Genomic DNA, 110,491 nt, shown 5'->3' with positions numbered 1-110,491 from the left:
TGGTCGTGGTACAGTAGTAACAGGCCGTGTAGAATCTGGTATCGTTAAAGTAGGCGAAGAAGTAGAAATCGTTGGTATCAAAGATACAGTTAAAACAACGGTAACTGGCGTTGAAATGTTCCGTAAGCTTCTAGACGAAGGTCGTGCTGGCGAGAACTGTGGTGTATTGTTACGTGGTACTAAGCGTGAAGACGTACAACGTGGTCAAGTATTGACTAAACCAGGTGCGATCAAGCCACACACTAAATTCGATGCAGAAGTATACGTACTTTCTAAAGAAGAAGGTGGTCGTCATACTCCATTCCTAAATGGTTACCGTCCACAGTTCTATTTCCGTACGACTGACGTAACTGGTGCAATCCAGTTGAAAGAAGGCGTTGAAATGGTAATGCCAGGTGACAACGTAGAAATGTCAGTAGAATTGATTCACCCGATTGCAATGGACCCAGGTCTACGTTTTGCGATCCGTGAAGGTGGTCGTACTGTAGGTGCTGGTGTTGTTGCGAAAGTAACTGCATAATCACTTTATAGTAAAAAAACGCTCCGTTAGGGGCGTTTTTTTATGTCTGAATTTATATATTCTCTTATTTCTATGCAACGACCTTTGGGTATTTAACTTTTTTACTTTGAATAAAAATATTCGCAACATTTTTTGTCGTCATGACCCCAACTGATAATTCTGTGTCCTTATCTGCACTTAAGCCTTTTCATTAATTGAGTATGATAAGAATCAAGAAAACAAACAATAAATGTTGATGGCTCTATCGCCATTTAGGAGTAATTAGCATGAATGCTAAGGTAAATATTTCAAATCGTGCTGGTGCAAGTTTTCCAGTCCGTCGTATGAACTTTGATTTTGATAATGTGCCTGAATATTGGATGAATGGTTCAGCAGGATTAACCCATTTTATGACGGCATTATCTGCCTTATTTCCAGATGGTGAAAAACTATTTATCGATTCAGTTCGTGCGGTTCGTTATCATCCTGCGATTAAAGACAATGAAGCTTTACAGAAAGAAATTAGTGCATTTATTGGGCAGGAAGCTATGCACACCCAAGAGCACGTAGGTTTTAATGCTTCTGCACAGAAATATGGTCATGATGTCAACAGGTTGGAAAGGCAGACTGGTTTTGTCATTCAGACTGGCCGTAAAATCTTTGCTAAAGTGGTAAAACCTTTTGGCATGACACAAGAAATGGTGGATCTGACAGCGACGACAGCGTTAGAACATTTTACTGCTACGATTGCTTCTGAGTTATTACGTAATCCGCATATTCAGGAGCTTATGACAGATGAAACCATGAAATATATGTGGTTGTGGCATGCGATTGAAGAAAATGAACACAAAGCAGTAGCTTATGATGTTTATGAGGGGATTTTTGGTCGTGGTTTAAAGGCTTATGCTTTACGTAATACTGCATTAGTTGTCGCAATGGGACTGATTTTTTTAACACAATCTTCTTTTGTGCTACGCCTTCTACGTGAAGATAATAAATTCAATCTGAAAGAATTGTCTATGATTTACCAATATGCCTATAGCCCATCTAAAGGAATTATTTCAGGGATGGCCAAAGAAATGTTGGTTTACTTTAAGCCAGGTTTTCATCCAAATGATTTAGATACTGTTGAGTTACTAAAAAACTGGAAAGCTAAATTGGGCTTATAAAGTTTGCTAGTTATGCAAAGGGCAATTAAATTGCTCTTTTTTTATGACTCAGGATTCTATAAGATCAGACCTCTTTTTAGTCGTCTATACTTCAGACATGCCAAATAAAATGATCCGCTCCATGCAACAAAAAGATGTCCAAGCTGTTGCACAAATTGAAAAGCAAGTACAAACGCATCCGTGGACAGCACAGCAATTTTTGGAATCTATCGAGGCTTATCAAAGTACCGTGATAGAGCAGCAAGATCAAATTTTAGGGTTTTGTATTTTGCAACCCGTGTTAGACGAGGCTAATCTGTTATTAATGGCAATTCATCCAGATTATCAGGGTCAAGGCTTGGGTTATCAGCTTTTGGAAGAATCCTTGCGGTTACTTGAAAATAATCCTGTACAGATATTTCTAGAAGTTCGTGAAAGTAATCTGGGCGCAATTAAATTGTATGAAAAAATTGGTTTTCATCAGATTGATTTAAGACCAAATTATTATCCTAATCTTGATGGTTCACATGAACACGCTATTATTATGGTGAAAAGTTGTAGTGACGATTTCATGGCTTTATTTAAATAATAAGAACTTTGAATAAAGCTAATCCGTTATGGAGACAAGTTGCAAAATTGATATTTACTTGACGATTAAATGATTCCATTCAGAAGGAAGGGTGGTCATTAACGAATTACCCAATCGCTGAATCTCTTCTGCGCTTAATGCGCGATTCAGTCTACGCCATTGTCCATCAAGTAACAGCTCAAGTGGAATATATTGCGATTTATAATTCATTTTTTGTGAATGAGGAACCCAATAACCTAAATACAGATAATCAAGATTCAACGTTTTAACGTACTCAAGTTGTTTTAAAATTGCAAATACACCTAGGGAGCGGCGACTCTCATCTGGGTCAAAAAATGTATATACCGCAGATAAACCATCATCCATTTTGTCGCAAGTTGATACACAAATCAGTTGATCATCTTTCCACAGTTCCATAAAGAAACTTTCTGTACAGCTATGCACCAGAAATTTTTCAAATTGATCCAGACTGGGTGGATACATGTCACCATCTGCATGCCGCTCATTAATATAGCGTTCATACAAATCATAATGTAATTTTACTGCTTGATTCGTTGGCGTGATTCGCATTTGTAAATCCTGATTGCGTTTCCATGCCTTTTTTTGAATACTATTCATTTGAAAGTCATATGCAGGAACACGACAGGATAAACATTGACGACATAAATGGCATTCAGGGCGATATACAAAATCACCACTGCGCCGAAACCCAACGCGAGAAAGTTCAGATAGAGTCACCACATCAATACGATGAATCGGATCTAAAAAGACCATTCTTGCAGATTTATTTTCCAGATAACTACAGTCATGTGGCGGCGTAATATAATACTGCAAATCATTGAGCAGGGACTTGGGATGATAAGATTTCATATTATTGGTCCCTCAATTATTATCATTCAATTAACTTTGCATTTTCGGCAACCGTTTTACTTGAAAATACACGCTCTTGATAACTTTTCCAATCGATAGGGGGGCGAATAATTACATCTTGTAACGATTTTAAATAGCCTTGCCGAGAAAGTGTACAGGCACCCAGATTAATTAAGTGGTCATTGACCAATTGACAGTCCACCCAAGGCAACCGGTTTTCTTTTCCAAGTAACATTAATGTATAGAAAGCCATTTTTGAAACATCAGTACGAAGACTGAACATTGACTCACCAAAACAACCGTGACCAATACTCACGCCATATAAACCACCGATAAGTTCCTGATCATCCCAAACTTCAATACTATAGCCATAACCTTCACGATAGAGTTCCACATAGCCTTGTATAATGTCTTCTGAAATCCAGGTTTCACTGGTGTAATTACGCGGGAGAGCACATGAACGCATCACTCGTTCAAAGGCATGATTAACAGTAATACGATAATCAAACTTTTTCATGTTACGTAACAATGTTTTGCTGGGTTTGAACTGGTCGGGATAGATCACACAGCGTGGTTCTGGGCACCACCAACAAATGGGATCACCTTCGTTAAACCATGGGAATAAACCATGCGTATAAGCTTCATACAACGTGGAAGGCTCCAGATCTGCACCAATACAAATGAGACCCTGACCTTCGGGATCAGACTCAATGGGATCTGGGAAAAGATACATGGATGGAAGCAACATGATGGGAGAAACATAAAAAAGATCGGCCTTATTTTAGCCGATCTATATCGATAAAACAGGTCATTTACGCAAATAGCCTGAGTTGTCGAGCGATATTTAATTTATCCGCGGCAAGGAAATCTGAAGCTTTCTTTTGAATAATTTGTAAACTTTGCTCTTGATCTTTAATTGTATTTTTATCTGCGTCCAATACATACCAGTTTAATTGATTGAGAACCTGTTGAACATAATGTGCAAATTCTTCCGCATTATTTAATCCATCAACAAAATGAGCGCGATAGAACAACTGATGGAAATGTTCAGTGGGAATCCCGATTCCAGTCAAGGGACTAATTAATGCCTGATAATTTTGATGAAAACTGGCTTGCTCTATTAAGTAATGATTAAGTTGCTGACATTGGGAAGCCACTTTTTCACTTGGTAATGAACTTTGACACGGTTGAGCAAAACCTAAATGACATAAAATGACAAGGGCATTTAAAATCTGACCGTAATTGAGTTGAGGCAAAGCCTGTTCAAGTTCACGAATCGTTTGTGGATGATATTCATTTTTAAAAAAATGTTGGCTAATCGGTTGATAGATATCTTCAATTAAATTAAATGTACCCAGATAACCTGTAATATCTTTAGGTAAAAATGAAGGTGCGCTGAGCAAAATAAAAGCCGTGTTTCTTAACCGTTCCTGTGTTTGTAAAGTAGTGAGTGAATTTTTACCCCGTATAAACAGATCACGCCGAAACTGGGTACTGGCAAAGTAGTCACGACACTGTTCTTTAAAAATTGGATGTTCAATGGCATTTAAAAAGTCCTGATGCTGCTCTGAAAAATTAATATTATCCAGATGAGTATTTAAATCACTTGAACCCGCATAGGTCAGTTTAATTTCCTCGAGTAACCGCACCACTTGCTGAAATGAGAAGCACTGCCAATCTTGATTTAAATATTCATGAATAAGATAGTTGGGATTCTGGTTTTTTAATTCACTGACTTTTGACAGGGCATGCGGATGACGTTTTACAAATAATGGATCCTGAGAGAGTAAAGATTCACTAAAATCTAATGCATCTTTAACTTTCTGAATCGGATTGGTACTTTTACTGTTAAATTTAAAATGACTATGGAATAACTCACGAATGGGCATATTCGCTGCCCAGCCTGTAACGCAGTTATAACTGATATAAACAATCCCACTCGGTTTTAAATATTTACGTATAAATTTTAAAATAATGAGCTGATTTTCATAGCTAATCCAGCTCCAGATTCCATGTAAGCTAATCGAATCGAACATGGGTAAATTGGGTCTGTTAAGAAGCTCTTCAAAACTATCATCATAAAAATAATGTTCACTTTGGCTATGTTCAGCGACTTGATTAGCATGCGCGGCATGGGCTGGATTAAAATCTGTTCCCCAAAAAGTTCCCTCATTAGAGGCTGCATGAATATTAATACTGACACCTTGGCCAAACCCAAGTTCACAATGTTGGTGTGTTTCACTCGAACTTGGACAATCAACGCCATTTAGTAAGAGGCAAAAACGTTGGTAATTTGGACTTAGATCACGGTAATAACCATAGGTATAATTAACTTCTGTTTGATAGCCATTGGTCCAGGTTATAGTCATAAAGCTTCCTGTTAAATTAAGAATATTCTTATAAAAAATAGCGGAGTATGATAGTTATAACGTGTCCTTACATAAAAAAACCACCTTTTTGGTGGTTTTTTGTAGCTTACACAAAAAATGGCGTTTAGAGACTATCTAAGTAGAAATCTGCATCTAGCGCTGCCATACAACCTGAACCCGCAGACGTGATCGCTTGACGATAGATATTATCAGCTACATCACCCGCAGCAAAAACGCCTGCTACAGATGTTGCAGTGGCATTTCCCTTGGTTCCACTTTGTACTTGAATATAACCGTCACGTAACTCAAGTTGGCCTTCAAACATATCCGTATTTGGTTTATGACCAATAGCCACAAATAAGCCTTGTACATCGATAGTTTGAGTCGATTCATCTCGGGTTGATTTTAAGCGAACAGAAGTGACGCCTGTGTTATCACCCAGTACTTCATCAACTTGATGGTTCCATACAATACTGATTTTGCCTTCTTTTTCTTTGGCAAATAAGTGATCCTGCAAAATTTTCTCAGAACGCAAACTATCGCGACGATGCACGAGTGTTACATGCGATGCAATGTTGGATAAATATAAAGCTTCTTCAACTGCAGTATTACCGCCACCAACAACCATGACTTTTTGATTTTTATAGAAAAAACCATCACAGGTTGCACATGCGCTTACCCCTTGACCCATAAATGCAGCTTCTGATTCCAAACCTAAATATTGGGCAGTGGCACCTGTTGCAATGATTAGCGCATCACAAGTGTATTCACCCATATCACCTTTTAATACGAAAGGACGAGTTTTAAGATCAACTTCATTGATATGGTCATACAGAATTTCTGTCCCAAAACGTTCTGCATGAGCTTGCATACGTTCCATTAAAGCAGGGCCTGTCAGGCCTTCTGGATCACCTGGCCAGTTATCCACCTCGGTCGTGGTTGTCAACTGGCCGCCTAATTGTAAACCTGCAATTAAAACAGGTTTTAAATTGGCGCGAGCGGCATAGACCGCGGCACTGTAGCCCGCAGGACCAGAACCCAAAATAATTAACCGAGAGTGACGAGCGCTCATCTAAGCTTCCTTATTTATACTAAAATTGAGAAAATTATACGTGAAAGTCGATCAGAAAGGGGCTGATTTGATGTCGATAATATTGATCATCTAAATCGAATTGAGCTATATAGATAAAAGAGTCAATTGTAGACAATTTAAAAAAATCCTTTAATGTTGTGTAATCAGGTCAATTGCCCCTGACACAAGATTAACAACAAGCGTAAACAATCATGCATCTTTTTTGTAAGAACAGGTGCATAATATAACTTTTATTCGCAGCGGCTTTTTTGAAGCTGCGACATAACAAGATCAATCTATAACTGGGTTACAGGACAGTATATGACTGCGGTGTCAAGTGTTTATGCACAGCGCTTATTAATCACATTATTTTTGGTTTCTTTTGGGATCTATATGTTTCTGGCAACAGTGACATATACGCCGTTTGATCCTGGCTGGATGCATATTTCAAGTGATACCCAACAAGTGTCTAATGCAAGTGGAGTGGCAGGGGCGTGGATTGCGGATTTGCTCTTTGGCTTTTTAGGCTGGGCCAGTTTACTGATTCCACTTTTTCTGTTCATTGAAGCTATACAGGTTTGGTGGCCACGCAGTTTTCTAAATCGTCCTTTTCGTTATGCCGCTCAGTTCTTTATTATTCTAGCGACCTCGACACTATTGTATTTGCATTGGAATCTGCCCGCTGACACTCTAGACAATGCCTCGGGCGGTATTATTGGTTATGAGATTGGGGAAAGCCTGCGTCATTTATTGACGATTTATGGGGCAACTTTATTTTTATTAGTGTTTTGGGTGATCTTAATCACACTTGCTTTTGGTATTCAATGGAATAAAACGTGGGCTACATTAAAAGCCACACCTGCCTATTTACAGGATCTATTTTATAAAAATGTATCTCCAAATGAGTCTGATTTTGATCTGACTGATCAACCTAAAAAAGTTGTGGCTACACAAGCAAGCAAAGCAACAGTAAGCTCAAATCTCTCGTCTCGTGGTGAATTTGCAGTAGAACCTCAGGTACAACCTAATACTTCCCCGACCTTAAAAGCAAATGGATATGTGAGTGATGCAGCCGCAGAACGGTTATTTGATGATGTCTTGGCCAAAGAACAGGCAGCGAGTCAACAGTTCCTGGATGATGAAGATCCTGAGGAATTTGAGAAAACCATTCAAAAAGCACATCAACTACAAAAAGATAGTCAGCGCTTAGTTGCAACTGGGGAGGTCTGGCGTGCCTTACAATCCGATGATTTGAATCATAAGCAGGAAATTGATGCCTTGTTACGGGCAGCGGATGATGAGCAAGAATTACAGCATTCACCTTATGATCATTTACAGCAGGTTGCACAGACTGACCCTGAAATAACGGATTATTCTAATCAGGCTCAAAAAAAATCGTCTCTGGATTGGAATGACGATGAAATTTTTGATGAATTATTGGCGGCTGTACCGAATAATAAAGTTGCGCATATTCACACTCCATTTCTAGATCATCCAGTGCCTGTCACACAAGTACAACATGATGCTGATGGCTTGATTGAGCAGGTAGAACAGACTATTCAGCAGGCTTCTGTAAGCTCATCTCAACCTAAAAATATGCAGTATGCAGAGGAACTGGACGATCTTACAGATTTACTGGTTGAGGATGAACAATCAAAGTCCCAGCTAACAAGTAGTAGTTATGCGCAGTCAACGCCATTTGTTAAAGCTACAATTCAAACGGATTTAAATCATAAACTATCTAAAGAAGAATTTATTGAAGCTTGGCAGGAAACTGCTGGCAAGCCTGATGAAGATGAAAATGATGAATTTGATTTCGATGCGCCTTTAATGGATGCTTCTGGTCGACCAATGTCACGTTCGATGCAGGTTGCACAAAAACGCAGAGACTTGTCGACCTTACCAGGATTTGAGTTGTTGGACAAAGTTGACCCGAACAAGAAAGTGAACTTTACTGCCGAGCAACTGACACGATTGTCTGAATTACTCGAAATCAAACTTCAGGAATTCAATGTCAAAGCTAAAGTTATCGAAGCTCAACCGGGGCCTGTTGTGACTCGTTTTGAACTGGATTTAGCACCGGGTGTTAAAGCGTCTAAAGTCACTAATATTTCCCGCGATCTGGCGCGTTCCATGTCGATGGCATCAGTGCGTGTGGTTGAAGTGATTCCGGGTAAACCTTATATTGGGATTGAAGTACCTAATAGCTCCCGTGAAATGGTACGTTTGATTGAGTTGTTAGAAACGCCTATTTTCAAGGATCCAGCTGGTTTACTTTCCATGGCAATGGGTAAAGACATTTCAGGAAATCCTGTGATTACTGATCTGGGTAAAGCACCACATATGTTAGTTGCAGGCACAACTGGTTCTGGTAAATCTGTGGCAGTCAACTCAATGATTCTGTCGATGTTACTAAAATACACGCCTGATCAATTACGTCTGATTTTGATCGATCCAAAACAGCTTGAACTGGCAAACTATAACGATATTCCACATTTGCTTACGCCAGTTGTGACCGACATGAAAGATGCGGTCAGTGCTTTAAATTGGTGTGTTAATGAAATGGAACGTCGCTATAAGCTTATGTCGTTCTTAAAGATTCGTAAACTTGCGGATTATAATCGCAAAGTCGAAGAGGCGTTGGCCAATGGTGAGGATCTAATCGATCCGACATGGAAACCAAGTGACTCTGCAACGCAAGAGCGCGCGCCACGTTTGCAACCTTTACCTTCTATTGTCATTGTTGCCGATGAGTTTGCTGATATGATTATGCAAGTGGGTAAAAAAGCTGAAGAAATGATTACTCGTCTGGCACAAAAGTCACGTGCTGCGGGTATTCACTTACTCCTTGCGACTCAACGTCCTTCTGTTGACGTGATTACAGGTTTGATTAAAGCAAATATTCCGACCCGCGTTGCGTTGCGTGTCAACTCTAAAATTGACTCACGTACGATTTTAGATGCAGGTGGAGCAGAAGACTTACTTGGTCATGGCGATATGCTATTTCTTGGGCCTGGTAAAATTGAACCAGAACGTGTGCATGGGGCATTTATCAGTGATGATGAAGTTAACCGAATTTGTGATGCTTGGCGTGAGCGCGGTGATCCAGATTATGTCGATGAAATCCTAACGCCATACGATGAAGAACCTACATCACGTGGTTTTGAAGACGGCGGAGAAGGTGGCGCTGATCGTGACATGCTTTATGATCAATGTGTTGCCTTTGTTTTAGAGACGCGTAAAGCCTCAACTTCTTCACTACAACGCAAATTTAGCTTGGGCTATAACCGTGCAGCACGAATTATCGACCAAATGGAAGAAAATGGAATCGTGAGTGCAATGGGTGCCAATGGTAAACGTGAAATTTTAGTTTAAGGACTTAATAAATCAACACCGTAGATTAAGGGAGTTTACGGTGTTTTTTTATTGAAAATAAATCAAAATATTTTATATTCTAATCAGATCCCATATCCATCACTTGTTTAAACTGGGGATTTGGAATGAGAACAATTTTATCATCGACACGGTTGGTCACCTTAACATCTTTATTGGGATAATCTAGTCGCGATAAGAAATATCGAATACAGTTTAAACGTGCGCGTTTTTTATCGTCTGACTTAATAATGGTCCAGGGTGCATCGCCTGTATGGGTATGAAAGAACATTTGATTTTTGGCTTCTGTATAATCATCCCAGCGATCCAGAGACTGAATATCAATAGGTGAGAGTTTCCAATGCTTTAATGGATCATCACGACGCGAAATAAAACGACGTAATTGTTCTTCACGACTGACTGAGAACCAGAACTTAAATAAATGAATCCCGCTATTGACTAACATACGCTCAAGTTCCGGTGTTTGGCGCATAAACTGTAAATATTCCTGTGGCTCACAAAAGCCCATTACACGCTCTACACCTGCGCGGTTGTACCATGAGCGGTCAAAAAATACCATTTCACCTTTGGTTGGAAGATGTTCAATATAACGCTGAAAATACCATTGACCACTTTCCTGAATGCTGGGCTTTTCAAGTGCAACTACTCTTGCACCACGTGGATTTAAATGTTCAGTAAAGCGTTTAATCGTACCGCCTTTACCTGCTGCATCCCGTCCTTCAAATAAACAAACAATACGCTGTCCCGTATCCTTCACCCAGGATTGAACTTTCAGCAATTCAATCTGGAGTAATTTTTTTTCAGCCTCATAGGTTTTGCGTGACATACGTGTCCGATAAGGATAACTTTCGGGCAAAGCAGCAGAACTAGATTCTTCAGATGTCACCAAACCTTTATATTCAAGAACAGATTTTTTAAAAATAGGTAAGTCTTTGATTTGTTCCTGATCTATCTTTTCAATATCTTCATTCGGGTTGGGTTGGTGATCTTTATTCATTTTTGTTCTCGCTATAACAATGGACTGATATTAAAAAACAATCATTCTAAAATTGAATGAGGGCTTTTTAAATCAAAGAGAGTTGATCTATCTGCTTTAACAATATCACCAGTTTGATTAGAAAATAATAAACTTTTGTTGGCCGAATAGGCATAAAAATGGCTGGGGAAATATGCAAAAAAATGTTAAATTTAAACTCTAAATGCGTTTAATTAGGGGGAGCAATGTTCGTTGCCTTAGTCACATTAATATTTATTCAGTTTTGTGCATTAATTACTCCTGGCCCTGATTTTTTTCTAGTTTCACAAACTGCAATTAGTCGCTCACGCCGTGAAGCCGTCTTTGTGGTTTTAGGTATTACTGTTGGCGTCATGTTCTGGGCGATGTTGGCATTGATGGGGCTAAATATCATTTTTGAAAAAATGGCGTGGTTGAAGCAAATCTTATTGGTCGGTGGTGGGCTTTATTTGTGTTGGCTGGGTTTTCAGATGTTACGTTCTGCTTTTTCCAAACAAAAAGTCCAAAGTAATAATATCTCAATTGATTTACCTAAAACTGATACAAAATTTTTTCTAAAAGGGTTGTTGACCAACTTATCTAATCCTAAAGCTGTGATTTATTTTGGTAGTGTATTTTCCTTATTTTTAGCCAATCCTGCATTAGATCATGTACATTCATTGCTGTTTATTATTATTGCAGTAGAAACTTTAATCTGGTTTTTATTTGTAGTGTTTGTATTTTCTTTACCGAGTTTTAAATCTGCCTATCAAAATGTTGCAAAATGGATTGATGGCATTTCTGGCGGTATCTTCACAGCATTTGGTGTTTATCTGATTAGTCATCGTTAAACTATCGGAAAATAAAAAACCTGCTTCATGCAGGTTTTTTATTGGATTGAAGTTTAAGCAAATTTTGCTAAAACCTCTAAGAATGGTTCACGCTGACGTGGAAATTCAGCAATCACATCATGAATACGTTGACCTTGAGGACTAGTAGCATTGATATCACGACCATCTGCAACAAACTGGGTTAATAAACGTTCGTAGTCATTTGGACGCATGTGTTTGAAGGCATGGTATAGCACGTGAAAGTCTGCATTTACACCTTCTGGTGGAAGTTGATTAAGATAGGCAAAAACACGCTCGTCTGACCATTCTTCATTGAAAGTTGCTGGCTGTGATAATGCCATTAAAATCTCCTCAGTCTTAAATGACTTAAACAATTAGGGCAAAATGTTTGCGATACATTTTGCCCTTATTTGAATAAAATCGCTAATAAGAATTTTATAGATAAAATATCAATAAAATCGCTTATCGCTCTTCAGGTAAGTTAATATTCATTTCCAGCATTTCAATGTTGGCTTCCGAACGCACCTGCATTTGAATATGACCTTCATCGACACCGCGCACGTAGCGATTGACCACTTGCATGATTTCTTTTTTCATTTGGTCAATTTTATCTTGACTTAAACGACGGCCCAACCCTTGCTCAGAAGCTACAATGACTTTTAAGCGATCTTTGGCTGTTTGGGCGCTTGATGGTTTGTCTTCACCACTAAAGAGTTTACTCCAGAATCCTGCCATATCTACGCTCCAAATAAACGTGCCAACCAACCCTTAGGTTGAGATGTAATGTGTCGATAAGGACGTTCTTCTCCGAGGAAACGTGCTACAAGGTCGTCATACGCCTGACCTGCTTTGGTCTCGCTATAGAGAATCACAGGTTTACCTTCGTTCGATGCCTGTAAAACGCTTGGACATTCAGGGATAACGCCCAAAGTCGGTACGCGTAAAATATCTTTGGCAATGTCATCAATGGTTAACATTTCCTGACGATCGGCACGTTCTGGATTAAAACGGGTAATACATAAATGCTTACGTATACGTCCTTCGTTTTGTTCTACTTTTTTGGTTTTGCTATCGAGCATGCCAATAATACGATCTGAGTCACGAACAGATGAAATTTCAGGGTTGGTGACAATAATTGCTTCATCCGCATGATACATGGCTAAAATCGCACCACGTTCAATACCCGCTGGTGAATCACAAATAATATAATCAAATTCCTGTGATAGTTCATCAATAACGCGTGCGACACCTTCATCACTTAAAGCATCTTTATCACGTGTTTGTGACGCTGGAAGAATATATAAATTTTCAATATCTTTATCGCGGATAAGGGCTTGTTGTAAACGGGCTTCGTTGTTAATGACATTGACAAAGTCATACACGACACGACGCTCACACCCCATGATCAAATCGAGGTTACGTAAACCTACGTCAAAATCAATCACAACAGTTTTATGACCACGTAGGGCTAAACCTGTTGCAAAAGATGCACTCGTTGTAGTTTTACCTACACCACCTTTGCCTGATGTTACGACAACAATTTTGGCCACCGAATCCACTCCTGTTATGGTCATACACCCTTAAAACGGGCTTTTATTGGTGTTTAATTTATACCTTAAAATTCCAGAGCCTGAAATACAAGTTCTTGCTTGTCATTTAAACAAATATGTACCGCTTTTTTGAGCACATCTTTGGGAATATCATCCGCTACACAATAAGTTCCTGCAATAGATACCAGTTCAGCTTCTAAGCAGTGACAAAAAATACGTGCAGTTTGATTTCCTCCTGCGCCTGCGATGACTCTACCACGAACATTGCCATAAATATGAATATTTCCCGATGCAATGACTTCGGAACCACTATTCATACTTGCATTTAAAATAATGTCACCATGATCTTGTACCAGACTTTGTCCTGTACGCAAAATTTCATCATGGTAAGAGGTCTTGTGCGCAATCGCTGTTTTTGTTGGTGCTGTTTTTGTTTCAGAGTTTGACGGAGCAGGTTTTGTTTCCTCAACAAGAGTTACTTCTTCGCGAGACGGCTTGATGCGCTGTAAAGGCTGATCGGCAGGAAGCACTGGAAACTGGATGGCACGAGCTTCATCGCCTAAAACCCCATCAATAACTGCCATCGGTTGTAAACCGAGACTAATCAAGAGCTGAATTAGAGCAATGAGTTCCTGCTCAACTGTACTATCAATAATCACTAGTGTGCCCTGATAAGCACCTTCACTGAGTGTATTTGATAATTGCTGGCGGATGGCATCATGATCATTTGTATCCAGAGTCAACCGAGTAAAGTTGACCATTCTGCCTGTAATCCGTATATCAGCCATAATTATTCCTTAAGCACCTCTGACGAGCTGGTACGCCGAAGTAATGTGTTAAATAGTCCAAATCCTAGACCAAATTCAGTGATTTCTCTAGTTATTGAGTAAAAAAATTGTTGAAATGCTTAATCTTTAGCTTGATCGCGTTCTTTTAAAATCTGTTGCCATTGTTTAACTTTGACTTGTTGACGAATGGCTTCCAGACTTTCAAATACTACAGATTCGACCAATTCTTCCAAGTGTTTGTTATCAATATTAATTTCACTCATGCGTTGTGCAATGAGTTTATAATTTGGATTGAGGGCATTCTCGGAACCTGTAGCAAAGGGCTGAATTAAGCCAGTAGTGATATTTTCGCCCAGACGTTGTCCAATACTTTGAATCTGTTGCTCAATTCGTCCCCCCACGATAGGGATCAAGCGCAATAACTGAGTTAATTCTGGGGTATCTTCAATTGCTTGATTGACGATTTGCCCAACATCTTTAGAAATCTGAAGTTGTTGTGACTTAAGCTCTGTAGCGAGACTTTCCTGTAATAGCTCTGCCACGGTAACAGCAAATAGCTGGCGGTGATGATCTACCAGTTCATGAATAATTCGTTTGTGGGTTGAACTGGTTTCAAGTTCCCTCTGGATTCCATGAATAACTGTCAAGACTACCCGATCTGAAAGTTCTTCCATCACTACATGATAATAAAAGATGCCTTGACTAGACCAGTTTTCTGGGATGATTTTATAGCCCATTTCATGGAGTCGATAGGCAATAATTCCTGCTCGGAATAAACGTAGAAAACGTAAATGTGGAATAATTGCTAAAATTTCATACCAGTGAATAAATGGAAAAAAGAACCAGCGTGAATGATGTTTATTGATTATTGCAATTGTCCAGCGTACCAGCAATTCTACAATTAAAAAGCCAATAAACCATGCTTCAGTGGTAATCACCCACGGATGCAGATGACCACGGTAAAATTCAAGAATTTGAGGCAGATGAATGTGTTGAAAAAACCATGCACCGATACTGCTCATTAAAAAGAAATTGGCACATAGGCAGAACAGATTAAAAATAATAATAAACACCATAAAGATATCGTAAACCAGAAAGATTTTGAACGATAAACTGGTTGGATCTACATGATGATATTTAGATTTTTCTTTGGAACTGTTCTGCATAATGCCTGTCAATTTAAATGATTAGGAGTGTTGAGAAGAAAGTTGTGTCTTCATTTGGCTAATAAGTTGGTCTTTCTCCGTCCAGAGTTGATCAACCCAATCCTGAAAACGTTTGCGATAATTTTCATCCTCTTCATAGTCACCGCCTAAAACCCAGCTCGGGATCTCGATTTTACGCAAATTCACTGCGATACAAGAAACATCCCCTAACCAGAAATCACTATATTCAGGTGGCCCATCAGGATAAACAATCGTCATATCCACCAAAGCATCAATTTGATCACCCAAAATATTTAAAGCAAGCGCCAAACCGCCTGCTTTGGGTTTTAGCAGATTTTTGTAAGGCGAATTTTGTTGATCGTGCTTCGCTTGAGTAAAACGCGTTCCTTCCAGATAATTCAACAAAGTAAATGGTTGAGATAACAGTTGTTCGCAGGCTTTACGGGCTTCGAGCATATCACGTGTTTTAAGTTCTGGATTTTTGGCAATTTGCTCTTTAGTGTGTCGTTTCATCATTGGGAAACCTAAAATTTTAAAGGCTTGTCCAACGAAAGGGATAAAAATGAGTTCCCATTTTGTGAAGAAACGGGTGAGAGGCATACGGCTTAAGCCAAAGTATTGATTGACCGTGGTATCGACCCAGCTTTGATGATTACACATCATCAAATAACGACCCTGCATACTCAATTCAAGCTGTGGATCAATCGTGATATCCCATTTTAAGTGTGGCAATACATGATCAATCAGCCAATTATTTACACCCAACCAGCTATTGGTAATCTGAATATTGGTTTCATCCACTTTTCGTGATTGTTTGAATAATTTGGTCAAACCGAGTGCCAATACAGGCGGGCCATGCAAAAAGGTACTTCCTGTAATAACACTACCCACGGTCACGCCTCGGGTAATTTTTTTGAGCATCGACTGTTTTTGGGGTTGTTTAGACATAAAATGAATCCTGATGATGAATCACATCCAATTTGTTAAAAATCTGCACACAATATAGACGTTGTCAGCTGATTTAAAAAGTTAAACAGTGAAACAATGGATAAAATGTAGTGAAGAATTAAACGAAAGATACCCAAAGTATTACAAAATGTAAAAAAAACACGTATTCTTAACAAAAAATCAATGGTCTACGTGGTTTTTTTCTATCATTATTTTTATAGACAACAAAGACACAAATGAGGAGGCATGCAATGCGTGCACTAGTAATTACAACAGTGGTTGGGGCAGCAGTGGCACTTTCTGGTTGCCAATCGACAGGACAAAATCTTGGTGGCGTAGAATACGATAAAGCTGCTTTAGGTACGTTGATTGGTGCAGCAGCAGGCTATGGTATCTCTAAATCAAATGCCAACTCTAGCCGTCAAAATAACCGTGCTGCTGCGATTGGTGCAGTACTAGGTGGCGCAAGTGGTTTATATCTCGATCAAAAAGAGAAAAAATTGCGTCAACAAATGGCGGGTACTGGTGTAGAAGTAAACCGTAATCCAGATGGTTCAGTTGGATTGGTGATGCCGGGTAACATTACTTTTGATACCAATAAATCAAACATCAAGCCAAACTTCTATTCAACTTTGAACAAAGTAGCGCAAACGCTTGCTGAAGATAACAAGAGTGCAATCCTAGTCACAGGTTATACCGACAGTACTGGTAATGATTCAATCAATATCCCATTGTCTCAGGCGCGTGCTCAAGCTGTGGCAAGTTACTTGAGTGGTCAGGGCGTTTCTTCTGCGCGTATTAATGCTCAGGGGTATGGTTCAGCTAACCCGATTGCATCAAATGCAACTGCAGATGGTCGCGAACAAAACCGCCGTGTTGAAATTAGCATCTATGAGCGTCAATCTTAGTCGTTCAATTCTCAAAAACCACCTTCGGGTGGTTTTTTTATGAGTAAAATTCATCTTAATCGATTAGGCATCTGAGGATTAGATGACTATAATCATGCTCGGATTCTTAAGAGGAAAACCTATGTCAGCAGCAAGTCATCTCAATGACAAGCAACTTGAAGCCATGAAATACACTCAAGGACCCTTGTTAGTACTTGCAGGGGCTGGTTCAGGTAAAACCTCGGTCATTACCCAGAAAATTGCATATCTGGTGAAAAATTGTCGTATCCCCGCACATCGTATTACTGCAATGACCTTTACAAATAAAGCTGCACGGGAAATGAAAGAGCGTGTAGGGAAGTTACTTTCCCGTGAAGAGGGGAAAGGCTTATCGGTTTCAACATTTCATACTTTCGGTTTGAACTTGTTGCGCTTGGAACTTAAACATACACCACTTAAAAATAATTTTTCGATTCTTGATGCTGATGACTGCAAACGCATCCTGATGGATTTAATGCAGCGAGATAATCTTTCTGGTGCTGAAAGCAAAGAACTTATTGCTAAAGCGATTAAAAAAATCTCAGACTGGAAAAATGATTTGATTGTACCTGAACAGGCACATTCGACTTGCGAGACCGTAGAAGATGTCCAGTTTGCTCATCTTTATCAGCTTTATGAACGTAATTTACGCGCGTATAACGCGGTTGATTTTGATGATCTGATTGTGTTGCCGACCCGACTTTTACAGGAAAATGCAGAAGTTCGTGATAAATGGCAAAATCGCACTCGTTATCTTTTGGTAGATGAATATCAGGACACCAACACGGCTCAGTATATTTTGGTAAAATTATTGGTTGGAGTCATGGGACAGTTTACGGCTGTAGGTGACGATGACCAGTCCATTTATGCGTGGCGTGGCGCAAAACCTGAAAATATGGCGCTATTAAAAGAAGATTTTCCAAATTTAAAAGTCATTAAGCTTGAACAAAACTATCGTTCTACCAGCCGAATCTTAAAAGCAGCAAATGCCGTAATTGAAAATAATCCCCATATTTTTGATAAAAAATTGTGGAGTGATAAAGGGCATGGTGAGGTCATCCGGATTATTACTTGCCGTAATGATGATGACGAAGCTGAACGCGTGGTCAAAGATTTGATGACCCATAAGCTCATGAATGGTAAAAACTGGAAAGATTATGCAGTGTTATACCGCGGTAATTTTCAAGCCAGGGTATTAGAGACCCAACTGCGTCAAATGCAAATTCCATATAAGTTATCGGGTGGTCAATCATTCTTTGCCCGCGCTGAAATCAAGGATGTGATGAGCTATTTGCGGCTGATTATTAATCCCGAAGATGACAGTGCATTTTTACGAATAATAAATACACCAAAACGGGCGATTGGGCCTGTCACTCTGGAAAAACTGGGTTTATTTTCTCAGGAAAACCATTTGTCTTTATTGGGAGCAGCCTCAGATCAGCGCCTCAGTATGGTGATTCCAAAAAAAGCTGCAACCCAATTACATGAATTTGCCGATTTTATTAGTAATTTTACCCGTGAACTTATGGATGATGATGAACCCGTACCCAAGGTTCGTCAGATGATGAATGAAGCGGGTTACATCGATTATATTCGCGAAAGTGCTGCTACACCGGCGCAGGAAAAAACTAAGTTAGATAATATCGAAAGTTTATTTAGCAGCATTCAAAGCTTGCTCAATCGTACCGAAGATGTAGATGAAAAGAACATTGAAAGTGTAATTCGCAAATTGGTCTTACTAGATATGCTGGAACAGCAACAAGAAGAAGAAGACACTGACAAGGTTAATCTTCTGACTTTGCATGCCGCCAAAGGGCTTGAGTTTCCATTTGTCTACATTATGGGACTAGAAGAAGAATTACTACCGCATAAAAACTCGATTGCTGCTGAAACGATTGAAGAAGAACGCCGTTTGATGTACGTGGGGATTACTCGTGCGCGTCAGGGACTAACTTTGACGCTGGCGGAACAACGTAAAAATGGCGGGCAAATGAAACAGATGACCCCAAGTCGCTTTCTGGATGAATTACCGCAGGATGAATTGGAGTGGTTGGGGCGCAAAAAGAAATTGGCAGGTAATATTGATCCTAAAGAACAGGCGCAACAATATCTTGCCAATTTAAAAGCTTTATTAAAGAAATAATTGATTGAATGATTAGGAAATACAATGAAAGTCCAAGTTAAAATTTTAGATCAGCGTCTGGGCAATGAATGGCCACTACCGTCCTATGCCACAACTGGATCCGCAGGTTTAGACTTACGTGCGTGTGTAGATGAAGCTATTCAAATTGAACCCGGACAAACTGTTTTAGTTAAAACAGGAATGGCGATCTATATTCACGATACGCAATTCGCGGGCTTGATTTTACCGCGTTCTGGGCTGGGTCATAAATACGGGATCGTATTAGGTAATCTGGTGGGATTGATTGACTCTGATTATCAAGGTGAGTTGATGGTCTCAGTCTGGAACCGTGGACAACAAAGTTTTACATTAGAGCCCGGTGAGCGTTTGGCACAATACGTTCTTGTCCCTGTAATTCAGGCAGAATTTGAACAAGTCGAAGAATTTGTAGCCACTGATCGTGGTGCCGGTGGCTTTGGTCATACGGGCAAGCAATAATTTAAGCGCCTGTTTAAGCAGGCGTTTCTTTTTTTATATTGAATGTTTCAAAAAATTAGATTAAAACATCACACTTAATCTGTCTGAATGACTGACAAGAATGCTGCCTACTTTTTATACCATAAGCAATGCTATTTTTACTTTTTAACAGTAGGCTTTGAATTAAAAGAAGATGCCTATGGATGCGATGGTTAATTTTCCCTTACATATTTTTCGTGCCTACGATATTCGTGGCAAGCTCACAGTGTTCACGCCCCAAGTGGTTACTGCGATTGCTTACGCCTTGGCACAACAATACCAAACCGTGGGTCAGACAAAAGTCGTGATTGGATATGATGCACGGCTTAGTAGTCCACAGTATGCTGCAATATTAGCAACAATCTTTGAAAAACAGGGTTTAGACGTTATAGATTTGGGCTGTTGCTCTAGCCCGATGATGTATTTTATGGCGCGTCAAACTCATGGGACTGGAGTGATGGTGACGGCGAGTCATAACCCAAAATCCGACAATGGGATTAAATGGATTTTAAAAGGTGAACCACCCACGCCCGCACAGATTGAAGAGATTGGAAACGCAGCTGCGCATCATTACATTAAAGTTATGGATACTCCTCGTATTCGAGGACTTAGCCATCAAATAAAAACAGACTGTTGTTTAAGCTATCAACAAGGCCTACTTCAAGATATCCAACTTGCTAGACCTTTTAAAATTGTTTTAGATGGTCTGCATGGTTCAGCGGGACGTTGTGCTGAAATCGTTCTAACTAAGTTAGGTTGTAACGTGATCGCATTACGCTGTGAAGCCAATGGAGAATTTCCAGATCATGCACCTGATCCATCTCAGGCCATTCATTTAGAACAGTTACGACAAAATATTATTAAGCATAAGGCGGATATTGGCATTGCACTGGATGGGGATGGGGATCGTTTAGTGATTGTAGATGATCAGGCTCATATTATTACCGCTGATCGTTTGATTTCGCTATTTGCAAAAATCTGTCTCGCTGAACATCCACAGGCCGAAATTGTATTTGATGTTAAATGTTCTAGTATGGTTGCTCAAACGGTAAAAGCGTTGGGTGGAGTTCCGACCATGATTCGGACAGGCAGTAGTTTTTTAAGAAGTTATTTATCTCAGTCTCAAGGAAAAGCTGTTTTTGGTGGAGAATACGCGGGTCATTACGTTTTTAACGATGGGCGGGGGTTTGGTTATGATGATGGCTTATATGCTGCATTACGTGTATTGGAATATTTAAGTCAATTTCCTGAACAAACATTGTCTCAGTTATTGTCGACTGTTCCAGAGCGTTATTGTACCGAGGATACTTACATTAGCACTTATCGTTCAGAACCAAAGATTGTTTTACAGGATATTGAACGCCTCAGTTATCAATCTAAAGCCCAACTCAGTAAAATTGATGGTATACGACTTGATTTTGCTGATGGTTTTGGCATTATTCGAGCATCCAATACAGGCGAATATTTTACAGTCAGATTTGATGCAGCCAATCCTTTACAACTGGCTCATATTCGGCATCAGTTTGTTCGCATGTTACAGGATAAATATCCTAAAATAGCGCAAGATATTTCAAACATCCATTAAGGAGAGGCGAATGCCACATCAGCATACTGGCATCGACAAAGCGAAAATATTGACTGAAGCTTTGCCGTACATTCAACGTTTTTCGGGTAAAACGCTAGTTGTGAAATATGGTGGCAATGCAATGACCGATCCAGAACTGGAAAGCTCATTTGCACGTGATATTGTGCTATTAAAAACTGTAGGTTTAAATCCTATTGTAGTGCACGGTGGTGGTCCACAAGTTGATTCGCTGTTAAAACGCTTAGGTCAGGAATCTGATCGTATTGATGGTATGCGCGTAACAGATGAAGCGACCATGGAAGTCGTAGAAATGGTGCTGGGTGGAAGTGTTAACAAATCCATTGTTAATCTGATTAATAAACACGGTGGTCGTGCGATTGGTTTGACGGGTAAAGATGGTAACTTGCTACGGGCACGTAAACTGCTTATGGAAAAGCAGGATGAGCAGGGCCAAGTCCAGCATATTGATTTGGGCATGGTCGGTGAAGTAGTTGGGGTTAAAACGGATGTACTGGAAATGTTTACCCAGAGTGATTTCATTCCTGTGATTGCACCATTAGGGGTTGATGAGGACGGTAATACTTATAATATCAATGCAGATTTAGTTGCGGGTAAAGTCGCAGAAGCTTTGGGCGCAGAAAAACTGATTCTACTCACCAATATTACGGGTGTTCTGGATGAAAATAAAAATCTGCTAACTGGTTTAAGTACGCAGGAAGTCGACCGTTTGATAGAAACAGGTGTGATTTATGGTGGCATGATTCCTAAAGTGGGATGTGCATTAGATGCTGTTAAAGGTGGTGTCATCAGCGCGCATATCGTAGATGGCCGTGTACCGCATGCAACCTTACTGGAAATCTTTACAGATCATGGGGTGGGTACACTTATTACTAACCGGCTTGCACCTAAATCTGCACATTAATTTTTGACTTTAAACGTCATCTTCGGATGACGTTTTTACTGTCTAGAAAAACGTCATTTTCCTGTCATGATCTTATCCTAGTGTAAGCATAATGATAAAAACAGGGTGACATTATGCTAGAAAAACTAAATCACTATCGTCAAAATTTTAGTCTACCTTTAACCCGTCAAAAAACCAATCAAACCCAATTTCGCTTTGATTGGGTCGATAACCTCAAAGAATTACAAGAAGTGCAGCGTTTTCGTGCGGTTCAATTCAGTCAGCAATTTGGTGTAGCATTTGAAGATGGTCTAGATCAGGATATTTATGATTTTGGTTGTGAGCATGCCGTACTAAGAGAAAAATGGACAGGTGAGATCGTGGCCTATACCCGACTTAAACTGTTTCAGGGCCATGAATTGGCACAAAGTTATAGTGCGAGTGAGTTTGACATTATTCCTCATCTTTCGCATTTGCCAAATGTCGTTGAAATAGGACGTACCTGCGTACATCCTCGTTTTCGCTCTGGTAAAGCTTTGTCAATGTTGTGGCTTCATCTGGTTCCCAAAGTACTCTGGTCAATGCGTGCTAAATATTTGATGGGATGCGTTAGCATTCACCTGCAAGATAATTTGGCACGCGCTTACCATACCCATCAACAAATTCAGCATTTGGATGCAAAACAAACTATTGCCATCGCGTCCAAAAATCATTTTGAACTCCCACGCCCTGAGTTTAGTTTTCCGCAGGACGAACGGATGCCCAAATTATTCAAAATGTATCTGGATATGCAGTCAAAATTATCATGTCAGCCTTTTTATGATGAAAACTTTAACTGTTTGGATTATTTTGTTTTTTTAGAAGTAAATCATGTCGCGAAGTCTTTTGTAATGAGTAAACGTGTCCAAAAATAAAATTTATGGTTAATTTTGCATAACTGTCTATATATTCAGATTTGCAAGCCTTTTGCCACTCATGCACAATACAGTTAAGCCCTCTGCTTTTATTTGTAATGCTATGTGCCAACTACTTGGAATGAATTGTGCGACTCCAACCGATATTACCTTTTCTTTTAAAGGATTTTCACAGCGGGCGGGAATTACTTCTGATCATTCAGATGGGTTTGGTATTGCATTTTTTGAAGATAAAGCCTGCCGTTTATTTGTAGATAATCAGTCAGCGGTTGAATCTCCGATAGCAGAGCTGGTACGCAATTATCCGATTAAATCGCGTAATGTAATTGCACACATCCGTAAAGCGACACAGGGTAAAATCACACTGGAAAATTCCCATCCATTTATTCGGGAACTATGGGGTAGACAGTGGATTTTTGCACATAATGGCGATTTGCATCATTTTGATCCGCCATTAACGGGGCGTTTTACACCGATTGGTAATACCGATAGCGAACGAGCATTTTGTTATCTGTTAGATCAACTGGTTGAATATTTTGGTTATACTGAACCCAGTGTAATGCAAGTCTTTGAGGTTCTTGAACAGATCTCACCTAAAGTCGCTGAATTTGGAACCTTTAATTATTGTTTGTCCAATGGACAGGCCTTATTTAGTTACGCTACCACCAAATTACATTGGCTCGTCCGTGAATATCCTTTTAAGGCTGCACGGCTTATTGATCTGGATGTAGAAGTTGATTTTAGTCAGGTTACGACATCCAATGATCGTGTCGCAGTGATTACCACTGAACCACTCACCCAAAATGAACAATGGACTTCCTATCAAGCGGGTGAAATGATTTTATTTCAAAATGGGATGCCAATTAAACATGCACAAACTCATGTGAATCGTTTAATACGGGAACAAGAAAATCCTGAACTGAAAAGAATGACTCGAGCTGATGAGTATTAATTTGAAACGTATTTAGTTTTTTGGTGATTTTAAATGTTTGTAACGGGTTATTTAAAATATGTGGATGTTTCATTCAAAATGACATTTATGCATGTTAATTTTATCCATTTTAAGGTTTTTTTAATATAATCCCTGCTTATTAAACTATAAATTGGTTAAAAAATATCTTACTTTTTTACTCTGTTTTTTTATTAATTATTGATTTAAATCAAATGATTGGGTGAATTTTCTTTTGTTTTTATTAATCTTGACTGATTTGGTTTATTTTTATTTAAAAAAATTACCGATATGATGTTGATATCTAATAAATGTTTAGAAATAGGGGTGGGGTATGAAATGGCTTCCTGAATATAATACTGGCATTGAAGTCATTGATGATCAGCATAAACGCATTCTTGACTATATTAATGAATTAGAAGAAGTTAGAAAAACACATGATCGATTACACGTTAAAGATGTTCTATTAAATTTGATCGATTATACTCAGTCACATTTTGCATTTGAAGAAAGTTTACAGGAAGAAGCAAATTATAAATATCGTGTCCCACATAAACGTGTACATGATCTATTTATTAAAAAAATTGAACATTATCGAGAACGTTTTGAAATGGGACATAATGTTGAAGAAGAATTATATGAAGTACTTTCAAAATGGTTAATTAATCATATTCAACATGATGATGCCGATTATGTCGGGGCAGTAAAAGAAAATATGATGGGAATTATTAAAGAAAAAGAACAGAAAAAAGGAAAAGGATGGTTTGCTCGTTTCTTTTCATAAAAAATCACGAATCGGCAAACTTCAATAAAAATAATAACAACAAGACTCAGCGCTGCAAATCATCAATAAAAAGATGGTTTGCATTTTTTATATACAAACTTTGATTTTCATACTCGACAAAGGCAAAATATCTCCAGACTTCATATTAGGAATGAATGATGCAGGATTCAGCTTTCGCGCGATGGTTATCACCATTTATGGCGTTTTGCTTCACTTTTATTATTATTGCGGCTTTAGCATCGGCTGTGGGGATTCAGATTGACCGCCAACTCGACTTCTGGTTGCTTTGGTTAGCAACAATGGTAATTCTGGCATTACCTGTATGCTATCTGGAAATTGCGCTTGCTAAGCGCTCAAAAACAACAGCGCTAAATGCTTTATCCAGCTTAACCCGAGATGCAGATGCCTCACAAAAATGGCGTATTGTCGGCTGGCTGGCTGTGGCTTTTATTCCTTTTTTGGCTGGCGCTATTTTATCGCATTTAGGTGCAGCGGCTTCTGTGTCGTTGGGACTTGATTTGAGCGTGCAAGCGATGTTTGCTGGTTTGACGATAGTTGCTTTGGCTTTGTCATTTGTTCCACGTCAGATTTTACTTATTCTCATGATGATTGGCGTAGTGATCTCTTTTATTAGCTCACTCATATTGGTTCAACCTACTGCGAGCTGGCACTGGACTTCAATCGAGTTTAAAGAGTGGGGCAATGCCACGGTGCTGGCTTTGGTCGCGACAGGTCTAGGCATGGGACTTTACTGGCAAAATAGCTTGCAACAAGTTCAAGATGGACAGCAAGCCAGTAAAACTGCTTTGCCCATCTGGATTGCTCAGTTTATTGCCGTGATTGCCTTTGGTTTTTATTCTGCACAGCACAACATTCCAGTTTTAACGTTGGCCATTGCTGGGGTGATGGCAGCTGCATTGCTATTGCAATTGGCAAAAGAACAATTACAACAACGTCAGCTTTCGGTTGTAATTCAATGGGCAGTCTTGTTCGTTGCAACGTTCATTTGGCTCATTCCTCATGTGCAATTCGAGTTTAATATTCTACTTATGTTGTGGGGACTACTTATTTGTTTGATTTACTCAATCTTTGCGGGCTGGATTATGAAAATCAGTCATTTGCGTAAGTCGATGAATTTTAGTAATGAACTTTTTTATAATCTTTGGCGAATTGCGGTTCGGATTGTTCTGCCCTTGTCGATTGTTCTTGCAATGATCGCGATCATTGGACAGTTGTTTTCATGAGACAGGCTCAAGTTTGGGTAGCTTATGTAGCAGTAGATCAGCAATTTTTGATTGCTGTTCCTTTTGTTGATGGTATGACTGCAGCCCAAGCAATTGAACGTAGTCAGATCAGACAGAAAATAGAGATAGATGATCCACTTCAACTGGGTATTTTTGGGATCAAAATTACATTGGATACCCCATTAAAATCAGGAGATCGTGTTGAGATTTATCGACCTCTCACGATTCATCCTCACGATATTCGGCGTAAGCGGGCTCAGAAAAATCCAGTAGGCCGTTTCCAGCGCGGTAATCGTTTTAAACAATCTGACTCATAGAAAGAACCCCTCAAGCGAGGGGTATCTTTTTATTTAAAAATCATTATAGTGGTGGGGCTGTCAAGATCGCTTCCTTAGAGGCTGGTAAGCCAGGTTGCGTTTCTGGAATAGTATCTAAACCTTCTATACTTTTGACGATCCCTGATTCGTCAAAGTAAATTTTTAAATGCTGACCATGTGCAGCTGGGATTTTTGCTTTTTTAGCATAAGTACCTGGAATATAGTTGTAGATATAGTCCCAACGTAGTGGATTTAAAGGATCTGTAACAGTTGGACTACCGAGCAAAAAGCGAACTTGTTGAAAATTCATACCTATTTGAACTTTCGATGCTTGGGCTTTGGTTAATGGAGTTCCTTGAGGGATGTCAACTTTGTAGACACCTAAAGTTGAACAACCAGCAAGCAGTGAAGTGACGAATAACGCCAACATAAGTTTTTGCATTTTGCTACACTATCCCGATAAATTATGATGCATTTGACTTAGGGATAGATCATACTGCATCTAACTACGATTGCCTATTCCAACTTTAAATTTGTTGAGAGACCTTTTTTTATGCCGATTTCCAATCAAGATTTACGTAAAGCTGGACTCAAAGTCACCCTGCCACGAATTAAGATTTTGGAATTATTAGAAAATTCAAAACAGCATCATTTGAGCGCAGAAGATATTTATAAGACTTTGCTTGAGCAAGGTGAAGATGTAGGTTTAGCTACAGTTTACCGTGTATTAACACAATTTGAAGCCGCGGGTATTATCCAGCGTCATCATTTTGAAAACAATCATTCTGTTTTTGAAATTATGCAGGAAGATCACCATGATCATCTGGTTTGCTTAAACTGTGGTAAAGTTGTTGAATTTACAAATGAAATTATTGAACATGAACAGCATACAGTAGCTGAAAAGCGTGGTTTTACCTTAACAGGCCATTCTTTGAATTTATATGGTTATTGTGATGCACCTGAATGTCAGGAAGCTTATCGCAAGAAGCAATAAAATCACATAAATACAACAAATTAAAAAAGGAAGCTCAGGCTTCCTTTTTTAATTTCAGCGCTAGATCAATAAATTTATTGGCCATCAAAAGTAATATTACGACTTGCATTCATCAGTTGTTCTGCGCCTTCTTCTGAAAGCTTGATGCTGAGTCGCAGATCATTTGGTGAGTCGGCATGTTTCAGTGCATCTTTATAGGTAATCTCGCCTGCTTTATACAGATCAAATAAAGCTTGGTCAAAGGTTTGCATGCCCAGTTCGCGTGAGCGTTTCATTAAGTCCTTGATCTCATGAATTTCGCCTTTACGAATATAATCTGATAGTAAAGGGGTATTAATCAGAATCTCAATCGCGGCACGACGTGAGTTTCCATCTGGCGTCGGGATCAATTGCTGAGCCACCATTGCTTTTAGATTTAGTGAAAGATCCATATATAACTGATTATGACGATCACTTTCAAAGAAATGAATAATACGGTCTAGTGCTTGGTTAGCATTGTTGGCATGGAGCGTAGCCAATACTAGATGTCCAGTTTCAGCAAACGCGATGGCGTAGTCCATCACTTCACGAGAACGAATTTCCCCGATCAAAATCACATCAGGTGCTTGTCGCAAAGTGTTTTTAAGGGCAATTTCAAATGAGTCTGTATCGATGCCGACTTCGCGTTGCGTCACAATACATCCAGAATGTTCGTGAATGAACTCGATTGGATCCTCAATGGTAATAATATGACCTTTGGAGTTCTGATTTCGGTAACCAATCATGGAGGCTAGAGACGTCGATTTACCTGTTCCTGTCGCACCTACAAAGATAATAATGCCACGTTTGGTCATCGCAAGGTCTTTGAGTACGATAGGCAAACGTAACTCATCCATTGAGGGAATAATCGTTTCAATACGACGTAATACCATCCCCGGCATATCTCGCTGTTGAAAAGCACTCACACGAAAACGCGCGGTTTTATCACGATTCATGATGGCAAAGTTACATTCGCGGGTTTCGCTAAATTCTTTGCGTTGCTTATCACTCATAATAGATTGAATCAGCTGGCCAACCACCTCACCGTTGAGCTTCGTTTTAGAAATGGGAACAATTTGTCCATTAATTTTCATGGAGGGTTCAACACCTGCGGTTACAAACAGGTCTGAAGCTTTTTGTTCAATCATGAGATTGAGAAGGTCGTTAAAATCCATATCTTGTCATCCTTTTATTTTTATCGCTTATAGGAAGGATTCTGGTGACTTGGCCACAGTACGTGCAGTTTGTGGGCTAATCATGCCTTTGGAGACCAATGTTTTTAGACTTTGATCCAATGTTGTCATTCCATAGTTCGCACCCGTCTGAATAGCTGAATACATCTGGGCAACTTTGTTTTCACGAATGAGGTTACGAATCGCAGGTATCCCAATCATAATTTCATGCGCTGCGACACGACCACCGCCATTTTTCTTTAATAATGTTTGAGAAATAACCGCCTGTAAAGATTCAGACAACATAGCGCGAACCATATCTTTTTCTTCGGCAGGGAATACGTCAATGACACGGTCAATGGTTTTTGCGGCTGAAGTGGTGTGCAAAGTTCCAAACACCAAGTGACCTGTTTCTGCTGCAGTTAAAGCCAAACGAATGGTTTCGAGGTCACGCATCTCACCCACGAGGATAATATCGGGGTCTTCACGTAGGGCTGAACGGAGAGCTTCATTAAAGCCATGGGTATCCCGATGTACTTCACGTTGGTTAATCAGACATTTTTTTGATTGATGTACAAATTCAATCGGGTCTTCTACAGTAAGAATATGGTCATAGCGATTGTCATTGATATAATCCATCATCGCGGCAAGGGTGGTAGATTTACCTGAACCCGTTGGGCCTGTTACCAAGACAATACCACGTGGATAATCACAAATATCTTTAAAGATTTGTCCTAAGCCTAAATCATCCATCGTCAGTACTTTGGATGGAATGGTACGAAACACTGCACCTGCACCACGGTTTTGGTTAAATGCGTTCACACGAAAACGAGCAATGTTTGGAACTTCAAAAGAAAAGTCAGTTTCCAGTTGTTCTTCAAAGTCACGACGTTGTTTATCATTCATAATATCGTAAACAAGACGGTGAACTTCTTTGTGCTCCAGCGCAGGCAAATTAATACGACGCACTTCACCATCGACGCGAATCATGGGTGGCATTCCTGCGGAAAGATGTAAATCTGATGCACCATTTTTAACCGAAAAAGCAAGTAATTCTGTGATATCCATGATTTCCCCTAATATAATGAGTATGTATCGTTATTTTGTAGAATAATAAGCGTTTCCGAATCGCTTACCAACACTTCAAAGTAAGGTTAAGCAAAAAAAATAACTGAAATGAGAACCCTGTCAATGAATCAGTTTCAACAAGCACGAAATCAGGTCCTTGATCAAATCAAAAATGCATGTCAAATGACTCAACGAGATCCATCTTCGGTGCATTTATTGGCAGTGTCGAAAACTCATCCAAGTCAGGCATTGCGTGATATGTATCAGTTAGGTCAGCGTTGTTTCGGAGAAAACTATTTACAAGAAGCCCTGGATAAAATTGAAGAATTAAATGATCTGGAAATACAGTGGCATTTTATCGGACATGTACAGCGTAACAAGACCAAACATCTGGCTGAAAAATTTGACTGGGTACATGGGGTCGATCGTTTAATTATCGCCGAGCGTTTATCTAGTCAACGTTTAGCGACGCAGCAACCACTAAATCTATGTCTACAAGTCAATATTGATGCCCAGCAGTCCAAAGATGGTTGTCGACCAGATGAAGTCGCAGAATTAGTAAAAAAAATTACTCAATTACCGCATATCCGTCTACGCGGTTTAATGGTGATTCCAGCTCCAGATCATGAGCAGGCTTTTTTAGATGCCAAGAAACTATTTGATGAAGTAAAAATCCAGCATCACCAACCTCAGGACTGGGATACTTTAAGTATGGGAATGTCAGCTGATCTGGAGGCTGCGATTGCTGCTGGAGCAACAATTGTGCGTATTGGAACAGCTTTATTTGGTACGCGAGATTATTTGAAATAACGTTTGCAAATTAAAAAGTGCAGGGGTAATCAGACTGATGCATTCGGATGAGTCGCGTTCTTATTTTTCAACTCAATTGATCTTTTTAATCTGTTTTTAATGGCTTCTGCGTATATAAGCATCACGGGCGTATACGAGAATATAAATGAATCTTTTACATATCTTTATTTTGGCAGTCATACAGGGGCTAGCTGAACTTTTACCGGTTTCTAGTTCTGCACACGTGATTTTGGCAGAAAAAATGATGGGTTTTGATCCTTCTGCACCGCAAATGACGTTTCTCTTAGTCATGTTACATACGGGAACTATGTTCGCTGTGATTGTTTATTTTTGGCATTCATGGAAAAAAACTTATTTTTCAAGCTGGAATGATTTTAAACAACGCTTCTGGTATGTCTTGCTTGCCACAGCAATTACAGGCGTATTGGGACTCTTATTACAAGCATTGATTAAACATCTATTTTTTGGCGGCGCAAGTACCTTTGAAATTGAGCATTTATTTAGTAACTCCAAACTCATGGCTGCTTCTTTAGCGGCAGCGGGGATATTGATTATCTTGTCATCCCGTCTGGATCGTGGCCAGCAAGGTGATATACATTTGTCCAGTGCTATCGTGATTGGGGCTGTGCAGGCATTATGTTTACCGTTTCGTGGATTTTCCCGTTCGGGTGCGACCATTTCAACAGGTCTATTTTTAGGTATCTCACGTCAAAAAGCAGAAGAATTTAGTTTTGCATTAGCAGTGGTATTAACCCCAGCCGTGATTGCAAAAGAATTATTACGTTTGGTTCATGCACAACATACTACGGCAGGCACGGCACATCTGGCTTTAGGAAGTTTACTATTACCCAGCTTATTTGGAATGCTATTTAGTTTTTTAACAGGTTTGCTCGCACTAAAATGGTTATCTGCATGGCTTGAACATGGTCGTTGGTATCTTTTTGGAATTTATTGTCTGGGCTTTTCTGGTGTAGTTTTGGCTCTAAGCTAGCAAAAAAATGAATGAAAGATGATCTTAAGGGTAATCGTTTGGCTTTTAAAATAAGCTGATTTTAAATGTATTGTTGACTGTGAGCTGTGGTTCTTTCAACTCTAATTTTCTTGTTGATATATTTAAAAATTCGGTTCTGACTTACAAAGGTTTGAGTAGGATCAAACTTTTGTCTTAGCGCGTCTCTTTTATCCAACCACCTCGATTCGACTTGAACCTGAACCTAATGGTTGTACCTGTATCTGTACTGGAATCCGTTCATGCATTTCTTGAATATGCGAGATTAAAATCACTTTGCGGCCTTGACTTTGCAGTTGATCCAGCGCGTTCATAACCATGTGCAAAGAAGATGCATCCAATGTGCCAAAACCCTCATCAATAAATAAAGATTCGATTTTCATCGATCCAGAGGCCATATTTGCAATAGCCAAAGAAATCGCAAGTGCAGTTAAGAAAGACTCTCCTCCCGATAACGAGGCCACAGAACGAATTTCGCCATCCATGTCGTGATCGATAATGGCAAGGCTGAGAGAGTTTTCTAAACGTTTGAGAGTATAACGTTGCGATAACATCGCCAGTTGTTGATTGGCATATTCCAGTAAAATATCCAGATTGTATTGTTGAGCTAAATCACGAAAATCCTTACCTTTAGCATCTCCAATTAAACTGGAGATTTTATTCCAGCGATGTTCTTGCTGTTGAATGAGCTGAATCTGATCTGCATATTGTTGTTGTCGGGCTAGATTCTGCTGATGTAGTTCCAGTTTTATTTTATATTGATCACGTTGCTCGCCGTTAATTTGCAATTGAGAGAAGATATCCTGAAGTTGAATTTTGAGTTGTTCAAAATGAATATCGGGTTGTAATTGCAAATGATCACTAAGTTGCTCTTGTATGGTTTTGAGCACTGAATTTGCTTCATTTAGTTGACGTTCTGCTTGCTGCAAATTCACACGAATTCGTTGTTCCTGCTCATTTGAAATGACTAACAATGTGGCAAACTGCTGTTGATCAAAATTTGAATGTTTATTTAACCATTGCTGGATATCAGCTTGGCATTGGGTCAGACTATTTTGATTATGTTGATGCTGTGCCTTAAGTTGATCCAACTGATTTTTTTGCTGCTCAAAATTCTGCCGTAATTGCTCAAAATGTTGCTTGGTTTGATGATAGTGTTGTTGTAAATGTTGGCGTTGTTGCTCATGTTGAGCTAACCATTCATTGGCTTTCAGCTCAGTTTGCCCTGTCATGTGTCCAATTAGGCGGGCCGCATTTTCGCTATTTTGTTTACCTTGATGTCCCAACGCTTCAAGTTGCTGCTTGAGTTCAGTTTGCTGTTTACTAGAATGTAATAGATCGGCTTTTAATAAATTGAACTGTTGTTGGAGAAGATCCTGCTGTTTACGCACCGTTTCATTTTGCTCAAGTTGCTCGGCACGACGTTGTAAACGATTTAGCACTTTGTGAGCCATATCAAGCTTATGCTGCGACCATTGCTGCTGTTCTTGTGCATCTAGACATTCGACAATGTGTTGAACTTGCTGCTGTAATTGTTGAATGCTCTGGAGTTGATGGGACGTGTTCTGATTGCTTTGATGTAAAGTGAGCTGTTGTTTCTGTGCCTGTTGTAATTGTTGAATCTCTTGTTCAATTTCCAGTTTGGTTTTATGACTGTGTTCTAAATGCTGATGCAATTGAGTAGTTAATTCAGATAATGAAAGAGACAAGTCAAGTTGAATACCAGACTGTTGCATGGATTGAATCAGTTCTAGTTGTTGCACCTCAGATTTTTCCTGACAACGCGCCAAGCTGCTATTTAATTGGGTCAGTTGCGTCTGAAGCTGTGTCAATTGTTGTTGCAAAGCCTGCCATTCTTTGAAATGTTGCTGTTCGACTTGAATTGCGGGCTGTTCCTGTTGCTGTTGCAGTTCATATAATGCTTTGGAGATTGGACTTTCCTCATTACGATAAGGATGTTCAGTACTGCCACATACCACGCAGGGGTCGCCAGGTTTTAATTCAGCACGTAACTGCTCAATATTTTCAGCATGTAACAAACGCTGTTGCTGCAAAATCTGCTGGAGTTTTTCGCGTTCTGATTTTGTTGTTTGGTAACTTTGTTCAGCATTTTGGGTTTGATCACTCAGCGTTTGTTGGCGCTGGTTTGACTGTTCTACATTCGACTTAATTTCATGCAATTCCTGCTTTAATTCAAACAAAGAATTGAGCTTTTGCTGAAGCAGATCGAGTTGATTGGAACGGTTAAACTGTTGTTCTCTCAGCAATTGTTGTTGTTGGATTTTTAATTCAATTTTTTCAGAATCACCAAAGGTCTGAATCAACTCTTTTAAGGTATTTTGGTCTAGCTGTAATTTGTTTTGAGCCGCTGCAACATCCCCAATTGTATGTTCAACTTTTTGATACTGTTCAACAAAATTAGAAAATTGCTGAATATGTGCATTTAGACCCTGATCGAGTGGTGCAAATTGAGAACTTTGTTCAAGTTGAAGTGAAACGTGCTGCTGTTGTTCAGTTAGTTTTTGCAGTTGCTGTGCAAGTTGTTGTTGTTGCGCGAATAAAGGCTGTTGTTGTGTTTCAAGTAGCAGCATTCTGTTTTTAGTTTTTTTATATTCTTCTGCAATATAGTCACGTTCCTGAATGTAGTTACGCACCTGATTTAGTTCAGTTTGATGTTGTTGTTCAAAGTTTTGACATTGCTGTAAGGCATTTTCGGCCTGATGATAACGATCTTTTTCTTGTTCAAATTGAATCGCAAGATTTGAAAAGAGTTGCTGGTGCTGGTTAATCTGTGGTTCAAGTTGCTGCTGATTCTTGAAAAGTTGCTGCTGCTGAAAGACATGCGGTCGAATTTCAGAAAAGGTATCCAATTGATTTAAAAGGCACTGGTCTGCCTCCAAAGCCTGATGATTTTTGACTTGCTCATCATATTGCTGCTGTTTCAGAAGAATATCATGGTCAAGTTTTTGTTTGCGTTCAAACCATTGCTGTAATTGTTGCAACCTTATTTTTTCATTTTCAAGACGTTGATGCTGTTGTTGCGTGGTCTCAAATTGGGCACGTAATTCGGTCAGCTCGTCGTCAGAAAGTAGTTCTATGTGACCTAAAATATTTTCTAGTTGTTTACGCTGATTGCTAATGTCTCTGGTTTTTTCAAAGGCCAATTGGCCAATTTTGGCAAAAATAGAAGAGTTAGTCAGATATTCTAATAGTTCCCCACGTTCATTATCACGTGCTTTCAAAAAAGCCGTAACTTCGGATTGCGCCAAAAGTACGGCGCGGGTAAATTGTTCAAAACTGAGTTGGGTAATCTGTTGAATATACGTTTCAACAGCTTTGGTTTTATCGGCAACCACTATGCCATCGGTAAGGCATTTCAAAGAACGCTGTACATTTTGTAATTTGCCATTGGCATTTTCACGGGCGCGTTTAATTTCCCAACGTGCCAGATAATGCTTTTGATCCTGTGCTACAAAACATAATTCAGCGAAACCATGTGCAGTTCCGCGTCGCAACACGGTTAGAGGTGAATTGGTTAAGACCTCAGAACCATCTACATCAGAAAGTTTGCCATCACTATCTTTAAGCCTTGGGATTTTATTAAACAGCGCCAGACACATGGCATCCAGAATCGTGGATTTGCCTGCTCCTGTTTTACCTACGATAGCAATCAGCCCAACACTCGCCAAAGGATCACTTTCAAAATCAATAAAATGCTCGCCTGCCAATGAGGCCAGATTTTTGAGTCGGATGGATAAAATTTTCACGGTAATCCTTTAACTCTTTTGTTGATCTTCAAGTTGTTGTTGTGCCTGAGCGACTAAACTCATAAAGTCTTTTTGGACTTGATCATCTGCGTTATAACCTTTTTTATTCCAAATTTGTTGAAATAATTTCTCAGGCGTTGGCGGTTCAAGATGAATCTGTGCCTGATGTCTAGCATTATTTTCAGTTGATAAATATTGACGGGAAATACGTACCAAGCGATAACGATCTGCGGGTAAGGCATCTTCAAACTGTTGTCTTAAATTTGGCTGGGGTGGGGTCAGGGTATGGTATTCAATATCGACATATTCACGCTGATCAATGCTTTCAATCATGCCGCTTGGCAGTGATTTTAATTGCTGCATCACCTCATTCAACTCACCACGAATTTTATGGAGTTGTACGCTACGAGGAATTTCTAAAACCTCGAACTGAAAATATTGCTCATCTTTTTGATCAGGGTGAACACGGACGTCAACTACTTGATGTTTGTAATTGATTTCGCTAAAGGAAAGCGGAATAGGTGAACCACTATAACGAATATAGGCTTGTCCAACTTTTTGTGGTTTATGTAAATGTCCAAGCGCTACATAATCAATGCCATCTTCAAACAACGCTGTAGATAATGCTTCTTCATTTCCAATAATGATGGGACGTTCCGAATCAGATGTTTCTCCCCCTTGCATATGGGCATGTGACATTAAAATTAGGGCTTGATCATCCGTCTTTCGACGTTTTGCTTCGGTGATCAGTTGTTGATGCAAATAGGCAATGGCCTTTTGACTGTTGCTAGTGTGTTCATTGAAGCCTGTAATTTCAGCAGAACGTAAAAAAGGTAATGCAATACACCATGCGATAGTCTGTTTTTTTTCATTGTAAATCGGCAAAATCAAGCGATCCAGATTCAGTGTTTTATCTGCATTCCAGCGAATAACGCCCACAGTTTTGGCATTGTATTTTTCTAAAAGTGGTTCGACTTGCTCAATGCGATAACCAGAATCATGATTGCCCGCAATCATTAGGGTTTGCATATGTGGTGCAAGCACATGTGCATCGGCCAAAAATTGATAAAGCTGTTTTTGTGCCTGAGAACTGGGGTTGATGACATCGAAAATATCACCAGCAATGAGTAGCGCATGTGGTTGTTTAAGCTTGATTTGTTCTAATAACCATGTCAAAAATTGTTCATGTTCATAGTGGCGGGAGTGATTATAAAAAAATTGTCCCAAGTGCCAGTCTGATGTATGAAAAAAGCGCACCGTCATCGATCTATGAATTCCTTATATAGACTAGATAAGTTAGCATAAATGAATTCGTTAGATAAATATTTTCCTTAGCTAATAATTTATAGTTAAATAAACAATGGTATCCTTCTTAAATTCTAGAAATCAGCTTACCGCTATGTGGATTATCCCCATTGAAGAAAATTTCAGGCGAAGTAATAGTGACCTTATTGAAATTAAATTTGAAATAAATTTGGCAGAAGTTATTCAATGGTTTTTTATTTTGAATCTGAATTCTGAATGGAGATTGCGGATATATGAAGATAGGATCATCTAACTCAACAAGTAAAAAAGTATAGCTCTCTAAAAAATTGTCAAATTTTAGATCAACTAAAATTTTTTTAGTTGGTTTTAATAAACCTGAACATTCAGGATAATTACCACATTTTGCAATCGCTTGTAGTTTGCTAAAGCATTCAATAGAATTAAGTAAAATTGTATCTGAAGTATTATTTAGAAAACTGAAGTCAAAGATTGGTAATTGATTCAACTTTTTTACATTTTTAAAATCATATCGGTGATAGTTCATTTTATTTTTTTGATAGACTGACTTATTTAGTATTTTCATATTTGCAAGTTCAATATTTGAACGTCTAAATGAAAAATATTTTTCAATAAGATTGTTAAATAGAAATAATTCATTACTTATTTTATTCCAACCCCAAAACTCTACAAAACTACCAAGTTTATTAAATATCAATAGGCAATTAAGGTAGTCTTGGAGTTCGGTATCATTCTGAAGAGTTGTTGCAATAATTAATTTTTTGGGGGGATGTTTCATTTTTATTAAAATTTTATGGATATCTGAAATTATTTCATTAGCTAAGTCCCTTCTAAATTTTTTATTTTCAAAGTTTGTATTTCTAAATTTACATTGTATGACTACATCAAATTCATACGAAATAATATCTATTCCATGTTGAGCTTGTCCCTTTCTTCCATATAAATCAAAACTGGTAGTATTAAACATATGATTTATAAGATCGCACATTAAATTTTCAAATATTTCCCCATTCAGGGGGAGTGGAAGTTGATATATCATGATGAAATTCTCGAACAAGAATTATGATAAGCAATTTTTAATCTTCTTCTTTCAAAATAAAACTTATAAAAATAAAGACCGACGATTCGAGTGATGATAAATCGTCGGTCAAAAACTTTAGAATATGTCTGGCTGCTAACAAAACATATTCCAAAGGAGATGTCATAATGAAAGGTCACCGAACATTTGCGGATGCCGTGCAAATTAAGCTCGGTTGCTGCTGACCTTGTACCCTATATAACGAAGCTCATACCGAAAAGGTTGACAAGAAAATGCAAAAAACTTGAAAAAAACTTAAAATATTTTTTTGGATGCTCAATTTATGATGAAAATGACCAACTTACGCCGTTATTACTTGTGGTTTTTTCTTATTTGTTTCATGGTTACCCTGCTTATGGGTGTCATTGCTGCTTTATTGCCCCAAGGACTAGGTATGGTGATCACGGCAGTTCCGTATCTGACTGCTATGATTGCGGTACTATTTAGATTTTTAAAACAGGAAAAACGTGCACCCACTCAAGCAGAACGTAAAAAGCTGACATTAGGGTTTAGTCTGATTTTCTGGGGATATAATTTATTGGGTGTTTTGCTTGGTCTGGTTATATTTTCGTTACGTGATCCTGAAGTTTTTCAAAACTTTCTGCTTTATTTACAACAACCTCAATTTATCAGCATTATTTTGATCATGTTTTTGGTACTGGCGATTCCTTTGTATCTGATTACCTACTGGTTTTATGGCAAACAAGCACAGCGAATGGCCACAAAAATGTTTGGTTCAAAATAAGGATGAGATTATTAAAAGCTTGCTTTGAGCCATCTAGCTTACGATCAGTTGTTCGCTGTTTAAGCGTTCTGGGGAGTAAGGTGTCGGATCTATAAAAGTCGGTTGCTTCAGCATTAATTGACGTAACAACTGTGCAGAAGCAGGTCCCATACATAAGCCATTACGAAAATGTCCCACATTCATCCAGAGATTATTTACTTCTGGAACAGCACCAATATAAGGGATGCCTGTTGGTGAACTAGGTCTTAGACCCGCCCATTGTTTTACGATAGGAAACTGGGAGAGCTCAGGCACCATTTCCAGACAGGCTTCTACAATATTATGTCTGGTTTTTGCATCGGGCAGCGTATTGAAACCACAATAGGCCATGCTTGAACCACAAATAATATGTCCATCCTGACGTGGAATCAGATACATCACTTTATTCATGCACATAGTTGGAAGCCAGTGGGCAGGGGCTTTATATAACACCATTTGTCCCTGTACGGGCTGTACTGGAATTTCTAGATTTAGTTGTTCTGTCCAATCTTGACTCCAGGCCCCTGTCGCAAGCACAAATTGATCCGCTTGTATTTTGTTGCCGTGTTGATCTATCGCATACTGAACTTGGTGTTGTTGAATCTGAAATTTTATAATATGTGTTTGTTCAACAAAATTGACCAAAGGATGCTGCTTTAAATAAGCGATAACGGACTGTAATAGTCGCGGATTGCGAATATTGGAAAGTTCAGGGAAATAAATAGCGTGTTGAAATTTGGGATGAATCCACGGGTTAATCTGTTCTAAAGCATCAGGTATGAGATATTCGGCCTGTTGCATAGGTTCCTGATAACGCTCTGCATAATTTAAACCGATGTCGAAATCATCTTCATCAAAAATCAACATGCCTGTGTCATGGATTTCAAAATCAATACCAGAATTTGGACGTAATTTCTCGTTCCATGTTTGATACATTGATTTGCCATATTTTGCGAGTGTATTGACCGCTTGAGGGTAGCGCCACGGATACATGGGCGACAGGATTCCACCACCCGCCCATGAAGCCGCTTGTCCAGCCTGTTGCTGATCAAAAATAGACACCTGACAGCCTTGTTCAATTAATTCAAGTGCAGTGAGTAATCCACTGATACCAGCACCAATAATGGCAATGTGCATGCTCATATCCGATTTGTAATAAGCTTATTTCATCTCTTTGAGTTTCAGCGCCGCTTCTTCGGCAAAATAGGTCCAAATTCCATCTGCGCCTGCACGACGGCAGCACAGCAGTGATTCTAAAATCACACTATCGGATAACCAGCCATTTTGAATTGCGCCCGCTAGCATGGCATATTCACCACTGACTTGATAAAGGAATGTCGGCACCCCAAAAGTATCTTTCACTTCACGGACAATATCCAGATAAGGCATACCCGGTTTGACAATCACCATGTCAGCACCTTCTTGCAAATCAAGTGCGATTTCATGTAAAGCTTCTGCACGATTGCCAATATCCATCTGGTAATTATATTTATTACCGCCTTTTAAGTTGCTTGCAGAACCGACTGCATCACGAAATGGACCATAAAAACTGGAAGCATATTTAGCTGAATAAGCCATAATATTGGTATAAATAAAACCGTTTTGTTCTAAAGCCTGACGGATCGCTGCAATACGCCCGTCCATCATGTCACTAGGTGCAACCACATCTGCGCCCGCAGCAGCATGACTCAAAGCCTGTTTAACCAGACACTCTACGGTTTCATCATTGAGTACGTAACCTGTATCATCGATAATGCCATCCTGACCATGTGTGGTATATGGGTCTAAAGCACCATCGGTGATGAGTACCATTTCTGGTAATTCTTTTTTGAGTAAACGACAAGTTTCCTGAACCAAACCATCTTCACGCCATGCCGCTTCAGCAGTCAGACTTTTGTCTTCTTGTGGTGTGACTGGAAATAGAGCAAGCTTGGAGACGCCTAATTCTAAAAGCTGTTCTGCTTTTTTGACTAATAAATCTGCCGATAAACGCTGAATATTCGGCATACTTGGAATATCCTGACGTTGATTTTGTCCCGGCAAGACAAATACTGGGTAAATGAGATGATGCGGTGTAAGCTGAGTCTCACTTACCATGGCGCGCAGTTGATCATTTTTACGGATTCGACGCATGCGAGTCGCTGGAAATGCAGGACGATTGAACGTATAAGTCATAACAATCTCAAGCCTCAGTATTAACTTGTGGCGTATTGTAGACCCATAATAGGGCATTTGTACAAACAGAATTGGCATTAATTCAGATTTATGGGTATCAGGTGTTTTATGACTGAATCGAAAAAAACATGGACTGGGCATATTCATTTAGGCTCGAAAACAGAGATTACAGTGATTCTGAATCAGCTATGTCAGGCATTTAACAGTTCTCCTTTTTTTAAGCATAGTGGAATGACCATGCGTGTCGTGGATGAAGAGATTGAAGCGTATATCGAGATGCAACCGACTTTGATTGGTAATGTGGCATTCCAGATTTTGCATGGTGGTGTGGCTGCGACATTGCTGGACAGTATTGGCGGAATTGTTGCAATGGGGGAGTTGTATAAGAAAGCAGAGCCTGAAAATATGCCAGAAACAATTAAAAAAGTTTCCCGTTTAGCAACGGTTGATATGCGAGTTGATTATATCGCACCGGGTCGAGGGGAGTATTTTATTGCCAAGGCCGAAACCCTGCGTTTGGGACGCAAGGGGTGTACTATGCGTATGACCATGAAAAATAATGAGGATAAAATTATTGCGGTGGGTACAGCTTCTTATGCGTATTAATTCAATTTATTGAGCATCGTGGAGCACCTTTTGAGGTGCTTTTTTTTGGACCTTATCTTCCTAGAAAGTGGATAAAAATCAGCTTAAGCAAAAATGAACTAATAAGTTATCTTTTTATTATCAAATTATGATTTTTTTAGTTATTCTTGCTTCATTTGAAAATTAACATTGTCAGAAAATTTCTTATTTAAGATTAAGTTCAGATTCAGAACTTAGACTGATCGATCGAACTGAAAAAGCTTTGACAATTTCAACCTACTGACTTAGGAATATGCGATGACAAATGCTCAAGATGAAATACAGACAAAAGAGCAGACAGCATCAACTTCTGATGACGCAATGAAATCAAAACGCAAAAAGATACTGAGTTATTTTGCGCTCATTTTAATTATTGCTGCAATTTTATATGCGATTTGGGCTGTATTTTTTAACAATTCAATGAGCACAGACAATGCCTACGTTGGTGCGGAAAATGCTCAAATTACATCTATGGTCAGTGGGCAAGTCGCGAAAGTATTAGTCAGTGATACGGCTCAAGTCAAACAGGGTGATATTCTGGTTGAAATTGACAATCGCGATGCAACTATTGCTTTGGCGCAGGCAAAGGCTGAATTGGCAAAGGCTAAGCGTCAATATCAACAAAGTTCAGCCAATAGTAGCTCATTAAGCTCGCAAGTTATTGTCCGTGATGATGAAATCAACAGTGCCAAAGCACAGATTGCAAAAGCACAAACTGATGTAGATAAAGCTAAACAGGACTATGATCGTCGTGCTTCACTTGCAGCAACAGGCGCGATTTCCAAAGAAGAGCTGACGTCTGCACAAAGCGCATTACAAACAGCGCAAGCGAATCTAAACGTAGCTCAGGCAGGTTTGTCTCAGGCAGAGTCTAACCGCAAAGCTGCAATGAGTAATTTGGCTGCCAACGATGCCTTAATTAAAGGTACAGATGAAGATACCCTTCCAGATGTATTGGTGGCACAGGCACAAGTAGAGCAGGCACAACTTGATCTGGATCGTACAGTTATTCGTGCACCGGTCGATGGCGTGGTGGCTCGTCGCAATATTCAGATTGGTCAGCGTGTTGCGCCGGGCACAGTCATGATGAGTGTTGTCCCGATTTCTCAGTTGTATGTCGATGCTAATTTTAAGGAGAGTCAACTCGCAAAAGTCCGTGTGGGACAAACTGCAACCCTGACTTCAGACTTATATGGCGATCATGTTGAATATCATGGCAAGGTGATTGGATTTTCTGGTGGAACGGGTGCCGCATTTGCCTTGATTCCTGCCCAAAATGCGACTGGTAATTGGATTAAAGTTGTTCAACGATTGCCTGTGCGTATTGCACTTGATCCAAAAGAATTGGCAGATCATCCATTACGAGTGGGTCTGTCGATGGAAGCAACGGTCGATCTTTCTTCGAAGAAGTAATCTATGAGTGCTCAAAATCAGGCTGCAACCCGGACACCTTTTGCCGAGTTAAGTGGTGGTCGCTTGCTGCTTGCAGCATTTGTCATTGCTTTGTCCAATTTTATGGTGGTACTGGATACCACTATTGCCAATGTCTCCGTACCTCATATCACAGGTAATCTGGCGGTATCTTCCTCACAAGGGACGTGGGTCGTTACTTCCTATGCGGTTGCCGAAGCGATTTGTGTTCCCTTGACTGGCTGGCTAGCGAGCCGTTTTGGAACTGTCCGTGTCTTCGTCATGGGGCTGATAGGCTTTACTGTGTTCTCATTCTTATGTGGACTGTCGACTAGTCTTGAAATGCTGGTACTGTGTCGTATCGGACAGGGGCTATCAGGCGGACCATTGATGCCACTTAGCCAAACATTGCTTATGCGTATTTTTCCACAGGAAAAGCATTCACAGGCTATGGGCTTATGGGCAATGACCACCGTATTAGGGCCAATTTTGGGGCCAATTCTCGGTGGCTTAATTAGTGATAATTTATCTTGGCACTGGATTTTCTTTATCAATATCCCTGTGGGTATTATTTGTGTCATGGCCGCCGTTCGATTGTTATCTGTTGCAGAAACAGAAACTATTCGCCTAAGAATTGATAGCGTTGGTTTATTCCTATTGGTGCTGTGGATTGGCGCATTACAGCTCATGTTAGATTTGGGTCATGAGCGAGATTGGTTCAATAATACTAGTATTGTTATGCTTGCCTTGATCGCGGTGATAGGTTTTATTGTCTTTCTCATCTGGGAAATGACCGATAAACAACCCGTGGTTAATCTCTGGATTTTTAGGCATAGGGGTTTTACGGTTTCTGTTTTGGCGTTGTCTTTTGGATTTGGTGCTTTCTTTGGCAGTATTGTATTAATTCCACAATGGTTGCAGATGAATCTGGGATATACCGCCACATGGGCCGGTTATTTAACGGCAACCATGGGTTTTGGTAGTCTAACCATGTCTCCTTTGGTCGCCAAACTGGCCACTAAACATGATCCACGTGCGTTGGCTAGTTTTGGTTTGTTATTGCTAGGGGTTGTGACTTTTATGCGGGCATTCTGGATTACGGATTCTGATTTTATGACACTGGCTTGGCCTCAGATTTTGCAGGGCTTCGCTGTGCCATTTTTCTTTATTCCATTATCCAATATTGCACTTGCTTCGGTTCTGCCCCAAGAGATTGCCTCTGCTGCTGGATTAATGAATTTTCTAAGAACCATGGCAGGTGCGATAGGAGCTTCGCTTGCGGTCACTATCTGGGATGACCATGCCAAAGTTGCACGAAGCGAAATGGTGTCTAGTCTGCATGTTGAAGAGACGCAAAATGTGCTTCTTCAGAATGGTTTTAGTTCAGACACAGTTTTAGGTGTAATTTCTAATTTAGTCGATAAAGAAGCAATTACGATGTCGGCAAACCATGTGTTTTTATTATTTGCTTTGGCTTTTGTATTTGCAGGATTGATTATCTGGCTTAGTCCAAAACCACAACGCAGTTTACAGGGACCAGCGCCTCATTAATCACTTGGGGCGATAGCCCCTATTTTTTTGTCAATTTACCAAGAATTAATGGTTTTTTCATGTGGGTATAGCGATCCTCAAGGAAAATTCAAGATGGACTGGATGAATTGGTCTAATGCGTCTTGAATGCGTGAAGTCCATTCAAATGAACAATTTAAGCGAATATAGTGTTGATTCGTTTCTAAAACATTAAAAAGTGGGCTTGGTGCCAGACTGATATGTTTTATGATTAGTTTTTGGTAAAGTTCTAAACTACTGATATGTAGTGGTAATTTGATCCAGAGGAAATAGCCACTGGGAAAATTATATATTTCACAGCATTGTCCCAAATGTTGCTTTAAATACTGAGCAAAGCGTTTCTTGTTTTTTTCCAGACGACGACGTAACAATCGTAAGTGTTTTTCATAATGATGACTGGATACAAATTCAACCAATGCATTTTGAATCAGTGCATTGGCTGAGATGGTGCTCATCAGTTGTAAATGTTGAATTTGTTCTGAGTATTTTCCAGCATATACCCAGCCCACGCGAAAGCCTGCGCCTAACGTTTTTGAAAAAGAAGAACAATGTAAAACGAGATTACCCCGATCAAAATATTTCATAGACAACGGTTTATGCATACCATAAAAAAGTTCTTCATACACATCATCCTCTATTAAATAGATTTTGTGTTCATGTAAAAGCTTGGCAATTTTATATTTAATCTCATCACTGACTGTAAAACCGATTGGATTCTGCGCATTCAGCATAAACCAGCAAACTTTAATCGGATAATGTTGAATGACCTGTTCAAATGCTTCCAGATCAAAACCATATTTGGCATGTTCGGGCAAAGTAATGACCTTTAAGCCCAAACGTTCTGCTGCTTGCCATGCACCATAGAATGTGGTTTGTTGCAATAAAATATAGTCACCTGGGCGAGTGAGTGCCTGTAACGATAAATTTAATGCATCCAGACCGCCCGAGGTAATTACAATATCATCCGCATCGGTTGGGATCCCTTGCATACAATAACGTTGAGCGATGATCTTGCGTAAAGCCAGATTTCCAGGTGGGAGATTGGTAGTTTGATCATAACTTTTTTGATCACGGGCCATTTGGCTGACTACTTGTAAAAGCTTGGAGGGTGTCAGTAAATGATGATCTGGAAAAGCTGAACCAAAAGGAACAATGTCTTTGGATTGAATCGATTTTAAATATTTAAACACCAGAGAATTAATCTCTATTTTGGGATTTAAAGAAACAATGGTTGCGCTTTGCGGAATCTGGGTTTTTGCATTTTCAGCAACGAAATAACCCGATTTTTCTTTAGAATAAATTAAACCTTGCGCTTCAAGATCCTGATAGGCATTCATAACCGTCATAAGACTAAAACCCGAAATTTCAGCTTGCTCACGCAAAGAAGGCAAGCGGGTATGCACGGGCCATGAGCCGTTTTCAATGAGTCGCCTTAAATGTTGTGCAAGTTGTTCAGATTTATACATCGCAATGAAAAGAGCGCCTAAAGCCTAAAAGATAGAATACTTCAGTTATAAAGTGAACTAAAAAATAGAGCAGTACAACTAATTTTTCATTGAAAAAAATCAGTTTTTATAACAGTTCAGATGGATACTTACTTATCTGTTATATTTTTTTAAGCTTATTCTGTGTCTAACAACTTACAGTGTTTTTGATGACAATGGATATTGTACCAAGCTGAATTTGATTTTTTGGATCTGACTTTAAAAGTTTGGCCGAAATAGAGAGGTGTGATGTGTTTAAAACTGAAGAATTAAATCAAATATTGCAGATTTTTATGCAGCGGTTACCGTCTCAAAACATCCAGCAACAACTTTCGCATCAATATGTCAATCTTGAAGCAACCATTTTACGCGCTAAAATATTGAGAAATTTATCTCCTGCCCATTCAGTTTATATTATTCAATCCTCAATTGAATGGAATGATCTCAATCTTGCCTATCTTTTTTCGCCGATTATTCTGGCAAACCTAAATAAAAAGACAATTTATACTACGCCATTAACAGTAGCAATCAATTATATGCTTGAATCATATTATCAGATACAAACAAAAAGTCTGGTCAATATTGATAATGCACTGGAAAATTTAAATTTATATCTAGATATTTTTGAGTATATAGATGACGTTGATTTTTTATTTTTAAGTTTGATTAAAGCTATTTGCCATACAGATATATCAAAGATATTTATTATCTCAAAGCTAGATATTGATGTGCAGATTTTAAATAAAATTAACCAATTTTTAAATATTGAAATTTATATTTTAAATAAGACATGCAATATCTCTAGTTTTTCTATACAGCAAATAGATCAAAAGAAATTATTTTTTAAAGTAAAAGATGAATTCCATCGGACATTGTGTCACGATTTTTCTAAAATAAATGCGAAATTATTGATGTTGACACATGGTTTTAACCAAGAACAGGCACATCATTTGATAGAGGATATGTTTTATTCGGAACATCTTTTTGAAAAATTATCAGTTTATTCAGAATATATTCAGACACAAATCCAAAATGAAAATATTCTAAAGCCCTCTCGTTATTCTTCCTCTTCTTTTTAACCGTGTAAATATTCAGGAGCGTCTCTCATGCAAAAAAATAAATCGAATTTCCCATTTGTAACGGTAGGAATCAGTATTTTACTTGGATGCCTGTTTCTTACCTTTTTCTATTTGGCAGTCAGTAATGAACCTGAATATATGCCATCTCAGCAACAAAAACAGTCTCTAGTCAAGCATCAGCCATAATATTTGAAATGGTTCTGTATAAACTAGATTGATCGTAAGGCGTATGTTGAAAGTTAATTTAATTAATATTGGTAATCGTTAAGGTGAATGATATGCGTTTTTTAAAGCAAAAAAATAAGGCAAGTTTTGTATTTCTTATTATCACGCTTTATGCTTTTTTGGGTTTTGGTATTGGTTATATAATCTGGGAATATTTGCTTTGAAAATCAAGTATTTCTATAGATTTGTTGAAATTAATAGAACTATTTTGATTATCTAAATAAAAAATTCTCTTCATGGAGAAAGTAAGTTGGCTGTTTGATCTCGTCCATAACGGCCTTACATGCGGAGGTTAAATAACCATGCTTAGAAACTGAAATGTAACGTTTCAGTTTTGGACTAACAATTTTACTGGTTTGAATCGATTTATCCTAAATCGCATTCTTTATTGGGTATACATTTTTAGTATAAATACAATTCAAGAATTGGGAATTCTCACATAACCGATGGCTTTCCATACTCCAGTCATGTTCTCTAAAGCCTGTTCTGAATCAGATTAAATCCAAAGAGAATGTTTAATTACACTGTATAGGATGTACGATGATGAGTTTAGCTTTACACGGATTAACCCAAGTACCATTACAGCTCTTCCTTTTAGTAAAATAAAAAGCTTTTTAGTATTAAATCTAAAGGCTTTGTGCTTGATCGAGTTGTGTTGAATTGGACGCAGTCAAAAATGTAGCGTTAAATTCTATAATGCGGTCTATTTTGTCACTCCCAATATCAAATTTTTTACTTTTACTTGATTTAATAACAAAGAGTTATACGTTTGATTAGATATTTTGCTTAAAGCACAACGTTACCTTTAAACCACTTAATTGTTCTGACTGATCAAATTGCATCGTGGCCTCAATTGCTTGTAAAGCGGACTGTACAATAGATAAACCAAGCCCACTTCCTATTGCCTGATGCTGCGTTGCAACCAGTCGAACAAAACGTTGCATTACATGGTCATATTGTTCTGGGGCAATGCCATGACCACTATCATGAATTTCAACATAGCAATGTTGGTTTTCTCCACAATATAATTTAATCAGTACCAAACTTTGGACTGGACTATATTTGATAGCATTATCAATCAGGTTAATTAAAATACTGTCTAATGTACTACGAGTAGCAAATATATCTAGGTGTTCTGGCTGATTTTGAATGTCGACTTGTAGATCGATATTTTTATGATGTGCATTTGCCAATAACTGTCCAATACTACGACGTGTTGCTTCAATTAAATTCAAATTTTCCAGTGGTTCGTGCTGTTGAATCTCTTGATGTGCCAATGACATTAATTGTTCGACTAAATGTGTCATTCGATTTAGACTTTGTCTTAGATCTGCTAAATTTTCATTATAACTTGAGCTATTTCGTTGAGTTTTCATGAGCAGTGAACTTTGCAGATTGAGTGCGGTTAAAGGCGTTCTTAGCTCGTGTGCAGCATTGGCAACAAAAAGCTGTTGTTGCTTTTGTGCTGTTTCAATTCGTTTAAATAAATAGTTGAGTTCATTGATGGCGGGCGTAAGTTCAACGGGTAAATCTTTTACATGAATCTCAGATAAATCGTGATAATCCCGTTGTGCAAATGTGGTGCTTAATTCATTGATAGAACGTAAATGATGACGGATAAGACGATAAACTGCATAAATACCAAAGGGCATAAAAAGCAAATAGGGAATGAGCATATTAAATGCAAGTTCTTCGGCCAGATGGCGGCGCACTTTAATCAGTTGGCTAATTTGTATTTGTTTATCAGGCAGCGGGAGGACATAAATTTTTAATTCACCCCGTGTGGTTCGATGTTTAGAAAAATGAGCTGAATTTGAATAAGGCAATAGGTAATTATGCTGCTGGCTTAATCGTTCAAGTTCATTTTTGGAAATAATATCAATAAAAACATCGGTCTCATCATATCTGGCTTTTGGGTTAAACGTGGAGAGGCGGTTTGACAGGTTATTTTTATCTAGAAACTCTGCCATTTCCTGCATTTGTCGATCAATCACTTCCTGTGATTCTTCAAGTGCGATCCGATAAGCAGCAATGCCAATCACAATCAGTAAAATAATACTAAAAACCGAGATGCTCCAAGACATCCTCGAACTGAGCGGCTGGTCATGGTAAATTTGCCAGAGTTTAGCTAAAGCAGGGGGCATTGAGACATCTAACCTGAAGCTTTTGGGGTATCTATACAGTAACCCAGACCACGTACGGTACGAATAAAATCTTTGCCTAATTTATATCTGAGGTTATGGATATGAACTTCGATGGTATTACTATTAATTTCGGTGTCCCAGTCATAAAGTTTTTGCTCAAGCATTTGTCTGGAAAATATCTGATTGGGGTACATCATCATCGGTTCTAAAATCGCCCATTCTTTGGCCGAGAGTTCAATTTTCTTTTTACCTTTGAGTACCCGATGGGTATTGGGAAAGAGCTGAACGTTTCCCACTTTAAAATGAATTTCTTCAAGTGAACTATAGTTTCCACGTCGCAACACCGATTCAATTCTTGCAATCAATTCATCAAAGTCATAAGGCTTCACAATATAATCATCAGCACCGAGCCTTAAACCCTGAATTTTATCGCGGCTTTGGTCTCGTGCACTAATAATAATTACCCCCATCTTATTCATATCAACTTGTTTACGGATATGTTTAAGTACTTCTAGGCCTTCCAATTCGGGTAATCCAAGGTCCAGAAGAACAATATGATAAGTTTGACCAAATAAATAATCGAGAGCCTCCAATCCTGTTTTAGCCCAGTCAATTTCAAATTTTTCATGTTGAAGTAGCTGATAGGTCGATTTTCCAACCATTAAGTCATCTTCGATATATAAAATACGAATCACTTTAAATACTACCTCTACATTGTGCGAGTAAATTCAATTGTGGGTTCAGCACTTTGGTTTGAATATCTAACAGACCCAGCAAAGTTGGGAATAAATTATCCTGACTCACTGCATGATCCTTTTGCAGACTTAAACAATGCTGAATCTTTTGATGTTCAGGCCATTGTTGTGATGTCCAAAATAGAAAGGGAACATGTGTTTGTTCTTTAGGTGCCATAAAATAAGGTGTTCCATGTAAATATAAACCGCTTTCTCCTGTCGATTCGCCATGATCAGATAAATAAATTAATCCTGTAGGTACGCCAGTTTGTTGTAATACATGGATAGCACTTGCCACGATATGATCCGTATATAAGATGGTATTGTCGTACGTATTAATCAAGGAATTATGATCACAATTTTGAATATTATTGGTTTCACAAGCAGGTAGAAATTTTTTGAAATCATGAGGATAACGTTTGTAGTAAGCAGGCCCATGACTACCCATCTGATGTAAAACAATTAACTGATTTTGTTTTAATTTTTTAAGATCCATACTTTTAAGATAGTCATTTAATGCAGCTAGTAAAACTTCATCTTGACACTCACCATTGCTACACCACTTCTGATAAGCGGATTGATCTTTAGGAGAAATATAATTTTTAATACGTTCACAGGTTCCTTTACAACCCGAATTATTATCAATCCAAGTTACTTGATAACCTGCTCTTTGAGCGATATCCAATAAACCTTCGCGATGCGCAGCTAATGCTTGGTCATAATTTTTTCGCGGCATTCCTGAAAACATGCATGGAACTGAGACAGATGTTTGTGTTCCACATGAGGATGCCTGACTAAAATTTACAATATCAAGCTGGCTGAGTTCAGGATTCGTCATTTTGGGATAACCATTTAAGCTAAAGTTTTGCGCACGAGCAGTTTCTCCAACAACCAAAACCATGATTTTTGCAGGCTGTTGAATCGCATAACTGATCTGATGAGCATCTTCACCATAAGAAATTAACGGTAAGTTTTGAGTTTTTACATTCTTATGGGCATAACTCCAACTACTGGATAAAATATTTAATGGTGAAATTTGTGCTTTTAACTCTCGGTTTTCCCTAAAAATAGGTGCATATTGGCTATAAAATGAAAATAATCCCAGACCGATGATGAACAATGCGACCATTAGGCTGATCAATTTATCCAAAAAAAGATGTTTGATATTTTTTGTAGGTTCAATTTTTAGATAACATAAAAGGGCTAAAGGTAAGACAATCGTTTTGATTAACCACAATAAAAACGGAATTGATAATAAATCAACAGCTTCATGAACATCGGTCTGCACGACATTCTGGATTTGGTCGGTATTAATATTCACACCAAGTTGATTGACAAAATACGATGAAAATCCTGTCAATATGATTAAAACTGTAGCCAATACTTTAGCCGAATGTTGCCAACTAAGAATCTGTAAAATAAAGAAATAAAAACCACTTAAGATTAAAAAAGTCACAAAAATAAATGAATATTGGGTTAACCCAGAAAATGAACTAAACGAGGATAGGTGTTGATAAAACCCTATATTGGTAAAACTGGCTAGCCAGCCAGCGACCAAAATATTAAACACTCTCAGAGAGACTGAGATTCTTTTAAGTCGAAGCCGTTGAGCCATGTGCATGATTTCGTATAATGGATGCCGATGTCTTATTTAAAACTGAGAAGATTAAGGAATGATTAGATAAATTTTAATTAAAATTCAATGATTAACACCATGTCTCAAAAATTTCTTATTTATTGAAATGTCTTTTAAATAATTAGGCCAGAACATTTGCCATACTTTATACACCATGAAATCAATCAGCCATGACCACCAGAATGACCATAAGTTATGACTTAGAAAATGAGCACCACGTACCATCTGAACCGTACTCATGAGTGAACCCATGACTAAAGCTAATATCAAACCATAGCGCGCCAACTTTGGATAAAATGGGCGATAAGCAAAATATAAAATTAATAAAGAAAATCCCGCAGATGCATGACCGCCAGGAAAGCATTTCCCATGTATATGAAGAGATTTGAGCCAGTCGATATGATTCGCGTGAACTCGTAAAAGCGTCCATGGGCATGCATGTACAGATTGAGACTTAAATATCCCGATCACTGAAATGGAAATCATCATTCCGATGACTACAACACCTGTTATAGAACGAAGTGGTGAGAATGATTTCTGGAAGATGAATTTAATCCATAATACGACATGTATCATTGCAATAATAATGACTAGATTTTTCAAAAACTCATGTCCAAATTTAACTAAAAACTGGTTTTCTCTTAAGTAATATCCCGAATGATTTACCCAAGGAAGACTGAGCATTTGATCTAATGATCCAGCAATAGGTATGAAAATCAGCATCAATAGGGCAGTGGAAAATAATAAAACCAAATTGTATTTATCAAATTTCTCTAGATACAAAGCCACTTTACGAGATTCCAAGTCATATGAATCCCTAGAATAAAAAATATAGATTAAGACTTGCTGAGAAAGTTATTAATTTTTTTACATTATATTTCAGTTATTTAATATGGTTTTTTGCTAAGAAACACTTAATCATATTCCGCTTTAATAAGCGAACTTGTATGACCTGTATGATCATGTTATGTCACTTTCTGAATTAAATAATACTTTGTTTTTATGGATTAATGCTTCTGTTACGCCATCTCCATTTTTATTAAAAAGTGCCATTTTTATTTCACATGACCTCATTGGTGTTTATCTTGGTTTATGCACTATTTTATTAGTTAAGACCTCTTTAAATTACAAAAGAGCCTATTTGCATAGCATTTTGATGGTTCTCATTGGGGTTTGTATTGCCGCAATCATTGATCATTTTTATTATCATCCACGACCTTTTGTATTGAGACTGGGACATTTACTGGTTTCCCATGCGGCTAACAATTCTTTTCCTAGCCACCATATGTTGACCATTAGCATATTAGCATTTTCATTTTTATATCAAGATTGTAAAAAGCTTGGGACGATAGGCATGTTGATTGCGGCTTTGGTTGGGTGGTCACGTGTTTATTTGGGGGTACATTTCCCCCTTGATATTTTAGGAGGCATTCTTATGGCATTTGTTATAGTGAACGTCTACATACAAAGTCGAAAAATCTTATTCCTAAAGCCCCCTCAAACCCTATAAATTTGTGTGGGCAAGAGCCTTATCAATGAATGCAATCGTTTATTTATAACTTGAAATAAAGTTTTATTTTTAGACCCTGTAATATTTCTGAACGATCTAACTGTAGAGTGGCCTGAATAGATTCCAGTGCAGATTGCACGATGGATAATCCAAGTCCACTACCTACGATTTGAGATTGGGTTTCAATCAAGCGTACGAAACGTTGCATCACATGATCATATTGTTCAGGCGCAATGCCCGGACCACTATCATGTATTTCGACCAGAATCGTATCAGTGTACTCAAATAATTTAATCAGAATCTGGCCATGTTCAGGGCTATATTTAATGGCATTATCAATCAAATTGAGAAAGATACTTTCCAACGCACTGACTGTGGCCTGTACTTCTACTTTTTCATTGAAATCATCAATATTGACCTGAACATCGATGTCTTTTTTACGGGCATTGGCAAGCAATTGACCTGTACATTGACGTATAATTTCAAGTAAATTGAGAGGATATAAAGCTTCGCTAGAAAGTGCCTCCTGATGTGCCAAAGTCATAAGTTGATGAACCAGATGCGACATTCTTTTCAGGTTTTGATCCAGATCATCGATATTTTCCTGATAAAAAGGGCTGTCTTTCGGGGTTTTAATCAATACGGCTGTTTGTAAACTTAATGCGGTTAAAGGTGTTCTTAATTCATGTGCTGCATTGGCAATAAATTTTTGTTGTTGTTGTTGGGCATCTTCAATCCTTTTAAATAAATAATTTAATTCATCAATAGCAGGAGTAATCTCGACAGGCAGGTTTTTAACTTGAACTTCAGATAAATCGTTATAGTCCCGTTGTGAAAACGTTGTCTTTAAATCTGCAAGTGGTCTTAAATGATAACGAATGAGAAAATACACTCCCAGTATGGCAAATGGCATAAAAATAAAATAGGGAATAAGCATATTAAAGGCCAATTCACGCGCCAGATTTTTACGCACAATGACCAGTTGACTGATTTGGATTTGCTTATCTTCAAGCGGTAAGACATAAGCTACTATTTTACCGCGGGTGCTATTTTTTCTTATAAATTGAGCTTTCTCCAGATGATCGACCAAATAGTTATGATTTTTGATTAAAGTCGATAATTGATCACGGTCAACAATATCAATGAAGACATCGCGTTCACCGTAGCGGCGATGAGGATCAAAGGTTGAAAGGCGGTGAGGAATGTTGACACTGGCAAGAAATTCCGCCATTTCCTCCATTTGTTTATCAATAACTTCCTGAGATTCTTCCAAGGCAATCCGATAAGCAGAAATCGCGATTAAAACCAGTAAAATAATACTTAAAACAGAAATACTCCAAGTCATTCGAGAACTTAGAGGCTGTTTATGATAGAAGTGAAAAAATTTACTAAAAATCATCCTTCTCCTGTTTTATCGGGTTTCAATGCAGTAACCGAGGCCTCGCACTGTACGGATTAAATCTTTACCTAATTTTTGACGTAGTTTATGGATATGGACTTCAATGGTATTACTATTAAGTTCAACATCCCAGTCATAAAGTTTTTGTTCAAGTGCCTGTCGTGAAAAAATCTGGTTAGGATACATCATTAAAGGTTCTAGAACGGCCCACTCTTTTGCTGAAAGTTCTACAGAATGTCCTTGTTTTAATACTTTACGTGTATTTGGAAACATCTGGGTATCTCCAACTTCAAAGCAGATTTCTTCAATCGTGCTAAATTTTCCTCTGCGAAGCACCGATTCAATTCTCGCGACTAACTCATCAAAATTGTAAGGTTTTACAATATAGTCATCTGCACCTAGTCTAAGTCCCTGAATTTTATCGCGACTTTGATCTCGTGCGCTGATAATAATTACGCCTAATTGTTTTAAATCAGCTTTTTTACGAATATGCTTAAGGACTTCTAAACCCTCTAATTCGGGCAGACCCAGATCAAGTAAAACCAGATGGTAAACATGATTAAAAAGTAAATCTAAAGCTTCGAGTCCTGTCTTGGCCCAATCGACATTAAATTTTTCATGTTTTAATAATCGGAAGGTTGATTTACCAATCATGAGGTCATCTTCGATATAGAGTATTTTTATCATGAAGCACCTGTAGGAAGCTTAAATTCTAAGAAAGAGGCAGGGGAAGCAAACTTTAAATCAAAATATTGAAATTATAACTCGGCCCATTTACGCATTAAATTATGGTACAAATTGGTGAGTTTGATTACTTCCTGATGTTTATCCCCTAATTGCATCCGCAAATTTTGTATCGTTTGATCCAGATTAAATAACATATAACGTTCTGCATCATCTCTGACCATACTTTGAACCCAAAAAAATGAAGCAATACGACAGCCAGCAGTGACCGCAGTGACTTCGTGTAAACTAGTGGATGGATATAAGATCATATCACCTGCGGGAAGTTTAACTTCATGATATCCATAGGTGTCTTCAACCACCAAATCGCCACCGTCATACTCGTCTGGCTCACTTAAAAACACAGTACAAGATAAATCAGTTCTTAACCGTTCATTACTTCCTCGGATTCTGCGAATCGAATTATCGACGTGAAAACCAAAGGCTTCATTATTTTCATATCGATTAAAAAGAGGAGGAATAATATCCAAAGGAATGGCAGCAGATAAAAATAAAGGGTGTTGTCCTAAGGATTCTAAAATTATATTACTTAAATGATGGGTTAAAGGATGATCTTCTGGAAGCTGCTGGTTTTGTTTGACTGTAGCTGAAAGTGTTCCAGCGGTAACTTTTCCATTGACCCATTCAATCTTGCTCATTTCTTCGCGGAAATACAGAACTTGTTCTTTGCTTAAGACATTTGGAATATGATGAATCATTACACTACCTGCCAGATGAGTGGCTCATAATAAATAAGGATAAAATAGCCTCACGATGAGGCTATTTTATCCCAAATCCCATAATTAAAATATGGAATTAATACTTAAAGTTTAATGCGACTACAGCACTACGGCCTTCTGCTTCAGTTGCAAAGTGAGAAGCATAAGCTTTGCTGAAGTAGCGGGTATCGGTCAGGTTATTTAGATTTAGCTGTAAATTAATGTTTTTGTTTACGTCGTAACGTACCATGGCATCATAACGTACATAACCCGGCACCCATTTTGTATTGGCAGCGTTGCCGTAAACTTTGTCCATCGCGATTGCACCTGCACCTAAAGTAAGCTGTGGTAATACTTTATAAGTGGTCCAGAGTGTGGCGCTGTTGGTTGGAACGTTTGGAAAGTTTTTACCTTTAGCTGGGTTATCTGGAGAACATACACCAGTACGTGAGCATGATGGTCCTGGATCAGTTTGTTCACTATCTAAATAAGTATAGCCTGCTGATACCGCCCATTTATCCGTAATATTTCCGTTTAGACCAAGTTCGATCCCGTCAACCTTACTTTTCCCACCATTCGTATAAGTAGTTGGGTCGATTTGAATACGTGTATTTTGCTTCTCGGTACGGAAAATGGCAGCCGTTAAATTAAGTTTATCGTTTAAAAGATCCCACTTGGTGCCAACTTCAAAGGTACGTGCTTTTTCTGGATCAAGATCTTGATTGTTTGCACTGACTGCTGTTTCAGAACCATCGCCAGCATCGGCACCTACAGGGTTGGCTGAAGTTGCATAGCTTGCATAGATAGCGCCATTTTCCGTTGGTTTAAATGTTAAACCAGCTTGATAACTAAAGAAATCTGTATTGTTTTCTAATGTAGCACCAGTCGCATTAGTTTTTAACTCAGTATCAAACTTGTCCCAACGTACCCCCAGATCTAACAACCATTGTGGGTTAAATTCAATGCTATCCAATAAATAGACAGATGTCGTTTCAGAGGTTGTCGTTGTTACGGCCTTGTTAGCAGTAATTGTTCCGAGGAAACGATCACTTGAATTAGGATTGAAGGTCGACGTACACCAGCCATTGGAAGCGGTTAAACCTAAGCTACATGCGCCATTTGCAACTGCGCCAGTAATTGACTTGGTATTTGGATCCGTAACGGTATAGCTACCTTTATCTGACTCAGCTTTACTATATTCAGCGCCCACATTAAAGCTATGTTTGAATGTGCCAGTATTAAATTTACCCGCTAAAGACAGCTGATCAGAAAAAGTATCAGTGTCTGTAATACGGCTGTTCGCACGACGCCAGATACCTGTATCTTTTAATTCACCTGTTGTTGAGTTAATAAAATTACCCTGACTATCATCTGGTTGAGTCCATACATAGTCATTTTTAGATTTGTTATAAACGGCCGTATTACTGATCGTTATGCTATCAGTCAAATCATGTTCAAGCTTGATGGTACCGATCTGGTTTTCCTGTTTTTGAAAATCACGGTCTTTCCAGCCGTAATAAATACCCTGTTTAACATCAATTGGCTTTCCAGAACCAGCAGCATAATTATTTGGGTTGTTATAAGGAACACCAGAGTCAGGAGTATCATCTGTTCTTAAGTAGTAGTAACTTAAAGTGGCACGAGTAGCACTGTCCAGACCGAACGTGATACTTGGTGCAATACCGGCACGTTTATATTCTGTACCATCACTTTGTCCTGCTTTGTCATTTTCATGACCCATTACTGCAACACGCGCAGCAATACCATTACCAAAGTCTTTATTGGCATCTAAGGTAATACGATGATAGTCATCTGTACCATTTTGGATAGAACCTTCTAAAGAGTCGCCTTTTTTGGCTACTTTAGAAATCATATTGATGCTACCACCGACTGAACCGGCACCCCCCATTGAAGATGAAGATCCTTTGGTGACTTCAACTTGTTCAATCGCAAACATTTCACGATTTTGTGAAGTAGAGTTACGCATGCCATCAATATACATTGAACTTTCAGAACTATAACCACGGATAAACGGACGGTCGCCATTTGGGTTACCGCCTTCACCTGCGCCTAATGTAATACCCGGTACATTACGCAACGCATCGCTTAACGTTGTAACGTTGGTATCTTCAATAAGTTGCTGAGAAATGATTGAAACAGATTTCGGTGTATCGAGTAAAGGAGCAACAAATTTTGCATTCGCAGAATTATCAACTTTTAAAGATTCTTGTTGGGTTGCTGTTGCTGCACTTTGGATTGTAGGAAGTTGGGTCACATTTTCTTGTGCAAATGCAGGTACAGCGACCACTGATAATGAAGAAGCAATTGCAGATGAAACAATTTTCTTTCGCGTTTTGATAAAAGACATTCTTGCCCCAATAGTCAATAATAAACAGTATGCGAATAGTAATGATTCTTAATTATAGATACAATATATTTACATTGTTATTTTCGATAAATTTATAAAAAAAGATAATATTTTTAAATATTTTATGCTTAATAATAATGATTATTAGTAGGGATTTTACTTATTTTTTCTTCATACATTCTTCACATTTTATCTGTATAAATAAAGAAAACGATTTAATAGATATATTTCTATTTTCTGAAAGATTAAGAATGTTTTTCTCAATATCACTATTATCTAGTAAGTAGGTTTTTTCACATTCTTCACAATATAAACGAATAGATCCATTTTGTTTTTTTATTGAGTAATAAGCTTGCTGGTCGCCTATTTTAAAGCGCTGTATTACCCCAGCCATCTCTAAAGCTCTTAGTGATGAATATATTGTTGATATATATACATTTTTTCTATTTTTTTGAGCGACTTTTCTTTCAATTTCATAAGCTGTTATTTCTTTGTTTGCTTCGATTAATGTCTTTACTACATGAATCCGGGGTAAAGTGGCTCGCAATTTTGCTTTTTTTAAAATATTTAGAACAACTTCTTCTAAATGATGACTTTCCATGATGATTCTATTATCCAATATAAAACGTTATTTTAACAACTAGTATAAAAAATGCATATATTTTTAGATTAAAAATAAAAAAATAAAGCTTAAGTAAGTCTTAAGAATTATTTTTTATAATATGTGCTTATTTTTATTAAAATATAAATTGTGTAGAAATTATGAAGATAAATTTAATAAATAGAATATATGCTGAAATTGGTTTTTGAGGAATATTTAATAATTATTTATTTTAGTTTTATATTGGTTTTAATTTATAAAATAAATTCCATGAAAGAGGTGTGAAGCATTCCTATGTAGAGGATATTTTTCGATAATTAAATCTCATGTTTTACTCGTCTGAGGTTTGCAGAAACACCCAATGGATTCTGAATACATAAAAAGCCACTTTTACAAATGATTGATTTACTTTATGGCATTTGTTAAGGGCATTTGAAATAAAAAAATGATATAAATTATTGATAAAACTAATTGTTTCTTTGAAAGTTCAATTTTCTTCTAAAGCGGTCAAATGCTAGGGATCGCTGGATGTCTAGTTTTAGAGCTTAAATCTCGATCTCATTTATAGCGAATTTTTGTTCTTTACTAATTGTACTTTTTCAATATTTCCAGAAATTTTTCCAGTTCCTGTTCATTATATTTGTCTTCCAATACATGAGTTTTTAAGTGTTGTTCCACTAATTCATTCATCAAACCATTGATCGCGCCACGGATAGCCGCTACTTGTTGTAAAACCGCTATACACGAAACGTCCTCATTGGTCATAGCCGTATGAACCGCATTCATTTGGCCTTGTACTCTTTTAATCCGATTTAAGATTTTGCGATTGTCATGCAGGTGGCTCATAGACGAACTCAAATAATTTAAATATACTCTGGGGGAGTATATTGGATTTTTTAAAAAATGACGAATAATATTTTGCTAGACAAACATCATCATCAATTTGACAAAGGTAATCCGTTGGCTCAAAAGAAAATTCTATGGGCAACTTTACTCACTGGGATCATGATGATTGCTGAAATTTCTGGTGGGATGGTGTTTAACTCAATGGCGTTATTGGCTGATGGCTGGCATATGAGCTCTCATATGGTTGCATTGGGACTTGCATATCTGGCTTATCGGGCGGCGCGTTATTATTCGCAGGATTCTAGATTCTGTTTTGGTAGCTGGAAGATTGAAGTTTTGGCTGGTTATAGTAGTGCCATACTTTTAATGGTGGTTGCGATCTTGATGTGCTTTAGTTCAGTCGAAAGATTATTTAACCCTGTGACCATTTACTATAACGAAGCTATCGGGATTGCTATCGTAGGTTTAATCATTAATTTAATTTGTGCGTGGTTGTTACACGATGATCATTCACATCACCATTCGCATGATCATGCTGAACATACTCATTCACATCATCACGAACATGGCCATCAGGATCTAAACCAAAAAGCTGCTTTTATTCATGTTGTAGCAGATGCTGCGACTTCTGTACTTGCCATTATTGCACTATTTGCAGGTAAATATTTTGGATGGAATTTTTTAGATGCGCTATTAGGAATTGTAGGGGCAGTCCTTGTAGCCAAATGGTCATGGGGATTGATTCGACAAACTGGAAAAATCCTTTTGGACGCTGAAATGCAAGAGCCAGTTCTCGAGGAAATAAAAGAAGTTATTGATCAGCTTGATAGGAAGATCACTATTGTGGACTTGCATGTTTGGCAAGTCGGGAAAGGAAAATTTTCTTGTATTTTATCCTTACAAACATCGAATCATTCTTTGACGCCTAAAGATATCAAACAGGCTTTATCTATTCATGAAGAAATCGTACACGCCAGTATTGAGATTAATCTCATTCATGAAGATGATTTAACGTTAGCAGCTTATAATTAAATTTATAGATGTAGTGCACCAACCTTAATATAAAATTTCAACGTGACTTTTCAAAAGCTTAAAAAGTGGTGAGTTAGAGAATATCAACTCATCCTAGATTTCTGCGATACTGAATAGGAGTTATTCCACTCCATTTTTTAAAAGCACGTGTGAAGTTGGTCGGTTGTTCATATCCAAAATAAACAGCGATTTGTTGAATTTCCATATCTGCATTCAACAATAATGCTTGTGCTTCTTTATATTTAATGTCATCGAGAAGTTCTGAAAAAGAGGTTCCTAGTTGTTGTAAGTTTCGTTTCAAAGTTCGACTCGATATAGCCATTCTCTGTGCAACCTTGTCTAATTCGGGATATCCTTCATATGGAGTGAGGGTTAACTCTGCTTTGACTTTGGTGAGGATGTCACTGATATTTTTAACAAAACGCAATTGTTCAATTTTGCATTGTTGTAAAGCCTGCTGATAGGCAACAGAATCTGCCATTGGTAATGGGGTTAATAAAGCAGGGGTTCGATAGCGAATGAGATTGTTTGGTTGGTCAAACTGAATGTTTGGAAGGTAATCTTTAAATTTTTGATGATAGTCAGGTTCAGCCCAATCTACTGTGATTTCAATATCATCAAAACTATATTGAGATAAAAATTTTCCTGCCTGCGCTGTCCCGATTAATAAACATTCATAAAAAAAACGTCTTAATAGAAATACTTGCTCAACTTGTTTACTCATGACTGGATGAACTTCATTGATGATCACCGTACATTGTTCGATATTTTCAGTAAAACTCAATTGATAGTGCCGTAAGCGCATGCTGAAAAATTGAATCGTAAGTTCAATTGCTTGTTTAAGATTTTTACAGCTCATCAGTGCAAAACCCATGGGGCCATGTGCGGTCAACCGCAAGCGCAGACCATATTCATACCCTAACCCTGTGTCACCCGCCAATCTCAAACTTTCCCAGACCAACCGTGACCATTGTTTGGGGGTAACGCGTGCATTACTGTCTTGAAGTAGATGTGGAGAAATTTTGCTTTTTTTAACCAGTTCCCGTGTACAGAAGTTTTTATCAGCCATGATTTCTAATAATAAAAGTACGTAGGAAACTGGAATACTGGCACTGTTCAGTAAGAAAGGGTCTTTCATATTTTAATATTTGGCCTAATCTGATTAGTATTATGTCTCAACTGCATCTCACGCTCAAGTTTTAAGCGATGAATACTAGTTCAAGTATTTGAGTCGAGATCAAACTATGCCACTCCCATCCGTGCAAAAAGATTCTAAAGTCGTGATTACTGGGGCTTCCTCAGGTATTGGAGAAGAGTTAGCAAAGCAGTTTGCAGCACAAGGGTATGCTTTGCTATTGGTTGCAAGACGTGGAGATAAGCTGGAACAGTTAGCACAACAATTAACACAGCGTCATCATATACAAGTGGATGTATATTCGTGCGATTTAGCCAATCGTGATGAAAGAGCAAAGTTTAGAGATTATCTTCAACATATTCAGGTCAGTATTCTTTGCAATAACGCAGGTTTTGCAACATTTGGCAACTTACATGGACTAAGCGCTGACCGTGAATGTGATCAAGTTGAACTAAATGTTGTTGCAGTACATGACCTAACGCTAGCTGTTTTGCCACAAATGATTGCAAAAAAGTCAGGGGCAATTTTGATTGTAGGTTCTACTTCAGGCCATCAACCTACACCTACTAATGCAACTTATGCTGCTACTAAAGCATTTGCCAATTCATTCGCAGAATCCTTACATAGTGAACTTAAGGGAACAGGGGTAAGTTGTACCTTGTTGGCTCCTGGGCCGACGCGTACAGGTTTTACTGATGTTGCAGGTATTAGCAAAATTGAGGGTGTCGGGGGAAATTTAGTCTGGGTGAGTGCCGAACGGGTTGCCAAAGAGGCTATACAAGGCATGCAGCGTAATCGTCGTATTGTGATTCCTGGTTTTATTGCTCAGGCGCAAACCTTGGGTGGACGTTATACCCCTCGCGTCATTTTGTTGCCCATCCTTAAACAAGTATTTTCGAGATTGAAGTCATGAAACAATTTATTCAAGATTTAAAGACACCATTTCGATTGGCTCGTTTAGGCAATAAGATTTATCACAATGCACAGTACCTCACCGCAGTGGTTGAGATTGATCCTAAAAAAATGGCGAAATGGTTACCAGCAGGGATCAAACTTGCCACTCCCTATCGAGCTGATCTTTTCTGTGCTTATTTTCCGGACAATGTATATACAGATGCCTATCACGAAGCGGGATTATTCGTGCATATAAAAGTGGGCAAAAAAACAGGAATCTTTTGCCCCTGGATGATTCTGGATGATGATCGCGCCATGATTATTGGCCGTGAGTTGCTCGGATATCCCAAAAAAATGGGTGAAATTAGTTGGGACAATGATGGCACACGGATTATAAGTCAAGCATCACGTCGTGGCACAGTACTCATCGAGATGGAGGCTCAGTTAGGGAAACCTTTACATAATGCTCCGCCAATTCTGGGCTTACCACATCGCAATATTTCTGGTTGTTTGGGGGTAGGCTTACCGAGAGAGATTCGCTTTACGCCGCAAGAGCATCCAATTGAAGTACGTCAAGTTGAAATGAAACTACATTTTAGCGGAACAGAAAATGATCCTTTGCATGATATGGGGCTAGGGCGCGTAGTCGATGCTCGTTTGCATCGTGTCGATTTATCTGGAGGTTTTATTCCTCCTATGCAAATTCCAAGATGGCGCACTCCATTGTTTTTAATGCGTCAATTTAATCCGCGTGTTCTGTAAACAGGGAGCGTAAATGATGAATAGTGCATTAAGACAGACTAAAATGAGTCCACTGGAAATTTCAGCACGTATAGATTTTCCTGTACGGCAGTTAGATCTGGAGTTTACAGATAATATCGCCGAATTCTGGTATTCACATAATGCTTTGCTTACTGGATTTATGGCCGCTTTATCCAGCGCTTTTCCTGATGGAGAACGGCAGTTTATTCATAGTGTTCGTCTCTATCAGGCACAGATTCAGGATTCTCAATTATTAAAACAGGTTCGAGCATTTATTGGACAAGAAGCTCATCATGGTAAGGAACATGACCAACTTAATGATTTAATGCGACGTCGAGGTTATCCAGTTGATCGGATCTATAAGCGTTTCAAGAAAATGAATCGGATGATGCAAGCGCGATTGTCACCGGCCCATCAACTGGCTTCGACTGTATGTATGGAACATTTGACAGCGATTCTGTCAGACTATTTTATTAGTAAAAAACCAGAAAATTTAAATCATTTTGATCCTCATTTACGCAAAATCTGGGCTTGGCATGCCATTGAAGAAACTGAACATAAGGCAGTCGCTTTTGATGTTTATCAATCCTTGGTCAATCGTCCGTATTTTTTAAGACTCATCATGTTGGAAACGACATTTTTCTTTGTGGTGATTACTTCAAGAGGCACCTATGAAATGTTGAAGCACACCGGACAACAGCGCAATATTGGTAGCTGGTTGTATGGACTTAACTATTTATTAGGTCCTAAAGGGGTAGTGAGTCAAATCAGTCGTGATTATCTGGATTTTTTTGCATTGAGTTTTCATCCGTGGCAACACGACAACCGTGTAATGGCTGAACAATTAAAACAAAAATATGCAATTCATTAATGCATAAAATTTAAACAGGAATGAATAATGAATACACGAATTGCAAAACAAGCCCCGTCAGCACTTCAGCAATCTTTACGTTTACCCTGTGGTGTGGAAATACCAAATCGTATTGCTAAAGCTGCCATGAGTGAGCAACTGGCTGATCGTTATGGTTCCCCTACAACTGATTTACAGCAACTTTACGCAGCATGGGCCACAGGTGGAACAGGGTTACTAATCACAGGTAATGTGATGATTGATCATGGTGCATTTGTAGAACCAAGAAACGTGGTGCTGGAAGATGAAAAGTTTTTACAGGCGAATCAGCTTTGGGCACATGCTGCACACGTTAATGATAGTAAGATCATTATGCAGATTAATCATCCTGGTCGTGTTGCAGTGTTGCCGCTATTTAAAAAGCCAATCGCTCCGTCAGCGGTTGGGCTGGACTTACCTGCGCTGAATATTGTACGCATTCCAAGAGCAATGACCGAAGTTGAAATTTATGAGCAGATTCAGCGTTTTGCTACAACAGCAGCATTGGCAGTCAAGGCGGGATTTGATGGCGTACAGGTACATGCTGCACATGGATATTTACTGTCTCAGTTTTTGTCACCCTTATCTAATATCCGTAATGATCAATGGGGGGGCAATGCACAAAATCGACGACGGATGTTGATTGAAACAGTTAAAGCAGTTCGTAAAGCAATAGGGGCGAACAAGATATTGAGTGTAAAACTGAATTCGGCTGATTTTCAGAAAGGCGGATTAACTCAAGCAGAATCTGTTGAGATCGCGCTGGCATTAGAAAAAGAGGGAATTGATCTTCTTGAAATCTCGGGGGGAAATTACGAATCACCCGCACAATTAGGGTATATGCCTGGGCGTCAGACACAACGTGATGCCTATTTTCTTGATTATGCGAGGGCATTGCGTACACAGAGTAAACTACCATTGATGCTTACAGGCGGGCTCAGAAATGTGGCATTGATGAATCAGATTATTGCGGATGGAACAGTGGATCTAGTTGGTTTGGCCCGACCTTTTGCTATGCAACCAGATATTGCTACACAACTTTTGGCAGGGCAATCGGTTAAGGCGTCTCAAAAAGTTCCTACTATTGGCTTTAAACCAGTTGATGCATACTTGCAATTAGCATGGCATGCAGCGCAGTTCCGTCGTATTAGTCAGGGTCAACGCCCTAAAGCAATAAAGGGCCTAATCAAAACTTTATGTGCTTTTGGTCCCCGAATGGGGCTGAATATTCTGACGCAGAATTAATCTGGTTTTACTTGAAAAATTAAAGAGCCAATGAAAATTTAACAAATATAAAACTGATGTACATATTAAGTTGGATAATTATTGGCACTCACTTTCTTATTTTAACCTAGATATTAAGACCAAAAAATATTATTTAAAATATATCAATAATATGCAATTTTGAAATGGGAATCTTGTTTATCATTTCAAATACATTTATAGCTTGTCTCAAGCTAAAAGCATTTCTTTCGGATTTAAAGTAAATTTGAGCTTAACTTCAATCAATTAATTAAAATGCCTCACCGTAAAAGCTCAACATTTTTTATCATTAATACTTATCGCTAAATATATTTATTTACGCCGCGATTATTCATTCCAACTTTTTGTTTTATTTGAGTTTGATCTGCATCGTATAGATGATTTAAAAAAATGGGAAGCGTTTTTGTATCTAGGATCGAAGGGGAAAATGTTTGAAAATTCATGCTTTTGAAAAACTTATTGATCTCTGAGTTACGTTGTACATATTTCATAGACCAATCTTTAAAATTAGTTTCTTCGATCTCTAAAATTTCAAATGAAACAATTTCACAATGCCGCTCATCTCTACGAATATTAGAAAAAAGTTGTTCGACAATTTCTTTTTCACCTTGTAAGCATTGAAAAAAGGAGCCATCAGCATAGTAGAGCACACCACAAATATCATGACGACTATTAAAATCTCGAGCTATGGTCAAAATATCATTAAGATCCTGTAAAAGATCATCTGATTCTGGATTACGAGTACTCGCATAACATAACTGGATTTTCATGATTGCACACTCCTTAAATAAAAAATGTCACATTTCAACTAAAGATGAGCAATAGAAATTGAATAAAATTTATATCTTATTAATAAACAAAGATTAAATTTAGAGGAGGGGTGACATAAGACATACTATCCTTTTTTTAAGAAATTAGCTAATTCTTGTAATTCAAATTAATTTTAAAAAATAGTTATGTGTTAAACGGGTTTAGTTAAATTCTTTTAAATACAAAAACTTAAATTTTTGGTGCAAAAGACTAGATTCTATTTTTATTTTTTTTATCAAAGCATACAATTTTTTATGTCTATGAAAAATATTAGAAACATATTATAGGTAGGTTAAAAAATAAACATTTGTAATCTTTGGATTACAGGGGATGTAATAGGCTTTGACGAAGAAATAAACATCTTGAATAGTATGGATGACCGTTGTAATGAATTCGATAAGCTAAATGGATCCTTCATGAGTACTTTAATTTTTTTATTTTTAAAATATTCACCACTTTAAATTTTTTATGATCATAAAAAATCGTTTCATGAACTTTAACTTGATTCAGTTTTTCCCATAATTCAAAAGGGAAAAACTCAGAACTTTCTGCAAAGACCCAAAGCCATTGATATGTATTCATAAGCGTTTGTGTATTGAAAGATACATCCTGCACTCTAACAATTTTATGTCGATTCTTATGTTCATCTTGAAGAATAATTTGATGATTCTCCATAATGTGTAAATCACTTGCTGTTTCTTTCAATTTATATTAACAAATTCACACAACTAAAAGTGGATACTTTGTATAAGTATGGTTCTTTAATTTTTGATTAAAACTTACAATAATACTAATTATAAGTGATAAATATTAATGATATAAATCTAGTTTTAAAAAATACTGAGATCCAAAATGACTTTAGTAAGCATGATGTATGCGAGTAAAACCAATAAAGATCATAACTCTATTAAACAAGATCTAATGAATATTCTTACAGAGTCCATAAAGTTTAATTCTTTAAATGATATTACAGGAGTGCTTTATTACGGTCATGGATATTTCTTACAATATATAGAAGGCAAGAAAACAAATATTGATCAATTATTTTACAATACAATCGTAAAGGATCAGAGACATACTCATTGTGAAATTCTTTATTATGCTGAACTTGAAAAGCCTATGTTTGAAAAATGGAGCATGAAATTTGCTCCACTTAACCAAAAAATTAAAGATTTTTTTCATGAAAATCATATTGATGAATTTAATCCCTATTTACTTACCACACATTCAATTGGTCCCTTTATTCAAATCCTTAGCGATGAGCCTGCTTATGATGTACATAAATTTTCGAATAATAAATAATTTGGACCAAAGTTAGAATATGTTACAAGGATAAGGTTTCAGAAGTTCCTAATTGTTGCTTTTCTCCTGAAATTGCAGCTTTCGTTAACTTATATAAAGTGGCAATAGCGCCAGCACTTTCCCAGTATTGGGCACCATGCGCATCTATACGCACTAATTGTACATCTGGATCATCCTTTCCATTTTCAAAAAAAGCGTCATAAGCAGGTGACCATAACTCATCTAAAATAGTTTGATCATTCACCAGTGTTCCAGTCCCATGAATAGAAATGTATTGATGGGAAGAGGTGGTATAAGCAAGATTCACTTGTGGATGTGTTTCAAGATTTTGGCATAATTCAGATCTTTTTGAACCAATGAACCAAATTTCTCCATTAAATTCACGATTTTGTGTGGTCATAGGAACAGCATGTAAATGTCCTTCAGCATTGGTGAAGGTTACGATCACAGTTCTTTCATTCTTAATCAGATCGTTAATGGTTTGGTAGTCTGTCGTCATTTTTAGTCTCTTCGAAATTAGGTACGTTTCAAGCATGCCCGCTTTGTAAGGATTTTAAAAAGAATAGTCATGTTTCAAATGTTTACTTTTTATTAAGAAACTGGGTAGATCATGTAAGAATGGTTTTATGATGTATATAAATGAGTTCCTAAATTAGCTTAAAAATTTGAATTATGCGTGAGAAAATAAACGTAGATAGCGGTTTTTTTTAAATTATAAAATTTTTAATAGGATGAAAATTAACAATAAATAGTCTTTGGGATTTAAAAAAATTATATTTGACCCTGTGTGTAACTAAATATGAAAATGTATTGTTAGAATCAATTTAGGTAAGCTCTGAGTCAATTGTATAGATGTTTAGGTAACTTAGCTTTATTTTTGATCATTTTTAATTCAATCTAAATAAAAGTATTAGTATAAAGATGGTTATATGAACATAAATATTGGGAGTGAAAATAGCACTTTTTTTTCTTATGAGTTTAAAGAAAGATTAAATGATATTCATCACGAGAATAAGAAAGTTGTTTTGTTTTTAGATATTGATGGTACTTTGGCTGAATTTAAGAATGATCCTTCGGAGTGTTATATTCCAGAAGATACACTCAATTTAATTAGAAATATTCAAAAACATATTGTGGTTGCTGCTATAACAGGTCGCGATCTATTTTCAGCAAAAAAACTATTTAAACAGATTAATTTGCCGATTGCTGCATTACATGGTTTAGTTATTTACCTTAATGATGAAAAGAAATTTATTAAACATTCAGATGGTGAATTATTTCAACGCATAAATACATTTTTAAATCAGCAGGTTAAAGCTTATCCTGAGTTAAATATCGAAAATAAACAACATGCTATAGCCTTGCATTATAGGAAATGTCCACAGCTTAAACAGACAGCATGGGACATTATGCGGCACCTTCAAGAGCATTTTAATCAGCTTAAACTGATTACAGGTAAATATGTCTATGAATTGGTTTGGAAGGATATAGATAAAGGGCAAGCAATTGCAGAAATATCTGCTTTATTAAAATTGGAGAATCACCTACTCATATTTATTGGCGATGATCGAACGGATGAAGATGGCTTTCAATATATTAATAGCGTAAATGGTATAAGTATAAAAGTGGGTATGGGCGCAACAAAAGCTACTTATACATTAAAGGATATAGCACAAGTTACTCTCTTTTTAAAAAACCTTTCACATTCTCTTTCTCACTCATTAAACGACCACGGTATAAAAGAATTCGGAGAAGAACATGTCTAGACTTATTATATTATCGAATCGCGTCAGTTTACCTCAAACAGGAAAATGTGTAGCAGGCGGGCTAGCTGTTGCTATGCAAGATGCATTGAGCAAAGTTGGGGGAGTTTGGGTTGGCTGGAATGGGGAAAAGATTGAAAATCAAGTCAATCAACATTTTGATATTTTGTACAAATCAAAAATCACATATATGACTTGCCCTTTGACACAGAAACAATATCAAGATTATTACTGTGGCTTTTCAAATAACACTTTATGGCCCATGATGCATGATCGTGATGATCTTATAGAATATGATCATTCAGAATATGAAACTTATCAGCAGGTGAATCGCTTGTTTGCCAAAAAAATAAGTGAGTTTGCTGAACCGGATGACTTAATTTGGGTACAAGATTATCATTTTCTTAGTGTAGCCCGTCATTGCCGTGAATTAGGTATGCCAAACAAAATTGGTTTCTTTTTACATATTCCCTTTGCTTCAATGAAGTTATGGAAAAAACTACCTGTAGCCCAAGCACTGCTTGAGGACTTATGTCACTACAATCTGCTTGGTTTACAGACCGAACAAGATCAGAAAACCTGCATTCAAACGTGTGCGCAATTGCTTAAAGCACAGAAAATTCAAACCCATCTTTTAAGCTTAAATCAAAATCTAGTATCAATTCAGCATTATCCAATAGGCGTGGATGTTAAAGGGATTCAAAGGTCAGTAAAAGATGGGCTAGACGTGGAATTACCAGAAATGCGGTCAAAAGATTCGTCAATGAAAACTATTATTGGAGTTGATCGTATAGATTATTCTAAGGGTTTATTTGAACGTTTTAACGCATTTGCCAGTTTTTTGGAACAGCATCCTGAAACCCATGAAAAGATACAACACGTACAGATCGCTTGTCCTTGCCGTTTGGACGTTGCAACCTATAAGCGTCTGTTTGAGCGATTTAAGTTAAAAATGGATTTGATTAATAATGAGTTCAAGCAAAATAAATGGTATCCAATTGTTTGTAGTTATGAATCTAAACCGCATCATGAGCTTATGCAACTTTATCGTCAGGCAGATATTTGTTGGATTAGTTCATTGAAAGATGGCATGAACCTAGTCGCAAAAGAATATATTGCTGCTCAAGATCCGCAAAATCCAGGTGTTCTGATTTTATCAAAATTTGCGGGTGCGGCAGAGCAAATGGCTGATGCGTTGGTGGTTGATCCGACTGATCGAAAAGCGATGCTAAGTGCTTTGGAAACCGCCTTGAATATGTCATTGATGGAGCGTAAATATCGTTATCAGCGATTGATTCATCAATTAACGAATTATGATATTAACGATTGGTGCACTGACTTTCTGAGCGATCTAGAATGCTCGCAATATGCCCAGAGTTTTGTATACGAAAATACATTAGAGGCGGTTTCATTTTATCCAAAAGCTTCATTCAGAATTTAAAACCATTTGAATGCGAGTAGACTCCTCAATGAAGATATGTTAACGCTTCATAAAAAAGCCTTTATCCATTGAAGATAAAGGCTTTATTTGAAAAAATGAGGAAGGAAAAACGTTTAATCTTGTGTTTTAAGCTGGCTAAAATGATTAAGAGCCAGTATAGATCCAACTAAAACTGCAAGACCAGTAAAGACCAGTTGTAGACCTGTATATTCACCAATAATCCCAATTAAAGCAGGACCAGTTAATGAACCTGTATACGCGATTGTTGATACACAGGATAAAGCAGCGGCTTTTTGCATGTGATTTTGACGTCCTACTCTAGAGAACATAATTGGAACAATATTGGCCGATCCCAAACCAAGTAAGGCATAACCGATCAATACAAATATCCATTGGGGAGCAAGTACAATGCTCATTAGTCCTATAAACGCACAAATTACACTGTATTGAATCAGCTTTTGCTCACCGAGAATTTTAAGAGCCTTTTGTCCAACTAAACGGCCTGAGGTCATCGCAATAGCAAAAAAAGTATATCCTAGGCCCGCATACGCTGCATTCATTCCAAAATGACTGGTTAGATAAATCCCACTCCAGTCCATTGCTGCGCCTTCGGATAAAAAGCTAATAAAGCAAATCATCCCGATTAAAAGTATAAGTAAACTTGGACGTTTTTTTTCTATATCACTGGTTGAAACGTCACAGCCTGTTTCTTTTGTAATTGTATTTTTTGGCATAGTCGATAGGGCATAAGGTACAGTAAATACACTCATAACTATAAGAATCAGACTGATCATGAAAATACTGACCACGGCTGACACGCCCAATGTCAGCAGTACAGTCATGCTCATGACTCCAAGTAAGCCACCCAAACTACACATGCCGTGAAAGCTTGACATCATCGGTCTGTCCGAACTTTTCTCGACAAAAACCGCTTGAAAATTTACAGTGACGCCTAAACTACCTGCAGCTGTACCAAACAAGAATAAAATCACGGCCATACTTAGGGCAGTGCTGCCCAGTGCCAGTGCAGGCAGTAATAGTAGCAGCATGAGAAGGGCTATACTAATAAGAACTTTGCAACCCAGACGATAAATCAATAAACCTGTAGTTGGCATAGCCAGAATAGCGCCCAGACCTGAACATAAGAGCAATAAACCAAAATCAGCATGGTTGAGATGCAAGCGCTGTTGTGCAAATGGAATGAGAGGTGCCCAAGCTGCGGTAGCGAAACCCAGTGAGAAAAAAGCAAGCCGTGTTGAAAGACGTTGAGCTGCGAGTTGAATTTGAGCATCAGCGCGTGCTGCTCTGGAAAAAAAGATCATGCTAAAGCCGCCAATCTAAGACCCGATATTATCCATTCCAGATAAGCCGTCCATGTAAAAACCCTTGCAAAAGTTATAGAAAAGTTCTATCACTAAGCAAGGGTTTATTTGGCGAAATTATACACAGGTTTAGATAAATAGCATTACTTTTATAAAAATAAATTCACTTAAAAATCAGCGTATTATAATTTATTTTTTAAGTGGCTGAAAATCTTTGAAAAATAGTTTTAAGCAAACTTTATTGTAAAGTTCCAGATTTTAAATATAGGATTATCCAACTGCATAAATAAAGGGCAGATGCTTTAATATTTTAACTAAAAAATAAATATAAGTGATTATAATAATTACAAATTATATATACATCACATGCCTGTTTTATGTTCAAAATAACGAAATAATAAATATTAGTTTTGGGACATAATGACATTACAACAGGTTCTATCCAACTTTGAACAAAAGCTGGCTACACATAATCAAAAGCTCGAATTAAATTCTGTATTGCATGAGTTAGCCGTTTTTACGCCTGACATTCCACTTCCTGGCAGCGGACAAACCTATAAGCGTTGGCAAATATTGGCTCAGATTGCTGCGACGCATCTGGGACTAGCCAAATGTTTTGAGTCTCATCTGGATGCGATAAGTATTTTAAGGGAGTTAAATCATGCCTTACTTCCTAAAGGACTTGGGGCTGTTTGGGCTGCGGAAGGACCGGATTGTACCTTGTATTATGAACAGGGCTATTGTTATGGTCGAAAAGCATGGTGTTCTGCTGCTAAAGATGTAGATTATGCAGTTATGACTTATCGTGATCAGGACAATCAATCACAGTTAGTCCTGAGTAAAATGAGAGAAAGTGGTGTCCAGATTGACCTAACGGGATGGCATGCCACAGGAATGCAGAGTACTCAGACCGCAAAAGTAGAATTTCAGCAAGTGCCTGCTGAACTTGTTGGAAAAGCAGGTGACTATATAAATAGGGCAGGTTTCTGGCATGGTGCGGCAGGTATAGCAGCGTGTTGGTATGGAGCAGCCACACGCTTAGCTGATATTTTACTTGCAGCCACGAAAATTCGTACTTCTTCTTTTCAATCTTATTACCTAGGGCAAATTTCTACTCAGCTTATGACTACACACTCACTTTTTCAGAAGATTGCCGATCAGATTGACAATGATCCTGAACGAAGTCATGAGTTTATGATTCGGATACTTCGGGCAAAGGTAGAGGAAACAGCACAAACTATTTTGACGTTGACAGGGCAAGCATTAGGGGCACGTCCTTTTTGTGAAAATCCTGTATTTTCACATCTTGCTGCTGATCTTCCTGTTTTCTTGAGACAGAGTCATGCTGCTTTTGATTTTGAAAAAATAGCAGAACTGACGCGGAAGGAGCAGCAGTTATGGCATTTATAAAAGATCACCATCAGCCTGAACGTCTCATTTACGGAGCTGGAACTTCTATAAAGGAATGGCAGCAATGGGAAGAGTTAAATCAATTGCCCGTTTGCGAGGTGGCGAAAACTTTTCCTGCCCAGCAGCGTGTCTTGATTATTGCACCTCATCCAGATGATGAAATTTTAGGTTGTGCTGGATTGATCCAGAAATTGGCCAAACTAAAACGGAAAGTGGTTTTGGTTGCCATTACTAATGGAACCATGAGCCATCCAAATTCATCTTACTATACTTCAGAAAAGCTTAACCAAATTAGGCCAGAGGAATCATTACAGGCACTTAACGTTCTTGATCTGCAAATCCAGATTGAGCGAATTGCACTTAATATCATGGATGGACAAATCAGTAACAAAACTGAGCTATTGTATCAAGCGCTGGAAAATATAACTCGATCTGACGATATTTTGATTAGCACTTATGAAAAGGATGGACATCCTGATCATGAAGCGGCAGGACAAGTCGTTAAATATTTTGCACAGCACCATGAATTATCCTGCTATCGGGTATTTATCTGGACATGGCACTGGGCCAAACCTAATCATCCTTCGCTTAATTTGGAGCAATGCTTCAAGGTTGAACTTGATTTATCTGAAGTAGATAAAAAAAGACAGGCCATTGCTTGCTTCCAGAGTCAGTGTGTCGCTGACCCCAGTACACATCAAGCACCCATACTTTCAACGTTTACCATTGAACGGATACTCCAACCTTATGAGGTGTATTGTTATGGCTAAACATTTGGAATATTTCAATCAGTTGTATGAACAAAATGATGATCCTTGGTCATATGCTGATCGTTGGTATGAGCATCGTAAGCGGGCAATTTGTTTATCTTTACTTTTGCATGATCAGTATAAAAAGGGGCTAGAATTGGGATGTTCTAACGGTATTTTTAGTCAACAGTTGGCTGAGCGCTGCCAACATCTAGTGTGCATAGACGCAAATGAACGTGCTGTGTATCTGGCGCAACAACGGCTAAGTTCTGCTGCTCATGTAAAAATTCTGCAAAAACAGTTACCCGATAACTTTCCAGAAGATCATTATGATTTGATCATGATCAGTGAAATTGGATACTATTTAACCCGAAATGAACTACTAAAACTCATTGATCTGTGTCAAAGAAACTTAACAGATAATGGGATGATTTTATTGTGCCATTGGCGTTATCCCATTGAAGGATTTGAATTGAATGGTGAGACAGTCCATTCACTTTTTAAACAGGAAATGAAACTAGCTCATTATCTTCGTCTGAACGACAAAGATTTTTTGATTGATGTATGGACCAAACACAATAACAGTCTGGCAGATCAGGAAGGGCTTATATGAATATTGGTGTTGTGATTCCTGCATTTAATGAAGAGGATTATCTGGAAAAGTGTCTGGCTGCACTTAACGATGCCCAAAAAAGCTGTATGGCTCAAAATATTCAGATCCAGATCTTGGTTGTGCTAGATAGCTGCTCTGACAAATCTATTGAGATTGTGCAGGCACGCAAAATTGATTATTTAGAATGTAACTTTAGATGTGTTGGTAAAGCCCGAGATTTAGGAGTGCGTCATTTTATAGCTCAGGGCGTTGGTTGGGTCGCTTGCACGGATGCAGACAGTGAAGTGACTCACGACTGGTTTATTCAGCAGTGTTTGCATCAGCCCACAGACGCCATTTGTGGAATAGTGGAAATCAATAATTGGCATACGCTTTCTGAACAGGTTAAACGCGACTATTTATTGCATTATCAGGATAAAATGCATCATCGTCATATTCACGGTGCAAATTTATGTTTTAGTACCGAAGCGTATCTTTTAGCAGGCGGTTTTGATCATCTTGAATGCCATGAAGATGTTGGATTGGTTGAAAAAATGCAGTCATTGGGGCTGAAAATTTCATGGAGTAATAAACTCAGAGTGGTCACTAGTGCGCGTTTAGTGGGAAAAGCGCCACAAGGATTTTCATATTTCTTATTAAACTTATGTTAAAAATATTGATTAGATTCTTGCCAAAACCCAGTCTATAAAACGCTTTTTATCATCATAATCGGGTGCATCATGAATTGAGACAATAATCGGAAAACCAAAATTTCCAATAATTCTATGGGGCATTTCAAATTCAAATTCAGTATCACTGTCTTCATGAATTTCTCTAAAAAAGGCAATAATTTTTTCGAATTGAGCTTTTTTAGAAAAATTTGGTCTTTCTTTTATAAAATCATAAATTTGATTTAAAACCTCATCAGTATTTCTATTTCTAAACATCCTATATCTCCCGTTATAATGCTTTTATCTTGTTTAAATGGATTTAAAAAAAGTGTGAATCACCGCAATCATTATTTTAATTAATTAAGATGACAAAAAAATAAGATATATCTTACAGCCATTGTAGGAAAAATCTGACATTTGTATAAAAAACAAACAGAATGAGCATTAAAAAATAACTAATTAGAATTAGACATTAACTAGCCAAGAGGTAAATCTTAATGAATGGGTTAATTAACCCATTTTTTCCCCATAAAAAGCAAAAAAGTAGTCAAACTGTATCGAATCTAATCGGACAAATAGACCAATAAAAAATCCTTTAAGTATTGAACTTAAAGGATTTTTTATATTTCATCGGATGACTCCGAATCGAATTTTGGTGGAGGTGGCGGGAGTTGAACCCGCGTCCGCCAGCACTACACTCGAGAATACTACATGCTTAGATATCGTCTATTGTTTTAACACTAAGTGACCCGACGAACAGGGTACAAAGTGCGATCCTCTAAGTTTGGTATAAAGCCCCGAGGCTTGACTTTATACGGACTTGTGTGCGTGCGCTTCAGTCGGGTTCCCAGACCACAAGTATTCTAGGAAGCGGACAAGCTGCCCTTAGGCAGCTAGAGCGTAAGTTTCGTCGTTTGCGACTATTAAAATGCAAATTTTATTTACGAGAGAAAATGCGCTCTCGGCATGCATCTATGAGCTTCATCACCAGCGTCGAAGCCAATAACACCCCCAGATGAGTCATACATCATAACACAGACACCAAAAATTGCTATGCAATTTATAACCAACTAGATTCTGCTGATGTATTTAACTTTATAATTGAGCTAATATTTTATTTTTCAAGTACACCTATAAAAAATATGAGCTATTTACTTGCACTCGATCAGGGAACAACTTCTAGTCGCGCGATTATTTTTGATGAACAAGGACGTGTTCATGCAACAGCTCAGCGCGAAACGAAAATAAGAACGCCCCATTCTGGTTGGGTTGAGCAAGATGCTGATGAAATCTGGTCAAGTCAGATTTCAGTGGTGCAACAAGCTTTAGCTTCTGCACATGTTTTGGCAAAGGATATTAAAGCGCTGGGATTAACCAATCAGCGTGAAACTACAGTTGTGTGGGATAAACGTACAGGTAAGGCTCTTGCACCCGCAATTATCTGGCAGGATCGGCGTGCGACAGAATGGTGTAATGAGCTGATTCAACAGGAGTTACAGGATAAAGTTCATTATAAAACAGGACTACGAATCGATCCTTACTTTAGTGCAGGAAAATTAGTCTGGTTGCTTGGGCATGTTGACGGTTTGAGAAGTTTGGCAGAGCGCGGGCATGTTGCTTTTGGAACGATTGATAGTTGGCTAATCTGGAATCTGACTCAAGGAGCAGAGCATGTTATTGAAGTCAGTAATGCTTCGAGGACAATGCTGATGAACCTTCAAACACAACAGTGGGATGAAGAATTACTCGAATTATTTCAGATTCCCCTTTCAGTATTGCCCAAAATTATTTCATCCGATGCTTATATTGCCGATACCGCTCAAGGTTTGCTGGGCAGTACCATACCCATTACAGGAATTTTGGGAGATCAGCAGGCGGCATTGTTCGGACAATCCTGTTTTGAAACTGGGACAGCAAAAAATACGTATGGGACAGGTTGCTTTATGCTGTTTAATACAGGGGAAGAATTGCAATTTAGCCAAAACCAATTGCTTACTACACTTGCGTGGCAATGTCAGAATCAAACTCGCTATGCACTTGAAGGTAGCGTATTTATGGCAGGTGCAATTGTGCAATGGTTACGCGATGGTTTAGGGATTATCCAGAGTAGTGTACAGGTTGAACAATTAGCAAATCAGGTTAAAAGTAGTGAAGGGGTCGTCTTGGTGCCTGCCTTCACAGGACTGGGTGCACCGCATTGGGACAGCGAAGCTCGTGCTTTATTGTGTGGAATGTCGCGCGGAACCAATAAAGCACATATTGCACGAGCAGCTTTGGAATCAATTGCTTTTCAGGTTTCTGATGTGCTGTGTGCCATGCAATCGGACTTATCTAAACCCTTAAAAGAATTACGAGTTGATGGGGGAGCTAGTCGGAATGATATGTTGATGCAATTTCAGGCGGACATTTTAAATGTGCCTGTATTACGACCTAAAATGTTGGAGTCGACTGCATGGGGGGCAGCTGCAATGGCAGGTCTTAAATCTGGTGTATTTTCAAATCTGGATGAAATTTCCCAATCATGGCAGCTTGATCGGGCTTTTGAACCTCAAATGAGTGAAGATGAACGTTCTCATCATTTGGAGCTTTGGCGACGCGCTTTGAAACGTGCCAAATCAGATTTGTATTAACTCTAATGATTTTAATGCTAAACCTAATGATAAAGTCAGGCGGTTATTCGATTAAACCGCCTGTTTTGAATCTGAAAAAAGGTTGAATTATTCAGCGACTTCCACCGTCAAACCATAAGTATAAATATCACTGGCAGGTTTTTTGGTAGCATCTGGATTTGCTTCTGGATATGAGGTTGTAATGAGGTAAATTCCTGTTTTTTCAAACTTAATATCAGCTTCGCCTTTACTATTGGTTGTTACATGGGGTTGTTCACGTTGTGCATTTAAATCATAACTGTCTGCACCTTTAAAGACATCAATCTCAAGATTTGGAACGGGTTTACCATTAAATAAAACTTGAGCTTTTAATGCTTCTCCAGAATAAAGTTCACCTGGATGAGTGAGTAATTTTACTTCAAAACCTTTATTAGTGACTGCTGGAATTGGAGAGGGCTTCCCTTTTGTGACAAAGCTTTCAGCCATCAGGTGATTGGTTACTTCAATAACTTGGGCATTTTTTGGTAATTGATCTTCACTCACAAAACGTGGAGGTTGATTGGCATTGGTTTGGGCTGGACGCTGTTCATTTTTTGCAGCTTCAGCAGGTTTATTCGCTTGATTTGGGTTTTGCATTGGCATGCGGTTGGCACGAACACGTAACCATCGACCATCAACTAACGCATATTTGCTTGGGTTGCCTGTAGCATTTTGAGTACGAATACGATAAGTACCTTCTTCATTTAAATCAAATTCTGCAACATTAAACTTTTTTAAGGCAGTTGCGGCATCAATATTTTTTTGTTGACCCGCAGGTGTGCTAATGACATAACTTGTCTTGAAATTAAAACTGGGTACAAAGAATTTTTCTAGCGTAATTGAACTCTGAAAGCTCACTGAATTTGCCGAAGATGTATCAAATACATCGGGTAAGATATAAGGACTCGCGGTATGAGCAGAGGCTAAAACCGGTAATGCAGACGTTAATATCAACGCTTTAATCCATGAAGTACGCATATAAAAAATCTCTCAGAAAAATATCGTAACGCAATAAAACATTTTCCTAACAATTTACTTGATAATAAATATCATTTTCAATATTATTTTTGCAGAAAATTCTGGAGAATGAGCATGTCTAATCCTGCTTTGAAAAATGTTCTTAAACAATCCTCATCCGTATTTCGTTTAAAACCTATTGTAATTGCACTTTCGCTCATTTCTCCACTGACCGCAATGGATGCATTTGCCGCGTTATCTCCTTCGTCAAATTTGCCCACTGAATTAAATCAAGCCAACCATCGTTTTCACCAAGATCATGTTTTGGGAACCTCACTGGATGTGGTCATGACGGGGGCAAATGCACAACAAGCAGAAAAAGCATTTCATGCCGTTCAACAGGAAATTGCCCGTCTGGATCAGATACTTTCTACTTGGAACACCAAAAGCGAGATCAGTGCATTAAATCGCAACAAAGAGGCTCAAGTTTCTCCTGAACTGTTTGACGTGATTGCAGCGTGTGAAAGTTGGCGTAGTAAAAGCTGTGGTGCATTTGATGCACGTCTAGGTCAGCTAATTGGTTTCTGGGAAAAAAATAATAATGTGCATCAACTTGATGAAAGTACACGTCAACACGTTCTTCAACAAATACAGCAACAGCCTATTCATCTAGATGCGCAGCAAAAAACAGTCCAACTGGATAAAACGGTGACTATTGCACCCGATGCTTATGCCAAAGGATATATTATCGATCGTGCTTTGATAGCAGCACGTCAGGCTGTACCTTCATTACAAGGTCTGATGATTGATATCGGAGGCGATTTACGTGTTTGGGGTGAAGCTCCTCAAAAATCAGGTTGGAAAGTTGGGATTCAAAGTGCACAGGCAAAATTCGATAATGCCTTACCTGAACAGGTTCTCAATCTTAATAATCAGGCGATTGCCTTTAGTGGCAAAGGTTATCGTGATTTGGCTGGTCAAAGTCATTTACTTGATCCAAAAACAGGGCTGCCTTTACAACATGTTGAACAATGCATAGTGGTCGGCCACTGTGCAGCAGATGCCGATGCTTTGGCGACAGCACTTGCCGCTATGTCGCCAGAAGAAGGAATGGCGCTAATCGAATCGCTGATTGGATATGAAGCTAAAATGACCCTGAGTAATGGTGATGGCTATCAAACGACAGGGTGGGGGCAAATGGTTGAAGCTCGTCCACAGGCAGAAATGCTCAAAGTTGCTGCTGGTGCATCATCTTCATGGCCTGCTGGTTATCAGGCGATTCTGGAGCTAGTGATCCCTAAAATTGCAGTTGAAAACTATCGTATTCCTTATGTTTCGGTCTGGATCACTGACAGTAATAAAAAGTTGGTGAAAACATTAGCAGTTTGGGGCAAGGATGAAAAATGGATCAACTCCAATTATGTCTGGTGGCGTCGTTATGGCCGTCAAATGCCAAATCTGGACGCTGTAGCCAAACCATCACGTCAACCAGGTCAATATAAGTTGGCGTGGGATGGTAAGGACGAAACAGGTAAGGCTGTAGCCGCAGGTCAATATATTGTGCATGTGGAAACCTCTCGTGAGCATGGTGAGCATTCATATCAAACATTTGATCTGGATGTTAAAGCCAAAGCTTCAAGTCAAACGCTTCCAGCACAAAAAGAAATTGGCGCATTAAAATTGAATTTCCAGAAAGTAAATTAATTGTTAAATCTTATAGACTGGGATTTTAGTCGTGTACCAACGTCGTGATTTTTACCGCCATGCACGTTATGTGCATGGTTGGCTGTCTGCTTTTGCATTTTTAGTTTTGATTTTTTTTGCCTTAACCGGTTTGTTTTTAAATAACCCGGACTGGTTTAAATCTTCAGCACAGGAAAAAACTCAGCAGATTACGATTCCTCCTGATGTCTTGACTAATGTCCAGCACCAGGAAAACCCAAGTATGGCTTTGTTGGATTATATTCGTCAAAAAGAAAGTATTGTGGGACGTTATCGCAGTAGTGAAGTGCTGGATGATGAATTCATGATTCGTTTGGAAAGTCCGGCAGGAACCACTGATATTTCGGTATTAATGGATACGGGTGATGCAGAAATTACCCAAAAATCAGCGACACTGGTCTCTGTGCTCAATGATTTGCATCGAGGTAAAAATGTAGGAACCCCATGGCATTGGCTGATTGATATTAGTGCAATTTTAATTTTGCTGCTCTCTGTGGCAGGTTATATTCTATTCTTAAGTATTAAAACACGTCTGATAGCTCACCTTTTATTAACTGCAGCGAGTCTAGCAGTTTTGATAGTTTTGATCTGGTTTGCAGTATGAGGACATACTTATGACCTCTGCGGTATTTTATATTCTCCTCGTATTGTCAGTTTTATTGTTTATCCATCTAGGTGTCATTGCAGTTTTATTATGGAATAAAAGCCGATCCTCTATTCATTTTATTAAGGATCAAGAGGGATATCTTGTTGTCTATGCGAGCCAGTCTGGTCATGTTGAGCATTATGCCAAACAGTTAGCGCACCAGTTACAACAGTCGGGCCAGCTCAATGCAGTGCTGGATATGCAATATTTGTCTCTTCCTAAACTAAGTGCTACAAAAAAAATATTATGGTGTGTCAGCACCTATGGCGAAGGCGACGCACCCGATAGCGCACGTGCGACAGCCAAAAAACTTTTTATGCAATCATTGGATTTATCTGCACAACACTATGCCGTTCTGGCGTTTGGGGATCGACGTTATGCACAGTTTTGTGCTTTTGGGCAGCGCTTAGATCAATGGCTTAAGGCCCAAAATGCGCAGTCGCTTTTTGATATGATAAGCGTAAATGCACAGAGCTCTGCCGATCTAGCAAAATGGGATACTCAACTTGAGCAAGTGACTCAAATCAAACTAAATGCCCAACCTGACTCTGAAGCATGGCAGCAATTTAAATTGCAACAACGAAAATGTCTAAATACAGGCAGTTCAGGTCAACCGATTTTTCAGTTGCAATTACGTTGTCTTGAAGAAATTCATTGGCAGTCTGGCGATATTCTTGAAGTACAATGCGGCAATGCTGACACAGAGATGGTCAAATTTTTAAAACTTCATGATATTGCAGGATATCCTGAAGTAAATCAGAAGTTACGTCATAAAAATTTAAGAAATGCGCCTTTACGTTTGGCAGATGAATCATTAGAAGCATGGCTAGTACGTTTTGATGTGTTGCCTACACGTGATTATTCAATTGCTAGTATTGCGCAGCAGGGTTATGTTGAATTGTTGGTTCGCCAGCAACAAACTGAACATGGCTTGGGTTTAGGGTCTGGTTGGCTGAGTGCTACGTTGACCCTTGGAGAGAGTATTTCGGCACAGATTCGTTCTAATCCATCTTTTCACCTCGATCAACAACAGCGACCCGTTGTTCTAATTGGTAATGGAACAGGAATTGCGGGATTGATGTCTCATCTACGTCAGCGTGAACAATGGCAATATTCACAGAACTGGTTAATTTTTGGTGAGCGGCAGCAACAGTATGATCATCTTTATTCAGAACAGCTACAACAATGGCAAATGCAGGGATTTTTAACTGATATTGATTATGCATTTTCGCGAGATCAACCTCAGAAAATCTATGTGCAAGATCGCCTCATGCAAAAAGCAGATCAACTCAGACAATGGATTGCAGAGGGTGCGGCAATTTATATTTGTGGTAGTCTCAATGGCATGGCACAAGACGTAGAACAAGTGTTAATACAAATTTTAGGGCAAGAAAAATTGGAACAACTTCGGCAGCATCATCGCTATCAACGTGATGTGTATTAAAATATTGCATAGTAGTAGTTTATATTACAGTTCAAGTTTTTTTATAAAAAGAAGTCGTTAGCGCAAGTAACAACTTCTTTAGTTGAATTTAAATTAGCCAAGTTTAAAATTTCTTTTCGATACTCAACAGGATATTCGGAATCGATTCATTGATTCGGGCTTGATAGAGGCTGCCATCAGATTGATTACGCAGATATTCTTTGTAATCTGTCCCTAAAATATTTTTTAAACTTAAGGTTGCACCCCAGTTATGACTAAAGTTTTTGGTGGTGCTGATATCCACTGTTACTCGACTGTTGGTGGTACGATCATAGGGCTGATTATCCAGTGCACGAGTGAATTTAGGGGTGTAGCTGACATTAATGCTATTGGAAAGTTTCCATGGTTTATAACTATAAGATAACCCTGAACTTGCCGTATACGGGGCAACGTCACTGGCTAAACGGTCATTGCCATCGGTATCTTTAATACTGACGTGAATGGTTGAAACCTGTCCTGTGACCATTAAACTATGTCCAGCTTCAGTTTCTTTTATTGCGTAACGGCCTGTTAGCTCAGCGCCATAGGCTGTGGCTTTATTCTGGTTAATGGGACGTTGTACATAACGAGAGCCTTCGAGTCGAATGACATTTTCAATATAATCTTTAATTTCACGATTAAATGCAGTTAGGTTAAAACCACCCGCAGCCGTGTTATAGCCTAGAGTGGATTCAATTGCTGTTATTTGTTCTGGTTTAAGATCAGGATTACCACCCCGATCTGGATTATTCAAACTGCCTGCATCACTATCCGTTGAAATAGTAACTGTTGGTGCTAGACGATTTGCGTTAGGTGCCTGAAATGCCTTGCTTAAATTTGTTTGTAACGACCAGTGGTCATCGAACTCATAACGATGAGCTAAGACGGGACTGGCATGTTGGTCACTATAGTCAACCAGCCCACTACGCTGAATCCATTCTTGTCTAACGCCTAGAGTGACGGTTTGCTGGTCGGTAAAACGCCAGCTTCCTTCACCATATAAAGCATAGCGCTCTTCATCTAATGTGCTAGCAACATTGCTTTCCAGTTCATTTTTGCGGGCTTCAAAGCCGAATTTGATCTGTTTATTAGGATCAAGTTTTCTGACCCCATCATAGCCAAGGGCATATTCATTGACGGTTTCATCTGTATAAATATCGCCCTGACGTGTACCCGTTAATTCTGTTTCATTCTGATGTTCAGCCGAAATGCGGATTTTATCTGAACCATCATCAGTTTTGCGTTCATAGCGGGTATTTAATCGAATGCTATCATTTTGATCTTTCTGAATTTGATCCTGACGAGTTCCATCGCTTTTGGTATTGCGATAAAACAAATCTGCAACCAATTTTTGTGTGTCATCAATGGTGTATTCCAGTCGTGGGGAAAACATCTGCATGCTGCGATCAGTGGTTCTTTGCTGTTGGCGCTCACCATTACTATCAATGGTTTTAGTTACTGAAGTAGTGTCTTGCCACATCTGATTGGCAGAAAGACTGTAACTCCATTGATTGTCTCGGCCATCGGTTTGTAGGCTGACTTGTTTGCGAATTTCTTCCTGAGGACTAGACTTAGCAATGCCATAACCTACGCGTACATTTCCATTGATGAGTGTATTAAGGGGTTCTTTTAAAATAATATTGATCACCGCAGAAGAAGCGACAGAAGCTTGCGCCACACTAGGTTGTTTTATTACCTCAATACGCTCAATCATATCGGTAGTGATCGTATCAATTACGGACATCCCACCACGAGGGCCACCCTGAACTGCCTCACCATTGATTAAAAAGGTCGGACCTGCACCGCCCCGAAAACGCATACCCGATGCTGGATTATTCCCACGTGGCCCTTGACCGGGAGCTGGCATTTGAAAACCCGCTGCACGACGTAGCGCATCACTTACAGACTGATCACCATATTGCAGCATTTCCTCTCGGGTAATAATTGTTTTTGGAATCGCGCTAATATCGTTATCTTTATTACTTTGTTCCGAAGCTGCTTTAAGCGTAATCGTTTTGAGAGTTTGGGTGGGTTGAGCAGCGGGTATTGGTTCGGATGTTGATGTTGAAGTCGTGGTTTGAGCTACTGAATGATCTGCATCTGTGCCCCATGAATGACTACAAATTGAGAGTAAAGCAAAACTAAGAGGTGAAATCTTCCAGAAAACATGAGGTTGTTTCATGATTCTTATTCCGTTATGAGTTAATTTTTGCGCAGAATAGCTGACAATTGTGGAGAAATTTTAAAGAACAGCAAGATTCCAGCGACAAATCAAAAATATATTTATCGCTGTATCTGTTGGCTGTAAAAAACATTTAAAGTGTAATAAAAATTAATATTTCCATAATCTTAACGGGTTATAGTAGTGCAGATTATGCTCCAAAATAATGCAAATAAAATAAGCTGGTTCTACTTTTTATGCCAATATTGATGGATCGAATATCCTAATATTTTAAAAAATTTGATGAATTTAAAATAGGAGCTAAGTTGGCATAATCATTGCTTCCATTTAAGTAGAGTATAAGCTGTCAACATATTGTGCTAGTCATTATGTGGGTCATTGCTCTAAACGATATCTATTTTCCCTGAAAATAAAATGTCGTTTAGCGTGACTCAATTGAATACTTTTCTATTTTCTTAAAATTGGGTCACATCATTAAAGTCTATTTTTTTAATGTGAGTGGCAAACATGAATAGTTTAAATACCAATACTGAATTTTCTCTGGAAGAATTAAAAAAAGAATCTGTGATGGGGGTGATGGGTACTGAAACCCAACGCGAAGTACGGATTATCGATTTAAGTGATTTTGAACATCGTAAATATCAAATTGCTGATCAACTCTGGGATGCAGCTGTTGAAATTGGTTTTTTTCAAGTCTCTAATCACGGCATTCCGCAAGCAGAAATTAATCATGCTTTTGGTTTGGCAGAACAATTTTTTGCTTTGGATCGTGACGTCAAAGCACAGTATCCTTTAAATCGTAATGCAGGCTGGGAGAGCAAGGCACAAATTCGTCCTTCAACCAAAACACCTGATCAAAAAGAATCCTACCAGATTACTCGTCCACGCATGACCAATCTATGGCCGTCACAACAAGAGTTGCCAGATTTTAAGGTGCAGGTCTTAGATTTTGAACGAAAATGTTGGTCTGTGGGCATGAAAATTTTATCTTGTTTTGCTTATAAGATGGGATTTGCAGAAGATTTCTTTACTTTAGCGCATGACCCCTCAAAAGAAACCTACCAAAGCACATTGCGTATGTTGCATTATTTCGCAGTAGATCCTGCCCTAAAGGATGAGTTAGGGTTATGGCGGGCAGGCGCACATACCGATTTTGACTGTTTAACTTTGCTGTTCCAGCAAAAGGGGCAGGGTGGTTTGCAGGTCTGTCCAGGTAAAGAAATGGAAAATCGGGCATGGACTTCAATTGAGCCACGTGAAAATTTAATCACCTGTAATATTGGTGATATGCTCATGCGCTGGAGTGATGATGTATTGCCTTCGAATTTCCATCGTGTAAAAAATCCAGCTGATGATGAGTATCAGGGTGCTCGTTATAGTTTGGCATTCTTTTGCCAAGCCAATGAAGATGTGTTAATTCAAAGCCCAAAAGGCAAATATCCAGATATTACTGCAAAGGATTATCTGGCACAGCGAATTAGTGCTAATTTTTCTGGTAAATACTAGATTTATAATTTTATGGATTCAAAAAAGCAGCTTTGGGGGCTGCTTTTTATTCCTTCTTTTTAAAAGAAAACACTCAGAAAAATATTGTCATTGCAGCGATGAACTTGATAGCATCGGGAACAATCTTTTAATAAAAGTGGCTGTAATGTCTTCAGGGCAACAAGTTTTAATTAAACTCAGAAAAATGATCATTGCGGGTGAACTTGAAGGCGGCAGCCGTATTGCGGAAATTCCAACAGCTGAACTGCTGGGGGTATCGCGTCAGCCTATACGCATGGCTTTTCGTTTACTCGAACAAGAAGGCCTACTCATTAAGAATCCAACGCGAGGCTATATTGTTCGTGAAATTTCTGATGAATTAATTCATGATGCACTGGAAGTTCGTGGGGTTCTGGAAGGTCTAGCGGCAAAAACAATTGCAGAACGAGGGCTAACCGAGGAACAAAAAAAAATATTGCACCAGTGTATTGAAGAAACTGAAAAACTTTTTGATGGAAAAACCGAATTTAATGATGAACAACTCGAAAGATATCATCAGTTTAACGTGATTTTCCACGACACCATTATTCAGGGCGCAGGTAATATTGCTTTAATGCAGGCTTTAGCCAAAAATAATCAGTTGCCTATGGCATCGGCTCAGGCATTAACCTATGACCAATCCCGTGCCTTATCTGAATATCGCCGTTTACATTATGCTCATCTTCAGCATTGTTCTATTCTAGACGCGCTTATTCATCGTCAGGCAGGGCGTGCTGAAAGTCTGATGCGTGAACACAGCAGCGTAGTCATGCTAGGGGAAACGGTGAGACAAATTTTAGTAGAATAATTCTTGAAAAAGCTCCTATACATGGGCTTGAGGTAATGTATAGGAGAAAAACTTAAATTTTTAAGCCAGATCAATGACCAGTGTTTTCGATTTGGCGCGTGAGCAACATGGAGTAAATTGATTGTTTAGACAATGTTCCTCATCGGTCATGAAGACATCACGATGATCAGGTGTTCCTGAAATCACACGTGTAATACAGGTTCCGCAAATACCCTGTTCACAGGATACAGGCACATCAAAACCATTTTCCAGTAAGGCTTGTGTCGCAGTTTGATGGGAGTGAACTTCAATCTTACGGTCTGAACCCAAAACTTCAATTGTAAACATTTCATTTTCGCTTTGATCAATCTGTTGCGCGACAAAATGTTCCTGATGTAATTGACCAGTTGACCAGCCTGCTTGCGCAGCTGAATCCATGACAAACTGCATAAAACCAGTTGGGCCGCAAACGTATAAATGTCGTGTAGTCGAAAATGCCTTGAGCACCTGGTTCATTTTGCATTGTGTTTCGGGCTGATCCTGAATGTGAAAATGAACTTTTCCTGCAAAATGTTCAACCAAATTGCCATAGAATGCAATCATTTCATGACTACGCACAAAATAATGTAATTCAAAAGGAATTTGTTGTTGTCTCAGACGATAAGCCATTGAAATAATCGGGGTAATTCCAATTCCCCCTGCAAATAAAACTGCCTCTTTGGTTTCTGGGTGAATCTCAAATAAATTACGCGGTTCACCAATGGTCAGCCGATCACCTTCTTTATATTCAGTGTGAATACAACGCGAACCTCCACGTGAATGTTCATCCTGTAAAACACCGATCACATAACGATGGGTTTCACTACAACAATTGGCTAGAGAATACTGCCGTATGAGCCCATTTTTTAGATGTATATCTATGTGTGCACCTGCTTCAAATTCAGGCAAAGCTGTAGTATCGGCTGAAACTAGTTCAAAGGCCCGAATATTTGAGGTGAGCTGGTAGATTTTATTAATGATCACGTCCATGTGCTGTACTCCTTAAATTACGCGAATATTAGGAAATTTTCGGTTTTGGCTTTCAGGAGATGGCGTATTTTCTTGGGCAAGCAGCCGATCAATAATTTTACGGGACTGTACGCCACCTGCATCAATATTCAGCATCAGCAATTGACGTTGCGGATTGCGTAAAATATTTTGCTGCTGTTGCTCTAACATTTCTAAATCTTCGGTAAAAATTTTGCCTTGGCCTTCTCGAATTTGATCAGTCAGTTCAGTATTTTCTGGTTGGAAGTTACGTGCCATGCCCCAGAAATACCAATGTGATGTTTCAGTTTCAGGAGTAATAAAATCCACCACAATCGAAGATACTTTTTTACTTTTTGGCGCGTTATATCCGCCGTGACCAACATGCGCTACACCCACTTCAATGTGCACATTACTGGGAGCAAAAAAATGACAACGCTGCCAGCGATCTACTGCTACGTCATCAGCTAAATGATTGCCACGCAATGCCATTTGCCAAAATGGAGGCGCCGTTACGTTTTCCATATAACGTTCGGTAATCACATGATCGCCATCTACTCTGGTCACTGGAAGCGCTTCGTCAATTTCCTTTTGACCGATACTGCTCGAATGTACATAGGTTTCATGGGTTAAATCCATGAGGTTATCAACCATCAAACGATAGTCACATTTGATATGAAATAAGCCACCGCCGTAACTCCAGTCTGGATTATCTGCCCATTCTAAACTCGGTAAATCTGCTTCGTTGGCTAGGGTTTTCTCTCCTGGCCAGACCCAGATAAATCCAAATTTTTCTACGGCAGCATAGGATTTATTACATGGAAAACCTGCTACACGTTGTGCTGGCATTGAAATTGTTTTTCCTTCGCAACCCATCACAAGACCATGATAACCGCAGACTAAGTTGCCATCTTCGACATAACCTAAAGAAAGTGGTGCACCACGGTGTGGGCAGAAATCCTCAACAGCAGCCACTTTATTTTCTTTACCACGATAGAAAACTATTTTTTCTCCGCAGATAGTACGACCTAAAGGCTTATCCTGAATATCTTCTGGACGGCAGGCAACATACCAGGCGTTTTTTATAAACATGTGTGACGACTCCTTATCACTTATTGGATCCAATTTATGTTCTTTTTAAATTTTAGTCAAGATCTGGATTATATTGTTTGTTATTAGTTACTGAATTTTAATTAAATTTAATTTATTTAAATATTCTTTTTTATAAATTTGTATCCAATTTTTGAGTAATAAATGGATCCATTCTATTGAAAATAGCTTTGGTTTTTATGATTATGAAACTTAAATTATTTTAATTGTCTGATTTTTATAGTTTAAATGATTATTTATTCACTAGATATTAAATTTATTAAAAATGTATTGATTTTTTGGATCCAAATATTCAGTATAGAAAAAGAGCAGGAAGCTCCAGAAATCAGGTCACTTATTTGCTCCTGTTTTTTGCAATCAAATTATTCCTTCTAGGCAATTATGGATATGGATATGCATAATCACCCAACATCTCATTACGGAATGTCGTGTGTATATCTTATTCAAATTGGGAGATATGCAAATGGAAAGAGATGTTCTTGGTGAGATCAATCAAAATCAAATGAGCCGCTATCAATGGTTTATCATTATGATTTGTCTTTGTCTCAATATTATTGATGGTTTTGATGTCATGGTTATGGCATTTACTGCGCCGTCCGTTTCGGCTGAATGGTCACTTTCAGGCTCGCAAATTGGGTTATTGCTTAGCTCTGGTCTGTTCGGTATGGCCGCAGGTTCCATCTTTTTGGCTCCATTCGCCGATAAAATTGGCCGTCGATTACTGATTCTAGTCTGTCTGGTGGTTGCGGGACTAAGTATGATGGCGTGTGCTTTTGTACAAACTCACAGCATGTTAGCAGCTCTTCGTTTTATTACGGGAATTGGGGTCGGGGGTATTTTGGCGAGCAGTAATGTATTAGCCAGTGAATATGCGAATGCTCGCTGGAGAAGTCTGGCCGTAAGTTTGATGTCAACAGGTTATGGTATAGGTGCAACATTAGGTGGAATTCTATCGCTTATTTTGATTGAACATTTGGGCTGGCGTTCGATTTTTCTAGCGGGAGGTTTAACCACGGTTTTTATGTTATTGATAAGTCTGTGGTTATTACCGGAGTCGCTTGATTATTTATTTGCAAAAAAACCAAAACAAGCATTAGAAAAAGTCAATGCTGTCATGCAGCAGATAGGCTTACCCACTTTGTCTGTTTTACCACAATATGAAAAAAATTATCGTAAGAAAGGTGGAGAAATTGCCCAATTATTTCAGGGAGTACGAGGGTTTCAGACCTTTTGCTTATGGGGTGCCTTTTTTATGGTGATGTTTAGTTTTTACTTTGTTATGAGCTGGACGCCTAAAATTTTAATTTCAATGGGCATGTCAGCAGATCAAGGCGTAAGTACAGGTATTTTGATTAGTATTGGTGGAATCTTTGGTGCAGCTATTATTGGTTTGCTTGCATCACGTATGAAAATTTTCCATGCCTTAAGTCTATTTTTGGGGTTAACTGCGGCCTGCGTTTTCTTATTTGTCGCTGTATCCTCTCAAGTGGGAATTGCCCTAATCGTAGGTCTATTACTGGGCACCTTAATCAACGGTTGTGTCGCAGGTTTATATTCTATTTCTCCAACGATTTATGATGCAGATATTCGTAGTCGCGGTGTTGGTTATGCAATTGGCTTTGGTCGCATTGGTGCCATTTTATCACCCACAGTTGCGGGTATTTTTCTGGATCAAGGTGTAGCGCCTGCGACTTTGTATGCGTATTACGGCATTGTTTTTATTCTCGCTATCTTCTTGATTTTAAGTTTGGGTAAGGCATTTTATCGCCAGCAAAAAGCTCAGTCTTATTCTTTGAAAACCGCACCTTAACCTTATAAAAAATTAAATGTAGAGATAAAAGATGAAAAAGACATCCTTATGGGTGGGGGTCTGCTTGTGCCCATTTTTTGCCCCAGTTACTCATGCTGAATTTATTGCAGATAGCAAAGCTGAGTTGAGTTTAAGAAATTATTACTTTGATCGTGACTATAAGAAGGATCCATATCCATATACAGCTGCCCGCGATTGGGCACAAGGATTTATTTTAAAAGGACAGTCAGGATATACCGAAGGGAGTGTAGGCTTTGGTGTCGACGTATTGGCAATGGCTGGTTTCAATCTTTTAGGTGATTATGCAGATGATTATGCAAGAAGTGGTTTGTTGCAGGTGAATGCCGATAATACACGTGATGATTATTATGGAAAAATAGGAATCACTGCAAAGGCAAAATATCGCCAAAATGAGTTATTTGTGGGCGATCTGGTTCCATTGCTGCCTACGATTTTTTCATCACCTGCACGGCTTTTCCCTCAAACTTATCGTGGAGTGCGCTTTCTTTCGACGGAAATTCCAAATTTGCAGTTAGAAGGTTTTTATGTTGATGAGGTACGACAGCGTGATTCAACCCGTTATACCGAGGTTGGGATTGATAATATTAATCATCGTTTTGATAAGGCTATAACAACAGATCATTTTTATAGTATTGGAGGAGCTTATCAGTTTAAAAATTATCGGGTACGCGCTTATCAAGCAGAACTTCAGGATATTTATCAGCAACAATTTCTAGGGTTTAATGGTAAACAGGCGCTCAATGATCAATTGAACTTTTTAAGTGATGTACGTTTTTTTAATAGTCAAGATACGGGTTCACGTAAGGTTGGTAATGTCGATAACCAGCATTTGAGTGGTCTATTCGGTTTGAACTATCAAAATCACACTATCTCTTTGGGCTATATGCAGGCTTTTGGTTCGACTGGATTACCGTTTTTGTCAGGGACAGAAAGTCCTGTAGTTCTGGATTTTATGAGTTCAGATTATTCCAATAAAGATGAGAAAGTGTATTCTATTCGTTATGAATATGACTTTAAAGATGCTCAAATCGGTGACATTTCTTTAAATGGTTTACGCTTTATGACGCGTTATGCGAAAGGTGAGGATATTGATCTTCTTAGTTATGGGGATCAACGTTTTAAAGAAAACTCACTAGAGTTTGACTTAGGATATCGTATCCCGGAAGGAAGGTTAAAAGGACTGGGGGTTAGAGCGCGTTTTTCTCATTATCGTAATGATATGCCCACCAATATGACTTTTCATTCCGCCTATGAAAGCCGTTTAAATGTAGACTATACGTTTAAATTCTAATTACAGCTTAAATTAAATGTAAAAGGATAAGATCATCTATGTATAATCTTATCCTTATGATTTATTTGATTATATAGTTTCTAGTTGCGTATTCCATGCATCATAATTATATACCCAGTCGGCATTTCCTTGTTGTTTCATCCATTGATTTCCTCGTGAACCCAGTTGGATTTGTGCTGTCCGCTGCTGACGTGTTTTTTCATAAATTTTTAAGGCCTGTTTTGCCTGAGTTCTATGATTTGAATCTTGTAGACAACGTCCCAAAACCACAGCATCCTCAATGGCCATTCCAGCGCCTTGAGCCATAAATGGAAGCATTGGATGGCACGCATCTCCCAATAATGTCACTGTTCCCACTGACCATACTGGGAGGGGATCACGTTCATATAAAGCGCTTTTCAATGTGGTTTCACAGGCATCTAATAGGGCTTTGGCATTCGGGTGAAAGTCTTTATAAAACTCCCGTAATTCATGGACATCTCCTGCACTGGTCCATGATTCTTCTGTCCAGCTGTCTTGACCTGTTGTTGCAAAAATAAAGGTATCTTTGCCCTGATTAAGTGGGAAAGTCACAATTTGCTGTTCTGGAACGGGCCCCCACCATTTAGTGAATGCTTCTATTTCAGGAACATGCTTAACCTTTTCTGTGGGTACAACTGAGCGGAATGAAACAATTCCTGTAAATCTAGGCGATTCTTCTCCAAACAATGCAGTACGGACACGGGAATGGATGCCATCTGCGCCCACAACGATATCAAATTGATAAGTGGAACCATCATCAAAATGCAGTTGTGCGCCACTTTCGTGCTGCGTTAAAGAATTTAATTTTTTTGAAAATTGAATATTTTCAATAGGGAATAATGCAGCAAGTGCATTGATGATATCAGCACGGTGAATAGTGACTTGTGGTGCACCATAACGCTGTTCTGCATCCTTACTCATACCAAGCCTTGAGGTCTCAAGGCTGGTATCCCAATCACGACTAATACGATAAGTTGGCATGGCTCCAAGTTTGCGAATGGCATCGCCTGCACCTAATCCATCAATAGCGCGAACAACATTGGGTGTTAGGTTAATATCAGCTCCAACTCTGGAGAAACCGGATGCTTGTTCAAAAACAGTGACATCATGACCATACTTTTTTAACGCAATTGCTGCGGCTAAACCACCAACACCACCACCGATAATTGCAATCTTTAAAGCATCCATACCTGCACTCACTATTTTGATTGAATAAAATACTATTATTTAAAATAAATGTTTTATGATTAAAACATGGTTGTATATATAAAACACAATTTATAATTATGCTGATTTGAATGCAAGTCAACTATTTTAAGTTTTTTTATGGAAATTTTTTAAAAAGGAAGGTGTTACACAGGGCATAAAATTATTTTACAAATATGTCGTTTTTTAATAAATGGGCAATCCTTTGCCTTTCATGTTAATACATAAACTTTGATATTTTATTTGCAGTTTCAATAACTTGTTTGGAAATAATATTGTTAAAAGTATTTTCGTCATAGGTCGTAATCGGACAGCTTACAGATAAAACTGCGACCATATCTTTGGATGATTGACGGTAAATCGGTGCTGCACAAGCTGCCATATCGTTATTGTAATGTCCCCAACTGACCATAGAAGATTGAGTTTTGACATAGTTTAAACGCAATAGTAATTCTTTTAGATTTTTTGGAGTGAGGTCAGAAAAAGTATCCCATTCATTAAATTTACGATAACGCTGACGAATTTCAGTTTCAGGCAGATTGGATAAAAGTAATTGGCCAATCACCGTAGCATGTGCCGGCCAGCGTGTGCCCAGACTGATCGTGCTGGTAAATGGTCCACTGGATTGAATATTGTTCACAAAAACAATATGGGTCCCTTCTAAAATAGAAAGATGTACTGCAATTTTAGTTTGATCACGAAGTTCTTTCATGAGAGGAGTGGATAAATCCAGTAAAGAAAGTTTGGATAAACTGTTAAATCCAAGCTCCATAACTTTTGAATCCAACGCATAAGTTTTCTGGGAAGCTTTGCGTAAATATCCACACGATTCTAGCGTATAAATCAGGCGAAATGCACTAGAACGGTTCACATCCAGAATTTCGGCAATCTCCGAAATGGTCATTTCCTGCGCTTCTTGATTAAACGCCTGTAAAATTGCCAAGCCTCTTACAAGCCCCGGAACTAAATAACGGTCATCATTTTTTGTGCTTTCAACTTCTTGTACATCTTCTTCAACGACTAAGCTCATTCGATAAAAATTCCTAAAAAGAGAAAAGGGATAATATTGGTGCACGCTGCTTTATTTTAGAACTATTGTAATGATATCGAATGTATAAAACAATGTTTATATATAAAACCAAATTTACCTTATAAAACGTAATAAAATATTAAACTTTGGTCAAATATTTGAATTTGATGAATTTTATTTTATTGACATATTGGCTGTAGGGGTATTATTCTTTGCATATGTTTTGAAAATCAAATAAAGTTTTGCATATAAAACAGGATCGAGGGCTCAAACGATGAGTTGGATTTCAGTTTGTGGCATTGATGATGTCTCGGAAGATGAACCAAAAGCAGTGGAAATAAATGACAAAAAGATTGGTGTATTTGTCATCGATGAAAATTATTTTGCGATTGAAAATGTTTGCCCACATGCTTTTGCCTTATTGACAGAAGGATTTATCGAGGATCAAACCGTAGAGTGTCCATTACATGAAGCTATTTTCGACATCCAGACAGGTGAATTAAAGAGTGGTCCTGGCTGTCGTGATTTATGTACCTATCCCGTTCGTGTGGAAGGTCAGGACATCCAGATTCAACTGTAATGGATAGAAGGAATTCCCCATGAAACAATTTAATGAAAAACTGGCTAACTGGATTAATGCAACGCCTGCAAAAGATGCAGGTATTAATAACATTCAGATTCCGGGGCAGGTCGAACATCTGGTTTGGCAAACACGCTATAAAGAACCAACTGTCTATGAACAGGATTTTGTTCAGCATCTGATAAAAGCTTTTGGCTCAGGTATTACTGAATTGAATGATTTGGTTAATGCATTAAATCAGCAGGGTTTTCGTCGTGATTCAGGTGAAGTCTGGACGATGCAGAGCTTCACTGAAGAAATGCAGCGTTTGGGTTACTAAGTTCAGGGAAGACAATAATGAATGCAATTTATCAACAAGCTCCAAGCACTGAAGAATATCTTGATTTAGGTTTACGTGATCAATGGTATCCGGTACTCGCCAGTTGGGAAGTGAATGCCAATCCAGTTGGGATTACCCGTTTAGGCGAAAATATTGTGGTATGGCGTGATGAAGACGGTCAGCTACATGCGCTAGAAGATCGCTGCCCGCATCGTGGTGCACGTTTATCGCTAGGTTGGAATTTGGGCAATCGCGTTGCATGCTGGTATCACGGTGTCGAAGTCAGTGGCGAGGGTGTCGTGGTCGACGTGCCTGCAGTTCATGAATGCCCATTAAAAGGCAGTGAATGTGTTAAGAGCTACTCCATCATTGAAAAACATGATGCTATTTTTATCTGGTTTGGTCTGGATGAAAATGAAGCACCTACTGAACTTGACTTTCCTGAACAATTGTCTAGTGAAGAGTGGAGTTCATTTCTATGTCAGGCGGACTGGAAAGTTAATCATCAATATGCCATCGACAACGTGATGGATCCAATGCACGGGACTTACTTGCATTGCACTTCACACTCAATGGCTGAGGGTGAACGTACCGCAGAAATGAAACATCGTAGCACTGAACATGGTTTTATTTTTGAAAAAGAAGGTCAAACGGGAGTCAACTTTGACTGGGTAGAATATGGCAATACAGGTGCAAGCTGGTTGCGTCTTTCTATTCCATATCGTAAAGAATTTGGTCCAGGCGGCGTATTCTGGATTGTAGGTTTTGCTACACCAATTGATGCCGATAATACTCGCGTATTCTTCTGGCGTTGTCGTAAAGTCAGTGGCTGGCAGCGTAATGTCTGGCGTTTTCTATACCGTAATCATTTAGAGAAGTTGCACTGGGATGTCTTAGAGCAGGATCGTATTATTCTGGAAAATTTGGCACCTAATGCTCGCTCTAAGGAATTTTTATATCAGCATGATGTTGGCTTATCTCGTCTACGTCGTTTAATGAAAAAAGAAGCTGAGAAGCAGCTGAAGAAAATTGCAGTGCTGGATACCTCATCTTTGACTGAAACACCATAAGGACTGTGGCCATGACCATTCACACATTACTGCAAGGTAAAAAAATCATTGTTACGGGTGCAGCACGCGGGCTAGGTCTGGGCTTTGCTCAGGCGATTGCAGCAGCGGGTGCGCAGGTAGTAATGGCGGACATTCTGACCGAACTGGTTGAGCAAGAAGCAAAGCAGTTACAACAACAGGGCTTGGGTGTTCATGCTGTTGGACTGGATTTGTCCAAGGCGGAATCCATTCGGTCAGCTGTTCAATTTGCTGTAGAGACGTTGGGTGGTCTGGATGGTTTGGTGAACTGTGCGGCATTGGCTACTGGTGTTGGTGGTAAAGATTTGACCCAATATGATCCTGATCTGTGGGATCGAGTCATGACTGTCAATGTCAAAGGCACATGGCTTATGGTTCAGGCATGTGTCCCATATTTGAAACAAGCTGATAGCGCAAAAGTTATTAATATTGCCTCCGATACAGCGCTTTGGGGTGCCCCTAAACTTATGGCTTATGTGGCAAGTAAAGGCGCGATTATTTCCATGACCCGTTCCATGGCACGGGAGCTGGGCGAATTTAATATTTGCGTAAATACCATTTCTCCGGGACTAACACTGGTTGAAGCAACCGAATATGTCCCGCAGGAACGCCATGATTTATATGTTACTGGTCGGGCGATTCAACGCCAGCAACATCCGCATGATTTAAATGGAACAGCACTTTATTTGCTTTCCGATCTTGCATCTTTTGTGACGGGACAAAATATCCCGGTCAATGGCGGTTTTGTCTTTAACTAGGAGCAAATAATATGATTACTGGAATTGAAGTTTTAAAGTTTGGGGTTGAAGACAAGGCGGAAGCGATCAAGTTTTTATCTGATTTTGGTTTGTCAAAACACCAGACAGATATTAAAAATACTGAATTGTTTCAAACTCAGAATGGCAGCAAGATTTATCTGTTTAATATCGATGATTCACGTTTACCCGTAGCGATTGAAACGGGTTCAACTCTGCGTGAAGTGACATGGGGTGTAACAAGTGATCAGGATTTACAACAGCTGGCTTCAAACCTAAAAGATGTTGAAGGTTTTTCACAAAGTGATACACAGCTACAATGTCGTGATCCAAATGGCATGACTATCGTATTTCAACGTTCGATTACTAAAGATTTGCCTGAACAGAAAACCGAAGGCATTAACCAGTATGGCAATATCCAGCGCATCAATGCAGCTAGCCCTGTTTATGAAAAAGGTGAGCCAATTGCCATTGGTCATGTGGTCTTCTTTACACCTGATTTAGCTGCGACAGAAAATTTTTATAAAGAGAAAGTCGGTTTTCATTTATCTGATGCCTATTTAAATCGTGGTGCTTTCCTGCGTTGCCGTGGTGAAGGTTTTCATCATGATTTATTTTTGCTTTCCATTCCGAATAAGCCAGCAGGTCTGAATCATGTTGCTTTTGTTGTACGTGATATTCATGAAGTGATTGGTGGTGGTTTAAATATGAATCGCTCTGACTGGTCAACCTTTATCGGACCGGGGCGCCATCCTATTTCTTCTGCCTATTTCTGGTATGTCAACTCACCTCTTGGAGGGGCGTTTGAATACTACACCAATGATGACTATTTGACTGAAGAGTGGCAGCCACGTGTTGAAGAACATCGTTTGGAATTATTTACCGAATGGGCGATTGAAGGTGGTTTAGATCACGATACTCGTCGTCAGGTTAAACCCGTTCAAGGCTAATCAGTTGAGGTAAAAGGGAATAAAGGCATGGAAAGAATCGTAGTGGTTGGTGCCGGTCAGGCAGCAGGTTGGGCAGTCAGTACTTTGCGTCAGGAAGGATATAGTGGAGAAATTCATGTGGTGTCAAATGAACATCAGATTTTCTATGAACGTCCGCCACTTTCCAAACAGGTGCTTTCCAAAGAAGCAAGTTATGACAGTCTGAATTTATTTTCGCCTGAACAAATCGATGCTTTTTCTGTGCAATGGCATAAGCCTGATTTAGCCACACAAATTGATCGTGATAATAAACGGGTCGTTTTGGAAAGTGGAAAAATTTTACCTTATGACAAATTATTAATTGCAACGGGTAGCCGTGCACGTGTACCTGTCAATACATGGAAAGAAATTTCTAATGTCGTGACCTTGCGTGATGTCCAGGACTGTGAGCGTCTGGCAGGTTTGCTGGAACATGCAGATTCTATTGCGATTATTGGTGGCGGTTGGATCGGTCTAGAAATTGCAGCGACAGCACGTAAGCAAGGCAAGGCTGTACATGTTTTTGAATATGCTGATCGTTTATGTGGTCGTAGTGTGAGCCCTGAAGTTTCTGCTTTCTTAAAGGAAATCCATGAACAACAAGGTACGCAAATTCATCTCAATAGTAAAAATTTGCACCTGATTGAGAGTTCGGATCAAACCATTCAAGTATTGAATCATCCAGAAGTCGCGCAGATTTTTGATTGTGTAGTAGTGGGTGCTGGTGCCGAAATTGCCAAAGAATTAGGTGCAGATGCAGGACTTGATGTTAAAGATGGCATTGTGGTCAATTGTTATGGTCAAACTTCCGACACGGATATTTATGCCGCAGGAGATGTTGCCATTCACCCTGTTTTAGGTTATTGCATCCAATCTTGGGCAAATGCACAGAATCAAGCGATTGCCGCTGCCAAATCTATGTTGGGAGTAGCGACTGAGTATGTGGACATTCCATGGTTATGGTCAGATCAATATCATTTTAATATCCAGATTTTGGGAACTTATCAGCCACAGTTAAATCCAAACGTGGTTGTTCGAAAAACCAGTCCGACACAAGTCAGTTATCTATATCTGGATGAACAAAGCCGTCTGATCAATATGATCGCAATTAATGATTCCAAACTGGTCAAACTGGCCAAACGCTGGATTCAAAACGGCACAGTATTAAACCCAGAACAGTTAACTGATCCTGAATTTAATGTCATGAAGCTCAAACCATAACCAGACTTCAAGACCTCTAGCCAGAACAATCATTTTAAGGCCTCTAGCCAGATCGAAGGAACGCTTGCATGTTAAATGATGTAGATGAGAAAAAAGGATTCAAACACTGGATACCCGCTTTTGTGTTAATGGCCTGCGTGGTACTGGCTTTTTTTGACAAAATTAGTATTGCTGTTTTGTTTTCAGATCCACATTTTCAAGACGCGATGGGTATTGCCCAAGATAAAGCTAAATTGGGTTGGTTAATGACCAGTTTCCTACTGGCATATGGTTTTTCTTCCATATTCCTCAGTTTTCTGGGCGATATTTTTAATCCTAAAAAAATGCTGTTCTGGAGCGTGGCCTCATGGGGCGTGTTAATGCTGATCATGGGGTTTACTACCCACTATGGCAGCATGCTATTTCTACGGGTTTTATTAGGAATCGCTGAAGGACCATTATTTGCATTGGCTTATGCCATTGTGAAACAAACCTATACTGACCGTCAGCAGGCACGTGCATCTACGATGTTTTTATTGGGCACACCGATTGGGGCTTTTTTAGGTTTTCCGATTACCGCAGCTGTGCTCGCCAAGCATGACTGGCATACCACTTTCTTTGTTATGGCAGGCCTAACGCTATTGGTACTGGTCTTTGTGGTGATTGGACTGCGTAACTTGCAGTTGCGTAAAACCATTGAGATCGAAGATTCAAGCAAACGGATCAATTTTAAAGGTCATCTTCGCAATACTAAGTCATTACTACAAAACGGAGCATTTTGGCTGGTTTGTATTTTCAACATTGCCTTAATGACTTATCTATGGGGCCTAAATAGCTGGGTACCTTCTTATTTGATTCAAGACAAAGGCTTTAATTTAAAAGAATTTGGTTTTTATTCGAGCTTGCCTTTTATTGCCATGCTGATTGGAGAAGTCGTTGGAGCCGTATTTTCTGACAAATTAGGCAAACGAGCGATTCAAGTATTTGGCGGATTGCTGGTTGCAGGTATTTCACTCTACGTCATGGTTTTGATGACGAATCCTATCATGATTATTGTCGCTATGTCGGTCAGTTCAATGGCGTGGGGCTTCGGTGTCGCCGCAGTATTTGCTTTGCTGGCACGTGTCACTACAGCTGATGTTGGAGCGACAGCAGGCGGTATTTTCAATGGTTTGGCTAACTTTGCCAGTGCGATTGCACCAGTCCTAATTGGCATGATCGTAATGCAGACAGGCAGCTTTAATTTGGGAATCACGTTCTTAGCGGTGGTGGCTATCGTGGGTTCCTTTTTCCTTACACCATTACTCAAACGTTACTAATTTAGTTTCAATTTTTTCGCAGGAGTAAGACATGAGCACTCAACAATTTGAATCATGGAAGCAACCCGATGGTACAAGTCTGGAAGAATGGTTAAATACTCGTATCGCACGTTTTGAAACCCGCAAATACGATTTCAACGCACTGAAATTTCAGGCGGACTACGATCCAAAATACCGTCGTGCCCAAATGCGTTATATGGGTACAGGCGCAACAGGCGTAGCGAATGACAATAATACTGTGCCCGCTGAAAACTTTACTTTTTCTACGATGGTTCTGCCACCGCAATGTGAAGGCCCACTACACATTCATCATGATGTTGAAGAAGTGTTCTTTATGTTACGGGGTGAAATTGATTTGTTCATTGAACACAACGGTGAGAAGTTCAGTACTCGTTTAAAAGAACGTGACCTAATTTCAATTCCACCCGGGATTTATCGTGGGTTGTTTAATCCTGGAACCGAAGATGCATTGATGTGTGTGATGTTAGGAACTGGTAAACCTACTATTCCGAACTATCCACCTGAGCATCCATTGTCTCAAATCAAACGTAACTAAGTCGATTGAATCTGAGTTGTCAGAAAGAGGCTTGAACTCTGATTGCAACCTTAAAGGAAAATGATGATGACACTTGTTGAAGCCCTACAGCAATTTCCAGTCAAATCTGTCGAGATTAATGGACGGAAGCAAAGCTATCGTGAAGCTGGTGCCGGAGAGCAATATCTGGTGCTACTGCATGGCATTAGCTCTGGAGCAGGTTCATGGGTCAATCAATTACAAGATTTAAGTCGTCATTTTCATATCATTGCATGGGACGCACCTGGTTATGGTTCGTCCGATGCTTTAACCACAAAACAGCCTAATGCTGAAGATTATGCACAGCGTTTGGTAGATTTATTTGAATGCCTACAAATAAAAAAAGCAATTCTTGTTGGACATTCTCTAGGTGCATTACAAGCCAGTGCTTTTGCCCGACATTATCCAGATTATGTTGAAACCTTAATTATTGCCAATGTTGCACAGGGTTATCAGCGTTATCCCGCGGAGCAACAAGCTGAAGTATATAACAAAAGACCAAAAATGCTGGCTGAACTTGGAAATCAGGGCCTGGCACAAAGTCGTGGCCCCCATTTGACCTATTTGAAACACCCTCAAACTCTTGAGCTGATTGAACAGGTCATGCAAAACCTGAATGTGGATGGCTTTACTCAAGCATCCTATTTACTGGCTCATGATGAAATTCGTAATTATTTAACAGATTTGGTCGTGCCATGCGTGGTCGTTGCAGGATTGTGCGACAGCATTACACCGCCGCAAGCAATTGCAGCTTTGGCACAGGAAATCCAGTGCCAAAATTATATTGAAATTAGTGAAGCAGGACATTTGAGTTATGTCGATCAACCTGAATTATTTAACGACATTATTGTGTCTGCGCAGCAGCATTGAAACGAGAGAAAAAGTATGAGCTTCCAGGTAGAAGGAAAAGTAGCAGTTGTCACCGGTGGCTCTTCTGGCATCGGATTAGCTGCGGTTGAGATTTTAGTTGCAGAAGGCGCAAAAGTAGCATGGTGTGGACGCGATGAACAACGCCTTGCTGAATCAAAGCTTTATATATTAGAAAAATATCCACATGCACATATTTTTACCCAAGGTTGCAATGTGCTGGATAAAGAAGATGTCAAAACCTTTGCACATACTGTGAAACAGCATTTGGGCAATGTCGATATGCTGATTAATAACGCAGGTCAGGGACGGGTTTCTACTTTCGAAAATACACAAGATGAAGATTGGATGAAAGAAATAGAACTTAAATATTTCAGTGTGTTACATCCAATTCGTGCTTTTTTGAATGATTTAAAAAGCTCGGCAATAGGTTCAGTGACCAATGTCAATTCGTTACTGGCTTTACAACCTGAACCGCATATGATTGCGACTTCATCGGCACGTGCAGCTCTGCTTAATCTTACTCATTCTCTAGCGCATGAATTTATTCAATATAACGTACGTGTCAATTCAATTTTACTTGGCATGGTTGAATCAGCTCAATGGAAACGCCGTTATGAAACGCGTTCGGATCCGAATCAGTCGTGGCAAGACTGGACAGCCAATATCGCCAAAAAACGTGGCATTCCAATGGCCCGGTTAGGTAGACCCGAAGAACCTGCACGTGCGCTGGTGTTTTTAGCATCACCACTCGCTTCTTATACCACAGGCTCTACCATTGATGTCTCTGGTGGATTTAACAAACATTTATAAGGTGACTGCAATGAAACAATTGATGATGATTGGTTTTGGCGCGATGGCCTCAGAAGTGTATACCCATTTACCCCATGATCTTGAATTGAAGTGGATTGTGGTGCCTGAGCGTAGTATTGAAAATGTGAAACAAAAAGTCGATGCCAATATTCAGGTCATCTCTGATGTCAATCAATGCGATGGCACACCTGACTATGTGATTGAAGTGGCAGGTCAAGCCGCAGTGAAAGAACATGCCAAAAAAGTGCTACAAAATGGCTGGACTATTGGTTTGATCTCTGTGGGTACATTGGCTGATAGTGAGTTTTTTACTGAACTTCAACAAACTGCTCAACAAAATGGCGCGCATTTACATCTATTGGCTGGTGCGATTGCAGGCATTGATGGCATTGCTGCTGCAAAAGAAGGTGGCCTGGAAAAAGTCACTTATAAAGGTTGTAAAAGCCCCAATAGCTGGCGCGGTAGTTACGCAGAACAATTGATTGATCTGGATCAAGTGCAAAAAGCTACCGTATTTTATCGTGGTACAGCACGAGAAGCCGCGCTAAATTTTCCTGCCAATGCCAATGTAGCGGCAACTATTGCTTTAGCTGGTGTGGGTATGGATAACACTATTGTAGAGCTGACCGTTGACCCAGATATCACGCAAAACAAACATACTATTGTCGCGGAAGGCCGTTTTGGACAAATGACCATTGAAATGGTTGGTGTTCCGTTGGCATCTAACCCAAAAACCTCGACATTGGCAGCACTAAGTGTCATTCGTGCTTGTCGTAATAGTGTTGAAGCCATTCAGATTTAACAAGGATATTATTATGGTTAAGGAACTTTATATTGCTGGTGAATGGCGTTTGGGTCGCGGTAAAGTTATTCAAAGTACATTTCCAGCAGATAATTCTATCAATGCAGAAATTTCTACTGCAAGTCCAGAAGATATTGAAGAAGCGATTCTCAAAGCAGATCAGGCATGGCGCGCACCTGAGTGGCGTAATCGTATGCCCCACGAACGTGCCAAAATTTTATACAAAGTTGCGGATATTATTGAAGCACGGGTTGATCAACTGTCTCAATTACAAACTCGTGATAATGGTAAGCCCTTAGCAGAAACTCGGGGCTTGGTCTTAAGTGCAGCAGCAACAGCACGTTATGTTGCGGCTGCTTGTGAAACATTAAATGATGAATTAACCACTCAACGTGCGTCAGATTTTATGACCTTGAGTGTGCATGAACCTGTCGGCGTAGTGGCAGCGATCACCCCGTGGAATTCACCGATCGCCAGTGAAGTGCAAAAACTTGCTCCTGCTTTGGCTGGAGGCAATGCGGTGATTTTAAAACCAGCTGAAGCGACCTCATTGATTGCACTGGAATTGGCAAAGATCTTTGAAGAAGCGGGTTTACCTAAAGGCTTACTGAGTGTATTGGTGGGTAAAGGTTCGGTAGTGGGTGACGCGATTGTGAAGCATCCATTGGTTCGCAAAATCTCCTTTACTGGTGGAACGACTACAGGTCGTCATTTGGCACATATTGCAGCGGACAAGCTAATTACTACCTCTTTGGAGTTAGGTGGGAAATCACCCACGATTGTGCTCCCAGACGCGGATGTAGAGCTTGCTGCGAAAGGCATTGCATACGGTATTTTTAGTTCAGCGGGCCAAGCGTGTATTGCTGGTTCTCGCTTATTTATTCACAGCAGTATTTATGATCAATTCTTGGCACGTCTGGTAGAAATCACCAAAGGTTTACGTGTCGGACACCCTGAACAAAAAGATGTACACATGGGATCTTTGATTAATCAGGCACATTTACAGTCTGTAGATCGTTACGTTCAGCTTGCCAAACAAGAGGGTGGAGAAATCCTAACAGGCGGTCAAGCCTTAACTACAGGTGAGTTTGCAAAAGGTAGTTTTTATCTGCCGACCATTATTACAGGGCTGAATAACACAGCACAGGTCTGTCAGGACGAAATTTTTGGTCCAGTATTAGTCGTCATGAAATATGACGATGAACAAGATTTAATTCAGCAAGCAAATGACAGTTGTTTTGGTTTAGCAGCAGGCATTTGGACTGAAAGTTATCGCAAGGCATGGCGTATCTCACGTGCGCTTGAAGTCGGTACAGTATGGATTAATACCTACAAAAAATTCTCAATTTCAGCGCCATTCGGTGGCTTTAAAGACAGTGGGATTGGTCGTGAAAAAGGTCGTCAGGGTATTTTGTCTTATATGCAACAAAAAAGTATCTACATGGGATTGAATGAACAGCCGAACCCGTGGTGTGACTAATTGTTTGTAACCGTATCAATTTAAACGATTCAAGCTTTTCAATGGATAGTGAACAAAATTTAGAGGAATATTTTCATGACTGAACGTGTCAATGTGGGTGAGGCGATTGCTCGCTTATTAGAAGAACATGACGTAAATAGTATTTATGGTGTGATTTCTATTCATAACTTGCCAATTGCGGATGCCATTGGTCGCCGTGAGAAAATCCGCTTTGTGGCGGCACGTGGTGAAGCAGGTGCGGTGACCATGGCGGATGCACATGCACGTTTTAAAGGTCTAGGGGTTGCTTTAACCAGTACGGGCGCTGGGGCAGGTAATGCCGTAGGTTCATTGATTGAAGCCATGAATGCCGCGAGTCCTGTGTTGCATTTAACAGGTCAGGTTGAACGTGAATATCTTGATCGTGATGCCAGTTTTATTCATGAAACCAAAGATCAGTTGACTTTCTTACGTGCATCTAGCAAAGCTGCATTTCGTATTACTAGTCCAGATAATGCTATTGGTGTAATTCGTGAAGCCATTCGTGTAGCAACAACAGTTCCAATGGGGCCAGTTAGTGTTGAATTACCGATTGATGTGCAAGCCGCTGAGATTGATTTACCACTGGATTTAAGTCCTGTTAAAGCAATGCAACTGCCAAATGTTGATGAAATTCAGGTTCAGTTATTAACAGATCAAATTAAACAAGCTAAACGTCCAGTATTCTGGATTGGTGGCGGTGCATTGAATTGTGTGAGTGAAATTAAAGCTATTGCTGATTTGGGAATTCCTGTGGTGTCTTCAACGCATGGCCGCGGTATTTTGCCTGATGCGCATCCACGTAGTCTGGGAGCATTTCATAACTCGGCAAAAGTTGAAGAGCTGTTAAAAAATGCTGATTTATTGGTTGTGGTAGGGTCGCGTCTACGTAGTAATGAAACCAAGACTTATTCTGTTCAGTTTCCTGAAAATATCATTCAGATTGATGCTAATCCTGTTGCACAACAACGTAATTACAAGATTCGCCATTTTATCTGTGCAGATGCCAAAGATATTTTAGTGCGTAGTTTGGCTGAACTTTCAGGCGTCTCTAAGATCGACGCAACTTATGATCAGGCGGTTATTGATGCTAAAAATGCTGCGGTAGATGCATTACGCAAACAACTAGACCAATATGCTCTGATTTGTGATCACTTACGTGCAGCTTTACCCGAAGATGGTATTTTTGTGCGTGACATTACTATGTCTGGTAGCACCTGGGGTAGTCGTTTGTTCCCAGTACAAGCACCAAATCGAAATATTCATTCATTGGCAGGTGCGATCGGACTAGGCTTGGCACATGCGATTGGTTCAAGTATTGCCAATCCAGACAAAAAGGTTGTAGGTCTAGTTGGTGATGGTGGCTTGATGCTTGGCATTGGTGAAATCGCGACGATGGCCCAAGAAAATACCGACATGGTTCTGATGATTATGAATGATGGTGGTTATGGTGTGATGCGTGGGATTCAAAATAACTATTTTGATGGACGCCAGTATTTTAATGAACTCCATACTCCAGATTATCAAAAATTGGGTGAATCGATGGGAGTGAAAAGCTGGAAAGTTGGCAGCGCAGATGAATTTAAAGTTGCCATTAAAGAAGCAGTCGATTTCAACGGCCCTGCGGTCATTGAGCTAGATATGCATGCGATTGGCCCGTTAAACTTTGCAGGTCCCCCGCAGAAAAAACTTTACTAAGTTGAGTATTAATCAGTTTTTTAAAAATTAACTGAACTCAAAATTTTTCAATTATACGGCCTATGTGTTAAGGCATGTCGGCTGTAAGCGTGCTAAAAAAGATGATTTATAATATGCCATGAGCAAAAGGATTGCTCTCGCCACCAAAATATCATCTATTTTTTTTAGCCAAAAATTAAAGCAAACAAAGTTTTGTATATAAAACTAAAGTTGTCATTTTTCATAATTAGTTTATGGAAAAGAAAAGGGAAGTGTGATGAAAAAAAGTGTGGTTTCAACAATAAGTGTTTCTATGATTTGTCTAGGGGTTTCAATGGGCTCTTGGGCGGATGGTTCTCCACTAGAATGGAAAAATGACGATGGCACGGCTTCATTTAAAGTCGGTGGGGTTATTCGTGTGCAGGATCGCTACGAGAGTTGGCCTCAAAGTTCTAATCGTGGTATGGGTAAGCTGGACTTTGATGTATTGCGACTCGATCTCAAAGGAACCTATGATGATTTCTATTTAAATTCTAGTTTTTTATTGCAGGATCAGGAATTTACTTCTATTGAAAAAGCCTATGTAGGATATAAACTCGACGCCAATAATAGTCTGGAAGCTGGTTTTGTCTATAAGCCATTTGCTATTTATCCTTATCCACAAAATGGCTGGACCTATCATTTACCTTTCTTTTTAGGCTATGGCAATAATATTGCTCCTGGTTTGAACTGGAATTACGATGATAAAAATTGGGATATTAAACTGGGTTATTACCCAAGCATGCTTGAAACCAACATGCGTTACTCTCCAGAAAGTGGCACTTATGATGATCTGAAAAATACATTTGCAAATCAGAAAGCGTATCAGAATGAAAAACAAAATCAGGTCAATGCCCGTGTTGTTAAGAAGTTTGATACTGCTGTAGGTAAGCAGGAGATTGGATTATCAGGCGCTATTTCACAACTCCACAATAAAATCACGGATGATGATGGAAAATATTATGCTTTAGGTCTTCATGCCAATAGCAATATTAATCGCTGGAATATTCAGGGTTCTGTGATTCACTATCAGTATGATGCCAAAAATCCTGAAGGCGTTGATGATCGCTTAACCTTAATGGGAACCAATGGTTTAACACCTTCTTATTTTATTGCCTCAGAAGGTACAGTTTCTAGCCTGAACGTATCTTATACCTTGCCCATTCAAGATATGTGGAAGTTGAAGGCTATTAAGTTCTATAACGATTTTAGCTATCTGGATAAAACACATACAGATTGGTCTGCTTCACAGATGAATACCACGGGCATGATGTTTATTGCATCGCCATTTATGGTATGGGCAGATTATACCTGGGGTAAAAATGCCAATATTATTGGGGGCTCGACTAACAGTACGGGTTATACCACGGCTACTTCTCTGAATAGTGATAAATGGTTATATAGAGTTAATTTAAACTTTGGTTTTACTTTTTAAATATTTTTCAGTTAATGACCATAAAACCAACAGCCCGGTTTTATGGTCTTTTTTTAACGATTAGATGATACCTATAGGGTCATTGGAAATTTTCTGTTTTAAACATATGAATAGTATCGTAGTGCGCTAGCCATTCACGATGAATCACTTGAAACCCCTGTTTTTGCCAGAAATATTCAGCGGCGGGCAAAAAAGGATGAGTATGTAGATAAAAATGCCAAATATTTTGTTGTTGAGCATGTTCAAATAGAGCATGGCATAATTGCGATGCCAACCCTTGTCGTCGATATTCAGGCTGTATAAAAAGTTTGACCACTTCTACACTATTTAAAGGTAAATCTAACTGAAAACGATGGTTATAAGATCGATAAGCCACCATTCCAATAATCTTGTACTTATCTTTCACGACTAAACAAGCGCCGTGGGGATCATTTAAATAAGTCGCGCTGAAATGAGTTAGATCATGAGGAAGCGTAGATTGGTACACTTCTGGGAATAGCAATTGGCGAGTATAAATTGCAAATTGAGTGGCTTGAGACACATCTGCTGGTTGTAAAAGTTCAATCATTAAAGCCATGAGTAATCTGGCACCACAATAGTTTTATCCTGAATCATGGCTTCATGAAACTCAACATCGTAAACACTTTTTAAAAAAACAGGATCGGTCAGGCGTTGACGTGATTCTGGTCGAATAATTTCATGCTGACGCATAAAGAACAACTCATCTGCAAATAAAAATGCCAGATTGGGATCGTGCATAATCGCAATAACTGTATAGTTCTGCCGAGAAAGCTGACGTAATTTTTTCATTAAATAAGACTGATAATATACATCAAGATGATTGGTTGGCTCATCCAATAAAATGACTTGAGGTGCCTGTACCAGTATTCGAGCGATCATGACCAATTGTCGTTCACCACCTGAAAGTTCAGTATAAGCCTGATGTTTTAAATGGCTAATATCTAACTCTTCCAAAGCTTGATCAACTAGATATTCATCCTGCTTGGTCGGGTGGAAATGACTAAATGCCGCACGTCCAGTCAAAACGACATCTTTGACTTTAAAAGGAAAAACGGTTTTGTGAAACTGTGGTAAAAACCCTAAAAGTTTGGCACGCTGCTTACCTTTATATTGATCTAAACGTTTACTGTTATACAAAATACTGCCACTTTGTAAGGGTTCTAGACCAGCCATTAGTCTAAATAAAGTAGATTTACCGCAACCATTTCGTCCTAAAATCACAGAAAATTGATTTTCAGCAAATTCCAGATGAATATTTTTAAGTACCTGCTTGTGGCTATAGGCAAAGTTAAGCTGATGAATATGAATCATGACCAGTTCATCCGTTGACTTTTCATGAGTAGCAAAAAGAAAG

Annotated in this window: 105 protein-coding genes and 1 other RNA gene (1 of these 106 running past the window's edge); 60 read left to right on the top strand and 46 right to left on the bottom strand. The window is 38.8% G+C overall.

Translation table 11 applies throughout. The features are described 5' to 3' along the window. From IAE19_RS10015 to rimI, 3 genes are all read left to right on the top strand, one after another. On the top strand, window positions 1-520 hold a 520-nt coding region (locus tag IAE19_RS10015), incomplete at its 5' end, for an EF-Tu/IF-2/RF-3 family GTPase (protein ID WP_200460794.1). A gap of 266 nt (window positions 521-786) precedes the next feature. Beyond that, the gene (locus tag IAE19_RS10010) at window positions 787-1,668 is read left to right on the top strand and encodes a metal-dependent hydrolase (protein WP_200460793.1); all 882 of its coding nucleotides are present in this window, start codon (window positions 787-789) and stop codon (window positions 1,666-1,668) included. 109 nt (window positions 1,669-1,777) lie between these two features. Beyond that, window positions 1,778-2,236 (top strand): ribosomal protein S18-alanine N-acetyltransferase, encoded by a 459-nt coding sequence (gene rimI / locus IAE19_RS10005; protein WP_200460792.1) that lies wholly within the window; start codon window positions 1,778-1,780, stop codon window positions 2,234-2,236. A 54-nt stretch (window positions 2,237-2,290) separates the two neighbouring features. Here the strand turns inward: rimI and IAE19_RS10000 are convergent, their stop codons facing one another. The 4 genes from IAE19_RS10000 to trxB form a co-directional block, all read right to left on the bottom strand. Then, window positions 2,291-3,106: an arginyltransferase gene (locus IAE19_RS10000; RefSeq protein ID WP_200460791.1), complete on the bottom strand. Its 816-nt coding sequence runs from the start codon at window positions 3,104-3,106 to the stop codon at window positions 2,291-2,293. A 22-nt stretch (window positions 3,107-3,128) separates the two neighbouring features. Then, the gene (gene aat, locus IAE19_RS09995) at window positions 3,129-3,857 is read right to left on the bottom strand and encodes a leucyl/phenylalanyl-tRNA--protein transferase (RefSeq protein WP_200460806.1); all 729 of its coding nucleotides are present in this window, start codon (window positions 3,855-3,857) and stop codon (window positions 3,129-3,131) included. A 61-nt stretch (window positions 3,858-3,918) separates the two neighbouring features. After that, on the bottom strand, window positions 3,919-5,475 hold the full coding sequence (locus IAE19_RS09990; RefSeq protein WP_200460790.1) for a class I SAM-dependent methyltransferase: 1,557 nt from the start codon (window positions 5,473-5,475) through the stop codon (window positions 3,919-3,921). A gap of 124 nt (window positions 5,476-5,599) precedes the next feature. Further along, complete coding sequence (trxB, locus tag IAE19_RS09985) at window positions 5,600-6,547, bottom strand: thioredoxin-disulfide reductase (RefSeq protein WP_200460789.1); 948 nt, start codon at window positions 6,545-6,547, stop codon at window positions 5,600-5,602. Window positions 6,548-6,868: 321 nt separating this feature from the next. Between trxB and IAE19_RS09980 the strand changes: the two genes are divergently transcribed. Beyond that, window positions 6,869-9,922, top strand: a complete 3,054-nt coding sequence (locus IAE19_RS09980) for a DNA translocase FtsK (RefSeq protein ID WP_200460788.1) — start codon at window positions 6,869-6,871, stop codon at window positions 9,920-9,922. 79 nt (window positions 9,923-10,001) lie between these two features. On the opposite strand, the gene ppk2 is transcribed toward IAE19_RS09980, so the two are convergent. Further along, window positions 10,002-10,937 (bottom strand): polyphosphate kinase 2, encoded by a 936-nt coding sequence (gene ppk2 / locus IAE19_RS09975; protein WP_227612228.1) that lies wholly within the window; start codon window positions 10,935-10,937, stop codon window positions 10,002-10,004. A gap of 224 nt (window positions 10,938-11,161) precedes the next feature. Between ppk2 and rhtC the strand changes: the two genes are divergently transcribed. Beyond that, a complete protein-coding gene (gene rhtC, locus IAE19_RS09970; protein WP_200460787.1) occupies window positions 11,162-11,785 on the top strand; it encodes a threonine export protein RhtC in 624 nt (207 codons plus the stop codon). Between the two features lie 53 nt (window positions 11,786-11,838). Here the strand turns inward: rhtC and IAE19_RS09965 are convergent, their stop codons facing one another. The 6 genes from IAE19_RS09965 to IAE19_RS09940 all read right to left on the bottom strand — a co-directional run bounded on the left by IAE19_RS09965 (window position 11,839) and on the right by IAE19_RS09940 (window position 16,237). Continuing rightward, the gene (locus IAE19_RS09965; RefSeq protein WP_200460786.1) at window positions 11,839-12,126 is read right to left on the bottom strand and encodes a PA4642 family protein; all 288 of its coding nucleotides are present in this window, start codon (window positions 12,124-12,126) and stop codon (window positions 11,839-11,841) included. A gap of 121 nt (window positions 12,127-12,247) precedes the next feature. Next, window positions 12,248-12,520, bottom strand: a complete 273-nt coding sequence (gene minE / locus IAE19_RS09960) for a cell division topological specificity factor MinE (RefSeq protein ID WP_120370064.1) — start codon at window positions 12,518-12,520, stop codon at window positions 12,248-12,250. 2 nt (window positions 12,521-12,522) lie between these two features. Further along, a complete protein-coding gene (gene minD / locus IAE19_RS09955) occupies window positions 12,523-13,335 on the bottom strand; it encodes a septum site-determining protein MinD (RefSeq protein ID WP_200460785.1) in 813 nt (270 codons plus the stop codon). Between the two features lie 65 nt (window positions 13,336-13,400). Then, window positions 13,401-14,123: a septum site-determining protein MinC gene (gene minC / locus IAE19_RS09950; protein WP_200460784.1), complete on the bottom strand. Its 723-nt coding sequence runs from the start codon at window positions 14,121-14,123 to the stop codon at window positions 13,401-13,403. 119 nt (window positions 14,124-14,242) lie between these two features. Next, on the bottom strand, window positions 14,243-15,289 hold the full coding sequence (locus tag IAE19_RS09945; RefSeq protein WP_200460783.1) for a preprotein translocase subunit SecA: 1,047 nt from the start codon (window positions 15,287-15,289) through the stop codon (window positions 14,243-14,245). A 21-nt stretch (window positions 15,290-15,310) separates the two neighbouring features. Further along, on the bottom strand, window positions 15,311-16,237 hold the full coding sequence (locus IAE19_RS09940; RefSeq protein ID WP_200460782.1) for an acyltransferase: 927 nt from the start codon (window positions 16,235-16,237) through the stop codon (window positions 15,311-15,313). Between the two features lie 251 nt (window positions 16,238-16,488). Between IAE19_RS09940 and IAE19_RS09935 the strand changes: the two genes are divergently transcribed. From IAE19_RS09935 to IAE19_RS09890, 10 genes are all read left to right on the top strand, one after another. Further along, window positions 16,489-17,145, top strand: coding sequence for an OmpA family protein (locus tag IAE19_RS09935; RefSeq protein WP_200460781.1), 657 nt, complete (start codon window positions 16,489-16,491; stop codon window positions 17,143-17,145). 121 nt (window positions 17,146-17,266) lie between these two features. Then, window positions 17,267-19,306, top strand: a complete 2,040-nt coding sequence (locus IAE19_RS09930; RefSeq protein WP_200460780.1) for a UvrD-helicase domain-containing protein — start codon at window positions 17,267-17,269, stop codon at window positions 19,304-19,306. Window positions 19,307-19,330: 24 nt separating this feature from the next. Then, window positions 19,331-19,783: a dUTP diphosphatase gene (gene dut, locus IAE19_RS09925; protein ID WP_200460779.1), complete on the top strand. Its 453-nt coding sequence runs from the start codon at window positions 19,331-19,333 to the stop codon at window positions 19,781-19,783. 178 nt (window positions 19,784-19,961) lie between these two features. Next, entirely contained in the window at window positions 19,962-21,386 is a 1,425-nt protein-coding gene (locus IAE19_RS09920; protein WP_200460778.1) for a phosphomannomutase/phosphoglucomutase, read from the top strand. Window positions 21,387-21,396: 10 nt separating this feature from the next. Then, window positions 21,397-22,308, top strand: a complete 912-nt coding sequence (argB, locus tag IAE19_RS09915) for an acetylglutamate kinase (protein ID WP_200460777.1) — start codon at window positions 21,397-21,399, stop codon at window positions 22,306-22,308. Window positions 22,309-22,421: 113 nt separating this feature from the next. Next, the gene (locus IAE19_RS09910) at window positions 22,422-23,201 is read left to right on the top strand and encodes a GNAT family N-acetyltransferase (RefSeq protein WP_200460776.1); all 780 of its coding nucleotides are present in this window, start codon (window positions 22,422-22,424) and stop codon (window positions 23,199-23,201) included. Between the two features lie 103 nt (window positions 23,202-23,304). Next, on the top strand, window positions 23,305-24,153 hold the full coding sequence (locus IAE19_RS09905; protein ID WP_200460804.1) for a class II glutamine amidotransferase: 849 nt from the start codon (window positions 23,305-23,307) through the stop codon (window positions 24,151-24,153). Window positions 24,154-24,484: 331 nt separating this feature from the next. After that, window positions 24,485-24,934, top strand: coding sequence for a bacteriohemerythrin (locus IAE19_RS09900; RefSeq protein ID WP_200460775.1), 450 nt, complete (start codon window positions 24,485-24,487; stop codon window positions 24,932-24,934). A gap of 158 nt (window positions 24,935-25,092) precedes the next feature. Further along, window positions 25,093-26,178: a hypothetical protein gene (locus IAE19_RS09895; RefSeq protein ID WP_200460803.1), complete on the top strand. Its 1,086-nt coding sequence runs from the start codon at window positions 25,093-25,095 to the stop codon at window positions 26,176-26,178. Next, window positions 26,175-26,495: an RnfH family protein gene (locus IAE19_RS09890; protein WP_200460774.1), complete on the top strand. Its 321-nt coding sequence runs from the start codon at window positions 26,175-26,177 to the stop codon at window positions 26,493-26,495. Before IAE19_RS09895 ends, IAE19_RS09890 begins: the two co-directional genes overlap by 4 nt. A 43-nt stretch (window positions 26,496-26,538) precedes the next feature. Here IAE19_RS09890 and IAE19_RS09885 read toward each other — a convergent pair whose 3' ends face one another. Next, window positions 26,539-26,937 (bottom strand): outer membrane protein assembly factor BamE, encoded by a 399-nt coding sequence (locus tag IAE19_RS09885; protein ID WP_200460773.1) that lies wholly within the window; start codon window positions 26,935-26,937, stop codon window positions 26,539-26,541. 111 nt (window positions 26,938-27,048) lie between these two features. Between IAE19_RS09885 and fur the strand changes: the two genes are divergently transcribed. After that, window positions 27,049-27,489 carry a ferric iron uptake transcriptional regulator gene (gene fur / locus IAE19_RS09880; protein WP_200460772.1) on the top strand — a complete coding sequence of 147 codons (441 nt, stop codon included), beginning with the start codon at window positions 27,049-27,051 and terminating at the stop codon, window positions 27,487-27,489. Window positions 27,490-27,563: 74 nt separating this feature from the next. Here the strand turns inward: fur and IAE19_RS09875 are convergent, their stop codons facing one another. After that, a complete protein-coding gene (locus tag IAE19_RS09875; RefSeq protein WP_200460771.1) occupies window positions 27,564-28,682 on the bottom strand; it encodes a PilT/PilU family type 4a pilus ATPase in 1,119 nt (372 codons plus the stop codon). A gap of 27 nt (window positions 28,683-28,709) precedes the next feature. Beyond that, on the bottom strand, window positions 28,710-29,747 hold the full coding sequence (locus tag IAE19_RS09870) for a type IV pilus twitching motility protein PilT (protein WP_200460770.1): 1,038 nt from the start codon (window positions 29,745-29,747) through the stop codon (window positions 28,710-28,712). 123 nt (window positions 29,748-29,870) lie between these two features. On the opposite strand from IAE19_RS09870, the gene IAE19_RS09865 reads away from it, so the two are divergent. Further along, window positions 29,871-30,557, top strand: a complete 687-nt coding sequence (locus IAE19_RS09865; RefSeq protein WP_200460769.1) for a YggS family pyridoxal phosphate-dependent enzyme — start codon at window positions 29,871-29,873, stop codon at window positions 30,555-30,557. A 145-nt stretch (window positions 30,558-30,702) separates the two neighbouring features. Further along, the gene (locus IAE19_RS09860) at window positions 30,703-31,548 is read left to right on the top strand and encodes an undecaprenyl-diphosphate phosphatase (protein WP_200460768.1); all 846 of its coding nucleotides are present in this window, start codon (window positions 30,703-30,705) and stop codon (window positions 31,546-31,548) included. Window positions 31,549-31,736: 188 nt separating this feature from the next. Here the strand turns inward: IAE19_RS09860 and IAE19_RS09855 are convergent, their stop codons facing one another. From IAE19_RS09855 to IAE19_RS09845, 3 genes are all read right to left on the bottom strand, one after another. Beyond that, entirely contained in the window at window positions 31,737-35,333 is a 3,597-nt protein-coding gene (locus IAE19_RS09855; protein WP_200460767.1) for an AAA family ATPase, read from the bottom strand. Window positions 35,334-35,342: 9 nt separating this feature from the next. Continuing rightward, entirely contained in the window at window positions 35,343-36,596 is a 1,254-nt protein-coding gene (locus tag IAE19_RS09850) for an exonuclease SbcCD subunit D (protein ID WP_227612227.1), read from the bottom strand. Window positions 36,597-36,705: 109 nt separating this feature from the next. After that, window positions 36,706-37,656, bottom strand: a complete 951-nt coding sequence (locus IAE19_RS09845; protein WP_200460766.1) for a hypothetical protein — start codon at window positions 37,654-37,656, stop codon at window positions 36,706-36,708. Between the two features lie 331 nt (window positions 37,657-37,987). Here IAE19_RS09845 and IAE19_RS09840 point away from each other — a divergent pair, with 331 nt between their 5' ends. After that, on the top strand, window positions 37,988-38,440 hold the full coding sequence (locus IAE19_RS09840) for an ABZJ_00895 family protein (protein WP_200460801.1): 453 nt from the start codon (window positions 37,988-37,990) through the stop codon (window positions 38,438-38,440). A 33-nt stretch (window positions 38,441-38,473) separates the two neighbouring features. Here IAE19_RS09840 and IAE19_RS09835 read toward each other — a convergent pair whose 3' ends face one another. Together IAE19_RS09835 and hemB are read right to left on the bottom strand one after the other, a co-directional pair. Further along, window positions 38,474-39,595 carry an NAD(P)/FAD-dependent oxidoreductase gene (locus IAE19_RS09835; RefSeq protein ID WP_200460765.1) on the bottom strand — a complete coding sequence of 374 codons (1,122 nt, stop codon included), beginning with the start codon at window positions 39,593-39,595 and terminating at the stop codon, window positions 38,474-38,476. 24 nt (window positions 39,596-39,619) lie between these two features. Next, on the bottom strand, window positions 39,620-40,633 hold the full coding sequence (hemB, locus tag IAE19_RS09830) for a porphobilinogen synthase (RefSeq protein WP_200460764.1): 1,014 nt from the start codon (window positions 40,631-40,633) through the stop codon (window positions 39,620-39,622). Between the two features lie 108 nt (window positions 40,634-40,741). On the opposite strand from hemB, the gene IAE19_RS09825 reads away from it, so the two are divergent. The 3 genes from IAE19_RS09825 (at window position 40,742) to IAE19_RS09815 (ending at window position 44,218) form a co-directional block, all read left to right on the top strand. Next, entirely contained in the window at window positions 40,742-41,239 is a 498-nt protein-coding gene (locus tag IAE19_RS09825) for a thioesterase family protein (protein ID WP_200460763.1), read from the top strand. Window positions 41,240-41,515: 276 nt separating this feature from the next. Beyond that, complete coding sequence (locus tag IAE19_RS09820; RefSeq protein ID WP_200460762.1) at window positions 41,516-42,670, top strand: HlyD family efflux transporter periplasmic adaptor subunit; 1,155 nt, start codon at window positions 41,516-41,518, stop codon at window positions 42,668-42,670. Between the two features lie 3 nt (window positions 42,671-42,673). Beyond that, window positions 42,674-44,218 carry a DHA2 family efflux MFS transporter permease subunit gene (locus IAE19_RS09815; protein WP_200460761.1) on the top strand — a complete coding sequence of 515 codons (1,545 nt, stop codon included), beginning with the start codon at window positions 42,674-42,676 and terminating at the stop codon, window positions 44,216-44,218. A gap of 77 nt (window positions 44,219-44,295) precedes the next feature. On the opposite strand, the gene IAE19_RS09810 is transcribed toward IAE19_RS09815, so the two are convergent. Then, window positions 44,296-45,702, bottom strand: a complete 1,407-nt coding sequence (locus IAE19_RS09810) for a PLP-dependent aminotransferase family protein (RefSeq protein WP_200460760.1) — start codon at window positions 45,700-45,702, stop codon at window positions 44,296-44,298. A 269-nt stretch (window positions 45,703-45,971) separates the two neighbouring features. On the opposite strand from IAE19_RS09810, the gene IAE19_RS09805 reads away from it, so the two are divergent. The 3 genes from IAE19_RS09805 to IAE19_RS16810 all read left to right on the top strand — a co-directional run bounded on the left by IAE19_RS09805 (window position 45,972) and on the right by IAE19_RS16810 (window position 47,188). Beyond that, entirely contained in the window at window positions 45,972-46,799 is an 828-nt protein-coding gene (locus tag IAE19_RS09805; RefSeq protein WP_200460759.1) for a hypothetical protein, read from the top strand. A 27-nt stretch (window positions 46,800-46,826) separates the two neighbouring features. Further along, window positions 46,827-46,985 carry a hypothetical protein gene (locus tag IAE19_RS09800; protein WP_200460758.1) on the top strand — a complete coding sequence of 53 codons (159 nt, stop codon included), beginning with the start codon at window positions 46,827-46,829 and terminating at the stop codon, window positions 46,983-46,985. A 92-nt stretch (window positions 46,986-47,077) separates the two neighbouring features. Beyond that, window positions 47,078-47,188, top strand: a complete 111-nt coding sequence (locus IAE19_RS16810; protein WP_413784495.1) for a hypothetical protein — start codon at window positions 47,078-47,080, stop codon at window positions 47,186-47,188. Between the two features lie 609 nt (window positions 47,189-47,797). On the opposite strand, the gene IAE19_RS09795 is transcribed toward IAE19_RS16810, so the two are convergent. The 4 genes from IAE19_RS09795 to IAE19_RS09780 all read right to left on the bottom strand — a co-directional run bounded on the left by IAE19_RS09795 (window position 47,798) and on the right by IAE19_RS09780 (window position 52,342). After that, window positions 47,798-49,168, bottom strand: a complete 1,371-nt coding sequence (locus tag IAE19_RS09795) for a sensor histidine kinase (protein WP_227612226.1) — start codon at window positions 49,166-49,168, stop codon at window positions 47,798-47,800. An 8-nt stretch (window positions 49,169-49,176) separates the two neighbouring features. Next, window positions 49,177-49,863, bottom strand: a complete 687-nt coding sequence (locus IAE19_RS09790) for a response regulator transcription factor (protein ID WP_200460757.1) — start codon at window positions 49,861-49,863, stop codon at window positions 49,177-49,179. A 1-nt stretch (window position 49,864) separates the two neighbouring features. Beyond that, complete coding sequence (locus tag IAE19_RS09785) at window positions 49,865-51,517, bottom strand: phosphoethanolamine transferase (RefSeq protein WP_200460756.1); 1,653 nt, start codon at window positions 51,515-51,517, stop codon at window positions 49,865-49,867. Between the two features lie 84 nt (window positions 51,518-51,601). Further along, the gene (locus tag IAE19_RS09780) at window positions 51,602-52,342 is read right to left on the bottom strand and encodes a phosphatase PAP2 family protein (protein WP_227612225.1); all 741 of its coding nucleotides are present in this window, start codon (window positions 52,340-52,342) and stop codon (window positions 51,602-51,604) included. Between the two features lie 163 nt (window positions 52,343-52,505). On the opposite strand from IAE19_RS09780, the gene IAE19_RS09775 reads away from it, so the two are divergent. After that, window positions 52,506-53,048 carry an undecaprenyl-diphosphatase gene (locus IAE19_RS09775; RefSeq protein WP_200460755.1) on the top strand — a complete coding sequence of 181 codons (543 nt, stop codon included), beginning with the start codon at window positions 52,506-52,508 and terminating at the stop codon, window positions 53,046-53,048. 43 nt (window positions 53,049-53,091) lie between these two features. On the opposite strand, the gene IAE19_RS09770 is transcribed toward IAE19_RS09775, so the two are convergent. The 6 genes from IAE19_RS09770 to IAE19_RS09745 form a co-directional block, all read right to left on the bottom strand. Further along, entirely contained in the window at window positions 53,092-54,447 is a 1,356-nt protein-coding gene (locus IAE19_RS09770; RefSeq protein WP_200460754.1) for a sensor histidine kinase, read from the bottom strand. A gap of 12 nt (window positions 54,448-54,459) precedes the next feature. Continuing rightward, complete coding sequence (locus IAE19_RS09765; protein ID WP_200460753.1) at window positions 54,460-55,134, bottom strand: response regulator transcription factor; 675 nt, start codon at window positions 55,132-55,134, stop codon at window positions 54,460-54,462. A gap of 71 nt (window positions 55,135-55,205) precedes the next feature. Further along, window positions 55,206-55,889, bottom strand: coding sequence for a Fe2+-dependent dioxygenase (locus tag IAE19_RS09760; RefSeq protein WP_200460752.1), 684 nt, complete (start codon window positions 55,887-55,889; stop codon window positions 55,206-55,208). Window positions 55,890-55,986: 97 nt separating this feature from the next. Continuing rightward, window positions 55,987-58,257 (bottom strand): TonB-dependent receptor, encoded by a 2,271-nt coding sequence (locus IAE19_RS09755; RefSeq protein ID WP_200460751.1) that lies wholly within the window; start codon window positions 58,255-58,257, stop codon window positions 55,987-55,989. 160 nt (window positions 58,258-58,417) lie between these two features. Then, window positions 58,418-58,858, bottom strand: a complete 441-nt coding sequence (locus IAE19_RS09750) for a Fur family transcriptional regulator (RefSeq protein WP_200460750.1) — start codon at window positions 58,856-58,858, stop codon at window positions 58,418-58,420. Window positions 58,859-59,443: 585 nt separating this feature from the next. Beyond that, complete coding sequence (locus tag IAE19_RS09745; RefSeq protein ID WP_200460749.1) at window positions 59,444-59,704, bottom strand: metal/formaldehyde-sensitive transcriptional repressor; 261 nt, start codon at window positions 59,702-59,704, stop codon at window positions 59,444-59,446. A 57-nt stretch (window positions 59,705-59,761) separates the two neighbouring features. On the opposite strand from IAE19_RS09745, the gene dmeF reads away from it, so the two are divergent. Then, window positions 59,762-60,736, top strand: coding sequence for a CDF family Co(II)/Ni(II) efflux transporter DmeF (gene dmeF / locus IAE19_RS09740; protein WP_200460748.1), 975 nt, complete (start codon window positions 59,762-59,764; stop codon window positions 60,734-60,736). A gap of 88 nt (window positions 60,737-60,824) precedes the next feature. Here dmeF and IAE19_RS09735 read toward each other — a convergent pair whose 3' ends face one another. Further along, on the bottom strand, window positions 60,825-61,874 hold the full coding sequence (locus IAE19_RS09735; RefSeq protein WP_200460747.1) for a helix-turn-helix domain-containing protein: 1,050 nt from the start codon (window positions 61,872-61,874) through the stop codon (window positions 60,825-60,827). A gap of 106 nt (window positions 61,875-61,980) precedes the next feature. On the opposite strand from IAE19_RS09735, the gene IAE19_RS09730 reads away from it, so the two are divergent. From IAE19_RS09730 to IAE19_RS09715, 4 genes are read left to right on the top strand one after another with little or no spacing between them, the layout of a single operon-like run. Beyond that, a complete protein-coding gene (locus IAE19_RS09730; RefSeq protein ID WP_200460746.1) occupies window positions 61,981-62,784 on the top strand; it encodes an SDR family NAD(P)-dependent oxidoreductase in 804 nt (267 codons plus the stop codon). Then, complete coding sequence (locus IAE19_RS09725) at window positions 62,781-63,527, top strand: acetoacetate decarboxylase family protein (protein ID WP_200460745.1); 747 nt, start codon at window positions 62,781-62,783, stop codon at window positions 63,525-63,527. Before IAE19_RS09730 ends, IAE19_RS09725 begins: the two co-directional genes overlap by 4 nt. Before the next feature lie 13 nt (window positions 63,528-63,540). Then, entirely contained in the window at window positions 63,541-64,398 is an 858-nt protein-coding gene (locus IAE19_RS09720) for a metal-dependent hydrolase (protein WP_200460744.1), read from the top strand. 27 nt (window positions 64,399-64,425) lie between these two features. Further along, complete coding sequence (locus IAE19_RS09715) at window positions 64,426-65,661, top strand: NADH:flavin oxidoreductase/NADH oxidase family protein (RefSeq protein WP_200460743.1); 1,236 nt, start codon at window positions 64,426-64,428, stop codon at window positions 65,659-65,661. A 320-nt stretch (window positions 65,662-65,981) separates the two neighbouring features. Here IAE19_RS09715 and IAE19_RS09710 read toward each other — a convergent pair whose 3' ends face one another. Next, window positions 65,982-66,449 (bottom strand): BLUF domain-containing protein, encoded by a 468-nt coding sequence (locus IAE19_RS09710; RefSeq protein ID WP_200460742.1) that lies wholly within the window; start codon window positions 66,447-66,449, stop codon window positions 65,982-65,984. 454 nt (window positions 66,450-66,903) lie between these two features. Further along, a complete protein-coding gene (locus IAE19_RS09705; protein ID WP_200460798.1) occupies window positions 66,904-67,164 on the bottom strand; it encodes a hypothetical protein in 261 nt (86 codons plus the stop codon). 177 nt (window positions 67,165-67,341) lie between these two features. Here IAE19_RS09705 and IAE19_RS09700 point away from each other — a divergent pair, with 177 nt between their 5' ends. After that, complete coding sequence (locus IAE19_RS09700; RefSeq protein ID WP_200460741.1) at window positions 67,342-67,791, top strand: BLUF domain-containing protein; 450 nt, start codon at window positions 67,342-67,344, stop codon at window positions 67,789-67,791. 22 nt (window positions 67,792-67,813) lie between these two features. Here the strand turns inward: IAE19_RS09700 and IAE19_RS09695 are convergent, their stop codons facing one another. Next, on the bottom strand, window positions 67,814-68,290 hold the full coding sequence (locus tag IAE19_RS09695; RefSeq protein WP_200460740.1) for a pyridoxamine 5'-phosphate oxidase family protein: 477 nt from the start codon (window positions 68,288-68,290) through the stop codon (window positions 67,814-67,816). A gap of 430 nt (window positions 68,291-68,720) precedes the next feature. Here IAE19_RS09695 and otsB point away from each other — a divergent pair, with 430 nt between their 5' ends. Next, window positions 68,721-69,557, top strand: coding sequence for a trehalose-phosphatase (gene otsB, locus IAE19_RS09690; RefSeq protein WP_200460739.1), 837 nt, complete (start codon window positions 68,721-68,723; stop codon window positions 69,555-69,557). After that, window positions 69,550-70,995 (top strand): trehalose-6-phosphate synthase, encoded by a 1,446-nt coding sequence (locus IAE19_RS09685; protein ID WP_200460738.1) that lies wholly within the window; start codon window positions 69,550-69,552, stop codon window positions 70,993-70,995. Before otsB ends, IAE19_RS09685 begins: the two co-directional genes overlap by 8 nt. 113 nt (window positions 70,996-71,108) lie before the next feature. On the opposite strand, the gene IAE19_RS09680 is transcribed toward IAE19_RS09685, so the two are convergent. Next, window positions 71,109-72,317 carry an MFS transporter gene (locus IAE19_RS09680; RefSeq protein WP_200460737.1) on the bottom strand — a complete coding sequence of 403 codons (1,209 nt, stop codon included), beginning with the start codon at window positions 72,315-72,317 and terminating at the stop codon, window positions 71,109-71,111. 420 nt (window positions 72,318-72,737) lie between these two features. Between IAE19_RS09680 and IAE19_RS09675 the strand changes: the two genes are divergently transcribed. Genes IAE19_RS09675 through IAE19_RS09660 form a run of 4 tightly spaced genes read left to right on the top strand, consistent with a single transcriptional unit; the run spans window position 72,738 to window position 75,739 of the window. Next, complete coding sequence (locus IAE19_RS09675; RefSeq protein WP_227612224.1) at window positions 72,738-73,727, top strand: acyl-CoA dehydrogenase family protein; 990 nt, start codon at window positions 72,738-72,740, stop codon at window positions 73,725-73,727. Then, window positions 73,715-74,497 carry a PIG-L deacetylase family protein gene (locus IAE19_RS09670; RefSeq protein ID WP_200460736.1) on the top strand — a complete coding sequence of 261 codons (783 nt, stop codon included), beginning with the start codon at window positions 73,715-73,717 and terminating at the stop codon, window positions 74,495-74,497. Before IAE19_RS09675 ends, IAE19_RS09670 begins: the two co-directional genes overlap by 13 nt. Beyond that, window positions 74,490-75,089 (top strand): class I SAM-dependent methyltransferase, encoded by a 600-nt coding sequence (locus tag IAE19_RS09665; protein ID WP_200460735.1) that lies wholly within the window; start codon window positions 74,490-74,492, stop codon window positions 75,087-75,089. The genes IAE19_RS09670 and IAE19_RS09665 overlap by 8 nt, the downstream gene beginning before the upstream one ends. Then, entirely contained in the window at window positions 75,086-75,739 is a 654-nt protein-coding gene (locus tag IAE19_RS09660; RefSeq protein ID WP_200460734.1) for a glycosyltransferase, read from the top strand. The genes IAE19_RS09665 and IAE19_RS09660 overlap by 4 nt, the downstream gene beginning before the upstream one ends. Window positions 75,740-75,748: 9 nt before the next feature. On the opposite strand, the gene IAE19_RS09655 is transcribed toward IAE19_RS09660, so the two are convergent. Beyond that, the gene (locus tag IAE19_RS09655) at window positions 75,749-76,015 is read right to left on the bottom strand and encodes a hypothetical protein (protein WP_200460733.1); all 267 of its coding nucleotides are present in this window, start codon (window positions 76,013-76,015) and stop codon (window positions 75,749-75,751) included. 377 nt (window positions 76,016-76,392) lie between these two features. Continuing rightward, window positions 76,393-76,752: a transfer-messenger RNA gene (gene ssrA / locus IAE19_RS09650) on the bottom strand. A gap of 129 nt (window positions 76,753-76,881) precedes the next feature. On the opposite strand from ssrA, the gene glpK reads away from it, so the two are divergent. Beyond that, window positions 76,882-78,369 (top strand): glycerol kinase GlpK, encoded by a 1,488-nt coding sequence (gene glpK, locus IAE19_RS09645; protein WP_200460732.1) that lies wholly within the window; start codon window positions 76,882-76,884, stop codon window positions 78,367-78,369. Between the two features lie 87 nt (window positions 78,370-78,456). On the opposite strand, the gene IAE19_RS09640 is transcribed toward glpK, so the two are convergent. Next, the gene (locus IAE19_RS09640) at window positions 78,457-79,365 is read right to left on the bottom strand and encodes a DUF4198 domain-containing protein (protein ID WP_200460731.1); all 909 of its coding nucleotides are present in this window, start codon (window positions 79,363-79,365) and stop codon (window positions 78,457-78,459) included. 114 nt (window positions 79,366-79,479) lie between these two features. Between IAE19_RS09640 and IAE19_RS09635 the strand changes: the two genes are divergently transcribed. Genes IAE19_RS09635 through IAE19_RS09625 form a run of 3 tightly spaced genes read left to right on the top strand, consistent with a single transcriptional unit; the run spans window position 79,480 to window position 83,156 of the window. Then, window positions 79,480-81,048, top strand: coding sequence for a DUF2271 domain-containing protein (locus IAE19_RS09635; protein ID WP_200460730.1), 1,569 nt, complete (start codon window positions 79,480-79,482; stop codon window positions 81,046-81,048). Window positions 81,049-81,079: 31 nt separating this feature from the next. Next, a complete protein-coding gene (locus tag IAE19_RS09630; RefSeq protein ID WP_200460729.1) occupies window positions 81,080-81,670 on the top strand; it encodes a PepSY-associated TM helix domain-containing protein in 591 nt (196 codons plus the stop codon). Window positions 81,671-81,680: 10 nt separating this feature from the next. Then, window positions 81,681-83,156, top strand: coding sequence for a sulfite reductase subunit alpha (locus tag IAE19_RS09625; protein WP_200460728.1), 1,476 nt, complete (start codon window positions 81,681-81,683; stop codon window positions 83,154-83,156). Window positions 83,157-83,259: 103 nt separating this feature from the next. Here the strand turns inward: IAE19_RS09625 and IAE19_RS09620 are convergent, their stop codons facing one another. Beyond that, window positions 83,260-85,356, bottom strand: coding sequence for a TonB-dependent receptor plug domain-containing protein (locus tag IAE19_RS09620; protein WP_200460727.1), 2,097 nt, complete (start codon window positions 85,354-85,356; stop codon window positions 83,260-83,262). A gap of 507 nt (window positions 85,357-85,863) precedes the next feature. On the opposite strand from IAE19_RS09620, the gene IAE19_RS09615 reads away from it, so the two are divergent. Continuing rightward, window positions 85,864-86,862 (top strand): isopenicillin N synthase family dioxygenase, encoded by a 999-nt coding sequence (locus tag IAE19_RS09615; protein WP_200460726.1) that lies wholly within the window; start codon window positions 85,864-85,866, stop codon window positions 86,860-86,862. 145 nt (window positions 86,863-87,007) lie between these two features. Then, window positions 87,008-87,688 carry a GntR family transcriptional regulator gene (locus tag IAE19_RS09610; RefSeq protein ID WP_200460725.1) on the top strand — a complete coding sequence of 227 codons (681 nt, stop codon included), beginning with the start codon at window positions 87,008-87,010 and terminating at the stop codon, window positions 87,686-87,688. Between the two features lie 60 nt (window positions 87,689-87,748). Here IAE19_RS09610 and IAE19_RS09605 read toward each other — a convergent pair whose 3' ends face one another. Further along, window positions 87,749-88,696: a PDR/VanB family oxidoreductase gene (locus IAE19_RS09605; RefSeq protein WP_200460724.1), complete on the bottom strand. Its 948-nt coding sequence runs from the start codon at window positions 88,694-88,696 to the stop codon at window positions 87,749-87,751. Between the two features lie 12 nt (window positions 88,697-88,708). After that, window positions 88,709-89,785, bottom strand: a complete 1,077-nt coding sequence (locus IAE19_RS09600) for an aromatic ring-hydroxylating oxygenase subunit alpha (RefSeq protein WP_200460723.1) — start codon at window positions 89,783-89,785, stop codon at window positions 88,709-88,711. A 481-nt stretch (window positions 89,786-90,266) separates the two neighbouring features. Here IAE19_RS09600 and IAE19_RS09595 point away from each other — a divergent pair, with 481 nt between their 5' ends. Both IAE19_RS09595 and IAE19_RS09590 read left to right on the top strand, forming a co-directional pair. After that, window positions 90,267-91,613, top strand: a complete 1,347-nt coding sequence (locus IAE19_RS09595; RefSeq protein WP_200460722.1) for an MFS transporter — start codon at window positions 90,267-90,269, stop codon at window positions 91,611-91,613. Between the two features lie 31 nt (window positions 91,614-91,644). Next, window positions 91,645-92,925 carry an OprD family outer membrane porin gene (locus tag IAE19_RS09590; protein ID WP_200460721.1) on the top strand — a complete coding sequence of 427 codons (1,281 nt, stop codon included), beginning with the start codon at window positions 91,645-91,647 and terminating at the stop codon, window positions 92,923-92,925. Window positions 92,926-92,994: 69 nt separating this feature from the next. Here the strand turns inward: IAE19_RS09590 and IAE19_RS09585 are convergent, their stop codons facing one another. Beyond that, window positions 92,995-94,134, bottom strand: coding sequence for an FAD-dependent monooxygenase (locus IAE19_RS09585; protein WP_200460720.1), 1,140 nt, complete (start codon window positions 94,132-94,134; stop codon window positions 92,995-92,997). 235 nt (window positions 94,135-94,369) lie between these two features. Beyond that, window positions 94,370-95,182, bottom strand: coding sequence for an IclR family transcriptional regulator (locus IAE19_RS09580; protein WP_200460719.1), 813 nt, complete (start codon window positions 95,180-95,182; stop codon window positions 94,370-94,372). A gap of 274 nt (window positions 95,183-95,456) precedes the next feature. Here IAE19_RS09580 and IAE19_RS09575 point away from each other — a divergent pair, with 274 nt between their 5' ends. The 14 genes from IAE19_RS09575 to IAE19_RS09510 all read left to right on the top strand — a co-directional run bounded on the left by IAE19_RS09575 (window position 95,457) and on the right by IAE19_RS09510 (window position 109,116). Further along, window positions 95,457-95,762, top strand: a complete 306-nt coding sequence (locus IAE19_RS09575; RefSeq protein ID WP_200460718.1) for a non-heme iron oxygenase ferredoxin subunit — start codon at window positions 95,457-95,459, stop codon at window positions 95,760-95,762. Window positions 95,763-95,781: 19 nt separating this feature from the next. Next, the gene (locus IAE19_RS09570; protein WP_200460717.1) at window positions 95,782-96,081 is read left to right on the top strand and encodes a recombinase-like helix-turn-helix domain-containing protein; all 300 of its coding nucleotides are present in this window, start codon (window positions 95,782-95,784) and stop codon (window positions 96,079-96,081) included. A gap of 17 nt (window positions 96,082-96,098) precedes the next feature. Further along, on the top strand, window positions 96,099-97,151 hold the full coding sequence (locus tag IAE19_RS09565; protein WP_200460716.1) for an aromatic ring-hydroxylating oxygenase subunit alpha: 1,053 nt from the start codon (window positions 96,099-96,101) through the stop codon (window positions 97,149-97,151). 11 nt (window positions 97,152-97,162) lie between these two features. Then, window positions 97,163-97,927: an SDR family oxidoreductase gene (locus IAE19_RS09560; RefSeq protein WP_200460715.1), complete on the top strand. Its 765-nt coding sequence runs from the start codon at window positions 97,163-97,165 to the stop codon at window positions 97,925-97,927. An 11-nt stretch (window positions 97,928-97,938) separates the two neighbouring features. After that, the gene (locus IAE19_RS09555) at window positions 97,939-98,874 is read left to right on the top strand and encodes a VOC family protein (protein WP_200460714.1); all 936 of its coding nucleotides are present in this window, start codon (window positions 97,939-97,941) and stop codon (window positions 98,872-98,874) included. A 27-nt stretch (window positions 98,875-98,901) separates the two neighbouring features. Then, window positions 98,902-100,113, top strand: coding sequence for an NAD(P)/FAD-dependent oxidoreductase (locus tag IAE19_RS09550; protein ID WP_200460713.1), 1,212 nt, complete (start codon window positions 98,902-98,904; stop codon window positions 100,111-100,113). 68 nt (window positions 100,114-100,181) lie between these two features. Beyond that, the gene (locus IAE19_RS09545) at window positions 100,182-101,411 is read left to right on the top strand and encodes an MFS transporter (protein WP_200460712.1); all 1,230 of its coding nucleotides are present in this window, start codon (window positions 100,182-100,184) and stop codon (window positions 101,409-101,411) included. Window positions 101,412-101,442: 31 nt separating this feature from the next. Next, a complete protein-coding gene (locus tag IAE19_RS09540) occupies window positions 101,443-101,967 on the top strand; it encodes a cupin domain-containing protein (protein ID WP_200460711.1) in 525 nt (174 codons plus the stop codon). Window positions 101,968-102,030: 63 nt separating this feature from the next. Continuing rightward, entirely contained in the window at window positions 102,031-102,855 is an 825-nt protein-coding gene (locus IAE19_RS09535; protein WP_200460710.1) for an alpha/beta hydrolase family protein, read from the top strand. Between the two features lie 15 nt (window positions 102,856-102,870). Beyond that, entirely contained in the window at window positions 102,871-103,665 is a 795-nt protein-coding gene (locus tag IAE19_RS09530) for an SDR family oxidoreductase (RefSeq protein ID WP_200460709.1), read from the top strand. A 10-nt stretch (window positions 103,666-103,675) separates the two neighbouring features. Next, on the top strand, window positions 103,676-104,467 hold the full coding sequence (locus tag IAE19_RS09525) for an aspartate dehydrogenase (protein ID WP_200460708.1): 792 nt from the start codon (window positions 103,676-103,678) through the stop codon (window positions 104,465-104,467). A gap of 13 nt (window positions 104,468-104,480) precedes the next feature. Beyond that, on the top strand, window positions 104,481-105,947 hold the full coding sequence (locus IAE19_RS09520) for an aldehyde dehydrogenase (protein ID WP_200460707.1): 1,467 nt from the start codon (window positions 104,481-104,483) through the stop codon (window positions 105,945-105,947). Between the two features lie 75 nt (window positions 105,948-106,022). After that, a complete protein-coding gene (locus IAE19_RS09515; RefSeq protein WP_200460706.1) occupies window positions 106,023-107,663 on the top strand; it encodes a thiamine pyrophosphate-binding protein in 1,641 nt (546 codons plus the stop codon). A gap of 292 nt (window positions 107,664-107,955) precedes the next feature. Beyond that, window positions 107,956-109,116: a hypothetical protein gene (locus IAE19_RS09510; protein ID WP_413784496.1), complete on the top strand. Its 1,161-nt coding sequence runs from the start codon at window positions 107,956-107,958 to the stop codon at window positions 109,114-109,116. A 79-nt stretch (window positions 109,117-109,195) separates the two neighbouring features. Here the strand turns inward: IAE19_RS09510 and IAE19_RS09505 are convergent, their stop codons facing one another. The 3 genes in view from IAE19_RS09505 to IAE19_RS09495 are tightly spaced (each overlapping or abutting the next) and all read right to left on the bottom strand, a layout consistent with a single transcriptional unit that may run on beyond the window. Further along, window positions 109,196-109,693 (bottom strand): GNAT family N-acetyltransferase, encoded by a 498-nt coding sequence (locus tag IAE19_RS09505; protein ID WP_200460704.1) that lies wholly within the window; start codon window positions 109,691-109,693, stop codon window positions 109,196-109,198. After that, window positions 109,684-110,448, bottom strand: coding sequence for an ABC transporter ATP-binding protein (locus IAE19_RS09500; protein ID WP_200460703.1), 765 nt, complete (start codon window positions 110,446-110,448; stop codon window positions 109,684-109,686). The genes IAE19_RS09505 and IAE19_RS09500 overlap by 10 nt, the downstream gene beginning before the upstream one ends. Beyond that, window positions 110,445-110,491, bottom strand: the end of a protein-coding gene (locus tag IAE19_RS09495; protein ID WP_200460702.1) for a FecCD family ABC transporter permease. The gene runs 1,000 nt beyond the window's last position; the window shows 47 of its 1,047 coding nt (coding positions 1,001-1,047); its start codon lies beyond the right edge, outside the window; it ends in the stop codon at window positions 110,445-110,447. The genes IAE19_RS09500 and IAE19_RS09495 overlap by 4 nt, the downstream gene beginning before the upstream one ends.

The sequence above is a fragment of the Acinetobacter sp. S40 genome (assembly GCF_016624705.1).
Classification (GTDB): Bacteria; Pseudomonadota; Gammaproteobacteria; order Pseudomonadales; family Moraxellaceae; genus Acinetobacter.
The sequence above is the reverse complement of the archived record's forward strand: the minus strand, read 5'-3'. Positions and strand labels throughout refer to the sequence as shown.

Excerpts from the sequence above, each read along its gene's own strand:
- IAE19_RS10010 (WP_200460793.1), top strand. The coding sequence starts at position 787 with ATGAATGCTAAGGTAAATATTTCAAATCGTGCTGGTGCAAGTTTTCCA.
- rimI (WP_200460792.1), top strand. The coding sequence starts at position 1,778 with ATGATCCGCTCCATGCAACAAAAAGATGTCCAAGCTGTTGCACAAATT.
- IAE19_RS10000 (WP_200460791.1), bottom strand. The coding sequence starts at position 3,106 with ATGAAATCTTATCATCCCAAGTCCCTGCTCAATGATTTGCAGTATTAT.
- IAE19_RS09990 (WP_200460790.1), bottom strand. The coding sequence starts at position 5,475 with ATGACTATAACCTGGACCAATGGCTATCAAACAGAAGTTAATTATACC.
- trxB (WP_200460789.1), bottom strand. The coding sequence starts at position 6,547 with ATGAGCGCTCGTCACTCTCGGTTAATTATTTTGGGTTCTGGTCCTGCG.
- IAE19_RS09980 (WP_200460788.1), top strand. The coding sequence starts at position 6,869 with ATGACTGCGGTGTCAAGTGTTTATGCACAGCGCTTATTAATCACATTA.
- ppk2 (WP_227612228.1), bottom strand. The coding sequence starts at position 10,937 with ATGAATAAAGATCACCAACCCAACCCGAATGAAGATATTGAAAAGATA.
- rhtC (WP_200460787.1), top strand. The coding sequence starts at position 11,162 with ATGTTCGTTGCCTTAGTCACATTAATATTTATTCAGTTTTGTGCATTA.
- IAE19_RS09965 (WP_200460786.1), bottom strand. The coding sequence starts at position 12,126 with ATGGCATTATCACAGCCAGCAACTTTCAATGAAGAATGGTCAGACGAG.
- minE (WP_120370064.1), bottom strand. The coding sequence starts at position 12,520 with ATGGCAGGATTCTGGAGTAAACTCTTTAGTGGTGAAGACAAACCATCA.
- minC (WP_200460784.1), bottom strand. The coding sequence starts at position 14,123 with ATGGCTGATATACGGATTACAGGCAGAATGGTCAACTTTACTCGGTTG.
- IAE19_RS09945 (WP_200460783.1), bottom strand. The coding sequence starts at position 15,289 with ATGCAGAACAGTTCCAAAGAAAAATCTAAATATCATCATGTAGATCCA.
- IAE19_RS09940 (WP_200460782.1), bottom strand. The coding sequence starts at position 16,237 with ATGTCTAAACAACCCCAAAAACAGTCGATGCTCAAAAAAATTACCCGA.
- IAE19_RS09935 (WP_200460781.1), top strand. The coding sequence starts at position 16,489 with ATGCGTGCACTAGTAATTACAACAGTGGTTGGGGCAGCAGTGGCACTT.
- IAE19_RS09930 (WP_200460780.1), top strand. The coding sequence starts at position 17,267 with ATGTCAGCAGCAAGTCATCTCAATGACAAGCAACTTGAAGCCATGAAA.
- dut (WP_200460779.1), top strand. The coding sequence starts at position 19,331 with ATGAAAGTCCAAGTTAAAATTTTAGATCAGCGTCTGGGCAATGAATGG.
- IAE19_RS09920 (WP_200460778.1), top strand. The coding sequence starts at position 19,962 with ATGGATGCGATGGTTAATTTTCCCTTACATATTTTTCGTGCCTACGAT.
- argB (WP_200460777.1), top strand. The coding sequence starts at position 21,397 with ATGCCACATCAGCATACTGGCATCGACAAAGCGAAAATATTGACTGAA.
- IAE19_RS09910 (WP_200460776.1), top strand. The coding sequence starts at position 22,422 with ATGCTAGAAAAACTAAATCACTATCGTCAAAATTTTAGTCTACCTTTA.
- IAE19_RS09905 (WP_200460804.1), top strand. The coding sequence starts at position 23,305 with ATGTGCCAACTACTTGGAATGAATTGTGCGACTCCAACCGATATTACC.
- IAE19_RS09900 (WP_200460775.1), top strand. The coding sequence starts at position 24,485 with ATGAAATGGCTTCCTGAATATAATACTGGCATTGAAGTCATTGATGAT.
- IAE19_RS09895 (WP_200460803.1), top strand. The coding sequence starts at position 25,093 with ATGCAGGATTCAGCTTTCGCGCGATGGTTATCACCATTTATGGCGTTT.
- IAE19_RS09890 (WP_200460774.1), top strand. The coding sequence starts at position 26,175 with ATGAGACAGGCTCAAGTTTGGGTAGCTTATGTAGCAGTAGATCAGCAA.
- IAE19_RS09885 (WP_200460773.1), bottom strand. The coding sequence starts at position 26,937 with ATGCAAAAACTTATGTTGGCGTTATTCGTCACTTCACTGCTTGCTGGT.
- fur (WP_200460772.1), top strand. The coding sequence starts at position 27,049 with ATGCCGATTTCCAATCAAGATTTACGTAAAGCTGGACTCAAAGTCACC.
- IAE19_RS09875 (WP_200460771.1), bottom strand. The coding sequence starts at position 28,682 with ATGGATTTTAACGACCTTCTCAATCTCATGATTGAACAAAAAGCTTCA.
- IAE19_RS09870 (WP_200460770.1), bottom strand. The coding sequence starts at position 29,747 with ATGGATATCACAGAATTACTTGCTTTTTCGGTTAAAAATGGTGCATCA.
- IAE19_RS09865 (WP_200460769.1), top strand. The coding sequence starts at position 29,871 with ATGAATCAGTTTCAACAAGCACGAAATCAGGTCCTTGATCAAATCAAA.
- IAE19_RS09860 (WP_200460768.1), top strand. The coding sequence starts at position 30,703 with ATGAATCTTTTACATATCTTTATTTTGGCAGTCATACAGGGGCTAGCT.
- IAE19_RS09850 (WP_227612227.1), bottom strand. The coding sequence starts at position 36,596 with ATGACGGTGCGCTTTTTTCATACATCAGACTGGCACTTGGGACAATTT.
- IAE19_RS09845 (WP_200460766.1), bottom strand. The coding sequence starts at position 37,656 with ATGATATATCAACTTCCACTCCCCCTGAATGGGGAAATATTTGAAAAT.
- IAE19_RS09840 (WP_200460801.1), top strand. The coding sequence starts at position 37,988 with ATGACCAACTTACGCCGTTATTACTTGTGGTTTTTTCTTATTTGTTTC.
- IAE19_RS09835 (WP_200460765.1), bottom strand. The coding sequence starts at position 39,595 with ATGCACATTGCCATTATTGGTGCTGGTATCAGTGGATTACTCACTGCA.
- hemB (WP_200460764.1), bottom strand. The coding sequence starts at position 40,633 with ATGACTTATACGTTCAATCGTCCTGCATTTCCAGCGACTCGCATGCGT.
- IAE19_RS09825 (WP_200460763.1), top strand. The coding sequence starts at position 40,742 with ATGACTGAATCGAAAAAAACATGGACTGGGCATATTCATTTAGGCTCG.
- IAE19_RS09820 (WP_200460762.1), top strand. The coding sequence starts at position 41,516 with ATGACAAATGCTCAAGATGAAATACAGACAAAAGAGCAGACAGCATCA.
- IAE19_RS09815 (WP_200460761.1), top strand. The coding sequence starts at position 42,674 with ATGAGTGCTCAAAATCAGGCTGCAACCCGGACACCTTTTGCCGAGTTA.
- IAE19_RS09810 (WP_200460760.1), bottom strand. The coding sequence starts at position 45,702 with ATGTATAAATCTGAACAACTTGCACAACATTTAAGGCGACTCATTGAA.
- IAE19_RS09800 (WP_200460758.1), top strand. The coding sequence starts at position 46,827 with ATGCAAAAAAATAAATCGAATTTCCCATTTGTAACGGTAGGAATCAGT.
- IAE19_RS16810 (WP_413784495.1), top strand. The coding sequence starts at position 47,078 with ATGCGTTTTTTAAAGCAAAAAAATAAGGCAAGTTTTGTATTTCTTATT.
- IAE19_RS09795 (WP_227612226.1), bottom strand. The coding sequence starts at position 49,168 with ATGCCCCCTGCTTTAGCTAAACTCTGGCAAATTTACCATGACCAGCCG.
- IAE19_RS09785 (WP_200460756.1), bottom strand. The coding sequence starts at position 51,517 with ATGGCTCAACGGCTTCGACTTAAAAGAATCTCAGTCTCTCTGAGAGTG.
- IAE19_RS09775 (WP_200460755.1), top strand. The coding sequence starts at position 52,506 with ATGTCACTTTCTGAATTAAATAATACTTTGTTTTTATGGATTAATGCT.
- IAE19_RS09770 (WP_200460754.1), bottom strand. The coding sequence starts at position 54,447 with ATGATTTTTAGTAAATTTTTTCACTTCTATCATAAACAGCCTCTAAGT.
- IAE19_RS09765 (WP_200460753.1), bottom strand. The coding sequence starts at position 55,134 with ATGATAAAAATACTCTATATCGAAGATGACCTCATGATTGGTAAATCA.
- IAE19_RS09760 (WP_200460752.1), bottom strand. The coding sequence starts at position 55,889 with ATGATTCATCATATTCCAAATGTCTTAAGCAAAGAACAAGTTCTGTAT.
- IAE19_RS09755 (WP_200460751.1), bottom strand. The coding sequence starts at position 58,257 with ATGTCTTTTATCAAAACGCGAAAGAAAATTGTTTCATCTGCAATTGCT.
- IAE19_RS09750 (WP_200460750.1), bottom strand. The coding sequence starts at position 58,858 with ATGGAAAGTCATCATTTAGAAGAAGTTGTTCTAAATATTTTAAAAAAA.
- IAE19_RS09745 (WP_200460749.1), bottom strand. The coding sequence starts at position 59,704 with ATGAGCCACCTGCATGACAATCGCAAAATCTTAAATCGGATTAAAAGA.
- dmeF (WP_200460748.1), top strand. The coding sequence starts at position 59,762 with ATGACGAATAATATTTTGCTAGACAAACATCATCATCAATTTGACAAA.
- IAE19_RS09735 (WP_200460747.1), bottom strand. The coding sequence starts at position 61,874 with ATGAAAGACCCTTTCTTACTGAACAGTGCCAGTATTCCAGTTTCCTAC.
- IAE19_RS09730 (WP_200460746.1), top strand. The coding sequence starts at position 61,981 with ATGCCACTCCCATCCGTGCAAAAAGATTCTAAAGTCGTGATTACTGGG.
- IAE19_RS09725 (WP_200460745.1), top strand. The coding sequence starts at position 62,781 with ATGAAACAATTTATTCAAGATTTAAAGACACCATTTCGATTGGCTCGT.
- IAE19_RS09720 (WP_200460744.1), top strand. The coding sequence starts at position 63,541 with ATGATGAATAGTGCATTAAGACAGACTAAAATGAGTCCACTGGAAATT.
- IAE19_RS09715 (WP_200460743.1), top strand. The coding sequence starts at position 64,426 with ATGAATACACGAATTGCAAAACAAGCCCCGTCAGCACTTCAGCAATCT.
- IAE19_RS09710 (WP_200460742.1), bottom strand. The coding sequence starts at position 66,449 with ATGAAAATCCAGTTATGTTATGCGAGTACTCGTAATCCAGAATCAGAT.
- IAE19_RS09705 (WP_200460798.1), bottom strand. The coding sequence starts at position 67,164 with ATGGAGAATCATCAAATTATTCTTCAAGATGAACATAAGAATCGACAT.
- IAE19_RS09700 (WP_200460741.1), top strand. The coding sequence starts at position 67,342 with ATGACTTTAGTAAGCATGATGTATGCGAGTAAAACCAATAAAGATCAT.
- IAE19_RS09695 (WP_200460740.1), bottom strand. The coding sequence starts at position 68,290 with ATGACGACAGACTACCAAACCATTAACGATCTGATTAAGAATGAAAGA.
- otsB (WP_200460739.1), top strand. The coding sequence starts at position 68,721 with ATGAACATAAATATTGGGAGTGAAAATAGCACTTTTTTTTCTTATGAG.
- IAE19_RS09685 (WP_200460738.1), top strand. The coding sequence starts at position 69,550 with ATGTCTAGACTTATTATATTATCGAATCGCGTCAGTTTACCTCAAACA.
- IAE19_RS09680 (WP_200460737.1), bottom strand. The coding sequence starts at position 72,317 with ATGATCTTTTTTTCCAGAGCAGCACGCGCTGATGCTCAAATTCAACTC.
- IAE19_RS09675 (WP_227612224.1), top strand. The coding sequence starts at position 72,738 with ATGACATTACAACAGGTTCTATCCAACTTTGAACAAAAGCTGGCTACA.
- IAE19_RS09670 (WP_200460736.1), top strand. The coding sequence starts at position 73,715 with ATGGCATTTATAAAAGATCACCATCAGCCTGAACGTCTCATTTACGGA.
- IAE19_RS09665 (WP_200460735.1), top strand. The coding sequence starts at position 74,490 with ATGGCTAAACATTTGGAATATTTCAATCAGTTGTATGAACAAAATGAT.
- IAE19_RS09660 (WP_200460734.1), top strand. The coding sequence starts at position 75,086 with ATGAATATTGGTGTTGTGATTCCTGCATTTAATGAAGAGGATTATCTG.
- IAE19_RS09655 (WP_200460733.1), bottom strand. The coding sequence starts at position 76,015 with ATGTTTAGAAATAGAAATACTGATGAGGTTTTAAATCAAATTTATGAT.
- glpK (WP_200460732.1), top strand. The coding sequence starts at position 76,882 with ATGAGCTATTTACTTGCACTCGATCAGGGAACAACTTCTAGTCGCGCG.
- IAE19_RS09640 (WP_200460731.1), bottom strand. The coding sequence starts at position 79,365 with ATGCGTACTTCATGGATTAAAGCGTTGATATTAACGTCTGCATTACCG.
- IAE19_RS09635 (WP_200460730.1), top strand. The coding sequence starts at position 79,480 with ATGTCTAATCCTGCTTTGAAAAATGTTCTTAAACAATCCTCATCCGTA.
- IAE19_RS09625 (WP_200460728.1), top strand. The coding sequence starts at position 81,681 with ATGACCTCTGCGGTATTTTATATTCTCCTCGTATTGTCAGTTTTATTG.
- IAE19_RS09620 (WP_200460727.1), bottom strand. The coding sequence starts at position 85,356 with ATGAAACAACCTCATGTTTTCTGGAAGATTTCACCTCTTAGTTTTGCT.
- IAE19_RS09615 (WP_200460726.1), top strand. The coding sequence starts at position 85,864 with ATGAATAGTTTAAATACCAATACTGAATTTTCTCTGGAAGAATTAAAA.
- IAE19_RS09610 (WP_200460725.1), top strand. The coding sequence starts at position 87,008 with ATGTCTTCAGGGCAACAAGTTTTAATTAAACTCAGAAAAATGATCATT.
- IAE19_RS09605 (WP_200460724.1), bottom strand. The coding sequence starts at position 88,696 with ATGGACGTGATCATTAATAAAATCTACCAGCTCACCTCAAATATTCGG.
- IAE19_RS09600 (WP_200460723.1), bottom strand. The coding sequence starts at position 89,785 with ATGTTTATAAAAAACGCCTGGTATGTTGCCTGCCGTCCAGAAGATATT.
- IAE19_RS09595 (WP_200460722.1), top strand. The coding sequence starts at position 90,267 with ATGGAAAGAGATGTTCTTGGTGAGATCAATCAAAATCAAATGAGCCGC.
- IAE19_RS09590 (WP_200460721.1), top strand. The coding sequence starts at position 91,645 with ATGAAAAAGACATCCTTATGGGTGGGGGTCTGCTTGTGCCCATTTTTT.
- IAE19_RS09585 (WP_200460720.1), bottom strand. The coding sequence starts at position 94,134 with ATGGATGCTTTAAAGATTGCAATTATCGGTGGTGGTGTTGGTGGTTTA.
- IAE19_RS09580 (WP_200460719.1), bottom strand. The coding sequence starts at position 95,182 with ATGAGCTTAGTCGTTGAAGAAGATGTACAAGAAGTTGAAAGCACAAAA.
- IAE19_RS09575 (WP_200460718.1), top strand. The coding sequence starts at position 95,457 with ATGAGTTGGATTTCAGTTTGTGGCATTGATGATGTCTCGGAAGATGAA.
- IAE19_RS09570 (WP_200460717.1), top strand. The coding sequence starts at position 95,782 with ATGAAACAATTTAATGAAAAACTGGCTAACTGGATTAATGCAACGCCT.
- IAE19_RS09565 (WP_200460716.1), top strand. The coding sequence starts at position 96,099 with ATGAATGCAATTTATCAACAAGCTCCAAGCACTGAAGAATATCTTGAT.
- IAE19_RS09560 (WP_200460715.1), top strand. The coding sequence starts at position 97,163 with ATGACCATTCACACATTACTGCAAGGTAAAAAAATCATTGTTACGGGT.
- IAE19_RS09555 (WP_200460714.1), top strand. The coding sequence starts at position 97,939 with ATGATTACTGGAATTGAAGTTTTAAAGTTTGGGGTTGAAGACAAGGCG.
- IAE19_RS09550 (WP_200460713.1), top strand. The coding sequence starts at position 98,902 with ATGGAAAGAATCGTAGTGGTTGGTGCCGGTCAGGCAGCAGGTTGGGCA.
- IAE19_RS09545 (WP_200460712.1), top strand. The coding sequence starts at position 100,182 with ATGTTAAATGATGTAGATGAGAAAAAAGGATTCAAACACTGGATACCC.
- IAE19_RS09540 (WP_200460711.1), top strand. The coding sequence starts at position 101,443 with ATGAGCACTCAACAATTTGAATCATGGAAGCAACCCGATGGTACAAGT.
- IAE19_RS09535 (WP_200460710.1), top strand. The coding sequence starts at position 102,031 with ATGATGACACTTGTTGAAGCCCTACAGCAATTTCCAGTCAAATCTGTC.
- IAE19_RS09530 (WP_200460709.1), top strand. The coding sequence starts at position 102,871 with ATGAGCTTCCAGGTAGAAGGAAAAGTAGCAGTTGTCACCGGTGGCTCT.
- IAE19_RS09525 (WP_200460708.1), top strand. The coding sequence starts at position 103,676 with ATGAAACAATTGATGATGATTGGTTTTGGCGCGATGGCCTCAGAAGTG.
- IAE19_RS09520 (WP_200460707.1), top strand. The coding sequence starts at position 104,481 with ATGGTTAAGGAACTTTATATTGCTGGTGAATGGCGTTTGGGTCGCGGT.
- IAE19_RS09515 (WP_200460706.1), top strand. The coding sequence starts at position 106,023 with ATGACTGAACGTGTCAATGTGGGTGAGGCGATTGCTCGCTTATTAGAA.
- IAE19_RS09510 (WP_413784496.1), top strand. The coding sequence starts at position 107,956 with ATGATTTGTCTAGGGGTTTCAATGGGCTCTTGGGCGGATGGTTCTCCA.
- IAE19_RS09505 (WP_200460704.1), bottom strand. The coding sequence starts at position 109,693 with ATGGCTTTAATGATTGAACTTTTACAACCAGCAGATGTGTCTCAAGCC.
- IAE19_RS09500 (WP_200460703.1), bottom strand. The coding sequence starts at position 110,448 with ATGATTCATATTCATCAGCTTAACTTTGCCTATAGCCACAAGCAGGTA.